This is a genomic window from Sodalis sp. dw_96, assembly GCF_018449575.1.
In the GTDB taxonomy this organism is placed as follows: domain Bacteria; phylum Pseudomonadota; class Gammaproteobacteria; order Enterobacterales; family Enterobacteriaceae; genus Acerihabitans.
In genome coordinates this window covers 344,416-459,758 of the sequence record NZ_JAAVUT010000003.1, presented here as the reverse complement: position 1 = coordinate 459,758, position 115,343 = coordinate 344,416, and the positions used below count along the sequence as shown (strand labels likewise).

The window sequence follows — 115,343 nt, the reverse complement described above, 5'->3', positions numbered from 1 at the left end:
AGAAAGTATATTACAGGGAATCACCGAGGGGCGAGAATTGGGGCAGGAAATGGCGAGATTAACCGGAATAAAGGATATAAAACGTCAAGGCGGCGCTATCGGCGTGTTTACCGCCGGAAAACTGACCCGCAGCAGCGTCTATTATCAGGCCTTGATACTCGCGCTGGTCCCGTTTCACAATGAGATTTACCAAGCCCGCGGTCACCATACGGAGTAACGGCCCCGGCACCCCAATCCGGTGGCTATGACGGTAATCAGGTCCGGCATGATTCCGGCACCTCACTCCGGCGGCTATGACGGTAATCAAGTCCGGCATGATTCCGCTACCACAGGTTCACGCTATTGCGGCACGTCGACCAAATGCCGTTTCAGCCAGCCTATCAATTCGGGCGACGCCGCTTTCAGGCTGTTGGAACCGCGGGTAATGGTGGCAATACCGGTACCCAACTCGCTTTTCAGCTCCCTCTGGCTCTTTTCCCCCGCCAGCAGCGCCCGGACGATGCGGATGCGCATGCCTATCGCCTCCCGCTCGTCCGCGGTTAACATGAGCTGCAATAACGGCACATGCACCCCATCGGCAAAAGCCTGTCCCAGCAATGCGGCGAAATGCTGCCAGTCGGTATCCCGCCGATCCGGACCGACGGAATCGGAATTAATTGTATCAATCATGTCGCACCGCCATACCCGTTAACGAGTACAGCAGTCTATCCTATTTTTGAGCGATTCAGTAGCGCCGTTCCCACTCGGCATCGGTCAGTACCTTTGCCGGCTGCCGCAGGAAATAGCGGTAAAAAACATCATAGGCCAGCACATTTTTCACATAACCCCGGGTTTCCGAAAAAGGAATACTCTCAATGAACGCCACCGCGTCGATACGCCCGGCGCTGCTGTCCAACCAGGTGGTTACCCGCCCCGGGCCGGCATTATAGGCGGCACTGGACAGGATACGGTTGCGGCCGAACATCTGATAGACATACTCCAGATAGGTGGTGCCCAGATTGATATTGGTCTGCGGATCCAGCAGCTGGCTTGGATTGGTATAACTGGCGATATTAAACATCTGGGCGGTATGCTTGGCGGTAACCGGCATCAGCTGCATCAGCCCCGCCGCACCCACCGGCGACTGCGCCTTGGGATTCCAGGCGCTCTCCTGGCGGGCGATGGCCATGGCATAGCTCTGGCTGATGCCTTTATCTTCGGTGGATTGCCGGAATTCATTGCTCCAGGCCAGGGGAAAACGCTCCTCCAGATGATCCCAGAGTTTCCCGACGATGGTGGCCTGCACGCTCATGTCCGGCCACTGCTGCAAAAACGCATAACGCGCCAGCCCTTCTTGCTGCATCGGACTCAGGCTTGCCACCAGCGTGCCCCATTCGTTCCTGGCCAGGTTGTCCATATTCCAATACATCAATTCACGCACCCGGGCAATTTCAGGCCGCCGCAGCAGCGCCGGATCCGGCATCACCGCCTGGGCTACATTAATAACATAATTCACCCCGAGCTTTTGCGCCGCCACCATGGGATAAAACCCCCGTTCCTGCATCAATGCCCGCAGAATGGGTTCGCCCTCGCCACGGCGACCCTCATCGAGTAATATCGAGGCCCGCCAGTAACGCCACTCGTCCTTCTGGCCGGCATCATCCGGCAAACGCCCCAGCCATGCCACAACACCCTGTTGATCGCCTTGCCCCAACGACATGCGAATACGGCGCTCCAGCAGTGCCGTTGAATGACCGCGTAAGATGACATTATCACGCCATCTGGCCTGCTCCGGGGTCGCATCGCCGCCCATCAGCCGCCAGGCGACGCTCTCCTCCATCTCCAGTTGCTGATCGGGATCCATCTTTTGCAGACGCACCAGGGTAGGCAACATGGAACGGGCGTTGTCCACATCGTCGCGGGCCAAGCGGGCAAAGGAGATCAGGGTGGCCTGACGGGTCAAATCGGTGGGTCCCACGCTGCGGGCAAATCCTTCCAGAGTGGCCGGATTATCCTGCAGCGACGCCAGCGCCGCACCCATGGTTTGGTACTCGATGGGCAGTTGCTTGGACAGGTAATTCACCAGTCCGGTATTGCCTTCCTGCATCGCCAGCCGCATGCGCTCTAGCGTCGCCAACGGCCCTCGCTGGCCGGCCTGATCCCAGACACCGAACAGCTTATTGCAGCTGTCAGGCAGCGAATGACCATTGAGCCACAAATCTTTGGCACCGTCCCATGCCGTCTGCGAATCGCCGGTGGCCCATTTGGCATAATAATAATTACACCGCGCGGCCATGGGTTTGGGCGGCTGCGGGCTGAACACCAGCAGGCTTTGCCAGTCCTGACGCCGGGCCAATTCATTAACGAAACGGGGGGCCAGGGAACGGGCCGGCGGTAAAGTGGGATTGGCATCGATAAAGGATTTGACCTCACCTAAATCCGCCTGGGACAAATCTTGCGTAAGCGCCCGGTATTCCAGATAAGGATAAAGGGGATAATCACGCAAGGTCGGCATCAGTTGCGATACCACATCCATTTGATTACCGTCCCATGCCTGCTTAACCTGTAGATAGCGCTGACGCTGCGCGTCAATTGAATCCGCCCGCGCGAAGCCGGATACCGCCACCAGGCATACAACCGCGCTAATGTATCGCCATCTGTCCACCTTGACCATTTCCTCTCTTTCCTCAAAAAAATCTTCATTCCCGCCCGACACCGGGCGCCGGCCAAACCGGCCGGACAATGACAAGATACCGATATAGCCACCATGCTAGCTAAGCGGCCCGGTCTACGCCAGCGGCAGTCGCGTTATTTTAACGGCCGGGCACGCTATCCCCTGGTTTCCATTGATTTTCCCCTCCGCGATGCGCCAAACCGATACCGCACCGGTATTATCATCAATGCACGGCCTGGATCTCAGTAAGATTGCCGATTAATGACTATATTCTCAAAACGCGTGAGCCATGGCTGGATTAGGGGGTGGACCCGGGGACTTATTTGCCGGCTGTTGTCTATTATTTTCTCTGGTTTGAATCCGCTTTAGCGGATTCTCGTATCCAAGCATTATCTACCAAGGTCAGTGAAGAGTGAGAATTTCTTTAGTGGTCCCCGTGTTCAACGAGGCGGAGACGGTCCGGATTTTTTATCAGACCGTTAGACAGTTTGAACCTTTGCAACAATATGAAGTGGAAATAGTCTTTATCAATGACGGCAGTAAGGATAAAACAGCGGAGATTATAGAAGACCTGGCCAGTAACGATAAAAATGTCGTGCTATTAAACTTCACCCGCAATTTTGGTAAAGAGCCCGCACTTTTTGCCGGGCTTGAATACGCCACCGGCGATGCGGTCATCCCCCTCGATGTCGATTTGCAAGACCCCATAGAAATCATCCCCGAAATGATTCAGAAGTGGCGGTCGGGGGCGGATATCGTGTTGGCGAAACGCAAAGACAGATCCAGCGACGGCCCTCTTAAACGGACCTCCGCCGAGTGGTTCTATAAATTGCACAACAAGATCAGCACGCCGAAAATTGAAGAAAACGTCGGCGACTTTCGCTTAATGTCTCGTGAAATAGTGAACGATATCAAACTACTGCCGGAGCGCAACCTGTTCATGAAAGGCATACTTTCCTGGGTGGGGGGCACCGTGGCGGTGGTGGAATATGTCCGCGCTCCCCGCGTGGCCGGCTCGTCCAAGTTCAACGGCTGGAAGTTATGGAACCTGGCCCTTGAAGGCATTACCAGCTTCTCCACCGTGCCGCTGCGCATCTGGACCTACCTCGGGCTGGGCGTGGCCTCGCTGGCGTTATGTTATGCAATATGGATGGTTATCGACAAATTAATCCGCGGCAACCCGGTGCCGGGTTATCCGTCCATCATGACGGCGATACTTTTTTTGGGCGGGGTACAGTTGATTGGTATCGGCGTGCTCGGCGAATATATCGGCAGAATCTATATCGAGAGCAAAAGAAGGCCGAGATATATCCTCAAAAGACTCCCTAATGGCAGCAGAAAACATTTAAGTAACCATGAGCAAAACTAAAAAAACTGTTTTGATGATGACCGGTTCCGCCAGAAGGTAACGTTACATGAAAAGTAAAAACGACCTTGCTCTTATTATACTCAATTTGCTCATATTTTTTATACTTTGTTATGCCCTGTTGCAAAATGGAATCTGGAGCGGCCATGACTGGCTGGCACATTTTCAAAGATTGATTTCATTAAACCAGGAACTGGATGCACAGCAATTCCCTCCCTTGTTTAATTACTGGATGCCGGGGCAATTCGGCTACTCTTGGCAGCTATTTTATCCTCCCTTAAGCTCTTTTCTGTTTCTGCTGGTTAGAATCATTACCTTTAATAGCGCCGACAGCATTGTACAGATGAAAATCGTGCTTTTTATTATTTATATAATCGCGTTTGTCTGCGCCTATTATGCGGGTAAGAGGCAACATGCCTCTTCCGCGGCCGGGTATCTATGTACCATCCTGTTTATCACGTCGGGATATTTTTTAACCAATATTTTTGTCAGATTTGCTCTGGGAGAAATGCTGGCCATGGCCTTCATGCCCTTGTTTCTCAGGGGATGCAGTTCACTCCTGGGGGACCGCAGGGATATCTGGCTGATCCCCTTCAGCGCGCTGGCCATTGGCTTGGCCAATATACCCAGCCTGATCGTTACCGCTATTTTCTTTTTGCTGTTTTTTGTTATTAATGCCAAAAAGCTCATTACGCAGATTAATATCAGATTCTTTTTGGAATCCCTGATTTGCTTCCTGGCGTTAAGCGCATTTTATTGGATACCGCTGTTATATCACATGCGACATTCGGATATTTTCGCCACCCACGCAAAATTACTCAGTTATGAAGATGTCTTCAGATTCAGCAGCGGTATTCTGGAAAACCTGTTTTCCTTGCCGTCGGAATACGGCGTATCCAATCACGGCATGTATTTATCCGTCGGCGTTATTCAACTCATTATATCACTCTTTTATCTACGTTACGGCCGTTCGGCCATGGCAAAAAAGATGATCGCGGTAGCCCTGTTTTTTATCCTGGCCGCAACCCACCTGCTGCCCTGGTATTTACTGCCGGATCGTTTCTCTTTCCTGAAAATCATGCAATTCCCCTGGCGTTTGCTTTCTTGCGCCACGGCGATCATCGCCCTGTTTAGCGCGGGAATGCTGGCCGGCATGTGGCAACGCAAGCCATGGATTATCCTGTCCGTGGCGGCATTATGCATCGCCAGCATGTTTTTCCCGATGAAGCATGCTCTTACCGAGCGTCATACCAGCCTGGACTATATGGGACTGTGGGATGATTATCTTAATAACAGCAATATCCGTAAGGATAACTATGCCCACCTCTACAACAATGACTTCGCCTATTTCGCCAATAACAATGCGGCCATAACCCCCAGCGGATTTACCGACGGCTACCCGGACATGGTCATAACGGTGCGGGGGGAGCAAATCGTGACGTTGCCTTACATCATGTACGCCGGCTACTCTCTGATGGTGGATGATAAAAAAACCGATATCACCCGTCTGGATAACGGTTTGGTGGGAGTGAAACTCACTGCCGGCGAGCACCGCGTCAGCCTGCTCTATCAACAAAACATTGTCGTGGCGCCGATGGTGATAAGTATTATTTCATTGTTTATTATTTCTATAATAATTATTTGCCGCCATAGGCGAGTTATACATAGCTTCATGTTATCCCTGCGTTTTTTCCCGTTTTGAGGCAGTTATAGCGGACTCCCTGTGCTAAAGGACGAGGATCGCTGGGATCGCGCCTTGAAACCGGCTAAACTGCCACAAACATGCCCCGCATAAGCAGCGGGCTTATACCCTGAATAATTCGAGTTGCGGGAAGGCGGCAACCTGAAGTAGGACGGGTATGGATAAACCCAGAGTGAAAGAGGCTTATAACAACGTGGCTCAATACGTCTATACCATGCACCGCGTCGGCAAAATCGTTCCGCCGAAGCGCCATATTCTTAAAGATATCTCGCTAAGCTTCTTCCCGGGGGCCAAAATCGGCGTGCTGGGTTTGAACGGCGCGGGTAAATCCACCTTGTTGCGCATTATGGCGGGTATCGATACTGACATTGAAGGTGAAGCCCGGCCCCAGGCGGGCATCAATATAGGTTATCTGTCGCAGGAACCGCAGCTCGATCTGGAAAAGACCGTGCGGGAAGAAATCGAGGCGGCGGTTAAAGAGGTGAAAAATGCCCTGAACCGTCTGGATGAGGTGTACACCGCTTATGCGGAGCCGGATGCGGATTTCGACAAACTGGCGAAAGAGCAGGGAGAACTGGAAGCCATTATCCAGGCCCATGACGGCCATAATCTGGATAACCAGCTTGAACGCGCCGCCGACGCCCTTCGCCTGCCGCCCTGGGATGCCAAAATCGGCACGCTCTCCGGCGGCGAGCGGCGTCGCGTCGCCATCTGCCGGCTGCTGCTGGAAAAACCGGACATGCTCTTGCTGGACGAACCCACCAACCATCTTGATGCCGAGTCGGTAGCCTGGCTTGAACGGTTCCTGCATGACTATGAAGGCACGGTGGTCGCGATTACCCATGACCGCTATTTCCTGGACAACGTCGCCGGCTGGATACTGGAGCTGGATCGCGGCGAAGGCATCCCCTGGGAAGGTAACTACTCTTCCTGGCTGGAACAGAAGGATCAGCGCCTGGCGCAGGAAGCCTCATCGGAAGCCGCGCGCCGCAAATCCATCGAGAAAGAGCTCGAATGGGTCCGCTCCAACGCAAAGGGCCGCCAGTCCAAAGGCAAAGCGCGCCTGGCGCGTTTCGAAGAGCTCAACAGCGTGGAGTACCAGAAACGCAACGAAACCAGCGAACTGTTTATTCCACCCGGCCCGCGCCTGGGGGATAAAGTGCTGGAAGTGCAAAATCTCAGGAAATCCTACGGCGATCGGCTGCTGATTGACGATTTATCGTTTTCGGTGCCCAAAGGGGCCATTGTCGGCATTATCGGGCCGAACGGCGCGGGTAAATCCACGCTGTTCCGCATCCTGTCCGGCAAGGAACAACCTGACAGCGGCTCCGTGACCCTCGGCGATACCGTGGTACTGGCCTCGGTGGACCAGTTCCGTGACAGCATGGACAACAGCAAAACGGTATGGGAAGAAGTCTCGGGGGGCCAGGACATCATGCGTATCGGCAATTTCGAGCTGCCGAGCCGCGCTTATGTCGGCCGGTTTAATTTCAAAGGGATTGATCAAGGCAAACGCATCGGCGAGCTGTCCGGCGGCGAACGCGGCCGGGTGCATTTAGCCAAGCTGCTGCAGGTGGGCGGCAATATGCTGCTGCTGGACGAACCCACCAACGACCTGGACGTGGAAACCCTGCGCGCGCTGGAAAATGCCCTGCTGGAGTTCCCCGGCTGCGCCCTGGTGATTTCCCATGACCGCTGGTTCCTCGATCGGGTCGCCACCCATATCATCGATTACCAGGATGAGGGCAAGATTGAATTCTTCGAAGGCAACTTTACCGAATACGAGGAATACAAAAAACGCACCCTGGGTGCCGAGGCATTACAACCTCACCGCATCAGATACAAAAAGATGGCCTGAGGCCATCTGAGCTTGTTGACAACGTGCCCGGGGGCGGTTCAACGCTGCCCGAGCATATCGCGCACCAGCTCAACGCATTGCAGGAAACGCTGGTCGTAATCGGCCACATCAATACGCACAAACGGGATCCGGTTGGCATCGAGCAGTTCTTCCAGCAGCCGCTGGAAGGCGTCCCGCTCCGCCGGATTCCCCAGGCTGCGCAAACCATCCGCCACCCAGGGGGTGTTGTTTTTCAATAAAATCACCAAATCAAAGCGATATTCGTCAATCATGGCCTGCACGAAGGGGTGCTCGCGGCCGTGATAACGTTTGCAAAACGCCTGGCTGGTGACGAAATCGGTGTCGATAAAGGTGACTTTATTGGCATATTTCACGGCAAAATCAATATACTGCGCCTGCCCGAGGGCAATTTTGTCATAGTCGGAATATTGCAATGCCATTTCATCTCCGCCCAAATGGGAGAAGACATATTCTCGCCCGTATTCCCAGGCGCTGCTGGTATTGAAAATATTGGCGAGTTTATTGACCATGGTGGATTTGCCGCTAGATTCGCCGCCGATAAGCGCCACGGTACGAACAAAAAAGGGTTTGACCTCGGTGGGAATATATTCCCAATAGCGGAAAGGATCTTGCCGTATTTGCTCGCCGCTGATGGACATAAAGGAACGTTTGGGATCAATCAAAATGGTTTCGACCCCCAAGTGTTCCAGATAACGCTCCACATCCAGGGCTTCGCTGGAATAGACGAAGCCCGGCTCAATGCCTTTATCGCGCATAAACGACCGGATACCGTTGCTCCAGACGTCCCAGCCATGGGGATAAGGCTCCATGCCCTGTTCATTGAAGGCATGGATATGAATATTTTTCTGATATTTGAACGTCTGCAAAAGCCAGCGCAGCCGATCGCTCAGGGTGGGCTGCTGCGACATGGAGCTGTGTTCAAACAGCTGCCTGTCCCGCGGCTCGTCGAAACCGAGAATGACATGCAGTTCATCCACCTGGCTGCAGGCCCGTTGAATGAGATAAATATGCCCGGTATGCAGCGGATAAAACTTGCCGAATACCACGCCGACCTTTTTCATCCGGCGCGGAAACTCCAGGCCGAGAAAACGATGGATGGCTTCGAGCTTTTGCGCGCTGGGGCTTTTGATTTTGGCGTTGAGTAATTGGCTAAGGTAGCCTTTGGTCATGTCGCAACCTTCTGCGACCTGCTGTAATGTGCGTCCCTGCTGTTTAATCGCACTCTTCAGGTAATCGAATGACGACATAAACGCTCCTCGTGATTATTCCATTTCATCCAGGATGGACAGCGCGTCCGTCAGCTTTTTAACGCCAAAAATCTGCATATTGTCCTGGGCTTTTTTCGGTACATTGGCAAAGGGCACAATGGCCCGGCGAAAGCCGTGTTTGGCCGCTTCCGCAATACGTTCCTGGCCGCTGGGCACCGGACGGATTTCCCCCGCCAGGCCGACTTCGCCAAACACCACCAGATCCCGCGGCAGCGGCCGATCGCGCAAACTGGAGACCATGGCCAGCATCAGCGCCAAATCGGCGCTGGTTTCGGAAACCTTCACCCCTCCCACCACATTCACAAAGACGTCCTGATCCGCCATTTGCAAACCGCCGTGGCGATGCAGCACCGCCAGCAGAATGGCCAGCCGGTTCTGATCCAGCCCCACCGCCACCCGGCGCGGATTGCCGAGCATGGAGTTGTCCACCAGCGCCTGGATTTCCACCAGCAGGGGACGCGTGCCTTCCCACACTACCATCACGCTGCTGCCGGAGGTCAGCTCCTCGCCGCGGCTGAGGAAGATGGCCGAGGGATTACTCACCTCCCGCAATCCTTGCTCGGTCATGGCAAACACCCCCAGCTCATTTACCGCGCCGAAGCGGTTTTTATGACTGCGCAGGGTGCGAAAGCGGGAATCGGCATCGCCATCCAGCATGATGGAGCAGTCGATACAGTGCTCCAATACCTTGGGACCGGCCAGGGAACCGTCTTTGGTCACATGCCCCACCATCAGGATAGCCACCCCCTGGGTTTTCGCGAACCGTGTCAGATAAGCGGCGGTTTCCCGCACCTGCGCCACGCTGCCGGGAGAGGACTGGATATCCGCCATATGCATCACCTGGATGGAGTCAATCACCATTAAGCGCGGCTTTTCCTGGGCGGCGATAAGGCAGATTTGCTCGATGCTGGTTTCCGACAGCATATTCAGTCCGCCGGTGGGAAGGCCAAGCCGGTGGGCACGCATGGCCACCTGCTGTAATGACTCTTCGCCGGTGACATACAAGGTATTCATGTGTTCCGAGAGCTTGCACAGGGTTTGCAACAGCAGGGTACTTTTACCGGCGCCAGGACTGCCGCCGATAAGGATAGCGCTGCCCGGCACCACCCCGCCCCCCAGCACCCGATCGAATTCCTTGAAACCGGTGGAAAACCGGGGCTGCTCTTCCGGGCTGATGTCCGCCAGCTTGCGCACCCGGCTGACGCCGGACTCGCCGGCGAAACCGCTGAACCGATCGTTGCGGATCGCCGAGGACGTCGCCGCCAGCCGCACTTCGGTGATGGTATTCCATGCCTGGCAGGCGGTGCATTGCCCCTGCCAGCGGGGGTAATCGGCACCGCATTCGTTACAGACAAATGCTCGTTTTACCGCTTTAGCCACAGATACCTCGGAATATGTTTAAATCGCCGCTTCGGCAGTCTGAGAGCGCCTAACGCTCTTCGCTTTTCAGATTGCCGCTCAGGATGCACAGCACCGCCAGCAGATCACCGTAACGAATGACGACTTTGCTCTGTTCGTTGACCTTGGGTTTGGCATGATAGGCAATGCCCAACCCTGCCGATTGTAGCATTAATAAATCATTGGCACCGTCGCCGATGGCCACCGTCTGGTAGAGAGGAATGTCCAGCTTTTCCGCCAGCCGAATCAACTCGCGGGCTTTATAGTCGGCATCCACGATGGGTCCTTTCACCTGGCCGGTAAGTTTACCGTCGACGATTTCCAGCTCATTGGCCGCCACCGAAACCAGGCGCAATTTATCCCGCAGGTGATCGGCGAAGTAGGTGAAACCGCCGGAAGCGATGGCAATGTGCCAACCCAGGCTTTGCAGTTTGCGCACCAATCCGGTAAGACCGGGCATCAGCGGCAAATCGTCGAGCACCCGGCGCAAAATATCCGCATCCGCGCCCTTGAGGGTAGCCACCCGGTGACGCAGGCTGGCGGCGAAGTCCAGCTCCCCCCGCATGGCGCGTTCGGTAACCGCGGTCACCTGTTCCCCCACCCCGGCCAATTTGGCGATTTCATCAATACACTCCACCTGGATTGCGGTGGAATCCATGTCCATTATCAGCAGCCCGGGCTTGTGGAGATGCGGCGTCTTGCCAAAGGGCGCGACGTCCAGCCGCTGTTCATGGGCCAGACGAACGGCGGCGTCGCTCAGCGTTCCCGCCAGCCTGACTACCTGGTAGTCTTCCACATGCCAGGCGGAAACGATCACCAGGGCCGAGCCCAGGGCGCGCTGAAAGCCGGCCAGGGCGGATTTATCAAGGGTCCTGCCGTACAGCAGCCAGCCGGTAAGACCCGCCTGGTAATCCAGCGGCATCACCTCATCCCCGCTCAGGGATAGCGGCAGCCCGGGCCACTGGGAGATCCTGGTGGGGAGATCGCAGTAAGTCAGACTATTCGGCATTCAGTACTCCTGTAGGCATAAAGGACCGGCATGATAAAACGACGCGCATCAAGCTATCCTATCGCCTGCGCATCTGGCAACATATAGCATCAAAAAAGTGAAGGAATTTTATGGCCCGTGCCGGACTCTCGTTTCGTTTACACCGAACCGCCATCGTACTGATTTGCGTGACGCTGCTGGTCATGCTGATGCAGGGGGCGTCGTGGTTCAGTCTCAGCCATCAAATGGCCCGTTCGGCGCAGGTGGACGAATTGGCTGATACCCTGATTCGTCAACTGGCCGGACAATTGGCGCCGTTGATGGACGACGGCGGCGATAACAACGCGCCAATCAAGGCGGTACTGGATCAACTTACCGCCGGGGGCCGCATCCTGGATGCCGGCGTCTACGCCATGGACGGCAGCCTGATTGTCCGCTCGGGGGAAAATGTTCCGGTGCGCGACCGGCTGGCTATCGAACATCCGCGGGCCGGCAGTTATTTTAACCACCAACTGGTACGCACCATTACCGATAAAGACGGCCCCAGCGGTTTTGTGCGGCTGACCCTCGATACCCATGTACTGCAAACCGAGGCCAAACAGGTGGATAACACCACCAATATCCTGCGCCTGATGCTGCTGCTGGCGCTGGCCATCGGCATCATCCTGGCCCACACCCTGCTGCAGGGCAGCCACAGCCGCTGGCGACAATCGCCGTTTCTGCTGACCGCAAACTCCCCATTGACCGACGCCCTGCCCGATGAGGAAGAGCAGTCAAATGAAAACGCGTCTGACAAACATCTTCGAAGCCAATAAGACGGGACAGGATGCTGGAAGCCGTCTTATGCCCCATCCCCCAGCAGAACCGATTCCAAGGCGATTTCAATCATCTCGTTAAAGCTGGTTTGACGTTCCGCGGCGTTTAGCGCTTCGCCGCTGCGGATATGATCGGACACGGTACAAATGGCCAGCGCCCGGGCGCCGAATTCGGCGGCGACGCCATATATGCCCGCGGCCTCCATTTCAACGCCGAGGATGCCGTATTTTTCCATGACATCAAACATCTGCGGATCGGGGGTATAAAACAGATCCGCCGAAAACAGATTGCCCACCCTCACCTTCAATCCGGCGGCCCTGGCGGCGTCAACCGCGTGACGCAGCAGGTCGTAGTCGGCGATGGCGGCAAAATCATGGCCCTTGAAACGCATACGGTTAACGTTTGAATCGGTACAGGCGCCCATGCCGATCACGATATCCCGCACCTGTACATCCGCCCGCAGCGCACCGCATGAGCCCACCCGGATGATCTGTTTTACATCGTATTCGGTAATCAGCTCTTTGGTATAAATGGAACACGAGGGAATACCCATGCCGTGCCCCATCACCGAAAACTCACGGCCCTTATAACTGCCGGTATAACCCAGCATGCCGCGGACGTTATTCACCTCCCGCGCGCCGGTGAGGAAGGTACTCGCGATATGCTGGGCACGCAGAGGATCGCCGGGCATTAAAACCACGTCGGCAAAATCCCCTCGTTCAGCATTGATATGCGGCGTCGCCATAACATTTTCCTTATTGAAAACAAACACTCTTTTTTCCGGCCGCCGGGGCCGGCTTCACTTTCCGCTTTACAGAATGGCCGTACCGTAGTCCATGGGGGACAAGTCAAAATAACGCGCCACGGTCTGGCCGATATCGGCAAAGGTGGCGCGATGGCCGTAAGATCCAGGTTTAATCCCCCGGCCGAAAATCAATACCGGCACATGTTCGCGGGTATGATCGGTGCCGATCCAGGTGGGATCGCAGCCATGATCGGCGGTGAGGATTAAAAGGTCCTCGCCGCTCACCCCGTCCAGCAGTTCGGGCAAACGCCTGTCGAACAGTTCCAGCGCCGCCGCGTAACCGGCCACATCGCGGCGATGCCCGTAGGAGGAATCAAAATCCACCAGGTTGGTAAAGACGATGGTATTGTCCCCCGCCACGGCCATCTCACCCAGGGCGGCGTCAATCAGCGCATCCAGCCCGGTGGCCTTGATTTTTTTACTTATACCCACCTGGGCGTAAATATCGGCGATTTTGCCGATGGATACCACATTGCCGCCCTTCTCTTCCACCAGCTTTTGCAATACCGTGGCGGAAGGCGGCGCCACCGCCAAATCGTGGCGGTTACCGGTACGGGCGAAATGGCCCGGTTTATCACCCACGAAAGGCCGGGCAATCACCCGGCCGATATTATATCCACCGTCGGTAAGCAGTCTACGGGCAATTTCGCACAGCGCGTAAAGGCGCTCGAGTCCGAAGGTTTCCTCATGGCAGGCAATCTGGAAGACCGAATCCGCCGAGGTGTAGAAGATCGGTTTGCCGGTACGCATATGCTCGGCCCCCAGCGCGTCGAGAATCACCGTGCCGGAGGAGTGACAGTTCCCAAGATAGCCCGGCAGATCCGCTTCCCGCACCAGTTTATCCAGCAATTCCGCCGGAAAGCTGTTTTCCGGGCTGGGGAAATACCCCCAGTCGAACATCACCGGCACGCCGGCGATTTCCCAGTGGCCGGACGGCGTATCCTTGCCGGAGGAAATCTCACTGGCATAGGCGTAGGCGCCGATAATCCCGGCCTGCTCATCCAGTCCCGGCGGGAAGCGCCCGGTGGCTTCCTCGGCGGCTTTACCCAGGCCCAGCCGCGAAAGATTAGGCAGCGTCAGAGGGCCGCTACGTCCCTGATTGGCTTCGTTTCGCTGGCACTGCCGGGCGATATGTCCCAAGGTGTCCGACCCTTGATCGCCGAATTTGTCCGCGTCGCCTGCGGCACCGATACCGAACGAGTCCAGTACCATAATATAAATACGCTTCATTTATCACTCCTGCTGGGCGCGGCGGCAAACAAAGCCGCGCCTGATATGTTCATTGCCGCGTCATGCCGGCCTGGCGGGCGACATGACGCCGGCTTAATCCTGCTGTTCTATACGGCGATAAACCACCGGCAGCGCCACCGGGGGTTCCGGGTCGATGGTGATGGCCTCCCGCACCGCCTCGGCGGCCTGGATCCAGCCGGCTTCGCTGGCGGCATGTATGACCGCCAGCGGCTGCCCGGCTTCCACGGCGTCTCCCAGCCGTACCATATCGGCCAGGCCGACGCTGTAATCGATGACATCGCCGGCCCGGCGGCGACCACCACCCAGGGCCACCACCGCCATCCCCAGCCGCCGGGTATCCATGGCGCCGATATAGCCGGTACGGGGCGCCGGTACCGGTTTGCTTAAGGTGGCCGCCGGCAGATAGCTGTCATAGCGGCTGATAAAATCCGCCGGACCTCCCTGGGCCGCCACCATGCGACCAAAGCGCTCCGCCGCTTCGCCATTGTCCAATACCCGCTGGAGCAGCGCCCGCGCCACGTCGTCGCCGGCAGCCAGGCCGGCGGATACCAGCATTTCGCTGCACAAGGACATGGTCACCTCAAACAGACGGGGGTTGCGCCCATCACCGGTAAGAAAGCGCACCGCTTCACGCACTTCCAGCGCGTTGCCGGCGCTGGAGGCCAGCACCTGGTTCATGTCGGTGAGCAACGCCGTGGTCTTGCATCCCGCGCCGTTGGCAACCCCGACAATGGCCTGGGCCAATGCCACCGACTGCGCATAGTCCGGCATCAGGGCGCCGGAACCGACCTTGACGTCCATTACCAGCACATCCAGTCCCTCCGCCAGTTTTTTCGCCAGTATAGAGGCGGTAATCAGCGGGATGGAATCCACCGTGGCAGTGATGTCGCGGGTGGCATAAAATCGCTTGTCCGCCGGGGCGAGCGAGTTGGTCTGGCCGATAATCGCCACCCCCACTGCTTTAATCTGCGCGCGAAACACCTGATCGTCGGGGAAAATATTGAGGCCCGGAATGGCTTCCAATTTGTCCAGCGTCCCGCCGGTATGGCCCAATCCGCGTCCCGAGACCATCGGCACATAGCCGCCGCAGGCCGCAATCATCGGCCCCAGCATCAGGGAAGTGACGTCACCTACGCCGCCGGTGGAGTGTTTATCCATCACCGGACCGTCCAGCGAGCAACTTCTCCAATCGAGGACATGGCCGGAGTCACGCATCGCCAACGTCAGCGCCACCCGCTCAGTCAAATTCATATCATGGAAAAAAATCGTCATCGCCAGTGCGGCAATCTGTCCTTCCGAAACGGAATTATCACGTATTCCATTAATAAAAAAGCGAATTTCTTCTTCATCCAGTGATTCGCCATCACGTTTTTTTCGTATTATCTCTTGAGCCAGGTACAAGGTAACCCCCTGCAAAAACTAATGCGGGCAACACGCCCAAAAAAGAGCACCCGGCGGAGTATCCGCCTTATCCGTTACAAACTGACTCTGCGGCTTAATAGCCGCTATCGGGACGGGGCGAAGAGTGGCCCGGGATCTGGAGCAGAGAGGCCGGCAAACTTGAGGCGCCGAAGCGGAAATGGCGTGCGTCCGCCCACTCCGGTCCCGTGAAACGGTCGGCCAATATCAGATAAGATGCCGCTGGGGCGATGGAACGCACGCCTCCGGCCGGTGTGATGCCGGGGCGACCTTGCCGCTGTGATGCGCGGCAAGCCGCAATCAACTCATTCATAGTACTCTCCAACTTTCCGATTTTGCATGTTGGCGAGCGGACTTGGTTCCTTGAAGAAGGCCCTGGTTCCGGGCATCTGAGATCCCTCTCACCGCATAAGCCTGTCTCAAAGGCGCAGGGTAAAATTGCCCTGCCTTACGCGCGGTTCTATTTTTTCACACTTGGCGCAAATAAGCTGCCCGCAGATAAAGATTTATGCGTCAGATCGCGCTAATCCAAACAAAGAGAGGGTATTGCGGTAGATTATTTCAGCGATCCTTTCGGGCGGCTCGTCACGCAGCTCGCATAACACCCGGAAGGTTTCCCGCACGCGTTCGGGACGGTTGGGCTGCCCTTGATAACCCGACAGCGGCATATCCGGCGCATCGGTTTCAAACAGCAGCCATTCCAGCGGCAAACGCGCCATAACGCCGCGGGTTTTAGTGGCGCGGGGATAGGTGATGGTCCCGCCGACGCCGATGTAATAACCCAGTTTGATAAACGCCTCGGCCTGCTGGTAGCTACCGGCAAATCCGTGAACCACGCCGGTACGGGGCAGTTCGCTGCGCCGCAGCATCGCGGCCAGCCGGTCATGGGTGCGGCGCGAATGCAGAATAACCGGCAGATCATAACGTTTAGCCAGATGAAACTGATCTTCCAACAAGGCAACCTGGCGCGGCATCAGCGGCTCGTCAATATAATCATCCAGGCCGATTTCACCCACCGCCACCAGTTTTGTCCGGGACGAACGGAGATAGTGCTCCAACAGCGCCAGACCGGCGTCGTTATGGCGACGGATGGCGATAGGATGCATTCCCAAGGCGGCATACAGGGCCGGATAACGCTCCGAGAGCGCCAGCACCCCGGCGAAACGCCCCGCCTCCACCGCGGGTACGATAATCCGCTGCACGCCGGCGTCGCACGCCCGGGCAATACTGCCGGATTCATCACCAAAAAAGGGGGGAAAATCGAAGTGACAATGTGTATCGATGAAAACCGGCGTTGTCATGGGGGCACCTAGTCGTGGTAACAGCTTTTTATTTCAATTCATTAGCACCCCGAGGCGGAGTGCGGGAATTCATTGCCCTGGCCCGGATATTTTAGGGGTGACTTGAAGGATGCGCATATTATATCAGGTCCCCATCCGGCTTATGGATAATTTAATTCCTGTCGCTTCTTTGTATTTATCTCTCCCTGTTTATTGAGGCCGGTTGTACCTTGGCGCTTCAATAATGATTAGCAATAACGCCGAATTACAGCATTATAAAACATAATGATAATTGTTTTCTATAACGAGAGGGATTTAACGCAGAGGAGATGAATTGTGAGTTGAAACAAGGTGTTCCTAAAAAAACATGACCGCCGATGAATACGCGGTCCTGTTAGATTGGCATCCAAACGCTCACTGTCACGGGGAAATCAGTGAAGTTTTTCCGATTCCGGCGTTGCAACGGGCTGCATGGATTTGCCGTAATCTTCCTGTATTACCCCGGAGAGGTAATCGTTGCTTCCCGCAACCCAGGCACAGTCGCTATCAAACCACTCTGCCCATAATAACCACATCTGGCTTTTCCACTGTTTCAATCTGCCAACAACGATGTCGCTATTCATAACCTGCCCTCCCGGGAACTAACCGCTTCGGTTAATACGCTTCGGTTAATACAGTACAGGAATATTATTACAATTGCTCGCTACAAACGCCGACGACCGGTAAACAAGCTGATCAGGAACAGTATAATGCCGACCACGAAAACAACTTTCGCCGCCCATGCTGCCGTACCTGCCAAACCACCGAATCCTAGAGCTGCGGCAATTAAAGCGATAACCAGGAAAATAATGCCCCAACGAAACATAAGCCTCTCCTTACCCAAATAATTGAAATATTTTTCGTGTCTACCCGGATTAAGGGGAACGGCTGGTTCCCCGGGCAGGTTGCTACCTTACTATTACAGTGCCCGTGCCCGGAATTAATGTCCCGAAGGACATTAATCCCTAAACTATTATGATTTTTGGACAACTCTCAAATCGTTCTTAACGCTTTTCACGCCGTCAACGGCTTTGGCAACGCTTTCGGCACGATCGGCAACGCGGGCATTTTGCACGCGACCGCTAAGTTGGACAACGCCGTTATCCGTGGTGACTTTAATCTTGCGCGACGGTACGACGCTGTCAGCCAGGAATTTAGCTTTCACTTCGCTGGTAATGGCGGAGTCGCTGGCATAGGATTTGGCTGTGGTGCCGGCTTCTTTCACATGGAGCTTATCGCTGACGCTGGTTACGCCACTAACGGATCTGGCAGCGGTAACCGCACGTTCCGCTTGCATTTGGTCGTTAACGAAACCGCTCAGTGTCACCATGCCATGGTTGGTTTCAACGGAAATATCGGTGCTGTTTATGCCTTTATCACTCACCAACGCGCTCTTCACCTTCGCGGTAACCGCGCTATCGCCCATATAGTTGGAAGCACTCGACATCGAATTATCGATTTTAGCGGCGGTGCTGTTGGCGTCGGTCTTGATCGTGTCGTTAGCCATCGCGGTAGTGCCCGCAAGGATGGTGCCCAGGACCAAGGCGGTGATTGTTTGTGAAATATGTGAGTTTTTCATTAATGTTTCCTTTTTCTATCTACCCGAATCAGGGTTTTTCGCCACAAATGCGGCCTGACTAACAGCTACCCGGGCAATACTCCGGGAAAGCATCAAAATCTTGGGACATCGCCGTGAGGCAATGACTCATTCGATTAACAGGAATAAGGCTTATGCTATATATTTCTGCACAATATATACCCGTCATATACTCACCATCTTACGAGTTGCCGCCGTGTTGGCTACAGCTAGAAATCTATTGGGTATAGAGAGTTATTGCTTTCAAAATGCAGTCGGTAGCTTTTCACTCTAATTCAAACGGCTTAACCAGCTAAATACACCGTTTCGTCAGCGACAATTTAACTATAGACCAGAAATAACAATTTGCATGGTTCGGAAGGTAAAAATCATCAAAATCGATGGATAAGCAAGGATTTAGGAACAATCCGTACTTCGCGGCGGGCATCATGAGAGGCGGCCAAGCGCGCCGGCATTATCCCCTGCGGGATAATGCCGGCGATCACCGCCTCAGACGAGGTTGGCGTTATTAATGTTCGCGGGTCTTGTGGAAGTGCACATCCGGGTAACGTTCCTGGGTCAGGTTCAGGTTAACCATACTCGGCGCAATATAAGACAGGTTATCGCCGCCATCCAGCGCCAGATTCAGCTCATTCTTGCGTTTGAACTCTTCGAGTTTTTTCGCGTCATCGCATTCCACCCAGCGGGCGGTGGAGACATTCACCGATTCGTACAGGGCTTCGCAGTTATATTCGCTCTTTAACCGGGCCACCACCACTTCGAACTGCAGTACGCCGACGGCGCCGACGATCAAATCGTTATTGGCAATGGGACGGAACACCTGGACCGCGCCCTCTTCTGAAAGCTGAACCAGCCCTTTCAACAGCTGTTTCTGTTTCAACGGATCCCGCAGGCGAATACGACGGAACATTTCCGGCGCAAAGTTCGGAATACCGGTGAACTTCATTTTTTCACCCTGGGTAAAGGTATCGCCGATTTGAATGGTGCCGTGGTTATGCAGGCCGATAATATCGCCGGGATACGCTTCTTCAATATGCGAGCGGTCGCCGGCCATGAAGGTCAGGGCATCGGCAATCACCACATCTTTACCGGTTCTGACCTGATGGAGCTTCATGCCGGTTTCATAGCGCCCGGACACCACGCGCAGAAAGGCCACGCGGTCCCGGTGCTTGGGATCCATGTTGGCCTGGATTTTGAAAACGAAGCCGGTGAATTTTTCTTCGTCGGCGGTGACGACACGAGTGTCGGTTTTACGCGGCATTGGCGGGGGCGCCCAAGCCACCAAACCATCCAGCATATGATCAACGCCGAAATTGCCCAGGGCGGTGCCGAAGAAAACCGGGGAAAGTTCGCCGCGCAGGAAAGCCTGCTCCTCGAAAGGATGGGACGCGCCCTGCACCAGTTCCAACTCTTCCCGCAGTTGCGCCGCCAGATCTTCCCCGACGGCTATATCCAAATCGGGATTATGCAGTCCTTTGACAATTCTGACCGCCTGGATGGTATGGCCCTGACCGGTCTGATAGAGGTAAGTCTCATCCTTATAAAGATGGTAAACCCCTTTGAATAATTTACCGCAGCCGATGGGCCAGGTAATGGGCGCACAGGCGATACGCAGCTCATGCTCCACTTCATCCAGCAATTCCGTCGGATCGCGGATATCGCGATCGACCTTGTTCATAAAGGTCAGAATCGGCGTATCCCGCAGGCGGGTGACTTCCATCAGTTTTCGGGTGCGATCTTCCACGCCTTTGGCGGCGTCAATCACCATCAAACAGCAGTCAACCGCCGTCAAGGTCCGGTAGGTGTCTTCCGAGAAATCTTCATGCCCGGGGGTATCGAGCAAATTAACCAATGCGTGTTCATAAGGGAACTGCATGACCGAGGTGGTAATGGAAATACCGCGCTGCTTTTCCATTTCCATCCAGTCGGATTTGGCATGATGGCTTGAGCCGCGGCCCTTCACCGTCCCGGCGGTCAGAATGGCATGGCCGAACAGCAGGACTTTTTCAGTAATGGTGGTTTTACCGGCGTCAGGGTGCGATATAATCGCAAAAGTTCGCCGAGCCGCAACTTCCGCGGCGTAAGAAGCATTCTTCATCTTCTGTTTCTCGATGGGTACATCTTGATGTACACAGTTTCTAATAAAATGGTGCCGATGCCAGATTCTACATGGACACAGGGTCTATTGATATCCTCAATACTTCGAGGCCCGGGGAGGGACCGAGTATTGCCAATGCTCCCGCGGTTTGCAATATGACGGATATCCTTGTCATCCCATGGGCAGGGCCATGATGATGGCATCCTCACGCCCTTCGGCGGCGGGGTAATAATCACGTCGCACCGAGACCTCGTTGAACCCCAGGGATTGATAGAGCGCGATCGCGGCAACATTGGATTTGCGCACTTCCAGCCATAACGTCAATATGCCCCGGTTTTCCAGTTCGCCGATAAGATGCTCCAGCAGTTGGCGGCCTAAGCCGCGGCGCTGGAAATCGGGGTGGACGGCGATATTGAACAGCGTCGCTTCGTCGAGCACCGTCTGGGTAATGGCAAAGGCCGCAAGCCGTTCCCCTTCCGAGAGCTTAAAATTCAGATAACGCTCGCCCTGGTTATCGGCGAAGGTCTTCGCCGACCAGGGGAACGCATGGCTGGCTTGCTCAATATGCCAGGCATCGCGAAGATCGGCGGTACTAAGCGGAGAAATCTTGTTCATAACGACAAATCTGCTGCCATAAGTCGCGCTTGGCCGCTGCATTGCCTTGCAGACCGGCCAGCGGCGGCGTGGTAAGAGAAACGCCGGACAGGGAACGCGTCGCCTCAAGGCCTATCCACCAGCTGTGGCAACGGGTCTCTTCCGGCAACATCGCCACCTGTTCGGGCGTAAGCTGATAGAGCTGACGCAATGACAGGCCCAGGCTGCGCGCCACATCATCCACCAAGGGATGACCCGGCGGCGGCGGCGCCTCGGCCACAATCAACAGACGGACTTCCGGCGGCAATACCACCGCCACCTCCCCCGACAATGCCGCGGGACGTCGCAGCGTCCATTGGGTGATACCCAATTGATGTAATAGCCAATCGCGTCTTGATGTCATTACTTTCCCATCCGCGGGGTAAATTCACACCGCCATGCTACCAAACCCATCGAACCCGGGGCAATAAAGCACTATACTCCCCGCTCATATTAATGAGGAGCCTTTGTCGTATGCCAGTGTTAACACCAGCCAGTGAAGTGATACTTCGTCACGTAGATGATTTTTTAAACAAGCGGGTACTGTTTGCCGGCGACGTACAGGATTTGCTGCCCGCCGAACTCGACGCCGAAAGCGTGCGGGTCCATACCGCCTGGTATCATCACTGTCTGGCGTTACAAGGAAAAATGGCTGCCGAAAACGTGCGCTACGGTCTGCTGGCCGAGGCTGATTTTGTCGGTGAATGCGATACGCTTATCTACTTTTGGCCGAAAAACAAACCGGAAGCCCAATTCCAGCTGTTTAACGTGCTCTCCTTGCTGCCCCTCGGCGCCGATGTGTTTGTGGTGGGTGAAAACCGCAGCGGCGTACGCAGCGCCGAGCCGATGCTGGCGGACTATTGCCCGTTGGCAAAAATAGACAGCGCCCGTCGCTGCGGTTTGTACCACGGCAGCCTGGTGAAGGCCCCGCACTTTGACCTGGACTCGTTCTGGAGCAGCTATCAGCTTGACGGACTGACGGTAAAAACCCTGCCGGGGGTTTTCAGCCGGGACGGGCTGGATACGGGCAGCCAGCTATTGTTGTCCACCTTTGATCAGCCGGTGAGCGGCGCCATAGCGGATATCGGCTGCGGTACCGGGGTATTGGCGGCCGCGCTGGCCACTCGTTTCCCGGGGCTGACCCTGACCCTCAGCGATGTGCACGCGCCGGCGCTGGCCGCCGCCCAAGCCACCCTGGACAGCAATCATCTGGCGGGCGATGTGGTGGTGAGCGATGTCTATTCAGGCCTGTCGGGGCGGTTTGATATGATTTTGTCCAATCCGCCTTTCCATGACGGTATGCACACCAATTTGCAGGCAGCGGAAAATCTGATTCGCGGCGCGCAGGCCCACTTGCGCATCGGCGGCCAGCTGCGCATCGTCGCCAATGCTTTTTTACCGTATCCGGCGCTGCTGGATACGGTGTTCGGCAATCATACCGTATTGGCGCAAACCGGCCGGTTCAAGGTCTATCAGGCTATCCACACTATTTCCCGTGGAAAAGGCAAGTCCGGCAAAGGGGCTTAACGGTCGGAGGCTGCTGAACCGGACGGAGCATTGGATTTTTGGGCACGGCATAACGTTTTTTTGCGTTAAATGCCCGCTTCGGCTCAAATAATTATTGACCTTGACGCCAAAACCTCTAGAATTCGCCTCCGTGGTGGCAGGGCGCAAGCCTGGCCGGTGTCATGCGAAGGTGGCGGAATTGGTAGACGCGCTAGCTTCAGGTGTTAGTGTCTTAACGGACGTGAGGGTTCAAGTCCCTCTCTTCGTACCAGCACAACCACAGCCTATCGGCACGACCGACTTGCACGCGATGGTGGCGGAATTGGTAGACGCGCTAGCTTCAGGTGTTAGTGTTCTTACGGACGTGAGGGTTCAAGTCCCTCCCTTCGCACCAATCGGTGGCGATGCCGAGTATTGGGTTGATGTTGCAATATAATTTCCCCTATGATGAAGAACGTTGTGCGAAGGTGGCGGAATTGGTAGACGCGCTAGCTTCAGGTGTTAGTGTCCTTACGGACGTGAGGGTTCAAGTCCCTCTCTTCGCACCAAATTTCTTCCATCAGTTCTGATTCGGGCCAGTTCTTATCCCGGTATAGCCTCCGTTATTTTTGTTTAAATCATTCCATTTTGTAGCCAATACGTCATTTCTTTCATCTGATTTGCGGTTAAATTCCCCAATCTGTAGGGCAAATGCGCCGGTCAACCCCGTGGGATGTTTTATGGCTTTCCCGCGGACAAATGGTTCCTTCTCTCTTTTGCCCCGCTGACCCCGCGCCGCGCCGCGCATCGGCGGATGACAGGAACCGATAAAACTGTTAAATTATCCTAATAGGCATTAAAATTTAAAAACAAAATAAGCATACAAAATTATCTACGCGAAAATCTTTTTTGGATTCGTATAGTTTATTATATACCCTAAATAATTCGAGTTGCAGGAAGGCGGCAACGCAGCGAATCCCCGGGAGCTTACTCGAGTAAGTGACTGGGGTGAGCGAGGAGGGCCAACGCACCGGCAACTTGAATTATGACGGGTATAGCCATTTTTCATCGGTGGAGCTTACCCGTTAGGACATGATAAATATTTATAGTTATGATGAACTTCGTAAGAGTAAACATCGCCTCTCGCTGCTATTGTTTCTTCTTCTTAATATCGCACTTTCGATATTTTATGTGCTTAATACTTTAAATAAGTCCGCTTCCGCTACTTTACCTTCGGTCTTGGTGGCAATATTTTGCGGAATAGCCTTAATAGTTTGTAACTTCAAATTGAAAAGCTATGCGCATGAACTGAATTTTTTTGCAGTTTGTATTGGAATGTTATGGGCATGGCATATCAACATTCGCTTTCATAGTATCGTGGCCGTCAACAGCGACTTTTTGTTATATAGCCTGATGATGATATTTTTTATCAGCGCTATCTCACTGACAGATAACTTTATCGCTTTCTGCCTGCACAGTTTGCCCTCGGCCTTGACCGTGGTCGTGCTGGATGATTTTGCCCATATCCTGACGCTGCTTTTTACCATTGCGTTGCCTCTTTTAAGCTTTTCGCTGCATAACCTCATGCAAAAGCGCAGTGAGGCTTTCACCTCCGACCTGGTGAAACGACTCAGCGACGAACGGGAAAAATTCAGCGATCTGAGCATGATCGATCCGCTGACCGGCCTGTATAACCGCCGGGGATTGTATAATAGGCTGGATAACCTGCCCGGCGACCAGAAGTTTCGCCACTATATCCTGCTGCTGGATATAGACCATTTCAAAGCGTACAACGATAATTACGGGCACACCATGGGCGACAGCGCGCTGGTGGCTGTGGCCGTAGCCATTCGTGATGCGGTCCGCTCCAGGGATATCGTGGTGCGCTACGGCGGCGAGGAGTTTTTGGTGCTGTTAATCGATGTCGATGAAAGTTCCGCCATCGCCTCCGCCGAAGCTGTCAGGCAGGCGGTGCTGGATTTGAAAATTCCCCATAAGTTTAATGACAAGGTTTCAACTAACGTGACATTAAGCGCCGGTATTGCCGTCATGTCCGACAATGATATAGATGCCTCTTTGCGTGCCGCCGATACCGCGCTCTATTTAGCGAAAAACCACGGCAGAAACTCTATTGAAATTGCCCATTATAAAGCGGATCGGCAGATTATCCTGTCTGCGAAATCCTGATTGCCATTTTTGGTCAAATTTTTGTTACGTGTTTTGTTCAATGATGTCTATAGCGTTTTCTTTAATGTCACAATATCCGGCCGTTTTGTACAGTCCTTGGGTTTTCATCCGCGGCGGCGGAATATATAACCGGCACAACGCCCTATCATCCTTCAATTGAAAGCGCGTCATGCCAATAAATTCCTCAGTATTATCTTAATCAATAAATTATGCGCGTTATTAACCCAGGCAGACAAAATTTCGGGCTATATCAAGATGAAATCCGCAATACTCCCTCAAAAAATGCATAGTATTATTGGTGAAATAACGTCACAGTTATATCTCGGAGAATCCCACAGAAAATAAAATAGTTTTAAACCCTTAATTAAAATATTTATTTTGGAACATTAGACCAATTATTATTAATTAAACGAATATTATACCCATACAAGTCATTATGCCTGAGCGGGGTACTGCCCTAAGGTTCGTCGTTGTTCATCGGCGGAATCGTCGGATGGGTTGACCACCATCGGCCAAAAATTTACTAAACCCCAAAAATAATCCATCTTTTTTATTGGGTTAACCGCCCACTTGCTAGCTGTTTGATTCAGCACTAGGCTTACTCTAGGCCTAGCTAAGCTCAATGATTATTAAAAGGAGGTCATTATGAGCAAGAAAATTGCTGTCTTAATTACCGATGATTTTGAAGATGCTGAATTCACCTCCCCGGCCCAAGCCTATCAAAATGCCGGTCACCAGGTTATTACTATCGAGAAAAAAGCGGGTAATACCGTGACCGGCAAACGAGGAGAGGCCAAAGTCACCATCGATAAATCCATAGATGATGTGGAAGCGGCGGATTTTGACGCCTTGTTGCTGCCAGGCGGCCATTCGCCGGATTCGCTGCGGGGTGACGATCGGTTTGTTGATTTTACCCGTGCCTTCGCCGCCAGCGGCAAGCCTATCTTTGCCATCTGCCATGGCCCGCAGTTGCTGATCAGCGCCGACGCGGTCCGCGGCAAAAAAATGACCGCCGTTAAACCTATCGTGGTGGATCTGAAAAATGCCGGGGCCGATTTTTTTGACAAAGAAGTGGTGGTGGATAACGACACTCTGGTCACCAGCCGCACCCCGGATGATTTACCCGCATTCAATCGCGAATCGCTACGTATACTGAATAAGAAGTAACTATCCCACCACAGGCCTGATTATCATCAGGCCTGTACTGTTAAATGTTAAGATCCGATTTATTATCCGCATCCCGGGTCCAGCTCAGCTTGGTACCGAAACCCAGCTTGTTATTGGTGAGCTTGATCTCATCCAGTCTTAGCTGCCAGATGGGCGTGGTGGCGATTTTCGCCAGCGGAAAACGCGAGGTATAAAGCTTACGCGCTGTATCCGCCTGCGTGCCGCTGAGCACCGTCATCTCTCCACTGTACTGAGCGCCTTTGATAAGGCTGACGGTGATGGTCTGATCGCTGATGGTGCCCGCCACACGATGGTATTGCGCCAGTAACGTTCCATGGCGAGTGCCATGATCCGTCAACATATAAAGCGTCATCTCGGCTTCGTTAAGCGCATAAAAACAGTTGGCGCACCAGAGGGATTCGGCATCGCCGACGCATACTGATAACACATGCTGTTTTTTCAAATAGTTAACAATGGATTTAAGATCTGATTCTGTCTTCACGGAAATTACTTACTCTTTATAAGGTTTTTACCAGAATATAGCGATGCGTCACAGATTGTCCACCTCTTTTCTGCTGGAAATTTCATCGCTTTTCATCAGCTTCTCCCCCGGCCGGGAAATAGGCTACTATATCCGTCATACTTTACGTTGAGGTCGTTGGCCTTGCCGCAGCTCGAACTATTCAGGCGAATTATTTCAGGTAAAACCGCCCTGTGACCCTGATTCACCCGGAGACAACCGATACGCCATGAGCGCTTCCTGGTATCTTTATCTAATACGTACCGGCGACGGTATTCTTTATACCGGCATTACCACCGACCTGGCGCGGCGGCTTGGGCAGCATGAACGTGGCGTCGGGGCCAAGGCGCTGCGGGGCAAAGGGCCGCTGACGCTGGTATTCCATTGCCCCGCAGGGGACAGAAGCAATGCTTTGCAGTGGGAATACCGGATTAAGCAGTTGACTCACAGGCAAAAAGAGCAACTGGTGGCGGGACAGGCATCCACCCTGGAGGGCATGTGGTCCAAGGTGTTTTCCCGGCGTGCATAAATAAGCGGCAGGTTCAATCCATTAACAAATTAAAGGGTTCGGCATATTCCACCAGGCCGCATAGGTCAGTCAACGCATCTTCAGCCAGGGTGAAAATGAGCAATGCGGCATCGGTGCCGAACTGATGGCAGTGTAATTGCCCTTGGGCGGCGGGAACAAAACCCAACGCAGCGTAATAGGCAAGATCTCCCCGGACCACCACGCCGCGATAGCCGAACTCGTTCAGCATATCCAGCGCTTCATACACCAATTGCCGCGCGATGCCCTGGCGACGAAATTCATCGTCCACCGCCAACGGCGCCAGCCCCACCCATTGGCAATCTTCCCCTTCAATCCATACCGGACTGAAGGCGGCATAACCTACCACACCACCCTCGCTGTCGGTGGCGACAATGCCCAGGGTCAGCAGCCCGTCCTCACGCAGCCGTTGTACCAATATCGCCTCGGCATCACGCTGGAAGGCGCGGCGCAGCAGAGTATCAATACCCGGCGCGTCAACCGGTATTTCCGCCCTGATTAGCAAGAGGGGGATACGCGGATGCCGTCGACGTCCGCGCCCTCTTTTAACCCGGCTTCAATGAACTCGGCCATTTGTGCCAAAGCGATGCGCAGCAGGCGAGGCATAGTGGTCAGATCAACGGCATCCATCAAATTTTTGACGTACAAACCCAACTCGGTATCCCCTTCAATGCGCAGGCGCCGCTGGAAAAACAGGGTATCGGGATCTTCCTTGCGGGCGGCAATCAGAATGAGATCGTTGGCATTACCGCTAAAACTCACCTCCTCCTGCGCCTGCCGGCTTACTTTCAATTGACCGTTTTCCATGGTCATATACCACTGCAGCGCCATGTCGCTGACCTCGATTTTCAGCCAACGGCCGGATAAAAACGCCAACTCGCCTTCCGCCAGCGCCTCGCGAAACTGCCAGCGCAATACCTGCTCAAGCACTTGGCGTTGCAATGCAAAGGGGGTGAATTTGATTGGCAAGCGCAATAGCGACGGCCCCCGGCGCACTATTTGCGCTCGTAGTTTATCCAACACTGTCTCTACTCCTCTAAGAACTTGCGGCTATTTTGCCACAGTGAATAAAACCAATCGGGGTCTATATCAATTATCTTCCAACAAAGATCGCCTATTTCCCTTTGGCAATTGTGGCTTTCATGCCGCCATTACGCCATAAGCTGCCTCAAATCAAAATACCGGCGCCTATCCTTATTTAGAATTAGCCCAACGACAAATGATCATTTGCCGATAAAACAAGCTGTTGGCCAATGAACTTTTAATGCCTTCCCCTTTGTGGGCGAGGTTTATCCAGCAATCGGGAGCCATATGGAGTTGCTCTGTCCCGCCGGCAACCTGCCGGCACTCAAAGCGGCGGTGGATAACGGCGCCGATGCGGTTTATATCGGCCTGAAAGACGATACCAACGCCCGCCATTTCGCCGGCCTGAACTTCACCGAAAAACGGCTAGAGGAAGCGCAGGAGTATGTACATCGCCACCAGCGAAAACTGCATGTGGCCATTAATACCTTCGCCCACCCTGACGGCTATGCTCGCTGGCAGCGCGCGGTGGATACGGCGGCCCAAGGCGGCGCGGATGTCCTGATCCTGTCCGATCCCGCCATGCTGGAGTACGCGGCGGAACGTTACCCGCAGGTGGAGCGCCATGTTTCGGTACAGGCGTCGGCGACCAACGAAGCCGCCATCCGTTTTTATCAGCAGCATTTCGCCGTATCAAGGGTAGTACTACCCCGCGTACTGTCCATGCATCAGGTGAAACAATTAGCGCTCACCAGCACCGTACCGCTGGAAGTCTTCGCCTTCGGCAGCCTTTGCATCATGGCAGAGGGTCGTTGTTACCTCTCCTCATACCTGACCGGCGAATCGCCGAATACGGTGGGCGCCTGCTCACCGGCGCGTTTTGTCCGCTGGCAGCAAACCGAGGCGGGTATGGAATCGAGGCTCAACGATGTCTTGATCGACCGCTATCTGCCGGAGGAAAACGCCGGCTACCCCACTTTGTGCAAAGGCCGCTATTTTGTCGACGGCCAGCGATACCATACCCTGGAAGAACCCACCAGCCTGAATACGCTGGCATTGCTGCCGGAGCTTATGGCCGCCAACATCGCCTCGGTGAAAATAGAAGGACGGCAGCGTAGCCCGGCCTATGTCAGCCAGGTGACCAAGGTATGGCGCCAGGCCATCGACAGCTGCCGGGCGGATCCCGAGCATTTCGAACCGCAGGCCGCCTGGAACCAGGCGCTGGGCGCGGTATCCGAAGGCACCCAAACCACCCTGGGCGCCTATCATCGCCGTTGGCAGTAACAGGAGACCGACATGAAATATGCACTGGGGCCGGTACTCTACTACTGGACCAAAGCCGATATCGAGACGTTCTATTCCGCCGCCAGCACCGGCGACGCCGACGTGATTTATTTGGGAGAAACCGTTTGCAGCAAACGCCGGGCCCTAAAAACCGGCGATTGGCTGGAACTGGCCGCCGCCGTGGCGCGATCGGGCAAGCAGGTGGTTCTCTCCACCCTGGCGCTGATTCAGGCCCCGTCCGAACTGACGGAAATCAAACGCTATCTCGACAACGGGGATTTTTTGCTGGAAGCGAACGATATCGGCGTGGTCCAGATGGCGGCGGAAAACGGCTTGCCTTTTGTCGCGGGACCGGCCCTGAACTGCTACAACGCCTATACGTTACGCATCCTGCATCGGCAAGGCATGGTGCGCTGGTGTATGCCGGTGGAGCTGTCGCGGGACTGGCTGCAAAATATTCTCCTGCAGTGTGAAGAGCTGGGATTTCGCCGGCAGTTCGAGGTAGAACTGTTTAGCTACGGTCATTTACCTCTGGCCTATTCAGCCCGCTGTTTCACCGCCCGCTCGGAAAACCGGTCGAAAGATGAGTGCCAAACCTGCTGTATTCAATATCCCCAAGGCAGGCAGGTGCTGTCACAGGAACAGCAGCAGGTATTCGTGCTTAACGGCATACAAACCCAAAGCGGTTATTGTTATAACCTGATTAATGAACTGCCCTCCATGCAAGGTTTGGTGGACGTGGTGCGTCTTTCCCCCCAGAGCATGGAAACCCTGGTTATGCTGAAACATTTCCGTGCCAATGAGCAGGGACAACGACCATTGTCCCTGAGTCAAAATGCCGATTGCAACGGCTACTGGCGCCGGGTGGCCGGACTGACTCTGGTGGAGTGAGAGGCCTTCATTATCCGCAAGGAGCAGGGGAAGAGCCGCCGGCATAAATCCCCTCGCCCGCGCCGGAGGGAATAACCCTAGGGTTTAATGCAGTATCGAAAAATCCTGTTTTGGCTGATACTCATAGTTATCATTAGCCGGCAAAGTTATCGGCGTCATTGACTGCGAGTAACATTATGGCAAACCAACCCGTTCCGTTTTCTATTCTCGATCTCTCTCCGGTGCCGCAGGGCGCGGCGCCTCGTCAGGCATTTGAATCGTCACTGGACCTGGCCCGTCATGCCGAAACCTGGGGTTATAATCGCTATTGGCTGGCGGAGCACCACAATATGACCGGTATCGCCAGCGCCGCCACCTCGGTCCTGATAGGCTATATCGCCGGCGGTACCAAGACCCTGCGCCTGGGTTCCGGCGGGGTCATGCTGCCAAACCATTCCCCGCTGGTGATTGCCGAACAGTTCGGTACATTGGCGACGCTCTATCCGGGCCGGATTGACCTGGGCCTGGGCCGGGCCCCCGGCACCGATCAGCGCACCATGGTGGCGCTGCGCCGCCATCTTTCCGGCGACACCGACAATTTTCCCCGCGACGTACAGGAACTGTTGATGTATTTCGACGACGTGCGGCCCGGAGCGCCGGTTCAGGCGGTACCGGGACAGGGTTTGCATGTGCCGATATGGCTGCTGGGTTCCAGTCTGTACAGCGCACAATTGGCCGCCGCCCTGGGTTTGCCGTTCGCTTTTGCCTCCCACTTCGCACCGGATTTGCTGTGGCAGGCGTTGAAAATGTACCGTACGCAGTTCACGCCCTCCGCCACTCTGGATAAACCTTATGCAATGGTCTGTATCAATGTGATTGCCGCCGACAGCGAGCGTAATGCCCGTTATATGTTCACCTCGATGCAGCAACAGTTTATCAATCTGAGGCGCGGCCGCCCGGGTCCGTTGCCGGCGCCGGTGGAAGATATCGAAGCATTGTGGTCGGAGGGTGAACAGTATGGCGTCGAACAGGCGCTGCGCATGTCGGTGGTGGGCGACCGGGATAAAGTCCGCGCCGGACTGCAGGCGATACTGACCGAAACCGAGGCCGATGAGCTGATGATTAACGGCCAGATTTTTGATCACCAGGCCCGGCTGCACTCGTTTGACATCGCTATGAGCGTACGGGCGGAGCTGACGTTATAGCCATCGCCGGCCGGGGCCGATTTTAAGCAAAAAAAAACCGCCGTGAGGCGGTTTTTTCATGCGCTATAGGCCCACGATCATTGAACGTGCAACGAACCTGTTAGAGGGAGACCGTGCTGATGGGGTCGAAGCGGGCGTGGTTTTTCCGCCCGCCGGAGCGCCCCACAGCGCGGTAGGCCCGCGATCATCGAACGTGCAACGAACCTGTTAAAGGGAGTGCCCCATAGCACTCTAAAGCACGAGCGCAGGGTTGACAAAAAAGACTACCCAATCACAGGACCGATTGAAACCGCCGTGAGGCGGTTTGTCATCCTATCTTATGCATCACCGCCCACACGGCGGCGACTTGCCGGTGCGGCTGCGCTGTCGCCATCACGACGCGGGGCGCGTTGGCCGTCGCGGCTGAAACGACGCTCGGTGCCGGCTCCGCCTTCACGACGATCGCTGAAGTTACGACGGGCCGGAGCGCCGGCCGGGGCGCTGCCGCCTTCGCGACGTTCACCGCCGCCAAAGCTGCCGCGAGGTGCGCCGCCACGGCGTTCACCGCGCGGTTGAGCCTGCGCTTCCCCTACGAACTGCATATTCATCGGCTTGTTAAGGATGCGAGTACGGGTGAAGTGCGACAGCATATCCCCTGGCATCCCCTTCGGCAGCTCGATGGTGGAGTGAGAGGCAAACAGCTTGATGTTGCCGATATACCGGCTGCTGATATCACCTTCGTTGGCAATGGCGCCCACGATATGGCGAACTTCCACACCATCGTCACGGCCCACTTCAATGCGGTACAAATCCATTTCACCCACGTCGCGACGTTCACGGCGCGCCGGACGTTCACCACCGGCACCGGCGCTTTCAGGACGACGTTCATCCCGTTCGCGGAATTCACGGCGCGGACGACGGTCAATAACCGGATCCGGCGGCAGGATCAGCGGACGTTCGCCCTGAGCCATTTTCAGCAGCGCTGCGGCCAGGGTTTCCATATCCAGTTCTTCCAGCGGTTGGATCTTCGCCAACAGCCCGCGATACATATCCAAATCGCTGCTTTCCAGCTGTATCTGAACCTTGGCGGCAAATTTTTCCAGACGACGCTGGCTGAGCACTTCGCCGGTAGGAATATCCACTTCTGGAATAGCCAGCTTCATGATACGTTCGATATTCTTCAGCAAACGGCGTTCGCGGTTCTCAACGAACAGCAGCGCGCGTCCGGCGCGGCCCGCACGGCCGGTACGGCCGATACGGTGGACATAGGACTCGGAATCCATCGGGATGTCATAGTTCACCACCAGGCTGATACGATCCACATCCAGTCCGCGTGCCGCCACATCGGTGGCAATCAGAATATCCAGACGACCGTCCTTCAGACGATCCAGGGTTTGTTCCCGCAGCGCCTGGTTCATATCGCCGTTAAGGGCGGCGCTGTTGTAGCCGCTGTGCTCAAGCGCTTCTGCCACTTCCAGCGTGGCATTTTTAGTGCGCACGAAGATGATGGCGGCGTCGAAATCTTCCGCTTCCAGGAAGCGCACCAGCGCTTCATTCTTGCGCATGCCGTGCACCGTCCAGTAACTCTGGCTGATATCGGGACGGGTGGTCACGCTGGACTGAATTCTGACTTCCTGCGGATCGTTCATGAAACGACGGGTAATCCGGCGAATCGCCTCAGGCATCGTGGCGGAGAACAGCGCCGTCTGATGCTTGGCGGGGATTTGCGCCATAATGGTTTCCACGTCTTCGATAAAGCCCATACGCAGCATTTCGTCGGCTTCATCCAGCACCAAACCGCTGAGTTTGGATAAATCGAGGGTACCGCGTTTCAAATGGTCGAGCAGACGACCCGGCGTACCCACTACAACCTGCGGCCCTTGGCGCAGGGCGCGCAATTGAACGTCATAACGCTGGCCGCCGTAAAGCGCCACCACGTTAATGCCTTTCATATGCTTGGCAAAATCGGAAATCGCTTCCGCGACCTGTACGGCCAACTCACGGGTTGGCGCCAGAACCAGCACCTGCGGCGCGGCCAGTCCCGCATCAATATTATGTAATAAGGGCAAGGCAAACGCAGCGGTCTTCCCGCTCCCGGTTTGCGCCATACCCAGAACATCACGGCCCGCCAGCAACTGCGGGATACACTCTAACTGGATTGGCGATGGTTTTTCGTAGCCCAGATCGATAAGAGCGTTGAGGATGGGAGTGGAGAGTCCCAAATCAGCAAAAGTGGTTTCAACTTCAGACATGTACACGTGCCTCATTTCATCATGGCGGCCAGTCTACATACCTCGTCGTGAAAACTTTCAGTCATTTTCATCAAAAGTGTGAACCGGCTCAAATTGGATTAAAAACGGACAAACAAGCCCTCACCCTCGCAGGTGATAAAAAAAAGGTAATGGGCTGAGTTGTTTAGTTCGTCAGCTATTGCTGGTCCGATTCTGATAGGTCGTCTTGCCCTTGGCCTAAGAGCGCCAATTCCAACAATGCATAGCGGTGCTCAACAAAGTTATGTACGTTGTTAGCGACCGTCAGTTTGAACAGCGCCGAAGCGGAGTTCTTGTCCCCCAGACTCAGGTAGTGTTTACCTAAATAGAAGTCAGTTTCACTGAGATGCTCGGCGAGCGAAGTGTTATCCGTTGCGTCCGCCTTAAGGCGCTCCATCAGCGTTGTTTCACTGATGTCCCCCAGGTAGAACTCGACAATATTCCATCCCCACTGCCCCCTGTTCGCTTTCTGATAGCGCTGTGCCAGCGCGTCTTTGGCTTTGTTGGTGTCGATTTGTTTCTCCACCAGGTAAAGCCACAGCGAACGGAATGGATCATTTGGGTCGTCGCGATAAAACGCCTGCAGATCATCCTGCGCTAAACGATAGCGGCCTCCATAATACAAGGCGATGCCACGGTTTAAATACGCGTAATTGTAAGTTGGATCAAGCTCTAGTACAGAATCAAACGCTTCATAGGCAGCGTCAAAATTGCCTGCCTGCGTTAAATATATGCCGAGATAATTAAAAACTTCCGGCATATCGGGTCGTATTGCCAGCGCTTGTGAAAAATCATTCCGCGCTAACGCACGCAACCCTAGACTATCATACAGCACTCCGCGCTCATATAATAGCTGTGCTCGTTCATCATCGGTTAGTGCCCGGCTAGCGAGAATCTGTTCCATGCGCGCCAGGATGACTTCCTGTTGTAACGTCGGCTGTAAGGGAACAGCTAAAACGTCATCTTTACTACGCCAATCAATGTTGCTGCATCCTGCCAGCATAAACGCCATCGCAACGAACCACCAGCGCAAGTAAGGCCTCATTTCCCACTCCCGAAGAAAAACATTGGATGAACGTCCTGTCCCCCATCGGCTTAACACAAGGCGTCCCGCCCTTGTGATACGATCAGCTCCCTACAACGTAAGGAGCTGAAAATTGCGCTAACACTTATTATACTCTTTTATCGTGCCGATTTATTCTACTTCAGGTACTGCCGCATCCTGACCAGGCGTGGTGGCTTCTTTAATGCTCAAACGCACGCGCCCCTGACGATCGACTTCCAATACCTTGACCGGCACTTCTTGTCCCATTTGCAAATAGTCGGCCACTTTTTCCACACGCTTGTCGGCAATTTGGGAAATATGCACCAAGCCTTCTTTGCCGCCGCCGATTGCCACAAAGGCGCCGAAATCGACAATACGAGTGACTTTACCATTATAGACCCGGCCCACTTCAATTTCAGCGGTAATCTCTTCGATGCGGCGGATGGCATGGCGCGCTTTCTCACCGTCGGTGGCGGCGACTTTAACCGTGCCGTCATCCTCGATTTCGATGGTAGTCCCGGTTTCTTCCGTCAGGGCGCGAATCACTGAACCGCCCTTGCCAATCACATCCTTAATCTTATCCGGACTGATTTTGATGGTATGGATACGGGGTGCGAACTGAGAAATATCACCACGCGGCGAACTGATAGCCTGTTCCATCACACCCAGAATATGCAACCGGGCGCCTTTGGCCTGATTGAGCGCCACCTGCATGATTTCGCGGGTGATGCCTTCAATCTTGATATCCATCTGCAACGCGGTGACGCCTTCACGGCTGCCGGCTACTTTAAAATCCATGTCGCCAAGATGATCTTCATCACCCAGGATATCCGACAACACAACAAAGTTATCCCCTTCCTTTACCAGTCCCATGGCGATCCCGGCCACTGCCGCTTTGATCGGCACGCCGGCATCCATCAGCGCCAGCGAAGCGCCGCACACGGAAGCCATGGAGGAAGAACCGTTGGATTCGGTGATTTCCGACACCACACGCACGGTGTAGGGAAATTCATTGGCTTTCGGCATCACGGCCAACACGCCGCGTTTCGCCAGTCGGCCGTGACCGATTTCCCGGCGTTTCGGCGAACCGACCATGCCGGTTTCACCCACGCAGTACGGAGGGAAGTTATAGTGTAGCAGAAAACGGTCGGTACGCTCGCCGGTCAATTCGTCAATATTCTGCGCGTCACGCTCGGTACCCAAGGTGGCGGTAACCAGCGCCTGGGTTTCGCCACGGGTAAACAGTGCCGAACCATGGGTGCGCGGCAATACGCCGGTACGGATATCCAGACCGCGGATCATGTCTTTTTCACGGCCGTCGATACGCGGTTCGCCACGCAACACCCGACTGCGGACAACGGTTCTTTCCAGGCTGGCCAGCAGTTCCTGAATTTCGCCGCCGTCAAGGGCAGCGTCCTGGGACAGCAGCGCCGCGACAACGTCGGACTTGATGGTGTCCACCTGGGCGTAGCGCGCCTGTTTTTCGGTAATGCGGTAAGCATCGCCCATACGGCCTTCGGCCAGTTCGGCAACCCGTGCCTGCAAAGCGGCATTCACTTCCGGCGCGTGCCAATCCCATCTCGGTTTGCCGGCTTCCGCCGCCAGGGCCTTGATATTTTCAATCACCACCTGCTGCTGCTCATGGCCGAATACCACCGCACCCAGCATTTCGTCTTCGCTCAACAGCTGCGCTTCAGATTCCACCATCAGCACCGCGTTAGCCGTGCCGGCGACCACCAGGTCCAACTGACTGTCAACCAATTCGGCGGTTGTGGGATTCAAAACATATTGCTTGTTGATATAACCGACCCGCGCGACGCCGATAGGACCGTTAAACGGGATGCCGGACAGGCTCAGAGCGGCGGAAGCGCCGATCATGGCCACGATATCCGGGCTGACCTGCGGATTAACGGAGACAACGGTGGCGATAACCTGAACTTCATTCAGGAAACCATCGGGAAACAGCGGGCGAATAGGACGGTCGATCAAACGTGAAATCAGGGTTTCGCCTTCACTGGGACGGCCTTCACGACGGAAGAAACCGCCCGGAAAACGTCCCGCGGCGTAGGTGCGTTCCTGGTAGTTAACGGTGAGCGGAAAGAAGTCCTGTCCCGGTTTGGCATGTTTAGCGGCTACCACGGTAACGAATACAGCGGTGTCGTCCATGCTGACCATCACGGCGGCAGTGGCCTGGCGGGCCATCATTCCGGTTTCCAGCGTTACAGTATGTTGTCCATATTGAAACTTGCGTACAATCGGATTTAGCAAAATGATATCCTTTTTCTGGGCGGGCTTTCTCTGTCTCGCTCGCCGATAACTATACCCGTCATACTTCAGGTTGCAGGTGCGTTGGCTTTGCTGCAACTCGCATTATTCAGGGTATTACCCATCTTCCTATTGCATCCTCGCGACTAATGACAATCCTTATCCCCTTGGATAAAGCCTCTCATTAGCCGCGCGAATCTCAGCAATTGAAGAATATTCTTCAGCAACAACATATTACATTGCGTGGCTATCGCTGCCTAACTTCCTTGCTGCTTGCCTGCCGCTTAGAAGAAAGGGGCCGCATAAGGCCCCTTTCTACCAATTCTGTCTGGCTTAACGACGCAGACCCAGGCGCTCGATCAGGCTGGTATATCGCGCGACGTCTTTACCTTTCAGGTAGTCAAGCAGCTTACGACGCTGTGAAACCATGCGCAGCAGACCACGACGGCTATGGTGATCTTTCTTATGTTCCGCAAAATGGCCTTGCAAATGGCTGATTTGAGCGGTTAAAAGAGCAACCTGTACCTCGGTGGAACCGCTATCTTTGGCATCACGGCCGAAATCAGTAACGATTTTTGCTTTTGCTTCTACACTTAGAGACATTATAACACTCCAAAATTATTGTGAAATACATAGGCGCCGATCTCTAATTCAGCAACCCCGTTCATAAGCCGCGCTATTCTACTCTTAGCATCGGTCGGAAGCAAGGCGCAGACTCATTCAGACACCAGCCGACGGGGGGCGACCATGCCCGGTTCGGTGATTTCCCCCACCCCGAAAAAAGCGCGCTCCGGCCCTTCGGTCAATCGGACCATGGCGTTTTGCGGCATATCCCCAAACGAAACCGACACCGCTTGTCCCAGCCTGACATAACCGGCCAGTACGGCGGTGAGATTGACTTCCGGCATGGCGGACAGCGCGCTGTCCATAGGCAGCAGCAGCTTATCCAGCGAGGCCAGGGTATCGGCGGCGGTGGGATCCTCGCCGGACAGCGCGCGCAGTTGTTCCAGCGTCACCATCCGATCGCCGGGATAATCCGCCACCGCCAGACGGCGCAGTTGGATAACATGGGCGCCGCAACCGAGCATTTCGCCGAGATCGTCGATAATGGTCCGGATATAGGTGCCCTTCGAACAGTGGATTTCCAATTCAACGCTCTGCAGATCCCAATGTATCAGCTTCAGCTCATACAGGGTGATCGGCCGGGGAGCTCGCTCCACCTCGATTCCCTGGCGCGCATACTCATACAGGGGCCGGCCCTGATGTTTAAGCGCCGAATACATGGAGGGAACCTGCATGGATTGACCGCGAAAGCGTTGCAGGGCCTGCTCCAGCTGTTCCTGGTGCAGGTCCACGGGGCGCTCGCTGATAATTGCTCCTTCCGCATCCGACGTATCGGTGCGCTGTCCCAGCCGGGCCACCACCCGATAACGTTTGTCCGCATCCAGCAGATGCTGGGAAAACTTGGTGGCTTCACCCAGGCAGATGGGCAGCATCCCCGTGGCCAGAGGATCCAGGGCGCCGGTATGCCCGGCTTTGTTGGCCACGAACAGGCGCTTCACTTTTTGCAGCAGGTCATTGGAGGAAAGCCCCATGGGCTTGTCCACCAGGACGATGCCGTTTATGTCTCGGCCGCGACGGCTGGGACGTCCCATCAGTCCTCCTTGCCCTCGTCCGGTTCCGATTCGCTGTGCCGGGCGCGATCCTGCTGTACCACCTGGCTGACCAGGTTGGACATTCTCATCCCTTCCACCAGCGAATTGTCATAGGCAAAGGTCAGTTCCGGCACCACCCGCAGACGCATGGCTTTACCCAGCAAGCTGCGGATAAACCCGGACGCGTCCTGTAATGCGTTGATGCCCGTTTTGATTTGCTGCGGCTCGTTATCGTTGAGGAAAGTCACAAACACCTTGGCATAGGCCAGATCGCGCGAGACTTCCACAGCGGAAACCGTCGCCATGCCCACCCTGGGATCTTTGATTTCGCGCTGCAGGATGATGGCGATTTCTTTTTGCATCTCCTGCGAGACGCGCTGGGTGCGACTGTATTCTTTTGCCATTTTACATTCTCCAGACAAAACAGAGGGCATAATGCCCCCTGTTACCGCTGACAAATATGCTCGGAGTTAATAAGGTGGGACAGGATGATAGAAGAGTAAACCGTCCGCGCCATGGACCAATGCGTATGGAACGCATTGGAATAACGCCACAAGGCGCCGGCCCGCAGGGTGGCTCTCACGGATGAGAACCATAATCGCGCGAATCGAGCCTCCATGGAAGGATTCACGGCAGGTTTACCGTATCGTTACGATCTGGCGTCCAGTCCCGACCGGGCACCTTGTCAACAAGCTAGGGGGCGTAATGCCCCCTGTTACTATCAATCGATGGTACGCTGAATCTCGATGGTTTCGAAGACTTCGATCACATCGCCCGGCTGGACGTCGTTATAGTTCTTGACGCCGATACCGCATTCCATGCCGTTGCGCACTTCGGCAACGTCATCTTTAAAGCGGCGCAGGGATTCCAGCTCGCCTTCATAGATAACGACGTTATCACGCAGCACGCGGATTTTATTGTTACGCTTGACCAGGCCTTCCGTGACCATACAGCCGGCGATGGCGCCGAATTTCGGTGAACGGAACACATCGCGCACTTCAGCCAGACCGATGATTTCCTGACGATATTCCGGTGCCAGCATCCCGCTCATGGCCTGTTTGACTTCGTCAATCAGCTCATAAATAATCGAGTAGTAACGCAGGTCCAGGCTTTCCGATTCGATGACCTTACGGGCGGACGCATCGGCGCGGACGTTAAAGCCCAGGATAATGGCATTGGACGCCGCGGCCAGGGTGGCATCGGTTTCCGTGATACCCCCGACGCCGGAACCCACGATCTTGACCTTGACTTCCGCGGTGGACAACGCTTCAAGCGCATCGCCGATGGCTTCGGCAGAACCCTGGACATCGGCTTTCAGCACGATATTCAATTCGGAGACTTCGCCTTCGGTCATGTTGGCGAACATATTCTCCAGCTTGGATTTCTGCTGACGCGCCAGTTTCACTTCGCGGTATTTACCCTGGCGATACAAAGCCACTTCACGGGCTTTCTTTTCATCACGCACCACGGTTGCTTCGTCACCGGCAGCCGGCACACCGGACAAGCCGAGGATTTCCACCGGAATCGACGGGCCGGCGGAAGAGACTTCACGTCCCAGTTCGTCACGCATGGCGCGAACCCGGCCGTATTCAAAGCCGCACAGGACGATATCGCCCTTGTTAAGGGTACCTTCACGCACCAGCACGGTGGCAACCGGACCACGGCCTTTATCCAGGAAGGATTCAATCACCGCGCCGCTGGCCATACCGACACGAATGGCTTTAAGCTCGAGGACTTCCGCCTGCAGCAGGATGGCGTCCAGCAGTTCATCGATACCGGCCCCGGATTTCGCCGAGACGTTGACGAACTGGCTTTCACCGCCCCACTCTTCCGGAATCACGCCGTATTGCGTCAACTCGTTCTTAACGCGATCCGGATCGGCTTCCGGTTTATCGATCTTGTTCACCGCCACCACCACCGGTACCTTGGCGGCCTTGGCATGCTGGATGGCTTCGATGGTCTGCGGCATCACGCCGTCATCGGCGGCCACAACCAGCACCACGATATCCGTCGCCTGGGCGCCGCGGGCACGCATGGCGGTAAACGCCGCATGTCCCGGGGTATCCAGGAAGGTGATCATGCCGTTTTCGGTTTCAACGTGGTAAGCACCGATATGCTGGGTAATGCCCCCGGCTTCACCGGCCGCCACCTTGGTGGAGCGGATATAGTCCAGCAGCGAGGTTTTACCATGGTCGACGTGCCCCATGATGGTCACCACTGGCGCACGGGGTTCAGCCACCGCGTCGATATCACGGTCGCTCAGCACCCTCTCTTCCAGTTCGTTTTCACGACGCAGAATCACCTTATGGCCCATCTCTTCGGCCACCAGCTGCGCGGTTTCCTGGTCGATCACCTGGTTAATGGTTGCCATGGCGCCGAGTTTCATCATCGCCTTGATAACCTGTGAGCCCTTCACCGCCATTTTATTGGCCAGCTCCGCCACGGTGACGGTTTCGCCGATCACCACATCACGGTTGACTATCTGGGCAGGCTTGGTGAAGCTTTGCTGCAAGGTGCTCGGCTTGCGCTTGCCTTTGCCGCCGCGGGTAACGGCGCGAGCCTCTTCGCGATCGGCTTTGGATTCAGATAAACGGCTGGTTTTTTTCTGTTTGGTGGCCTTGCCGCCCCGGGTACGGGCACGACGTTCGCCTTCCACCTTGCGATCGTTTTCATCTTCCGCTTCACGGGCGTGATGGGAAGTGGTGACGTGATAATCGCTGGCATCTTCTTCCACCGGTTCCGGCGTGGCAACCCAGGTACCGCCGTTCTCTTCCGCCATCCGCTTGGCTTCTTCCATAGCGAGGCGGGCACTTTCTTCAACCTTGCGACGCGTTTCCTCTTCCGCTTTACGTCTAAGCTCAGCGGCCTCGGCTTCACGGCGGGCTTTTTCAGCCGCCTGTGGTGACTTGGTCATATGATTGGTCTGCTGGTTGGTCAATTTTTCACTTTCCGCTGCCGCGCGTTTCGCTGACTCAGCGGCCTCACGTTTGGCTTTATCGTCGGCCGCACGTTTTGCTTTTTCTTCGGCTTCACGCTTGGCTTTCTCAGCGGCTTCACTGGCAGCACGCTCTTGGGCTTCACGAAGGGCCAGTTCTTCCGCTTCACGTTTTGCCAGCTCTTCCGCTTCCGCCTGTTCAGCGGATTGTGAATCGCGTTGCACATAGGTACGTTTTTTGCGGACTTCAATTTGTACAGACTTACTTTTACCGCCGGTACTGGGAATATTCAAGGTACTGCGTGTTTTACGCTGCAAAGTTAATTTGTTCGGCACGCTGCCCCGTTCACGGTTCAGGTACGCCAATAATGTTTGTTTCTCATGCTGGGTCACAGAATCCGCCGCGGTCTTATCGATACCAGCATCAGCAAACTGCTGTACCAGGCGATCGACCGGAGTCTGAATTTCTGCGGCGAGCGATTTTACGGTTACATCTGTCATGCTGTTCCTTTCCTGCTACAGTTTATTACGCGTTGTCGCCAAACCAACAGATATTACGGGCGGCCATAATAAGCTCACCGGCCTTTTCGGTACTCAGCCCTTCAATATCCGACAGGTCATCGACACCCTGTTCGGCAAGATCTTCCAGCGTACAAACACCGCGCGCCGCCAGCTTGAACGCCATCTCACGCTCAAGCTCCGGCAAATTTAGCAGGTCTTCAGCCGGCTTGCCCCCGCCGCGAGTCTCTTCCTGCGCCAAGGCGAGCGTGGTCAGGGCATTTTTAGCCCGTTCACGCAGCGCTTCTACCATGTCTTCATCAAGCCCTTCGATTTCCATTAATTCCTTGATCGGGACATAGGCGAGCTCTTCCAATGAGGAGAAACCTTCCTCCACCAGCACAGTGGCGAACTCTTCATCTATGTCCAGATGCTTGGTGAAAATATCAATGGCGGCGTGGGCTTCAGCCTGATGTTTTTCTTGCAGATCCTCGACCGTCATGACGTTCAGTTCCCAGCCGCTAAGCTGTGACGCCAGACGAACGTTCTGCCCGTTGCGACCGATAGCCTGCGCCAGGTTACCGGACTCAACCGCGATGTCCATGGTGTGCTTGTCTTCATCCACGACGATGGAGGCAACATCAGCGGGGGCCATGGCGTTAATCACAAATTGAGCCGGATTATCATCCCACAGAACGATATCGATACGCTCTCCGCCCAATTCGCTGGAAACCGCCTGCACGCGCGCACCGCGCATACCGACACAGGCGCCTACGGGATCAATACGCTTATCATTGGTTTTCACAGCGATTTTAGCCCGGGAACCCGGGTCGCGGGCGGCGGCTTTTATTTCTATCACTTCTTCGCCGATTTCCGGCACTTCGATACGGAACAACTCGATCAGCATCTCGGGGCGCGAACGACTGACAAACAGCTGCGCGCCGCGCGCTTCAGGACGTACGGAATAAAGCACGCCTCGAATCCGATCGCCGGGACGGAAATTCTCCCGCGGCAGCATATCCTCACGGCCGATGACCGCTTCGGCATTGCTGCCCAGATCGAGGCTGATATTGTCGCGATTGACCTTTTTCACCACGCCGGTGACTATCTCGCCTTCATGCTGGCGGAACTGATCCACCACCATAGCGCGTTCAGCCTCGCGCACTTTCTGGACGATAACCTGCTTTGCGGTCTGGGTAGTGATGCGGTCAAAGACCACGGACTCAATCTCATCTTCTACATACCCGCCGAGAACAGCGCTGGGATCTTCAAACTGGGCGGCGTCAAAGGTGATTTCACGGGTCGGTTGCGTGACTTCGTCGACAATGACCCAACGACGGAAGGTTTCGAAATCGCCGGTTTTCCGATCGATATTGACACGAACCTCGATTTCTTGCTCGTATTTTTTCTTTGTTGCCGTCGCCAGCGCGGTTTCCAATGCTTCAAAAATTTTTTCACGAGGAACCGCTTTCTCGTTGGAAACTGCTTCAACAACAGCCAGAATTTCTTTATTCATCCTAGTTGCCTCATTAAAACGTTAAAAGTGGGGTACCAGGTTCGCTTTCTGGATGTTGCTTAAAGCGAACACTTCATCTTTTCCTTCCACCGTCACCGTGATCATTTCGCCGTCAACCGTTTTAATGATTCCCTGCCACTTGCGACGATTCTGCATCGCGATACGCAATACCACGCTGACTTCTTCACCAATGAATTGCGCATAATGCTCGGCGGCAAATAACGGGCGATCGAGCCCCGGCGAAGAAACCTCGAGGCTGTAAGCCACTGTAATCGGGTCCTCGAGATCCAGCACCGCGCTGATCTGGCGGCTGACATCAGCACAATCATCAACGGTGATACCCTTGTCGCTATCAATATAGATACGTAACGTCGACTGGCGGCCCCGGATAAACTCTATACCCACAAGCTCGTAGCCCAAGGCTTTCACCGGTGCGCTGACTATCTCCGTCAATTTTTGTTCTAATGTGGACAAGCCCACCCCCAAGACATAAAAAAAGGGCTAAAAAGCCCAGTAGTTCTATCGTTTAATAACAAAAAACCCCGAAAATTCGGGGCTTTTTGCGACTGGGACCCTGTAAGCCGCGGGCGGCTTTACAACATTCCATAGAATCTTTTTTCAAACGCCGCTGCGATAAGACCAGTATAACGCTTAAGACAGTATATTTGAAAAAGAACTCTAAAGGAAAATGGTTGCGGGGGCCGGATTTGAACCGACGACCTTCGGGTTATGAGCCCGACGAGCTACCAGGCTGCTCCACCCCGCGTCTGAAATCGTTGCGAATATTACGCTGATAGCCGCCAAAAAGCAAGTTATCATTATGTTAGATAGGTTTTAATCACATCCCCCCTTTATATAACTTACTGTTATAGAGGGAATTTAAAACAATAGCCAATATCCTACTTCTTGCGCTGTAACCGCATCCTCCAACCGGTGCTACCGGCGCCACACGGCAAAGACCGCTGTTGGCACGGAGAAGAGCACCGCAAGCGCGGCTGAGTATTTCATAACGCCAAGAGCGGAGCAAGCCTCTTTTGCAGCGGCCGAGCGGTTTCCCTACCGCCCGCGCCAAAGGAAGTGCTAGAGCCCGGGTTGTCATAAGCGCTTATTTAGCCGTTTTGTTCGGCGAAGCATTGGCATTGTCGATAGGCGCTACGTTGCTGGCGACCTTGATGGGTCCGGTCTTTTCAAAGTGCTTACGCAAATCCCGCACCGAGTTTTTCGCCCCGGTTGTAAAAGGTGCCTGTTGATTGGTGGCGGTGGCAACGGTGCGCGTTGAACGATCTGTTATAGCGGCTTCGTTGGAGCCAGCCTGGTCCGCGTCCGTCTTCTCAAATACGCTACGCATATCAGGTCTCTTGTCGGATACAGGTTGATCTTTTACATTCAGCTCGGTCGGGCGGGCCGAATTTTTAACACTAAATTTGGATTCGTACTTTCCGGTAGTCTCATTCAAAAACACAAAAGAGCGCAAAGAATCAGGCGCCTCCTTTTCCACGGTCGCTCTGGTGGTTGGGTCAGCCATCGCCAGGACTATAGTGTCCGCCAGTCTCATTTGCATGAAATTACGCAGAGGGTCGTTTGTCAGCTTGTCACATAATTCCTGTAGATTGGCATAATCCAATTTGGCATCCAAAAAAGCGTCAATAGCCCTTTGCCCCCGGAACTCACCGTTATTACAGTCTCTTGCATCAATCTTCAAGGTTTTGATTTCGGTACCGTCCGGCAATCTAATTGCCGTCTTGAACACAATCGTTTCGGCGGGAATTTCAATGTTGCCTTTAGCGAATCCAGGATGGGTCGGATTGTCCATCAAAAGTTTTATCAATGCCTTGCCGTTTTTTTCAAGCACATTACCATCGTTGGTTAACGATTTAAGGACATTCTTGGCCGATACCAAACGTTCCGCCGGATCGGTTATCATTTTTATAACCATGGCGGTAACATCCGGCTTGTTTGGGGTTGTTTGCGTCTGAGGCCTGAAGAATAAGTGCTGGATCAACCTCCCCATTCCGTCTTTAAGGGAGCAGATGCCGGACTTGATCAAGGCAAAAGGCTTAAGCATGGTATTGCCCACGCTTTTAAAACCCTGTTGCAAGCCGTTTGTCGCCGTGTTGTGATTGGTATCGGACTTAGCGTCATCTATGCCCGGCGTGACAGTTGAGTCAGTAGAAGGGGGGACCCTGTTGCTTGATGTAATATTGTTTGCCACGATTATTTTGCTCCGCTTTCTATCCAATGATTTATTGCATGTATCGGGTTACCCTTGAGCAAATAAAACTGATTATTAAAAAATGATTAATTTGCTTAGGAAAACTATGCCATCAAACCAGCGGGAAGACTTTTAGATATCGCTTATTCAGCTTTTAGCCTTTATCGGCCCGAGGAGACGTCAGGAGAGGGACAAACAAACAGAGGAAAGGGAAAACCCTTTCGGCGCAAGAAGAGGTCAGGTCTACGTGGTTGGAATAAGAGGATATTAGGATATCGAGGTTTTAAAATCAAAAAAGACGTCCATTGACGTCCTTTATTCAAGCTTGGTACCGAGGACGGGACTTGAACCCGTAAGCCCAATCGGGCACTACCACCTCAAGGTAGCGTGTCTACCAATTTCACCACCTCGGCACTCTTTATTCCACTGACTTATTTCACTGACTTATTTTACTGCCTTCATTCACCGGCCCAACTTCCAACGAGCCTATTTCATCTACTCATCGCCGGTGACGTTACGTATCGCCGAACGCTTGCCATTCACTGGCTAAAGGTCGGGATTATTGCGGGATATCGTTATTCGATTTTGCCGGCGCTTGGGAAGGTGCTTTTTCCGATTGCACGGGCTGACTCAAATTATCCCACTCACTGCCTTTTTTGGTATGACTGCCGTTCAGATTGCCCAACACCAGGCTAAGGATAAAAAACAATGTCGCCAGCACCGCCGTCACACGAGTCATGAAGTTACCGGAACCGCTGGATCCGAACAGGGTCGCGGAAGCGCCTGCGCCGAACGAGGCCCCCATATCAGCACCCTTGCCTTGCTGTAGCATGATCAGCGCAACCAGCCCGACAGAGACCAACAGGAATATGACTAACAGAGCTTCATACATAATCTTTGGTGTCCTTGCGGGTTTACCCGCGCGTTAAACGACTGCCCCGGTTCGGCGATGATAAACTCCGACTGAAGCGGGTGTGAATACTAACGAAAGCAGGGTGCGCACGCAAGGGTAAATTGCGGCTAACGAACTGATTGAAGAAAAAAACGTCACAGGTTAACCGGCGGCCTTCACCGCATCGGCTATCAGGTGAGCCAATCGTTTAACCAGTTCGTCTTCCTCGCCTTCCACCATGACCCGTATCAGCGGCTCGGTGCCGGATTTACGCAGCAATACCCGGCCCCTTCCGGCCAGCGCGCTTTCCACCTCCGCCAAGGCCTGTTTCACCAGCGTCGATTCCAGCGGGTCGTTACTGCCGGTGAAACGCACGTTCACCAGAATTTGCGGCAGGAGGCGCATGCCGCTGCATAAGTCATGCAGGGTCATATGATTCCCCACCATGGCGGACAATACCTGCAGACCGGCGATAATACCGTCGCCGGTGGTGGTTTTATCCAGCAGGATCACGTGGCCTGAATTTTCCGCCCCGATGCGCCAGCCTTTTTCCTGCAGCTTTTCCAGCACATAGCGGTCTCCCACTTTTGCCCGCACAAAGGGGATCCCCAATTGCTTGAGCGCCAGTTCCAGGCCCATATTGCTCATTTGGGTACCCACCACACCGCCGCTAAGCTGGCCCTGGCGCAATTTTTCCCGGGCGATGATATAGAGGATCTGATCCCCGTCCACCTTATTGCCGAGATGGTCTACCATGATAACCCGATCGCCATCGCCGTCATACGCGATGCCCAGCGCGGCTTTCTCTTCCAGCACCCGCCGTTGCAATAGGCGCACATCGGTGGCGCCGCACTCCTGGTTGATATTCATGCCGTCCGGCTGGCAACCGATGGCCGTGACATCGGCGCCGAGCTCCCGCAGCACGCTTGGCGCGATATGGTAGGTGGCGCCGTTGGCGCAATCCACCACGATCTTGAGGCCCTTCAGACTGCTGTTGCTGGGAAAGGTGCCTTTGCAGAATTCAATATAGCGGCCGGCGGCATCAACGATACGGCTGGCTTTCCCCAGTTCGGCGGATTCCACGCAGGTCAGGTTTTTTTCCAGCTCCGCTTCGATGGCTTCTTCCACCTCATCGGGTAATTTTGTTCCATCGATGGAGAAAAACTTGATGCCGTTGTCATAATAGGGATTGTGGGAAGCGGAAATCACGATCCCCGCTTCGGCCCGGAAGGTGCGCGTCAGATAGGCAATAGCCGGGGTCGGCATGGGTCCGGTAAACGCGGCGGATAAACCCGCCGCCGCCAGCCCGGCCTCCAGGGCCGATTCCAGCATATAACCGGAGATCCGCGTATCCTTGCCGATGATAATCTTGCGCGACCCGTGGCGAGCCAATACCTTGCCTGCGGCCCAACCCAGCTTCAAGACAAAATCCGGTGTGATGGGGCTATCCCCTACCTTGCCGCGGATACCGTCCGTTCCGAAGTATTTATGGTTACTCATACAAATAGTGATTCCTTCGCTGAAAGAGTCGCTTTGACCACAAGCATCGCCTCGATGGTTTCTTTGACATCGTGGACGCGGATAATCCGCGCCCCCTGCATGGCGGCAATGACCGCGCAGGCCACGCTGCCGATAACGCGTTGATCGGGAGGCACGTGAGTCAGTTCGCCAACCATGGATTTCCTCGACATGCCCACCAGAATCGGCAAACCAAACGAGTGAAAATCCTCCAGCCGGGCCAGAAGGCGGTAATTATGCGCTAAATTCTTGCCGAAACCGAAGCCCGGATCCAGCAGTAGGCGTTTTTTTTCGATGCCCGCCATCTGGCACTCGGCGATACGTCGGACAAAAAAGCTCTTCACCTCCGCCAGCACATCCTGATACGAGGGATCCTGTTGCATGGTGTGCGGTTCGCCCTGCATATGCATCAGGCAGACGGGCAGGCCGCTGTCGCGGGCCGCTTCCATGGCGCCGGGTTCGTTCAGGGCGCGGATATCATTTATCATATGCGCTCCCGCCGCCGCGCTCTCCCGCATCACCAGCGCCCGGGAGGTATCCACCGAAATAAACACCTCAAAGCGCTGCGCAAGAGCCTCCACCACCGGCAATACGCGTTCGGCTTCCTGTTCGGCGCTGACCGCCGCCGCGCCGGGCCGGGTGGACTCGCCGCCGATATCGATCAGCGTGGCGCCGGCATCAATCATTTCCCGCGCGTGAGTTAACGCCGCATCAAGGCGGTTGAAGCGTCCGCCGTCGGAAAAAGAGTCCGGCGTCACGTTAAGTATGCCCATGACCTGGGGCGTGTCGAGATCGAGCGTGCGTTGATTGACCATGAGTTGCATGATGGGATCCTTCCGTCTGGTTACCTGTACTAGCGGCATATCTTACCACCGTCCGGGGGAAAAACCCGCCGGACCCTTCTGATTGTCACACCAATAAAAAACCCCGGCGGTTAGGCCGGGGCTTTTCTATACTGCTGTTACGCAGGACCGATTGTTTACGCCCGGTTATTGCCGAACTGTTCGGACATGGTATTGCCCGTCGGCGTATTGGGCTGATCCACCGGCGTCGGCGCTTTAGGCGTGCCGCCGTTATCAGAGGAGTGGTTGCTCGGCGAATCGTCCCAGCCGGCAGGCGGGCGCACGGTTTTGCGGCCCATCAAATCATCAATTTGCGGCGCGTCGATGGTTTCATATTTCATCAATGCATCTTTCATTGAATGCAGGATATCCATATTTTCCATCAGCAAAGTACGGGCACGAGTGTAGTTGCGTTCAATCAGGGATTTCACTTCCTGGTCGATAATACGCGCCGTCTCGTCGGACATATGCTTCGCTTTCGCCACTGAACGGCCCAGGAAGACTTCCCCTTCCTCTTCGGCATACAGCAACGGCCCCAGCTTCTCGGAGAAGCCCCATTGCGTCACCATGTTACGGGCAATGGAAGTGGCCACTTTGATATCATTGGACGCGCCGGTGGACACTTTCTGCGGTCCGTAAATGATCTCTTCCGCCAAACGACCGCCGTAGAGAGTGGAAATCTGGCTTTCCAGCTTCTGGCGGCTGGCGCTGATGGCATCGCCTTCCGGCAGGAAGAATGTAACGCCCAACGCACGACCGCGGGGAATAATGGTTACTTTGTGAACCGGATCATGTTCCGGCACCAAACGACCGATAATGGCGTGGCCCGCTTCGTGGTACGCGGTGGATTCCTTTTGCGCTTCGGTCATCACCATGGATCGACGTTCAGCGCCCATCATGATTTTGTCCTTGGCTTTTTCAAATTCCACCATGGAGACCACGCGCTTGCTGCCGCGAGCGGCGAACAATGCGGCTTCATTCACCAGGTTGGCCAAATCGGCGCCTGAGAAACCAGGGGTACCGCGCGCTATCACGGAAGGGTCCATATCCGTGGATAACGGCACGCGACGCATATGCACTTTCAGAATCTGTTCACGACCGCGTACATCCGGCAATCCCACCACCACCTGGCGGTCAAAACGACCCGGACGCAGCAAAGCCGGATCCAGCACGTCGGGACGGTTAGTGGCGGCAATAACGATGATGCCTTCGTTGCCTTCAAAGCCGTCCATTTCCACCAGCATCTGATTCAGCGTTTGTTCACGTTCATCATGACCGCCGCCGAGGCCCGCGCCGCGCTGGCGACCCACGGCATCGATTTCATCGATAAAGATGATGCAGGGAGCGGCCTTTTTGGCCTGCTCGAACATATCGCGCACACGGGATGCGCCGACGCCGACAAACATTTCCACAAAATCAGAACCGGAAATGGTGAAAAACGGTACTTTAGCTTCACCGGCAATGGCTTTAGCCAGCAAGGTTTTACCTGTCCCCGGCGGCCCCACCATCAACACGCCTTTCGGAATTTTCCCACCCAGCTTCTGAAAGCGGCTCGGCTCGCGGAGATAATCCACCAGTTCGCTGACTTCTTCTTTTGCTTCGTCGCAGCCCGCCACATCGGCAAAGGTTGTTTTGATCTGATCCTCAGTGAGCATCCGGGCCTTGCTTTTGCCAAAGGACATCGCCCCCTTGCCGCCGCCGCCCTGCATTTGCCGCATAAAGAAGATCCAGACACCAATCAGCAACAGCATCGGGAACCAGGAAATAAATATAGAGGCCAGCAGGCTCGGTTCTTCCGGCGGCTCACCGACAACTTTAACGTTCTTGGTCAGCAGGGAATCCAATAACCTGGGGTCGTTGACCGGGATATAGGTTGTGTAACGGTTACTGTCTTTCCTGGTAACGGTAATCTCACGTCCGTTAATACGTGCTTCCCTAATCTGATCCTGATTCAATTCAGACATAAAGGTGGTGTAATCCACCTTACGGCCATTGGACTCGCTGGGCCCGAAGCTCTGAAATACAGACATCAGCACTACCGCGATGACCAACCAGAGAATCAGGTTTTTCGCCATGTCACTCAAGGGATTAACCTCATATTACAACGGTGTTAACAATTAGCGTAGGGTACTATATTTTGCGCCCTGTCGCCACAATGTACACTTCTCGCGAACGCGCGCGGGAAGCGTCTGGCTTACGAATCTTTACCTTCGTAAATAGGGAGCGAATTTCCCGCAGGTATTCATCAAAACCTTCTCCCTGAAAGACTTTAACCAGAAAACTGCCGCCTGGTGCCAGCACATCCCGGCACATCTCCAAAGCCAACTCCGCTAGATACATGGCTTTGGGAATATCGACAGCCGGGGTACCACTCATATTCGGTGCCATGTCGGACATGACCACCTGAATTTTTCCTTCGCCTACTCTCTCCAATAACGCCTTTAATACCTGAGGATCGCGAAAGTCGCCCTGCAGAAAATCGACGCCCACCATCGGATCCATGGGGAGAATATCACAGGCGATGATACGCCCTTTTTTGCCAATTTGCGTGGCGACATATTGCGACCAGCCGCCGGGGGCGGCGCCTAAATCCACTACGGCCATATCCTGTTTGAAAAGCTTGTCGCCCTGCTGTATTTCTTCAAGTTTAAACCAGGCGCGGGAACGCAGCCCTTTTTTTTGTGCCTCAAGTACATATTTATCGCTAAAGTGTTCCTGTAGCCACCGACTTGAGCTGCCGGAACGCTTTTTGGTGGTCATTTTATTATCCAACTATCCTGAAAGTGGGGCATTGGTGAAGGAATGAGGCACTCATGCGCCGGATACAATCACGACCGATTTGGTGATAATCATGAGATGGCGGTAGAATGTCCCGTTTTCAATCCCAACGTAAGTAAAAAAGACAAATGAATCTGAACAACAAGCAAAAACAGCACCTGAAAGGTCTGGCGCATCTGCTAAAACCCGTGGTCATGCTGGGCAATAACGGCCTGACGGAAGGCGTGCTGGCAGAAATCGAGCAAGCCATTGAGCATCATGAGCTGATCAAAATCAAAATCGCCGCCGAAGAACGCGACACCAAAAAGCTCATCGCCGATGCCATCGTGCGCGAGACCGGTGCCGTCTGCGTTCAGATAATCGGCAGCATCCTGGTGCTCTACCGCCCGGCTACGGAGCGGAAAATCACTTTACCGCGCTGACGACTTTGCTACCCCTGCATTTCTTACCTCTGCAAAGGTGCCATGCTCGTTAAAGCAGGAAAAGGCCACTTACGGCCTTTTTCCTTTCTTTACAATTCATCCTAAAGGCCGCGACTATCCCCTTACAGGTATTCCACCTTCTGGATTTCGTACTCCACATCGCCGCCCGGCGTACGAATCAGCGCGACATCCCCTTCTTCCTTTCCCACCAGGCCGCGGGCCATGGGTGAATTGATGGAGATGAGATTTTGTTTAAAATCCGCCTCATCGTCGCCGACAATACGGTAAGTCAGCTCTTCGTCGTTTTCCAGGTTCAGAACGCTCACCGTGCTACCGAAAATCACCCGGCCCTGAGCCGACATTTTAGTAACGTCGATAATCTGGGCATTGGACAATTTTGCTTCGATTTCCTGGATACGTCCTTCGCAAAACCCTTGTTGTTCACGCGCGGCGTGGTATTCCGCATTTTCTTTCAGATCGCCGTGCGCACGGGCATCGGCGATGGCTCTGATAATTTCCGGGCGACGAACGCTTTTCAAAAATTCGAGCTCTTCCCGCAATTTATCGGCACCACGCAAAGTCATTGGAACTGGAGTCATGGCATTACCTCTAAAATTCATCCTGCTAAGCTTTTCCCCTTCAAGACATGCCACCTTCAAGACATGCCACCTTCAAGACATATCGCCGTCCTGACATGACTTGAAGAAGTAGTCACGACGCAACTCTTTCCGCTACTACCTGAGCGAAAAGCAAAAAAAACCTGACCTGACGAGTTATCCCAGGTCGGGGCAATTTGCATTTTGATACGTATTTTAACCCAGAGTTCCGCATGGGTCATCGTTTACTTTAACCCTGTTTGCACCGTAGTATGGCAGCACGTTACATTGCCGTTGCCGAAAATTATGCGTTTTTCACGTTTACTCATAGGACTCACCAGCGTTTTCATGCTATCCGCACAGGCCACGCCGGTTGAAAATTACATGGAATCATTACCCGATGGCGCAAACCTGGCGTTGATTGTACAAAAAATCGGCGCCACCACGCCCGCCATCGACTTTCACAGCCAGCAAATGGCACTACCCGCCAGCACACAGAAGGTGATTACCGCCCTGGCGGCGTTATTGCAGCTAGGCCCGGATTATCGCTTTACCACTACGCTGGAAAGCTACGGGCCGGTCACCAACGGGGTTCTGCAGGGTAATCTGGTGGCCCGCTTCGGCGGCGACCCCACCCTGACCCGTCAACAGCTGCGCAATATGGTTGCCGCACTGCGCAAGCAGGGGATTCGTCAGATAGCCGGCGATCTGATTATCGATACCTCGGTATTCGCCAGCCACGACAAAGCACCCGGCTGGCCGTGGAATGATTTGACCGAATGTTTCAGCGCCCCGCCTGGTGCGGCAATCGTCGATCGCAACTGTTTTTCCGTTTCGCTTTACAGCGCCCCGAAAGCCGGGGATACCGCCTTTATCCGCGTGGCGTCCTATTACCCTGTGCAGATGTTCAGCCAGGTGCGGACCCTGGCGAAGGGCTCCCCCGACGCGCAGTATTGCGAACTGGACGTGGTCCCGGGCGAGTTGAACCGGTTTACCCTTACCGGCTGCATGCCGCAGCGGGCGGATCCCCTGCCGCTGGCCTTCGCTATCCAAGACGGCGCCAGTTATGCCGGCGCCATCCTGAAAGATGAACTGCAACAGGCGGATATCAACATCAACGGCACCCTCCGCCGCCAAACCAACCCCACCGCCGCCGGTACGGTACTGGCGCAGGCCTATTCCGCCCCGTTGCATGATTTGCTGCGGATCATGCTGAAAAAATCCGACAACATGATAGCCGACACGGTGTTTCGCACCATAGGCCACGAACGCTTCAAAGTGCCCGGCACCTGGCGCGCCGGTTCCGACGCGGTAAGGCAAATCCTGCGTCAGCAGGCCGGCATTGATTTGGGCAATACCATCCAGGTGGACGGTTCAGGTTTATCCCGCCACGATTTGCTCTCGCCGGCGACCATGATGCAGGTGCTGCAATATATCGGCCAGCACGATCAAACGCTGAACTTCATTTCCATGCTGCCGCTGGCGGGCTATGACGGCACCTTGATGTACCGCGCCGGGCTGCATGAGGCGGGAGTGGACGGCAAGGTATCGGCCAAAACCGGATCGCTGCAAGGCGTCTATAACCTGGCGGGTTTTATCACCACCGCCAGCGGTCAGCGGATGGCTTTTGTGCAATATCTTTCGGGATACGCGGTGCCGCCGCAGGATCAAAAAGATCGTCGCATTCCGCTGGTACGATTTGAAAGCCGATTGTATAAAGACGTCTACCAAAATAACTGATGACGACAACGCGCCGGCGGCAGGCTTGACCTGCCAACACCGAAGCTTAAATCGAGCGTGTTAAAGGGAGACCGTGTTTGCTGAGGCCGGGTCGAAGCGGGCGTGGTTTTTCCGCCCGCCGGAGTAGCCGTCTTCCAAGTCAACAACTTTGACAGGGTCTCGCCTGCTCTTTTTATTCTATGGCGGCCGTTTATGCATCACTTTAAGCACAAGCGGGGCCCGGTCAGGACAGGATGCTGGATCGTAAACACGCCGTGAATACGTCCATGTAGGCTCGATCCGCGCCATCCCTGGTGCGGACGGTTTACTCTTCCAGCATCCTGCCCCTCCCCATTAACTTCATGCACATTGGCCAAATCGAACCCGTGGCCGGCATAGCTGAACAGCGGGAGAGCGCGCCAATGGGGTCGAAGCAGGCGTGGTTTTTCCGCCTGCCCGAGCGCCCCATGGTGCGGTAGGCCCGCTTACACCGAATCCCGAATCGAGCCGGATTCATGTTAAAGCGTGATCGCGCAAAGGATTAGCGATGATAAATAGTCTCGACGCCTTCTTCGTCGTCGTCATCCCAGTCATCTTCAAGATCGTCGTCTTCCACTTCGATAGCCGATTCTTCAAGCTGTTCGCGATGGTAATCATCCCACTTGAACTCGACTTTCTCCGGCACCACCTCTTCCGCGGGCTGCTCTTTCGGATGCGCGTTGATAAAAGACATCACGTCCCAGCACAGCGCCTTCACCCCATGGCGATTGGCCGCGGAAATGATATAGAACTGATCTTTCCAATCCAGTGCCGCGGCAATAGTCTTGGCGCGCCGGTCCGCTTCATCCGCGTCCAGCAGATCGAGCTTGTTGAATACCAGCCAGCGAGGTTTCTCAGACAATTTTTCGCTGTACCGCTCCAGTTCTTTCACGATGATCTTGGCATTTTCCACCGGATCCGATTCATCCACCGGCGCCAAATCGATCAGATGCAACAGCACCCGGCAACGCTCAAGATGTTTCAGGAAACGAATACCCAGCCCGGCGCCGTCCGCGGCACCTTCGATTAACCCGGGGATATCGGCCACCACAAAGCTTTGTTCGTTATCCATCCGCACCACGCCCAGACTCGGCACCAGCGTGGTAAAAGGATAATCGGCCACTTTGGGTTTGGCGGCGGAAACCGCGCGGATAAAGGTGGATTTACCGGCGTTGGGCAGTCCCAGCATACCGACATCCGCCAAGAGCAGCAGCTCAAGCTGCAGCTGGCGGTTCTCTCCGGCGGTACCGTCGCTTTTCTGCCGGGGCGCCCGATTGACCGAGGATTTGAAGCGGGCATTGCCCAGACCGTGGAAGCCCCCCTTCGCCACCATCAAAAGCTGTCCATGGCGGGTCATATCCCCCATGATTTCGCCGGTATCCTGATCGAGGATCCGCGTGCCCACCGGGAGTTTAATCGTGATATCTTTTCCGCGCTTACCGGTACAGTCCCGGCTTTGGCCGTTTTGGCCGCGCTCGGCGCGAAAGGATCTCTCGAAGCGATAATCGATAAGCGTATTAAGATTTTCGTCCGCCAGAGCGTAGACGTCGCCGCCGTCGCCGCCGTCACCGCCGTCCGGTCCACCGTTGGGAATATATTTTTCCCGGCGGAAACTAACGCAGCCGTTGCCGCCGTCACCCGCGACCACCAGTATGGCGGCCTCATCTACAAACTTCATGGGAACTCTCCGTCATTCATTTGCCGCGCGGCTCAACAGGCAGCGCAGGTCTCGATTTGGCCCGCCCAGGCCACCAGCGATGGCCGGCCGCGGAAAACATCGCGCCGGCAACCACCACAAATGCGCCGATATAGCCGACGACATTTAATGTCGGAGCGGCAAAATAATCCGGCCAGAGCAGGGACAGTAAATCTGAAAAAAACAGGGTAAACAATGGCGTCAACGTCACGATGGCGCTAACCTGCGCCGCCTGCCAGCGGGCCATGGCTTCTGCCAGCGCGCCATAACCGATAAGGGTATTGGCGCCACAGAATAATAAACAGGCAACCTGCCAGCCGCTTAAGTGCAGCACCGCCAAAGGCTTTGTCAACGTGGTTAACGCTATTGTACACAAAACATACAGCAAAAACAGGATCTGTTGCGATGCCAGGCGCCGCAGCATAACTTTCTGCGCCACACCGTAACAGACCCAGACCACCGAGGCGCATACCCCCAGAATCACACCGAGGGTGTAATCCGTCAGCCGGGTGAAAATTTCAATCAGGCTGGTATTAAAAAACATCACCAGCCCGCTAATCAGCATGATCGCGCCAATCACCTGGGTAATACGCATCCGCTCTTTCAAAATGAATACGCTTGCCAGCATCATGCCCACCGGCGAAAGCTGGCCTATTACCTGGGAAGCCGTGGGGCTAAGATACTGGAGCGATGAACTGAAAAGAATAAAGTTTCCCAGCAAGCCGCCGGTGGCAACCAGCAGCAGCAGCAGCCAGCGCCAGCGAAAGAACACTCTCAGGGGCGGCAATTGCCGCCGGGGCCCCAGGATGAACAGCAGCCCGATTCCCGCTATCAAAAACCGATACCAAACCACGGTATAGGGTTCCATATCGGTAAGAACCTGCTTCATGGCGATAGGCAGCGCGCCCCAGCACATGGCGGTGGTGAGCGCCAACGCAATGCCCACTCCCGCTTGCTGCCCCGCTTTCTGAGTTGTCATCATGAGTGTCTAACGTACAGCTTGACCGGAAAGGAAAGTAAAAAGCCCCGCAACAATTGCGGGGCTTAGCGCTTATGTCAGTACAGACGGATTACGGTACTGACGGATATTGTTGCTATAGGAAAACGAAGAACTTATGCAGCAACGGCAACAATGCTGACAAACTTACGATTCTTCGGTCCCTTGATTTCGAACTGGATTTTACCCGTTGTCAAAGCGAACAGGGTATGGTCTTTACCGCAACCAACGTTGGTGCCGGGATGGAACTTGGTTCCACGCTGGCGAACAATGATGCTGCCCGCCAATACTTGTTCACCGCCGAAACGCTTAACGCCCAGGCGTTTGCTTTCTGAGTCGCGACCGTTACGAGTCGAGCCGCCAGCCTTTTTGTGTGCCATGAGTGTAGTCCTCTCTGTTAGGCGCCGATACCGGTAATTTTCACGTCAGTAAACCACTGACGATGGCCTTGTTGCTTACGATAGTGTTTACGGCGACGAAATTTAACAATCGTCACCTTGTCACCACGACCATGAGCAACCACTTCGGCTTTTACCTTTCCGCCACTGACGAAAGGAACGCCAATCTGGATATCTTCACCATTGGCAATCATCATAACCTGGTCAAACTCAATAGTTTCACCTGTTGCGATGTCCAGTTTTTCCAGGCGAACGGTCTGCCCTTCACTGACCCGGTGTTGTTTACCACCACTTTGGAAAACCGCGTACATAAAAAACTCCGCTTTCCGCGCACTCAACTTATATTCGTCCACAGTGCGCTATAAATATTCACAATAGGGCGCGAATTCTACGCAAAAAACCGGCCTATGACAAGTGCAGAATACATACAGACTACGAAAAAGTGACTGGTTACGTCTCCGTCATTTATCTCTTGCCATTTTCAAGTACAATCAGTAACACAGTTTCTACCATCTGGCTCTATGAGCGGCGTTACTATTCACTTAACGGTAAAATATAAAGCCGAAAGAAAATAATGAACCCTGATCAAATCACAATACTCACCGCGCAGGATATGGCGAAGGTAAATGCGATAATCCTGGAGCAACTGAATTCCGAAGTCGTGCTTATCAATCAGCTCGGCCATTACATCATCAGCGGTGGCGGTAAACGCATCCGTCCGATGATTGCCGTACTGGCGGCGCGAGCCCTGAATTATAAGGGTGATAAGCATATTACCGTGGCCGCTTTGATAGAATTTATTCATACCGCCACCCTGCTCCATGACGATGTGGTGGACGAATCCGATATGCGCCGGGGCAAAGCCACGGCGAACGCGGCTTTCGGCAATGCGGCCAGCGTCCTGGTGGGGGATTTCATTTACACCCGCGCATTCCAGATGATGACCGGACTCGAATCGCTGCGGGTCCTGGCATTGATGGCCGAGGCGGTGAATGTGATTGCCGAGGGCGAGGTCCTGCAACTGATGAACTGCAACGATCCGGATATCACCGTCGAGAGCTATATGCGGGTTATTTACAGCAAAACCGCCCGGCTGTTCGAGGCGGCGTCGCACGCCTCCGCCATATTGGCCGGCGCCACGCCGGAGCAGGAAATCGCTCTGCGGGATTACGGCCGCTACCTGGGTACTTCTTTTCAGCTTATCGACGATCTGCTGGATTACGGCTCGGACGGCAAGACTCTGGGGAAAAACACCGGCGACGACCTTAACGAGGGAAAGCCCACCCTGCCGCTGCTGCACGCCATGCAACACGGCAACGCGGAACAGGCGGCCATGATACGGCAAGCCATTGAGCAGGGTAACGGTCGGCATTTATTGGCGTCGGTATTGGAAACCATGCGTATATGCGGTTCGCTGGATTACACGCGCCAATGCGCGGAAGCGGAAGCGGACAAAGCCATATCCTGTCTCAGCTGCCTTGAACCCTCTCCGTTCCGGCAGGCGTTGGAAAGTTTGGCGCACTCGGCGGTACAACGGCAGTTTTAGTAACTTTTGACACTTCACGGAAATCAGCGACACCGCTGTTTCCAGTTCGCTTACCGCCTGGGCACGATACCCAGGCGCGTCATGAATTTCTCAATCCCTTCCCGCATCACCAGGCTGATGACGTTGCCTCGTTCCTCCGGCAGCAATTGATCATAGATGACCATCCAGGCCGACGCCAGGGGGTCCGCGTTCGGCGAGGAGAGCACCGCGCCGACGCGGTATTCCGGGGCCGGCTGCTCTTTCATCTCGCGCTGCGTCAGCGCCTGCCGCACTTCAGCCGGCAAACTTTCCAATGCATATTCCAGCCCACCGCCCCGCCCGCCGGCGCGAGGCCGCCGATCCCAGTTTTCAAGGCGGGAACGGCCCGTCACCCCCTGCCGGGATTTCGGAAGCCCCCCCACGCCCAAAAGCTCTTTGGTACTAAACCAGGCTTTTTTCATACTGTTGCATTCCAAAATGGGGATGCCCATAGCAAAAATTAATTTTTATTGGAAAATAATTGAAAATCTTTGGGAAATTTGTTGCTATGTATTTTCCATATAACCCCTTTGTTTCCACTTCGTTTGGTTAAATTATGTTATTTATTACATCTATCCACCCTTCGGCTCACAGCAAGGCAATGAACACACATGACTGAATGGAATAACGACTGGCACCCTGCGGATATCATTGCGGCACTGCGTAAACGCGGTACCACCCTGGCGGCGGTTTCACGCGCCGCCGGATTGAGTTCGTCTACCCTGGCCAACGCCTTGACAAGGCCATGGCCCAAAGGCGAATGGCTGATAGCCGATAGATTGGAGATTCATCCGGCGGAGATCTGGCCCAGCCGCTATATCGATCCCAAAACGAATCAGCTGCTGGACAGAAAGAGCCTGATACGCTCACGCTAAACGGCATGGCACATTGTAGGACGAACTCGGTACCGCCCTATCCACCCTAATCCCGATGCAGTTCCGTAGGGGGCTCATCGGGATAATCCAAACGTTTAAGGAGATTAAGCACCCCTTCGCGCAAGATGAACGCCACGACAAAATCACGCTCGGCATCGGAAAGTTGCCGATGAATTTCAATCCAGGTAGGAGAAGGTTCTTGTGTCGATAAAGTATAATCAGGTGAGCTGGCGCGCAGCGTCAGCGTCTTTTTCACCGTTTCCGGCAAACTATACCAGGAATACTCGACAGCTTTTCCTCGCGCGCCTTCGCGTCGCCTCTTTTCCCAACCTTCTTCCCTGGCGCGCCGGTTCAGTCCTTGCCGGGTTTTCGGTAACCCGCCGACGCCGATTAGCTCGTGGGTGGCTACCCATTCCTTTTTTGTTGCCATCATCTACCCTCCTTGTCATGGCGATAAATCGACGCTATCGCCATTTCGCGTCCTTGACCTTAGCCAATAAAAGGGACTGGCCTTCAGCACGTTTCCGTTATGCAAGCCGCTATCCGGTTTAGCAATTACTCCTAACTGTTACGATCATTACAACACAAAAAAAGCGGCAAGTGCTACCGGCTGATTGAAAATTGAGATCAGTGCGGTTTTTTTGTGCGAATAAAACTGAATAGTCATTATTTATCAATCTAATAATGTGCTAACACCTAAGTTTTACGGAGGAGTACGTGACCCATCCTATCATGAAGAAATTGACTGCGGAAGGATCAGGAAATGAGGGAAACCAACGGAAAATAATATCTGAAAACGGTGCGGGGATAGAACATATTACGGGTAATACAAGTTATAGATGCCTTCAATAGCCGACCATAACAAGACCCGCTTACCAGCGTCCGCCCGACAGGCAGGCGGACGTTAAAATGCTATTGATTGACGAATTTTACGCCTAATTCAATATCTTTTTTCAATACGTCCTGCATTTGCTCCAGGGCCTGTTGTTCAAACGCACTCAACGGGCCAATGGGCAGAAGTTCCGACAAGCCCTGTTTTCCCAGTAACAGCGGTTGGGCGAAGAAACGCGTGTATTCGCCGTCGCCTTCAACATAAGCGCATTCCACCACATTTTTTTCACCTTGCAACGCCCGCACCAACGATAAGCCGAAACGCGCCGCGGCCTGTCCCATTGAGAGGGTAGCCGATCCGCCGCCGGCTTTGGCTTCCACCACTTCGGTACCGGCATTCTGGATACGCTTGGTTAAATCGGCCACTTCCTGATCGCTAAACGAGATGCCGTTAAGCTGGGAAAGCAAAGGCAGGATAGTCACGCCGGAGTGGCCGCCGATAACCCGCACTTCAACATCTTCCGGCGACAGTCCTTTCAACTCGGCGACAAAAGTATTGGAACGAATAATATCGAGGGTCGAAATGCCAAATAGCTTGCGTTTGTCATAGACACCGGCTTTTTTCAGCGTCTCGGCGGCAATGGCCACCGTGGTATTAACCGGATTGGTAATGATGCCTATCAAAGCGGCCGGACAAGCTTTGGCCACTTGGCTGATCAGATTGCGTACGATACCTGCGTTGACGTTGAAAAGATCCGAACGATCCATGCCGGGCTTACGAGCAACCCCCGCGGAAATCAACACAATATCGGCGCCTTCCAGCGCCGGCGTCGCATCTTCGCCACCGTAACCCTTGATTTTCACCGGGGTCGGTATATGGCTCAGATCAACTGCCACACCGGGAGTTACCGGGGCAATATCATACAGAGAGAGTTCGGAACCTGAGGGAAGCTGAGTTTTAAGCAATAGGGCAAGCGCTTGGCCAATGCCGCCCGCTGCACCGAGAACTGCGACTTTCATTCGGATCTCCTTATTATAATAGGGAAAATTTAATGCCGACGAATCATCTGCTTAAGATCATAGAGAGATAAACGGGTAAAAACAAATCACCGATCCCAAATTTGAGAGTTGACACATTAATTTACCTAAACCTGACCGGTTAACGACCAGAAGTGGAAATCAACGTGCCGGCTAAGGGGTCCCGGCGCCTTATTGCCCGTGCTTCCCATTCACATTACACCGATTGGAGTGGTCAAAACAACAGCAATTTGATAACAATTTCTTTACTTTTTTAAACAGAAAAAGGCGAACCTGGTAAAAGTTAAATTGCATACATATTGTTCCCGTTGCGACGTAAGCGGCTATTTAAGACCCTTCTCACTTCCTCATAGCAACCCTATTGCATAAAAATGCATTTTTATGCATAATCATGTGCGATTTTCCCCAACGATTTTGGTAAAATATGCGCAATCACTCAAAACAAGAAGAATTGGTTAAAGCGTTTAAGGCTTTACTTAAAGAAGAGAAATTCAGTTCTCAAGGAGAGATCGTTCTGGCGCTCCAGGACGATGGGTATGAGAATATCAACCAATCCAAAGTATCGCGGATGTTGACTAAATTCGGCGCCGTCCGTACCCGCAACGCGAAAATGGAAATGGTCTATTGCCTGCCCGCGGAGATGGGAGTCCCCACCACAACCAGTCCGTTGAAAAATTTGGTTTTGGATGTCGATCACAACGACGCGGTAGTGGTTATCCATACCAGCCCCGGTGCCGCCCAGCTCATTGCCCGCTTGCTGGACTCGTTGGGGAAATCCGAGGGCATTCTGGGTACCATTGCCGGCGACGACACCATTTTCACCACTCCGGCCCGTGGATTTAGCGTCAAGCAGCTTTATGAAGCCATCTTAGTGCTATTCGAGCAGGAGTTGTAGGGTCCTGCTTTTCCCGGCTTAAGCCGCTGCTCAGCTGAAACATAACCCTGATTTCGGACGCATGGCTTGTAAGACCCGGCATTGATTGATTTGCAATCCGCCGCCGATGTCCTCCAATTCTCCTCAGGGGGCACGCTAAATACTGCCCCTTTCCGCCCGTGTTATCCACATGCCCTCAACGTTAGCACTTTTGGCTAAAGTGATTTATCGTTTTGAATTTACAAATAATTAACATTATCTGCTCGATATTTAACCTGTTTTAATCACTTTTACTTATATCTTCTTGCAAAGAAAGCTTAATGTTTCATATATAACTATGAGCATACTATTAATAACGACAGTTATTAGTGTATACTTAGTTCCGTGATGAATATCACGCTTTGCATTGGGTAATATGAAATGTAAAGAATTAAGAGAGGTGAAATTGATGAAAATGAAAACTGCTGTTTCTCTGATGACCGTGATGTCAGCCCTGTCCTTCGGCGCATTCGCCGCGGAATCTATTTCGATGGAACAGGCCAAAGGATTACAACCCATGGGTACCGTAAGCGCCGGCGGGATTGATGCCTCACCTTCGGATATCCATCAGGCGCTGAATGACGCCGCCGATGCCAAGGGCGCAAAAGCCTACCGGATTATTGAAGCGCGCCAAGGCGATAACTGGCATACCACCGCCGAGCTTTACAAGTAAGCCGGGCGAAGCTTTGATGACGCGTTCCGCTACAGTTTAAGAATACCGGCTGAGCCACGGCCGTAAGTACGATTTAACATTTAGAATAGAAGTCAACGCCATCAGTGTTGCAGTCGCCCTCAGTTATTCTGTGTCCAGTAATAACCAGACTGCCATTGATGTTTCCCTCGTCGTCCTGTCCGACGAACTTCGCCCCCGCTCGCGGGGGCTTTTTTTTGGCCGGCGGGTGGTTTGCACTTCTCGCACCCCCGCCCCGCCTTATTGGCTATGAATGAATGCGGCAGCAACGTGAAGCGGCAATAACCGATTCAGACCGCCAGACCGGCTTTGATATTCAATTGCGCCAGCAGTTTTTCATGAATCCCGCCGAAGCCGCCGTTGCTCATTACCAAAATATAGTCGCCGGGCTGTGAGATTTTCACAATCATATCCACAAGGGTATCCACATCGGCACTCCAATGCGCCGGCTGGACGCAGGCTTCCGCGACTTCACTCACCTGCCAGGGAATATGCTGCGGCTGGAATAAAAAAACTTCGTCGGCCCTGCCCAGGGAAGGCGCCAATTCATTCTTGTTCAGCCCCATTTTCATGGTGTTGGAACGGGGTTCAAGCACCGCCAAGATGCGTGCCGTGCCGCCTACCTTGCTGCGCAGCGCCGCCAGGGTCGCCAATATCGCGGTGGGATGATGGGCGAAATCGTCATAAAGCTTCACCCCATTGGCGGTGCCCTTCAGCTCCAGCCGCCGCCGGGCGTTAATAAAGGTGGCCAGGGCCCGGCACGCGTCAGCCGGTTGCACACCCACATGCCTGGCGGCGGCGATCGCCATCAGCGCATTGTGCATATTGTGTTCACCCACCAAATCCCAATGGACTTCCCCTACCATGTCGCCCTGCAACAGGACCTGGAATACGCTGGCGTCCGGTGCGATTTTTTTGGCTCGCCAGCTGTTGTCTTCGCCGATAAATTCCTGTTCGCTCCAGCACCCCATGGCCATGACCTGCTTCAGGTGGGGATCGTTATCCGGCAGAATGATTTTGCCTTTTCCCGGCACCAGCCTCACCAGATGATGGAACTGCTTCTGAATGGCTTTCAGATCGTCGAAAATATCCGCATGATCGAACTCGAGGTTATTGAGCAGCAGCGTCCGCGGACAGTAGTGCAGGAATTTGGAGCGCTTGTCGAAAAACGCACAGTCATATTCATCCGCCTCCACCACAAAAAACGGGCTGCTGCCCAAACGGGCGGAAACGGTGAAGTTGCCCGGCACGCCGCCGATGACGAACCCAGGCTGATAACCGCACACCTCGAGAATCCAGGTAATCATCCCGGCGGTGGTGGTTTTGCCGTGCGTACCGGCGACGGCAATCACCCAGCGTTGCTGGAGAACCTGATCGTGCAGCCACTGGGGACCGGATACATAACGGATACCCCGTTCCAGCACCGCTTCCACGCAGGGGTTGCCGCGGCTCATGGCATTACCGATGATGACCAGCTCCGGTTCCGGCTCCAGTTGAACCGGATCATAACCCTTGATGAGTTGAATGCCTTGTTCCTGCAGCAGCGTGCTCATGGGAGGATAGACATTATCATCGGACCCGGTCACCTCATGTCCCAGGGCACGGGCCAGCATGGCCACACCGCCCATAAACGTGCCGCAGATACCGAGAATATGTATGCGCATAATTTTTCCATTTTTTAACAACGAACTGCGGCACATTCTACCGCTGCGGCCGATTGATATAAACGAATTTGATGATGTACTTGCATTCGTTTAAGCTAAACTGCTACTAGTGATACCGTGGCAAATCGATAATACCGCTTTTCATCCGCGGCAACAGTGTCTTCTTTTGTTCAGGGAATGTGTTATGAAAACGTTAGGCGAATTTATTGTTGAGAAGCAGCATGAGTTTCCCCATGCCACCGGCGAACTTACCGCGCTGCTTTCCGCTATAAAATTGGGTGCCAAAATCATTCATCGCGATATCAACACCGCGGGATTGGTTGATATTTTGGGCACCAGCGGCGTGTCCAATATCCAGGGCGAAGTTCAGATGAAACTCGACCTGTTCGCCAATGAAAAGCTGAAAGCGGCGTTGAAAGCCAGGGGACAAGTGGCGGGCATCGCTTCCGAAGAGGAAGACGAGATCGTTATTTTTGACGGCGGTCGTTCATCCAGCGGCAAATATGTGGTGCTGATGGATCCCTTGGATGGTTCCTCCAACATCGACGTCAACGTGTCGGTAGGCACTATTTTTTCCATTTATCGCCGGATTTCTCCCATCGGCACGCCGATTACCGAAGCGGATTTCCTGCAGCCCGGCAATAAGCAGGTGGCGGCGGGTTATGTGGTGTACGGCTCTTCCACCATGCTGGTTTACACGACCGGCTGCGGCGTGCACGCCTTCACCTACGATCCTTCCATCGGTGTGTTTTGCCTTTCCCACGAAAGCGTGCGCTTCCCGGCGACCGGCAATATGTATTCCATTAACGAAGGAAATTACATCAAATTTCCCACCGGCGTTAAAAAATACATTAAATATTGTCAGGAGATGGATGCCGCGACCCACCGCCCCTATACCTCCCGGTATATCGGCTCCCTGGTATCCGACTTCCATCGTAACCTGCTGAAGGGGGGTATTTATCTGTATCCCAGCACCGCAAGCTACCCGGAGGGCAAACTGCGTTTGCTGTACGAATGCAACCCCATGGCCTTCCTGGCCGAGCAGGCGGGCGGCAAAGCCAGTGACGGTAAATACCGCATTTTGGATATCACGCCGGAAAAACTGCACCAGCGTTCGCCCTTTTTTGTCGGCACAGAGTCCATGGTTAATGACGCAGAGCGGTTTATGCGCGATTTTCCCGACCAATAAGCGGATATAGGCTCTTGAGATAGGCATGCGGCTCCCGCCGCCAGGAGTGCCTAATCGCTTGCATGCCCCCGGGAGGGGGCTTTCAGATAGTTGACTCACTACCCGCAGCCAATAATTTCCCACTGAAAAAACCTGTCATGCAGACCGCCGGCGGCATAAGTTCATCAGACGCTGGAGTCTCTATTTCTCGGGGCGATGAACACAGTGCCCAGCGCGACCACAACCACTTCGTTCCATCCGGAATCCTGTTACCCTTTGGTCTTTGAACCTCTCTGAGCTTGGCATTCGAGGGCTGCCTTCGCGACGTTTTCCAGACGTCTTTCCGGGTGTGGCCTGGCCTCGCGGCAGCCGCGTCAACCTGTCTTCTTTGCCGCTTGTGCCTCCGCCGCGCGGGCGAGGCGTTCGACCCATTCCTGGTGATAGCGGAAGAGCGCCCCGGGATGCTTGAGGCCCAGTTCCTCCAGAAAGAAGGGACCCTGCTGCGTTTCTTCGGTCAGCACATGGCAGCCATCGCCGGTGGGCGTGATGACCCAGCCGTGATATGCGCTCGAACCGGTCTGATCGCCATCCACCACCGTCGCCCACGCGAGCCTTTGGTAGGGCACACACTCCGTCACGACGAGGCTCATGGGGAACCCGACCGTCACCCGGCTGTATTGAATTCCGAGCGCCAGTTCCGGCCCTCCGGACAGGATCTTGACCTGATCTTCGGGCGGGAAGTAGCTCGACCAATTCCCGGCGTCCACCAGCAGTTTCCACACCACTTCAGGGGGCGCCTTCACGTCAATGTCGTTGAGGGCGTAAATGGCCGACGTTTTCGGGTCATAGCGCTCGGGCCAAATGACATGGTCGTACATAATCACGCCTCCCTCTTGAACAGGTCCTGGAAGATGAGGGGCGCCCAGCTCTTGTCCCGCGCCTGCACCAGCTGACCGCCTTGTGCCAACGTGCCGAGACTGACCGGCGCATAGCCGAGTCGACGGACCAGGGCGGTCACCGTCGCGACGGCGCTTTCGTCATCGCCCGACACAAAGATCACCCGGTGGCCCCCGGCGATCGCGGGATCCTGCGCGAGCACACCTGCGGGCAAATGATTGAATGCCTTCACGAGGTGAGCGCCAGGCAGCGCCTTCGCCACAATCGCCGAGGATAGCTGATTGTCGAGGTCGGACAGCGGCACGCCATAGGCATTGGTGACGTCGATGACGACCTTGCCCTGCCAGGTCGGGAGGGCCTTGGCGACGTCGCGGTGCGACCAGAAAGGGATCGCCAGGATGATCACGTCGGCCTTGAGCGCGTCTTGCAGCGACAGGGGAACCACCTTGTCGCCAAGTTTTTTGGCTATCGACGTGATGGAGTCCGGCCCGCGCCGGTTAGCGATACCGACCGTAATGCCGCTGCGGACGAATTGACCGGCGAGGGCAACGCCGACGCCGCCGCTGCCGATGATGGAATAGCTCATAAAGACTCCTTGGTGGTACGGTCCGGGATCTGCACGCTGCTGAAATAACTGGCAGCCATGCTGCATAGGAAGGAATGGTAGCGATTGGCAATGTATCTGAGAAGACGGTATATTAAGATATAAACCATCTCTATTAGAGATAGAGGATATCCAATGCTTGACGGCGTCTCCCTGGATCAGCTCAGAACCTTCATTGCCGCGGTGGATGAGGGCAGCTTTTCGGCCGCGGCACGCAAGCTCAACCGGGTTCAGTCAGCGGTGAGCGGCTGGGTCGGCGGATTGGAAGACCAAATAGGGGTCATACTCTTTGACCGCTCGGGCCGGTTACCGAAGCTCACGCCGGAGGGAGTGCTGCTGCTCGCAGACGCCCGCAATATCGTCTCCGGGGTGGATAGGCTGAAGGCGCGCGCCAGGCTCATGACATCGGGCGTCGAGGCGGAACTCTCGGTGGTTATTGACGTGTTCTTCCCCACCGGCGTGGTCAGCGCCGTCGCGAAAGACTTCGCGAGCCGGTTTCCATTGACGCCGCTGCGCCTGTTCGTCGAAGCCCTGGGAGCGGCCTATCAGCCTGTCCTGGACGGCAGATGCAGCCTGGGCATCCTTCCGCCGCTGCCGCAGGAATTTCCATCATTGGTGAGCGAGCGACTGGGGGAATTGCCGTTGGTCGCCGTGGCTTCGCCATGTCATCCGCTCGCGAGCTTTGGCCATCGGATACCACGGCGCGAGCTGGCGAAACATGTACAGCTTGTGCTCACGGATCGATCCGATCTCACGGCCGGCCGGAACTTCGGCGTCGCATCGCCGTCGACCTGGCGTCTGGCTGATTTGTCCACCAAATATGCGTTTCTCAAGGACTGCGTGGGATGGGGGGGAATGCCCCTGCATATGGTGGAGAGAGACATCGCCGCAGGCACGCTGGTGGTGCTGGATGTGGATGACATGCCGCGCACCGGTTTTATCTTGACGATGTCCGCTTTTCACCGGCCTTCGCAACCCCCGGGGCCCGCGGGTAAATGGTTCGTTGACCGCCTGAAGGCCTTGTGGCGGCAGCCCGATGCCGTCCAGGCGCCGTGATGCCGAAGCCCTGAAGCAATATGCTGAAAACCACGGCCCGCGAGCCGATGTTACGCGGGCTGTTGTTTCGCGGGCTGTTGTTTCGCGACCTGTTATTACGCGACCTGTTGTTGCGCGGCCAGTTGTTTCGCGGCCTGATGTTATCAGGCTTCAACTGCCACCAGTTCCTCAGGCTCCTCGGCGGCTTCCTCTTCCAGATGGAATAGGGACATACTCGCGGTTAAGTGCTGCGATTGCGACTGTAACGAACGGGTTGCTTCGCTGGACTGCTCCACCAGCGACGCATTTTGCTGCGCCACCGCGTCCATTTGCGATACCGCCAGGCTGATTTGCTCGATGCCGCGGCTCTGCTCATCCGTGGCGTTGGAAATTTCCTTCATCAGGCGGGTCACCCGCATCACCTCTTCGGAAATCTCATCCATGGTTTCGCCTGCGGTATGCGCCATATCGGCCCCTTCGTTTACCCGCCCCTGGGATTCCTGAATCAACCCCTTGATCTCTTTGGCCGCCTCGGCGCTGCGATGGGCCAGATTTCTCACCTCACCGGCCACCACGGCGAATCCCCGCCCTTGCTCACCGGCACGCGCCGCTTCCACCGCCGCGTTCAGGGCCAGGATATTGGTTTGAAAGGCGATGCCGTCTATCACGCCCAAGATATCGGCAATACGGTGGGAACTGGACGAAATGGCCTGCATTTTCTCAATCATATAACACACCACTTCGCTGCCCTTATCGGCGATATCTGAAACTTCTTTCGCTAATTCATGGGCTTGTTTGGCATGTTCGGCATTGAGTTTTACCGTTTGGGTCAGTTGCTCCATGCTGGCCGCGGTTTGCTCCAGTGCGGCGGCGGACGCCTCGGTACGCTGGGACAGGTCGGTATTGCCCGCCGAGAGTTCACGGGTGCCGACATCTATTTGCGACCCGGCCAGCCGCACGTCGCTCACCGCCCCCGCCAGCGCGCCTTGCATCAATTGCAGCGCCCGGTTCAGCCGCCCCAGCTCATTGTCACTCGCCGCGGGGATGGGATGATATAAATCCCCGGCGGCGATATTTTCCATGTGGACGATGGCCACATTCAGCGGGCGTAGTATATATCGCCGGACCGCCAGCCAGGCCAGGAATGACAGCGCCAGGGCCAGCACACAGGCCGCAATCACCAGCACCAATTGCAAACGGGCGCTATTGGCCGCCTTCTGCTGAATATTCTGGCCGGTTTCCAATGCAAAGTGCTGGAAGCTGTCGAGCTGATTATCCATTTCGGTGCTCAGCGGCGTCAGGGTATTTTCCAATAATTGATAATAAGCGTCAGTGTTCACATTATGCAGCGCGGAGAGAATCGGCTTTATGCCTTGTTCATTGTAACGCTGATAAATCACATTCATTCGCTGCGCGCGGTCGGCCCCTTCGATGGTGACCGTGCCGGCGGCCAGGAACTGCGCCATGGCGCTGTCGGCTTCTTTGGCCAACTCAGCGGCCTTGGCGGTGGAGGCCTGGCCTTCGTTAATCAGGCCGGTTTCATATTGTCTGACCGCCAGGGAGGCTTCGGTACGGGACCGCAGCGATGCGTTATAGGCGTGGCTAAGGTAGCCGAGCTCCTCGCCTTGTATCTGGTTGATGGCTTGCAGGGAGATGGAGCCTTGCCGAATGGTATGGATGCTGATACCGCTGACGATAAATAAAATAATGGTCATTAAACTCAGCCAGGCGAGTAGGCCCGCCTTGACGGTTATATTCTTGAACATTCTGCTGCCCCTGCATTTTACGATGTTGATTCGTTCAAATCACCCGACCGAAGTTGTAGATTAAAGTTGTAACCTCGCCCTGCATCGGTTATCGGTGCACCGCGTTAACTCTTTACAGATTCGTCTGTTTTTAATAGGTTATGTGAGTTTAATCACATTGGGCGGCTACGAGGCAGGACGTGGAGAGAGGCTAAAACAACCTGATCTATACCCTAAATAATTCGAGTTGCAGGAAGGCGGCGACGCAGCGAATCCCCAGGAGCTTACTCAAGTAAGTGACTGGGGTGAGCGAGGAAAGCCAACGCTCCTGCAGCTTGAAGTATGACGGGTATACCGCAAATTTCAGTTATAATAGCCGCTACGCCATCATTAAAATTTTAAGGAAATTGACATGAGCTTGAATCTGGTACCGGCAGGAAAAGATCTTCCCGAGGATATTTATGTTGTGATTGAAATCCCGGCTAATGCTTCTCCGATCAAATATGAAGTTGATAAGGAGACCGGCGCATTGTTTGTTGATCGTTTCATGTCCACCGCCATGTTCTATCCCTGTAACTACGGTTATATCAACCATACGCTCTCCCTCGACGGGGATCCGGTTGACGTGCTGGTGCCTACGCCCTACCCGCTGCAGCCGGGCTCGGTGATCCGCTGCCGTCCGGTGGGCGTGCTGAAGATGACCGATGAATCCGGTGAAGACGCCAAAGTGGTGGCGGTGCCCCACACCAAGATGACAAAGGAATATGACCATATTAAAGACGTAGAGGACCTGTCCCAATTATTACGGGCACAGATCACTCATTTCTTTGAACATTATAAAGATTTGGAAAAAGGCAAATGGGTTAAAGTGGCCGGCTGGGAAAATGCCGAGGCCGCCAAAGCAGAAATCATCGCCTCTTTCGAACGCGCCAAGAAATAAAACCCCGGCGAGTTCAGCGCCCGACGGGTTTAAGGCTCGTCGGCGCGTTTCAGCCAGTCACCGCCCTTCAACTGACGCAACCCCGCAACCGGCCGCTGATAGACATACATCCAGGCGCCGCCATAGGGGGTATTGATCAACGCCCGCTTGTATTCACCGCTTTTTGTACGCAGGGCATCAAGCTCGGCCAATGTTGAAGAATCAATGCGATAGACTTCACAATATACTGTCCCAACGCCGGGGATAACCGCCGGATAATGCCCGAGATCATATAACTCATAACCTGATATCACATGATCCCCCAACCATTGGCCGTTTGTCATCCAATGGCTATTGCCCTGATTGCGCCGCAGACTACCGTAAACAATTATTCGCATCGTTAAAACTCAAACTGATAGAGCAAGTCTAATGCCTGGTTAAGACCAGACACCGCTTCCAGATAAAGTCTAGGCATTAAACGATAACGTAGCGTTAGCGTTGCCAATGAATCATAAATACCGACACCATATTTAACTTGCAACCCCGGCGTGACATAACCGCTCACCACCACCTGGGATTCATCCCCTACCCCCTGTGTATCCAGGGTCAAATTACTGACGCCGAACGCCGCGCCGATTTTACCCACCAGCTGCCCGGTTTGTGCCACGCCCATACCGATCAGCATGGATGTCATCATACTACTGTCGGCGCCGGGCGTATTCAGCCCCTGGCCACGCAGCAGGTAAGAAAGGGCCTCCTGCTGTGATTTGACCGGGTCGGTGAACACGTCTATCCGCGGCTGATCCGCCATACCTGTGACCCGGACCCCCGCGGTCACACCGTCCGCGGTGGAATCCGGATTACGGATGGCTTCGATATTCAGCATGGGCTGCGTCGGAGGACCGGCAAAGATTAATAGCCCACGACGAATGATCAAGTCCTGACTATAAGCATTAAATCGTCCGTAGGGAATAGCGATTTGTCCGTGCAGGCCCAGTCCCTGCTTATCCTGGATCACATTCAGATCCCCCTGCAGCCGCGCTTTGAGGCCGAAAGCGTCCAACCGCACGTCATTGCCCACATGAATCTTCATATTACTGTTGATGACCATTCCCGCCTCCCGCTCGGCCACCGGCTGCAATTGCGCATCGAGGATCACTTCATCGGGAGAAACCGCCACCGCGCTTTCAGGCAGTTTCTGAACCACAATCCGCGCCCAGGGGATGGTGACGCTGCCGTTGAGGGTCAGCGCCTGTGGCGCGGCCTCCACGGTGATATCCGGCGATACGTCCAACCGCACCATCGGCGGCAGGGTGATCCTTACCCGGTTCCCCCGGGCGGCGATACGGGCGTTCCAGGCATTGATGCGGCTCCAGTTGGCATTGCCGCTTAAATTGAGCTGCCCGCTGGTCGTCCTGATCACGCCCTGCAAGGCCGAGCTGGTGCCGGCAAACGTCATGGCCAGTTGGCTTTCGGTCATGGCGAACGGCAGTTGATTGCTGCGGATGATAACCCTGTCCAGGCTCAGCCGACCGTAAAGCTGCGGCTGCACGGCGTTGCCACCGAGACGGAGATTGGCGTTAAGCATACCCGCGGCATGTTCTGAGCCGGATAACAGCGGATTGATCAGCGCCAGGGAGAGATTATTCATAGCGACATTGCCGGAAAGCGTTCGCCGGTTGCGGGGATCAGCCACCTGCACCTGTCCGTTGAACTGTCCGTTGCCGGTTATGCCAATCTGCCAGTCAAGCGTGGCGCGGTCGTTTTCCAGGCCGGCGTTGAAAGTAACCCGATCGAAATCCACCGGCAGCACTCCGCCCTGGATGTTTTGCCGCACCTTGACACCGTTGCCGGTCAGCACAATCCTGGCGGTCGGCAAGCTGCCGCCCGGCTGCCAGCTCACCTGGGCACGGCCGCTGAATACCCCGCCCACCGTGGTGGACGGCGGCAGGAACGGTTTGAGCATCGCCAGGTCAAAACGGTTAAGGAGCACGGTGGCCTGTCCGCCGGCCCCCAGTTGGATATTGGCGGGTACGCAGAGCTGCGCATTGATATTTTGCCAGCAATGGGGGCCGATAACGACATTTTGCGCCTGCTGCTGATAATCAAAAGTCATCGGGCGGCTTAACCGCCACTCCCCCACCGGGCTGCCGAATTGCGTCTGGCTCAAGGTACCGCGCCAGCGCTGCTGCAGGCGATCGTAACCGCCGTTTAGCGTCAGCCCGCCCGATACCGGCTCGCCCTGCAGATTCAGCCGTAATTGATGGGCCCGTTCATCGCCGGTGAGCGCCAGCGTCAGCCGCCGCACGTTAACCGTCGCCTGCTGCAGCTGGTCAATCTCCACGTTAAGGTTGCCGCGGATAATATCGCTGGATTGCAGGCGGCCGTTCAAGGCGATGCGCCGAATCCGCAGTTCCTGCCAGCGCAGGCCGGCGGCGGTCAAATTGGCGCTGACCTGCGGCGATTGGCGGTCCCCGCGCACGTTCAGGGAGCCGGTGATGGTTCCCCCCAAGCCGGGCAAGGCCCCGTTCAGATTCGGCGCATCGATCACGGCGTCCAGCGCCAGCTGATTGTTCAAATCGCCGTTTACCGTCAGGCTGTTGCGTCCCAACGCCAGCCGCAGCGCTGAAACATGCCATTGTCCGGCGGCATTGCCGCTCAGGGAGCCTCTGGCGGTCAGCCGGTTCTGCTTAACCTCGCCATCGAGGGTGAGTTCCGGCACCCGCAGTTGCCAACTGCCGCCGTGCAGGCTGCCCAGCACCGATAACTTGCCGTCGAGGCGGGCGGGCCAGTCCGGCCACTGCCCGGCGGTGTTGATTCCGGAAAGGGTCAGTTCGCTGCGCCAGCTTACGGCGTTGCTCCAGTCCACCAGCGCGGTGATATCCCCCTGGCCTTGCAGGGTGGCGATATGCAGCCGGGACAGGGTAAACTGTGCGGTGTTGCCTTTACCCGCCAACGACACCTCCGCCGGCGGCAGGCCTTGACCGCTTAATGACGCCCCCATGGTCAGTGTGTAATCCACCGCCTTGCCGTCCAGGTTCAGCGACAGATTTCGCGCCTGATACTGCGGTTGGCCGCTGAGGGGCCATTGCATGCCGGGACTGTTGAAGGTCAGCGTCAGCGGCAGGCCGGCTTCGGCCGGGCGCGTTTGCAGTGTTATCTGCGCTTTTACCGGCCCGGAAAAATTCAGCGCCGCCATGAGTTGATCCCGCAGCCCGCCGCTTAAGGTCAGCCTGATTTTTTCCCCCTTGAAGGGCGCGGCATTAATTGCCGTATTCAGGGTCAGGTTCAGCGGCCAACTGCCGCTTAGCCGCGCCGTGCCGCTGGCATTGAGCAGGCCCTGGGGCGAATCGATGTTTAATCGTTCCAGGGTGGCTTGCCCGTCTTGCACGGCGCCGCGCAGATCCAACGCCGAGATCAGGATATCGGTGTCGTCGGTCAAACGTAAGTCTTCTGCCCGCAGTCCCTCCAGCCGGACGTTCAGCGGCAGACGCACATCGGGCAAATCGGGCAGCAGCGGCTGGGCGAAAAAGGCCTTGAATGCCGCTTCCGGCGACGGCTGCCGCCGGGCCTTTTCCAGCGCCGCCTCGGCATCCTGCCGCTTTTGTTGCCCGGTCTGTACGATCTGTTTGCCGACCTGTTTGCCGGCCTGTTCCGCCAGCACCTCGGCGGCCTTTGGCAACGCCACCAGCAAACCGGCAATATGGGTTGGCGCCACCGTCAGACTGTTGGCGCGAAAATCCATACCGCTTTCCAGACTGCCGAGGGTGACCAGGGTATCATCTATGCGTATCCGGACATTGTTCAGGGCCAGATGCCGCAGAATAAGCGGATAAGGGGTACTGACGGTCTGGCTGTTATTTTGCGGCTCGGCGGCGCCCGTCGGCGACGGGGCCAGCGCCGCGGTTTTCACATCAATATCCACATCCCGCAGTGACAAGGTGTCTAGGCATAATTGACTATGGCGCAGGCAGGCGGGATCAAGGGACAGATGGAATTGTTCGGCGCGTACCGTCACTCCGGGCATTCGATATTGCAGGCCGGTGACGGTCAATCCGCGCCAGCCTCCGCTGACATGGGCGATCTCCAGGCCCGGCACCCACCGGGCGGCGCCGTTTATCAACAGGTGCAGTCCGCCTTCGGTACCGATTAAAAACCCCACCATGCCCAAAAGCAGCAGAATAAATGCCAGCACGCCCAGGCCGATTTTCCTGGCCCGGCTCATAGTTCCGTCCCCAAACCGATATAAAACTGCACACTGTGATTATCCGGATCGCCCACCGGCGTGGCGATATCCAATTTAATCGGCCCCACCGGCGATTGCCAACGGACGCCGATCCCGGCGCCGGTCTTCAGGTTGGTATGCCGGATATCGTTAACCGCCTGGCCGCTATCGATGAAAGCCGCCCCCCACCAGCGGCCGGTAAAATTATATTGGTACTCCAGCGATCCGGTGGCCATTTGCGAGGCGCCAACCAGCTTGCCGTCCGCGTCCCGCGGGGAAATGGAGCGGAAGCGATAACCGCGGATACTGCCGTCGCCGCCGGCGAAGAAGCGCAGCGACGGGGGCACACGGTCAAAATTATTGGTTTCAATCCAGCCGAGATTGTAGCGCGCCACAAAGCGGTGCTTTTCCGCCAGCGACCTTACCCAAACGTTTTGCGCCTGGAGGATATAAAAATCGATATCCGACCCCCATGCGGTGTCGGAAACCTGCAGGGAGTAGCGCTGGGAATCGCCCCAGGTGGGCATCGTCCCGCCCCGTTGCCGGGTCCGGTTAACGGTGAAGCCCGGATAAATCAACATCGTGGTGTCGGTGACATTGGCCTGGGTAAAATGATCGAGGCTCCAGCGTAAATTCACCGATCGCTGCCAGCCGCTGGAAAAATCCCAGAAACGCGCCACGTTCAGCGTGGTGGAATCGGATTTGGTATCATTGAGATCTTCCCGTCTGAAACCGCTTTGCAGTAAATAATATTGCTCCAGGGGGCTGCGCTGCACCGGAATTTTATAACTGAAATCCAGCGCCTGCTCCGGCGCCGACAGGCTGAGGCTGGTCTGGAAACTGTGGCCCATTGAATTGAGCCAGGGTCGGTTCCAGGTGGTTCTGACCCTCGGTCCGACATCCGAGGCGAAGCCGCCGCCGGTTTCAATAATGTTGCGGCTCCTCGGGGTGACCACCGCATCAAGGGGAAGAACCTTGCTTTTTTTCCCGGCCACCAAATCCGGCGAAACCACCACCGAGTTGAACCAGTTGGTGGCGGACAATTGCCGGCTGAACTCCGCCAGCGCAGTGGCGCTGTACTCATCCCCCGGATGTAGGGTGGGGATATTGCGTAAATAGTCCGTGCGGATTTGCGAACCATGGAAACGTATCTCACCGAAGCGGTAGCGTTGGCCGCTGTCGAAATCCACATTCCAGAATGCTTCTCGCCGCTCCGGCGACACCGCCAGCTGTCGTTTGAGAAACTCGGCGTCGAAATAGCCATTACGCACGGCAAGACCCGTCAAGCCGTCAATAAAAGCGGTATAATCCCCATGGTTGAGCACGGTGCCGACGGCCGGCCGGCTTCGTTGAATCAGCCGTTGATAAGCGGCATCCCGGCGGGCATCGCCGCGCACAATGAGGGTGGTGGCGGCGATTTTAACCGGCGGTCCCGGTTTGACGGCGGCCACCAGGACGGGGCGGCCGCCTTTGACCGCCGGGCGAAAGGTAAAATCAATCTGGGGTTCATAATACCCCAGCGCACGCAGTCCCTCGCGGATGGCACTGTCAACCCGAGCCTGAAAGCGCGCGTCGGCGGTGATTTCATCCGCACCGATGGTGGACAGGCGCACCCGGACATTACGCTGCAATTCGCCTTTGAGCCCGTCTACCTGCAAACGCACGTTAGCAGCGTCGGACCAGGGCGTTGCCGCGAGAATGCAAACCAGGCAAATAAGGCGATTTTTTAGCAAGCTGGCTCCTGAGTTTGCTTTTCCGATAATGACTTCCCTGTGCGCAAAATCGCTTTCATTCCGATTAACAGCTGGTCTTAGGGTTGTTTTTGATTTTTTTGCCCTAAAATAACAGCTTTACACCTATATATTAACGTAAAATTGAAGTTTATTGTCTGTAAAGAAGATGTGTTAAACAACAGGCTATACCCCATTTTTACGATAAATTGCCTAAACAGGAGTCAACTCTGATGCACATTTTCAACAAATCTGAGCTTGTATCACAAAGTGACGCTTTATCGGGTCGCACCACGCCGATGCCGGTTGCCACCACCCATGTGGTCAACGGTCACTCCATGGCCCAAATCCCGGACGGCATGGAAGTGGCTTTATTTGCCATGGGATGCTATTGGGGCGTTGAAAGACTGTTCTGGCAATTGCCCGGTGTCTACAGCACGGCGGCCGGTTTTGCCGGCGGCTTTACGCCAAACCCCACCTACCGGGAAGTCTGTACCGGCAAAACCGGCCATGCGGAAACGGTGCGGGTGGTATACGATCCCAGGGTTATTTCTTACAAAGCGTTGCTGCAACACTTTTGGGAAAATCACGACCCGGCGCAAGGCATGCGCCAGGGCGGGGATATAGGCACCCAGTATCGTTCGGCGATTTTCGTCTTGACCCCGGAACAGGAAAGCGACGCGCGGGAAAGCAAAGCGCAGTTCCAGCGGGCGATGGCCGAGGCAGGGGATAAACGCCAGGTGACCACCGCGATTGAGCCGGCGACGCCGTTTTATTATGCTGAAGACGACCATCAGCAATATTTGTACAAGAATCCCGAGGGTTACTGCAATCTGGGCGGGATCGGCGTGTGCATGCCGCCGCAAGCGTAATCATTAGCAGCCCTGCCGGGGCTGCTGCTATACTATGCGGGCTGCCAATGCAGCCCGGTAACATTCTGTTACCTTCTCACGACACATTGCCCTTCAAAGGCGCGCTGATGTATACCCGATAGCTTTCGAGTTGCGGCAAGGCGGCAAGCCCGTGAACCTCAGGAGCTTAGATGACTAAGTGACTGGGGTGAGCGGGCGCAGCCAACGCCGCCGCAGCTTGAAAGATGAAAGGTATGAACGTCAGCCCGAGGCGGTCACTATGCTAAACAGTATCCTGCTTATTTTGCTATTAATCGCGGTGAGCGCATTTTTTTCCGTATCGGAAATCTCCCTGGCCGCCTCGCGCAAAATCAAGCTTAAACTCATGGCCGACGAGGGCAATATCAATGCCCAACGCGTGCTGAAACTCCAGGAAACGCCGGGTATATTTTTTACCGTGATTCAGATTGGCCTTAATGCGGTGGCCATCCTCGGCGGTATCGTGGGCGATGCGGCTTTTTCACCCTCTTTCGCCGCCCTGCTGGTGCGGTTCATGTCCCCGGAGCTGGCGGATCGTATCAGTTTTATCTGCTCGTTCACCCTGGTGACCAGCATGTTTATACTGTTCTCCGACCTGACCCCGAAACGCATCGGTATGATTTCACCGGAGGCTTGCGCCGTCCGGATCATCAACCCCATGCGCTTCTGTCTGTTGGTATTCCGTCCGCTGGTATGGGTATTCAACGGCCTGGCCAACCTTATCTTCCGCCTGTTGAAACTGCCGATGGTGCGCAAAGAGGATATCACTTCCGACGATATCTACGCGGTGGTGGAAGCCGGCGCGCTGGCCGGGGTGCTGCGCAAGCAGGAACACGAGCTGATTGAAAATGTGTTCGAGCTTGAGTCGCGGACGGTGCCGTCTTCCATGACCTCCAGGGAGAGCATTATATTCTTTGATTTGCGTGAGACCGAAGACAATATAAAAGAAAAGATTTCAACCCATCCCCACTCCAAGTTTTTAGTGTGCGACGCCAATATCGATCATATCGTCGGTTACGTGGATTCCAAGGATTTGCTGAATCGCGTACTGGGCAATCAAAGCCTGGCATTGAACAGCGGCGTGCAGATCCGTTCGGCGCTGATTGTGCCGGATACGCTGACGCTGTCGGAAGCATTGGAGAGCTTCAAGACCGCCGGTGAGGATTTCGCCGTGATCCTGAACGAATATGCCCTGGTGGTGGGTATCATTACCTTGAACGATGTAATGACCACACTGATGGGGGATCTGGTGGGCCAGGGCTTGGAAGAACAGATTGTCACCCGGGACGAGAACTCCTGGCTTATCGAGGGCGGTACGCCTATTGACGACGTCATGCGGGTGCTGCATATCGATGAATTTCCCCAGGCGGGCAATTACGAAACCATCGGCGGCTTTATGATGTTCATGCTGCGCAAGATCCCGAAACGCACCGATTTTGTCCGTTATGCCGGATTTAAATTTGAAGTGGTGGATATCGACAGCTATAAAATCGATCAATTGCTGGTCACCCGACTGGAAGAGAAGTCCACTCTGGTGCTGGCGCCGACCTCCGGCAAGTCCAACGTGGCGTGACAGGGAAATGCGCCTGCTTATGACTTCTCCAAAGCAGCCTAACAGGGAACTGCGCCCGCTTCATTGAGAACTTGCGGCTGATGTGAGCAGTAGTGGGGAGTAGAGCAAACCTGAGAAAGAAGGGCCGCCCCTGCTGATGCAAGGCATCCCGCAGGGGCAAGGCCGTCAGGCCATCTCGGACTGCAATCGCATAACCTGCCGGTTTACTTCGGACATAACATGGAAATGCTGCTTATCGCGGACCTTGGGCACCAGTATCTTACCTTTATCAAACTCAAAGGCGCCGAACCCCTTGATATAGATTCTGCCGCGAAATAAGGTCTTAACATAGGTTGCTACCTTAATAGCGTTATAGCGATGGAAGATTCTCATTTTTTTACGTTGCTCCCGTTATTAACGTCGTCCTGCCCTGCGAAACGCCGGTTGGCAAGAGTACTAACACTACCATTTATTAAGAGTGGCCATATGTGCATTAGTTCACGCAGTTTCAGGACGCTAAGCTGGATTTACATAATTTGACAGAACGCTATAAAAGCCCTATCACTTGAAGCAGTACTTTTATTCTGAATATGCCCCCCACAGCGGGCGCGGCAACGGGGCGACCCCGGGCAAGGTCCCTGAACAACGCCGGCGGCCTTGCCCGCTCAATTGAAGGAGCCGTCTCATGCACTGCCGTCACTGGTTGCTGATATTTGCCCTGTTTTTACCGTTCGGTCTGCAAGCCCATAATCTGCATCTCGGCGCCCTTCTGCCCAAAGTGGGCGTCGCCGAACAGGGAGAGCTGCTCTACCAGAATAACGAGTTTAGCTATAAATTCTGGAATAGCGCGCAGTTGAAAGGAAAAGTTCATCTGGTCCAGCATATGGCCGCCCGCACATCCGCCAGCGAGATGAACGCCGCCATGATTGAATCCGTCAAGGGAGCTAATTTACCGGAGAAATATTACCAAACGACGACTATCGTCAATGGGGACGACGCCTTGTTCGGTAGTGTGGCTTATTCACGCAACTGGCTGGAAAACAATAAAAAAATGTCCCCCGCATCCCAGTTTATCCTTGATAGCCACGGCGACGTGCGCCGGGCATGGGGCTTACAGGCCAAAAGTTCGGCGATTGTGGTGCTGGATACCCGTGGGAGGATTCGCTATATCAAGGAGGGGGCGTTGACGCTGCAGGATATACAGCAGGTTATCGATTTATTGCACCGCCTGTTACCCCGCGGTGCAATGTAAAGGGTGTTAGAACAACGACACCCGAAAGCCCGGATTCAAAAAGGATTCGCGGGGATGGTAATCCAGCGCATGACCGGTCCAGTCGTTGACCAGCGCACCGGCGGCGGCGGCTACCGCATGTCCGGCGGCGGTATCCCAAACGCTGGTGGGTCCGAAGCGCGGGTACAACTGCGCGCTGCCTTCCGCCACCAGGCAAAATTTCAAGGATGAACCGATGGACACCGTCTGATGCTCGCCCAACTGCGCCAGATAATCCTGCAACTCCCGATCGTCGCTATGAGAGCGGCTTACCACCACCAGCGGCGGCCGGGCTTCTTTACAATGAATATCCAGCCGCTGGCCGTCCGCGGTGATTTTCCAGGCATGGTCTCTATCGGCCGCATATAAAATATCGGTGGCCGGAGCATAGACCACGCCCATCACCGGCAGACCTTCCTCAATCAACGCAATGTTCACCGTGAATTCGCCGTTGCGCCGCAAAAATTCTTTGGTGCCGTCCAGAGGGTCAACCAGCCAGTAGCGAGTCCAGCCGCGTCGGATCTCCCAGGCGGGAGGATCTTCTTCTGACAATACCGGGATCTCCGGCGCCAGAGCGCCGAGCCCGTTGGCAATAACCTCATGCGCGGCCAAATCCGCCGCGGTTAACGGCGACGCGTCTTGCTTATGGGTCAGTTCAAGGGGCATATCCCCGTCATAGACTTGCATAATAGCCGCTCCCGCTTCACGCGCCAGCCGGCTAATCTGTTCGATCATTGCACACCTCACATTTTCCACCCTACCCGTCATCCTTCAAGCTGCAGCTTGAAAGCTATTGGGTATACATAATGTATCAGACTAGTGTTATTTCCTGCGAAAAGCCATTCCATCGGCGGGCGGCAAGGCCGGGGCAGAGTGAAAATTACCCCGGCGAGGTTATCAGAGGATTTCAAGCAATTCGACTTCGAAAATCAGGGCGCTGAACGGCGGAATGGACGCCCCCGCACCCCTTTCGCCATAGGCCAGGTTCTGGGGGATATAGAGTTCCCACCGGGAACCGAGAGGCATCAAGGTAAGAGCTTCAATCCATCCCGGGATGACGCCGTTAACCGGAAACTCCGCCGGCTGGCCGCGCTGTACCGAACTGTCGAATACCGTGCCGTCCAGCAAGCGTCCGGTGTAGTGAACGCGCACCCGATCCTGGCGCGACGGTATCGCCCCTTCGCCTTGCTGCAGCACTTTGAACTGTAAACCGGATTCGGTCTGGCTGACCCCCTCCTCTTTGGCATTTGCTTCAAGAAACTGCTTCCCCGCCACCGCCAAATGCTGCTGACGTTCCAGACGCACCGCATCGGCGCGCTCGTGGATCAGACGCAGCGCCCGGTGAATGGCGTCCACCGGCACCGCCGGCGCATGGCCCTCCAACGCGTCGGTTAGCCCTGCCAGCAACGCTTCCGGCAATAGCCCTTCCAGCCCCGACTCCTGCAGCTGCTGGCCCACTTGTAAGCCAATACCGTAACTGGCCTGGGCTTCGACGCTGTCTAAAGAAGGTGTAGTCATCATTTATCCTTGAATTGATAAAAAGCGTAAGGCGCAGCATAACAGCGCGGGCGTTTCGGGTAAAATCCTCTATGATGATAATGTGTCCCGCCTCAGGCGGATTGCTTCGCAGTCAGGGTCAATTAAGCATGGAGGTTCAGTGTGCTCCGCTTTATACTTCCCCGGGTTAGAAAAAAACCATTGCAAGAGAGGTTATCATGGGCAGAATTGCGCCCGGGAAAAACAAGAACCCGGCGTTTTCCGTGCCAGGATTTAGCGGGATCAAATGGAAGTGGCCACGACGCCCGCGACCCGATGATAATTCCGAAACAGCAGGCCGTCCAATGCTGACTCCACTAAAAAAATTATGGTATCTGCCTGAACAGTTCAAATGGATGAGACCTTTACCCTTGTTTCACCGGCGCGGGATCCTGATTTGCGCCGCCGTTATCCTGCTGGCCATACTTTGGCCCTATTCCCCCAGCGACACTACCCCGCCGCCGCCGCAGGTGGCCGACCAGACCGGGCCTGGGGGGGTGATGCAGGCGGAAATCGTCAATAACGCGCCGGCTCCCCCCGCCGCGCCGACAGCGCCAGCCAACGGCCAGCTTCAGCGCTATCGGATAGCTGATGGGCAAACTCTGGCGCAATTGTTCCGCGAACACAATCTGCCGGTTGCGGACGTTTTTGCCATGGCGCAGGCGGAAGGAGACGATAAGCCGCTCAGCAGTTTACATGCCGGCCAGCAGGTGGATATTCATGTGAATCCCCAGGGAGTGGTCACATCACTTGAAATTGAAACCAGCCCCACCACCCGCGTGAGGTTCGTCCGCCAAACCGACGGCAGCTATATACGCAATTAATGCAAAACGCCGGCATTTCGCCGGCGTTTGTAGTTTTACTATCGCTTAATCGTTCGATTAGGCTTCAGCTACCACAACCACATCAAGGGTAGCGAAAATTTCGCCATGAACCTGGATGGAGATATCGTGATCGCCGATAGTACGCAAAACGCCATTCGGCAGGCGCACTTCGCTTTTGGCGACGGCAACGCCGGCGGCGGTGATGGCTTCGGCGATATCGCGGGTGCCCACAGAACCGAACAGTTTACCTTCATCGCCTGCTTTAGACGCGATGGTGACGCTGCCCAGCGCAGTGATTTTATCGGCGCGAGCCTGTGCTTCGGCCTGAACCTTGGCCACTTCGGCTTCCAGCTCGGCGCGACGCCCTTCGAATTCAGCAACGTTTTTCTTGGTGGCCGGAACGGCTTTGCCTTGCGGTACCAAGTAGTTACGGGCATAGCCCGCTTTAACGTCAACCGTATCGCCTAATTTGCCCTTGTTGGCAATCTTATCAAGCAGAATAACTTGCATTACCTTATCCTCTCAAAGTCTTATTGGACAGTGACCGATTACTGATGACGATCAGTGTACGGCAACAGAGACAGGTAGCGCGCGCGTTTGATAGCACGAGCCAACTGGCGTTGGTATTTGGCACGAGTACCGGTAATCCGGCTCGGGACAATTTTACCGCTTTCGGTGATGTAGTTTTTCAGCGTAGCGATGTCTTTATAGTCGATCTCAATTACGCCTTCCGCGGTGAAACGGCAGAATTTACGACGACGGAAATAACGTGCCATATGGCTAGTCTCCAGAATCTATCAATTCAATCTGCTCGGCATGCAGCACCATTTTGGTCAGTCCGTTGCGGCCTTGATGGCAACAAATGAAACCCTGAATGGTAAGCTGCGTACCGACCGTTATACTTTGAGTAATCTCTTGTGATTGTTTTCCACTGACCACCACGGGCATACGGCACCATGCTTGTCGTGAAAAACCGGCTTCCTGTTGCTGCGAGCGGTGCTCAAGCACAAACTGACAGTGAGGAATACCTGACGGGCTGACCTTCCGAATCGGTGACTTGCACACGGTGCCGGACAACATCAGTCGGTTTTCCGCCATCATCAATTACTCTTCAGAATCCCCAGCATCATTATCATCGTTGACTTCGGTGGCGAAATCTTCACGACGATCGCGACGTTCGTCTTTCGCTTTCACCATGGGTGAAGCTTCGGTGACGGCATGCTTAACGCGCATGATCATGCTGCGGATAACGGCGTCGTTAAAGCGGAAGTTTGTTTCCAGCTCATCAATCACTTCCTGCGTGGCTTCTACGTTCAGCAGAACATAGTGAGCTTTGTGCAGTTTGTTGATTGGGTAAGCCAGCTGACGACGGCCCCAGTCTTCCAGACGATGAATGATACCCTCCGCATTGGTGATAACAGCGGTATAGCGCTCAATCATGCCGGCAACCTGTTCGCTTTGATCAGGATGTACCATAAAAACGATTTCGTAATGACGCATACAGAATTGCTCCTTACGGATTATTCAGCCTCCTGTCCGGGTCAACCGCGGCCCATGGAAGCAAGGAACGTGATAATTGTGCGGTCGAAAAATGACGCGCAATCTTACATTTATGGGGGCGGGAATACAAGGACTGATTGTGTCCACAGCCTGGCGGCGGCGGCCTAATAATATAGGCAGTCATTAATTAGCAAATAAACTATTTAAAAAAGTCTTTTTATGTCAAAAAAACTGATTAACTCAATCAATAAAGTATTATTTCTCCCTATGGCAGTCTGTCATATACTAAATAACTTGAATTTGACCTGAGATGCGCCGCCACCGGTCGGAACAGCATAAGGTTATCCCGATATCCCAACACCAGGGGATATACAAAAATAAAAACATGTCTTCATATTCAGCCCCCTAGAGGGGCTTTTTTCTGCCTTGGATCCGTGGCCGGGCGGCGAAATCACAAATTACGCTGGAAAAAAAACACCGCCGCCGCCAGGGCGGACACCGTGATTTTATGCCCGATGCCGGGTTCGGTAATATAGGTCACCCGGCTATCGCTCCCCTGCGCCACCAGCGCCTGATACAGCCGGCGGCTTTCCTCCGCCGGCACCAGCGGGTCGGCGTCGCCGTGCCAGAGCAGCAGGGGCCTATCGCCGAGCTTATCCAACTGGTGGAATACCTCGTACTCAGCCAGGGGGGCCATACGCTGTTCAAATTCCTTTTGACGGGAGGACGAGGTTAATGGTACCGGCGGAAACAAGGTTTTGGCAAGCCGCAGATAATCGCCGGATCCCATGAATTCCGCCGCCGCCTTTAGCCAGGGGTAACGGGCCATGGCCCCCAGCGCGGTCATGCCGCCCAAGGATGCGCCGCAAACACCGATACGTTCCGGGTCAATCAGCCCCTGTTGTTGGAAATGGGCTTTCAAGACCGGTAATTCATCGATATTCGTCCGCAGGATGTCCCAGAAATGCCCCAGGCGCTGCTGTTCATCGCCGCTAAAACGGGCGCCGTGCATGGGGGCGTCCGGCAAAATAACGCGAAACCCGGCTTTTGCCAGGGCATAACCAAAATAGCTGTACACTTCTTTGGAGGAGGTATACCCATGATAAAAGAAAATCGTCGGCAGCGGCTGCGAGTAAAGACCTGCCGGTACCGCATGTATCACTTCGACGCCGTCGATGGATTCCTGATGCATCTCAACCATAATACCTCCTTTGAACAGCCACAGGGGAACCGGCAAAACTCAAGCCTTGTTATGGGTCGGCGGCCTTTTGATTTTTAATGCGCATCAAGGCCGAAGCGCCGGATACTGGGATATACTACTCATGTTGAACTTAATGGCACATATCCCATGAAACCGCTATCCGTTATGGTTACCGCCCTCGGTTTGCTGGCCCTTACAGGGTGCAGTATATTGGAAGGCAAACCGGTCCCGCCGCCGCCGCCCACCCATCAGGCGCAGGAAATCCAGCGCGATCAGGCCGGGTCACTGCAGGTTCTCGACCGAATCACCGTGGTAAGACGCGGCAGCCCGATGGACGTCGAGCATGCGGTTCGCGTCAAGGCCAATGCCGCTCATGCCACCTATTACCAGATTGTCGCGTTATCGGAACTGGTGACCTCGGGCAAATGGCGCGCTGATGTCATATTGTATCGTTAAGCGTCACCATGCCGTCATAGCGGTCGTCCATTGACCGCTATGACAGGGTGCTGATTATTGACGCCGGCGTACCACGACCTCTTGCCGATTCAACGCCGGCGTAGCGCCGGTGATGCTTGACGCCCGAGTATCGCTGCCCCTAGCTGACTTGACGCTGGCGTACCGCCTCGAACAGGCAGACGCCGGTCGCTACCGACACGTTCAGCGAAGAGACCGAACCCGCCATGGGGATGCTTATCAGCTCATCGCAATGCTCGCGGGTCAAGCGGCGCATGCCTTCCCCTTCGGCGCCCATTACCAGGGCCAACGGACCGGTAAGCTTGCTCTGGTACAGGTCATGATCCGCCTCACCGGCGGTGCCGACAACCCAGACATTGTTTTCTTGCAACAAACGCAGCGTTCGCGCCAGGTTAGTGACACGAATCAAGGGCACGGTCTCCGCCGCGCCGCTGGCGACCTTTTTGGCGATGGCGCTAAGGGGAGCGGAACGATCCCGCGGGACTATCACCCCATGCACGCCGGCGGCGTCGGCACTGCGCAGGCAGGCTCCCAGATTATGGGGATCCGTGACGCCGTCCAGCACCAGCAGAAAAGGAGCGGCGTGCTGTTGCAGCAAGCCGGGCAAATCGTTTTCCTGTAACTGCCGTCCTTCCTGGACCCGCGCCACGATACCCTGATGCACCTCCCCTTCGACTTTTTCATCAAGCCACTGCCGGTTCGCTACCTGAATGACAATTCCCGCCGCTTCCAGCTCGACAATCAGGGCATGCAGGCGACGATCGTCGCGTCCTTTCAGGATATAAACATCGAGAAAACGTTGCGGATCGCGGTCCAATAAAGCTTTAACGGCGTGAATGCCGTAAATGATTTCGCTCATGTTGATCTTTTATTCAAGTAGGGATGTTCACACCCGGGGTCTATTCCAGCATCCACCCCGCCTGTTGACGGCAGGGGTGGATTGCAGCGCGCGGGAGGCGCCGTTATTACGTTATTTCCCGGCGGCGCCGGTTTTTCTCCTGCTGCGTCTGGGTTTAGCCGACTCCGCGCCCTCGGCGGGCGCCGTTTTCGCTTTGGATTTTACCGGCTTGCTTTTCACTTTTCCGTCCTGGGGTTCGACGGGACGAAATGCGCTATCCGGTTCGAAATTAGCCGGCTTTTTGCTTGAGCGCCGACGGCGGGGGGGTTTACCCTCGCCGTTGGCCCCGCGTGCCGCGTGCTGCGCCCGAACGCGCTCGGTTTTACCCGCGCCCCGGGGTTGGCGATGGCTGGATATCAGGGAAAAATCGATTTTGCGTTCATCCATATGGACCGCTTCAACCTTGATTTCCACTACATCACCCAGCCGGTAGACTCGTCCGCCAGACTCGCCAATCAGACGCTGGCCGATATTGTCATAACGGTAATAATCGTTATCCAGAGTGGAAACGTGCACCAGGCCGTCGATGAATAAATCGTTCAGGCGTACAAAAAAGCCAAAACCGGTCACGCTGGCGATAATACCGCTGAACACCTCTCCCACGTGATCCTGCATAAAATCACACTTTAGCCAGTCCGCCACGTCGCGGGTGGCTTCATCAGCGCGGCGTTCGCTCATTGAACTCTGCTGACCGAGCTGCAACATTTCCGCCATTTCAGCATGCCAGCCGCCACTGGTGGTGGTACGACCGACGGCCTCTCCATCCCGTTTCGCCAATAAATATTTTATGGCGCGGTGCAAAGAGAGATCCGGATAGCGCCGTATAGGGGAGGTAAAATGTGCATAAGCCTGCAAAGCCAATCCAAAATGGCCGCGGTTTTCCGGATCATAAATCGCCTGTTTCATCGAACGCAGCAACATGGTTTGCAGCATCTCGTGATCCGGGCGACCGGCCACCAGATTCATCATTTCGGCGTAATCCTTCGGCTCGGGCTTCGCTCCGCCCCCCAGGGTCAGTCCCAGCTCGCCCAGCACGCTGCGCAGCGCGGTAATATGATCGTCGCTGGGACGATCGTGCACCCGGTAAAGGGCCGGCTCTTCATTTTTTTCCACAAATCGCGCCGCGGCGATATTGGCCAGGATCATGCACTCTTCAATAAGCTTATGCGCGTCATTGCGCGTGACCGGCTCGATACGATCGATACGCCGCTCGGCGTTGAAGATAAACTTGGCCTCATCGGTTTCAAACGAGATGCCGCCGCGCTGCATCCGCGCCTGATCCAGCGTCTTATACATTTCATGCAGGGTCTGCATCGGCTTGACCAGCGGCCGGTACTGCTCGCGCAGCTCTTCGTTGCCCTGCAGTATTTGCCAGACCTTGGTATAGGTCAGCCGCGCATGGGAATTCATCACGGCTTCATAAAACTTGTAGGATGAGAGCCGGCCCTGCGCCGAGACGGTCATCTCGCACACCATGCATAACCGGTCAACCTGCGGATTCAGCGAGCACAATCCGTTGGAGAGCACTTCCGGCAGCATGGGAATGACCTGCGAGGGGAAGTAGACCGATGTTCCCCGGCTGCGGGCTTCGTTGTCCAGCGGGGTATTCGGCCGGACATAATAACTCACATCCGCGATGGCTACCCAAAGACGCCATCCGCCGCCGCGTTTCGTTTCGCAGAACACCGCATCATCAAAATCCCGCGCATCTTCGCCGTCGATGGTCATCAGCGGCAGCGGACGTAAATCCACCCGGCCGCGCTTCGCCTCCTCCGGCACCTCTTCTTTCAGCGTCGCCACCTGGCTTTCCACTTCCGGCGGCCAGGTATAGGGAATATCGTGGGAACGTACGGCAATATCCACCGCCATGCCGGTCCCCATATTGTCCCCGAGGACCTCCGTCACCTTGCCGATGGCCTTGGTGCGACGGGTGGGACGCTGGGTCAGCTCAACCACCACGACAAACCCCATGCGGGCCCCGCCGGTACTTTCCGGCGGCACAAGGATATCGAAACTCAACCGGCTATCGTCGGGCACCACAAACGCACTGCCGGCGTCGGTAAAATACCGGCCGACAATCTGACTGGTTTTGGGTACCAAGACCCGCACGATGCGCGCTTCGCGGCGGCCTTTACGGTCAGCTCCCAGCGGTTGCGCCAGCACCACGTCGCCGTGGATCGCCATTTTCATTTGTTCGGCGGAGAGGTATAAATCGTCCTTGCGGCCCTCGACCCGTAAAAAGCCGAACCCGTCGCGGTGGCCGATAACAGTACCGCGCAGCAGATCCAGGCGTTCAGGCAGTGCGTAACATTGCCGACGGGTAAAAATAAGCTGTCCGTCGCGCTCCATGGCACGCAGACGGCGGCGCAGACCTTCGATTTGATCTTCGCCGGTGATATCTAAATCCTGGGCCAGCTCTTCGCGGCTGACCGGCGTCTCACGTTTGGCCAAATGGTCCAGGATGAATTCCCGGCTCGGGACGGGGAATTCGTATTTTTCCGCCTCTCGTTCGAGAAAGGGATCTTGAGACATTGCGCTACCTCCATTGTCTAAAACAGGTTGCTGTGCCGATGTCATTCAACAAGCAATAATATATAAAGCGGCGGATTTTTCACCACCAAATCAGACCGGCGCCATGATTTAACGACCTGTGAAAATATCGAAAGGCCCGCAGCAATACCAGTGTCCACCGGCAGGCAGTGATGGGGACAATATTCCGCGTTATAACCCTTCCTCTTACAAGTTGCAGCTGTGTTAGCCTTGCTGAAACTCGAAATCCATTGGGTATATGATTGGTCAGCATTGGCGACTTATCCGCACGCCCTTTGATCAGATGTAATAAGAGTAACCTTTAGGAACCGAACAGGCTATAAGACTTGTCATCAGGTGGCGTAGGCAAAAAAGTCACTGAAAAGGGTAACCAATTAATAAATAAAGACAAACCGGGACTTGCCCGGTTTGTTGCAATTATCAGAATTTTACTGATTCACCGCCATTATGCGTCAAAAGGGTCACGCAATATCATGGTCTCGGTCCGGTCCGGCCCCGTTGAGATAATATCCACCGGCACTTCAGTCACTTCCTCAACCCGGCGAATGTAGCGGCGCGCGGCCTCCGGCAGCTTGTCGAACTCTTTCACGCCGAAGGTGGATTCACTCCAGCCCGGCAGCGTTTCATAAATGGGTACGATGCCGTCCCAACCCTCGGCGGCCAGCGGGGTGATTTTCACTTCACGTCCATCAGGCATGCGATAAGCGACGCAGATTTTAACCTCTTTCAAGCCGTCCAATACGTCCAGCTTGGTCATGCAAAAACCGGAAAGCGAATTGATCTGAACCGCGCGCCGAACGGCAACCGCATCCAGCCAGCCGGTACGACGGCGACGGCCGGTGGTGGCGCCGAACTCGTTGCCCTTGGTGCTCAAGTATTCGCCGACATCATCAAAGAGCTCGGTGGGGAAAGGGCCGGCTCCCACGCGGGTAGAATAGGCCTTGACGATACCCAAGACGTAATCCACATAACGCGGTCCAAGTCCCGAACCGGTAGCAACGCCGCCGGCGGTGGTATTGGAAGAAGTGACATAGGGATAGGTACCGTGATCGATATCCAGCAGCGTGCCCTGGGCGCCTTCGAACATGATGAGATCGCCACGTTTGCGGGCGTTATCCAGCAGGTCGGAAACATCGACGACCATGCCGGTAATAATATCGGCAATCGCCAGAATATCATCAAGGATGGTCTGATAATCAACCGGTTCGACTTTATAATAATTCACTAACTGGAAATTATGATAATCGACGATTTCTTTCAGTTTGAGGGCAAAGGTTTTTTTGTCGAAGAGATCGCCCACGCGTAATCCCCGGCGCGCGACTTTATCTTCATAAGCCGGGCCGATACCCCGGCCGGTGGTACCGATGGCCTTGTCGCCACGGGCTTTTTCGCGGGCCATATCCAGGGCAACATGATAAGAGAGTATGAGGGGACAAGCTTCTGAAATAAGTAATCGTTCGCGTACCGGTATACCACGAGCCTCAAGTTCACCCATTTCTTTCATTAACGCTTCGGGGGATAACACCACGCCGTTGGCAATAATGCTGGTTACGTTTGCACGTAAAATACCTGAAGGGATCAAATGAAGTACGGTTTTTTCACCGTCGATAACTAAAGTGTGACCGGCATTATGTCCGCCCTGATAGCGAACAACATAGTTAGCCCGCTCAGTCAGCAAGTCTACGACTTTGCCTTTACCTTCGTCACCCCATTGGGTGCCCAGTACGACAACGTTCTTACCCATCTCTCAATTTTCACCAGATTGCTTAAAAAAGGATTCTAACATCTCGGTGGGTGGCTTTCAGTACTTTTTAACATCAATATTGACTGTTTTTTGTGAGTGGGATCACCCTCCCATTCTGCTACGCAACATGTAGTAGATTACACCGCCGGCCACAACTAACCCACCGCCGAAGCGACGCAATAATTTATCGGGCAGCAACGTCATGGAACCGATCATCTTGCGCCATACCGCCGGAAACAGCATCGGTCCCAACCCTTCGAGAACCAACACCAGTCCCAACGCCATCCAAACTGTAGGATTCATGAGAACCTCGAAAAAAAAGGCCCGCGTCAACGGGCCTTGGTGAAAACATTATGTATTTGTTAGGGCCGGGTGGCCGGAGTAGCCGGGGTGGCCGGTATGGCAACATCGGGCGACTTCATGTAACGGAAGAAATCGCTGTCCGAGCTAAAGACCATAATATCGTTGTTGCCGCTAAAACTGTTTTCATAGGCGCGCAGGCTGCGGATAAAGGTGAAGAAAGCCGGATCCGCGCCAAACGCGTTGGCATACAACTGCGCGGTCTCGGCATCGGCTTCGCCGCGGGTGATTAACGCCGTACGCTGCGCTTCCGCCAGGGTGCGGGTGACTTCATAATCCGCCGCCGCCCGCAGTTTTTCCGCTTCTTCCTGTCCCTGGGAACGATGACGACGCGCCACCGCTTCACGTTCTGCCCGCATACGCTGGAATATGGCATCTGAGACTTCAGCCGGCAGGCTTATCTGCTTGATGCGCACATCCACCACTTCAATACCCAGCGCCGCCATGCTGTTGGGATTCACCGCCGGTTGGGCGCCGTTGGTTTCACGGGCAACCCGTGCCGCCGCCGAGGCGATGGCATTGTCCGCTTCCGTGGTTTCCACTTCACTGTCACCGGCTGAACCGGTGTTCAACGCCTGCCGCACGTCGGTCATCAGCCGATTACGCGAATCGGTAACAATACCCTTGACGTCCAGCCGACCGAGTTCGGAACGCAACCGGTCGCTGAATTTTCGTTTCAGCAAGACTTCGGCCTGGGAAACGTCACCGCCGCCCGTCGCCAGGTAATAACGGCTGAAATCACTGATGCGCCATTTGATGTAGGAATCCACGATCAGATCCTTTTTCTCCATGGTGACAAAGCGATCCGCCTGGTTTTCCATGGTTTGGATACGCGCGTCCAGCGTTTTCACCGTCTCGATAAAAGGTATTTTGAAATGCAGGCCGGGATTGAATATTTCAGGTTTGTTTTCCCTGTCGCGCAAGACTTTGCCAAAACGCAGTACGATGCCGCGCTGGCCTTCCTGGACGACAAACATCGAGGTGTACAGCGCCACCAATACCACGACAATAATAACTATAACTGACTTGCGCATCGGTTAGTCCCTCCCTACGCGAGTGGTATCGTCACGCTGGGCGTTCGCTTTGCGCTGATCCATGATGGAACCGGAAGTGCCGATATCCGCAGGCGCGGGTTCCACCGTTCCGCCGGTGGAAAGGGCCGGTAGCCGCAACAGGCTATCCGTGGAGGTATCCTTGGGAACGTTCGACGGCGCCGGGGCATTGCGCAGCATCTGATCCAACGGCAGTACCATCACGTTGTTGCCGCCCTTGTTGTCGTTTACCAGGATTTTACGCGTATGGCTTAATAACCGCTCCATCGAGTCGATATACAAACGCTGGCGGGTAATCTCCGGCGCGGCTTTGTATTCAGGCAGCAATTTGGCGAAGCGCTGTACTTCACCCTGCGCTTCCAGCACGGTACGGGTGCGGTAGGCGCGACCTTCTTCAAGGATACGCTGCGCCTGGCCGTTAGCCCGCGGCTGAACCTCGTTGGCATACGCCTCGGCCTCACGAATATACTGCTGTTCGTTTTCCCGGGCGGCGATGGCATCATCAAACGCGGCCTTCACTTCATCAGGGGGACGCGCCGCCTGGAAGTTCACATCCAGCAGCGTGATGCCCATATCGTAAGGATGGATGGTTTCTTCCAATACCCGCTGCGTATCGCTGCGCACCACGGTACGTCCTTCGGTCAGGATGCGATCCATGGTGTACTTGCCGATAACGCCCCGCAAGGCGCTGTCGGTGGCCTGGCGCAGGCTGTCATCCGCATCGGTCACGCTGAACAGATAGCGTTCCGGGTCGGTGACGCGGTACTGCACGTTCATTTCCACGCGCACCACATTTTCATCGGCGGTGAGCATGATACCCGAGGCCGCCAGCTCGCGGACCGACTCAACGTTGACCGCAATGACATGATCGACAAAAGTGGGTTTCCAGTTCAGGCCCGGCTGCACCAGCCGGTCGAATTTTCCGAAGCGCGTGACCACACCGCGTTCCGCTTCTTTAATGGTATAGAAGCCGCTGCCGGCCCAAATCGCCACCACCACCACCGCGGCCAGTCCGATGTAACGCCCGCCATGGCCGGGACTCTTGGTCCCGCCGGTACCCTCCGGGTTTTTATTGCCTCCGCCAAACCCGCTTATTTTTTTACTGAGCTTACGGAAGATATCGTCCAAATCTGGAGGTCCTTGTTCACGCCCGCCTTTATTATTATTTCCGCCAGAGTTGCCGCTATTATTGCTGCTCCCCCACGGGTCGCGGTCATGTCCGTTATTACCGGGCTGATTCCACGCCATGTTTTAGCTCCATATTCTTAATGTGTTTTCTTCAGGCTTTGAGTCCCAAAGGACGATCAGACAAGATAGTCCACCAACTCATTCTCTTGCTTGCACAGGCGACGCCAATCGATGAGCGGCAATCTGACCAGCAGTCCGACGCTGCCGTCGTCCTCAATCCATTCTTTTTCAATTGCCTGAAGCTGGTAAAAACGGCTGCGTAAACGTCCGGCCTGCGGGGGCAAACGCAGCTCATGCTGCGCAATCTCACCCGACAAGCGTTCGGTCAGCGCCTGGAAAAGCAACGGGATCCCTTCTCCGGTTTCGGCGGACAGCCATACTCGTACCGGTAAGTTATCCTCGTCTCGATCGATACGCGCAACAAAATCATCCAGCATATCAATTTTATTCATGATCAGCAGGACCGGCACATCGTCCGCTTCGATTTCTTCCAACACCATATCCACCGCGGCGATATTTTCCTGGCCGCGGCTATCCTGAGCATCGACGATATGCAGCAACAGCGTGGCTTCACGCGTCTCTTGCAAGGTGGCTTTAAACGCCGCCACCAGGTCATGGGGCAAATGCCGGATAAAACCTACGGTATCCGCCAGAACCGTGTCGCCCACATCGCCGACTTCGATGCGCCGGAGGGTCGGGTCCAGCGTGGCGAACAGCTGATCGGCGACATACACTTCCGCTTGGGTAAGCCGGTTGAACAGTGTGGATTTACCGGCATTGGTATAGCCTACCAGCGATACCGTGGGAACGTCGGCGCGATTCCTGGCCCGGCGTCCTTGCTCCCGCTGTTTTTCCACCCGTTCGAGACGGGAAAGTATCAGGGTAATCCGGTTGCGTAACAGACGGCGGTCGGTTTCAAGCTGGGTTTCACCCGGCCCGCGCATACCTATACCGCCTTTCTGCCGCTCAAGATGGGTCCATCCCCGCACCAGACGCGTGGCAAGATGGCGCAACTGAGCCAGCTCCACCTGCAATTTACCCTCATGGGTACGAGCACGCTGTGCGAAGATATCCAAAATCAGCCCGGTACGATCAATGACCCGGCATTGGCATAAGCTCTCGAGATTGCGCTCTTGAGCCGGAGATAATGCATGATCGAAAAGTACGACAGACGCACCACTGGTTTTAACCGCTTCCGCGATTTCTTCAGCTTTTCCTTCTCCGACAAAATACTTGGGGTGTGGGGCCTTGCGGCTCCCGGTTATAACATGCAACGCTTCCACCCCGGCGGAAGACACCAGCGATTCAAACTCCTGAAGATCTTCCATGTCTTTGTCTTGCGAGAAAAAAATGTGAACCAGTATGGCCTGCTCACCGGTATCATAACGGTCAAACAAGCGTACAACCTCTCAAACGGATAAACCGCAGTTATAACGGAGCCTTAGCGCCGAAATACACGCTAAAGCACCGCGAAATGGTCAAGCCGGATGCGCCTTATTCGACGTCATCAGTTTCCAACGGCTGCGCAGGCGCCGAAGGATTGCTGCCATGATGGTAATTGCTGGCACTACTGCTACTACTTGTTGCCGGATTGTTATTGTGATGCGACACCGCACGCGATGGTACTACAGTAGAAATGGCATGCTTATAAACCATCTGACTAACCGTGTTTTTTAACAAAATGACGAACTGGTCAAATGACTCAATCTGGCCCTGCAATTTGATACCATTCACCAAATAAATAGAAACCGGAACCCTTTCCCGACGCAATGCGTTCAAGAACGGATCTTGCAAAGATTGCCCCTTAGCCATTCTATCTTTTCCTTATGTGCTTGTTGTTTGTAACAAGAACCATGTGGCTCTAAAATAAACGATGTAAAAAAAAGCGCGTTCAGTACTTACCAATTGTACACAATCACCCAACCTATGCACTAACAACCTGTAATACCTTGTCTAAAGCAGCGAGGGGCTTGTCACTATCGAGCCAGTGAACTGAAGGCCAGCCGCGTAACCACGTCATTTGACGCTTGGCCAACTGCCGGGTTGCACATATCCCGCGATATATCATTTCATCGTAATCGATTTCACCCGATAAATATGACCACATCTGGCGATAACCAACGCTCCGGATGGACGGCAGATCCTTATGCAAACCACCCCGCAGGAAAAGTACCCTGGCTTCCTGCTCAAAACCGGCCGCCAACATCTGATGAAAACGTTGCTCGATACGCTGGTGCAACAGCTGGCGATTTTCTGGCGCAATCGCAAACTGGTGAACACGGTACGGCAAGGCTTCACCTGAAGTTTTAGTCAGTTCCGTAAGAGTTTTACCTGAAACGAAAAAAACTTCCAGTGCTCTGGAGAGTCTCTGGGGATCATTCGGATGAATACGAACCGCCGACACGGGATCAATCTCCTGCAATAGACGGTGCAATACCTCCCATCCTTTGTTCTGTGCATCCCGCAGAATACGCTCCCGCACTTCAGGGTCCGCTGGGGGCAAGGGGGATAAACCCTCCAGAAGCGCCTTGAAGTAGAGCATCGTTCCACCTACCAATAACGGCACACGTCCCGCCGCGGTGATGTCTGCCATGGCGGCCAGCGCATCACGGCTGAAATCCGCAGCCGAATAGGCCTGCTCCGGATCCCGGATATCAATCAAGCGGTGCGGCGCCATCGCCAGTTCGTCTTTACCGGGCTTTGCCGTGCCGATATCCATACCGCGATAGATCAACGCCGAATCGACGCTGATAATCTCCACCGGTAATCGCCGGCGAAGTGCTATCCCCAGACCGGTTTTACCCGAAGCGGTGGGCCCCATAAGGAAAATAGCCTGCGGCAGAGGCGTATCGGTAACGTCAGTCATGGTTCAGGGCCTCAATGGCGGCCTCAAGATCAAGTAACACCAAAAGCTCTCCGGGCGGGGCTTTTACCCACTGAGGGCAAAGCCGCTCGACCTCGGCGAGTAACTGTATGGCCTGGGAAAGGCTCCAGGCACGCTCTTCACTGTTCAACTGGCGGGCAATCCAGGCAGCGATTTCATTACAGGTGATGATTTCTCTATCTGACAGATAGCCTAACAGTTCGGGAATCAAGTTTTGTAAATTTTGTTGGCGTAATGGTAAAGGTACGCCATTTACCGTTGCCTGCCGCTGATTAACCTGTAACTGAATCCCCAGTTCTTCCAATAACGGCTGGTGCCGGCGGAACGCCTCCGCCTCCGGTTCCTTAAGCGTTAAGCGCAGGGGAATAAGCAGCGGCTGCGCCCGTAACGCCTCGCCGTCCGGGGTAAGCTGTTTTTGTTTCAGACAGCGCTCCGCCACCGGTAACGAAATCAGCGCCAGGCGTTGGCGGAATTCAACCAGGGCGAAGCAAGGCGGGTAAACGGTAAGCACCCGGCCGAAACTCTGGACATCGTCGCCGGCGGCCGCCCCGGCTGTTGATGCGGACGGAGCGGGTTGAATCAGGCGCCGGTAAAGTTCGCCCTCTTTCTTTTGATACCCGGCGCCGGCATGGTAATCGGCAGCCCGTTCACGCATCTGGCCGGACCGGGACCCCGGCTCGCCGCCGTTAACCCGGTCAATTCCGGATGACGGCTTATATTGCGCCGCCTGCAACAGCTCGCCGTCGTTCCCGCCTTCAATACCGGACGCCAGCTTATATCGCGCGGGCATCTTGCCGACGCTTCCGCGACCGCTATCGGACAACGGGTTGTATTGCCGGGCCTGCATCGGCTTATCCGCGCCGGATGGCGGAACCGGATGCGGCGACGAGGGATGGTCAAAAAGGTTTTTCCCCGCCGCGACGCGATTTTCCGGCACCCGGTGCGGGGCGGCGACATCGGCGGTTAAAGGCAATTCCGGCTTGTCCGACCGTTGAATGACGGCAATCACCGCCTGGTAGATAAAATCATGCACCAGACGCGACTGGTGAAACCGGACTTCCTGCTTGGTGGGATGGACATTCACATCCACCTGATGAGGATCCACCTCGAGATAAAGCACAAACGCCGGCTGCGCCACGTCGGACAATTGTTCCTGATACGCTTGGCGAATGGCGTGATTAATCAGCTTGTCGCGCATCATCCGTTGATTGACATAACAATATTGCATTTCAGGCAGTTCGCCCGTTGCGGCGGGATCCGCCACCCAGCCGCGAATACGGAGATCGCCGTGTTGCCAGGAGACCTCCAGGGCCTTCTGCACGAAGGCCGGTCCGCACAGGCTGCTTAAGCGCCGCAAATTCTGGCTTTCCTGCGTCACCCCGCGATATTGGCGAACCGGTTTACCGTTATGCTGCAAGGTGAAGGTCACATCAAAGCGCGCCAGCGCGATGCGTTTTACCACTTCGTCAATATGCGCAAACTCTGTTTTCTCGGTGCGCATGAACTTACGGCGAGCCGGCGTATTGTAAAACAGATCCAGCACTTCCACCGTTGAGCCCACCGGATGTGCCGCCGGTTTGAGGGTCACAGCCATATCGCGGCCTTCGGCGTAGGACTGCCATGCTTCGGTTTGCGCTTCGGTACGCGAGGTCAGGGTCAGCCGCGAGACCGAACTGATACTGGCGAGCGCTTCTCCGCGAAATCCCAGGCTGATAATAGCCTCGAGATCGTCCAACGTGGCGATTTTACTGGTGGCGTGGCGTGCCAGCGCCAGCGCCAGGTCATCCTTGCCGATGCCGCAACCGTTATCCCTGATGCGGATAAGACGGCTGCCGGCCCGTTCTATCTCGATATCGATACGCGTCGCGCCCGCGTCCAGACTGTTCTCCACCAATTCCTTCACCACCGACGCGGGCCGTTCGACCACCTCACCGGCGGCGATCTGATTGGCGAGCTGTGGCGGCAGTACCCGGATAGGCATGGCGGCGAATATCCTCAGTGTTAAACGGGTGAAAAATCAGGGTCTGTCCCGACAGGACGTTTTTTGTGTTTTTCCCACGCCCCCGATCCTATCATTTTTGACACCCTATTTGGCGGAATCACGCACCGTGGCGGAAGATTTACGCATCCGCGCCGCCTGGGTCCGTTGCTCCGCCGCCCCGGCGGGGATTTTAAGCCGCTGACCGACCCATACAACGTCCCTTTTCAGATGATTGAGCTCACGCAGCGCCGCCATGCTCACGCCGTAGCGGCTGGCTATGCCCGACAGCGTCTCGCCGCGCTGGACTACATGACGGCTGGCGGCCGCCGGCGGCATATGACGGCCCGGAGGGTCGGCGGGCACCACGCCGGCGGTGGATTGCGACACTGCCTGGGCGCCGCTGGCGCCAGCATCCGCCGCCGAGGCGATACCCTGCGGACGATTTTCCATTTTGGGGCCGTTTTGCAGCGGGTGCGCCGAGAAATAGGCGCGCAAGCCCAGATAAATGGCCTGGGCTATTTTGTCCTGGTACGCCCCGCTGCCCAACAGCCGTTCTTCGTTGGCATTACTGATAAAGCCGGTTTCCACCAATAAAGAAGGAATATCCGGAGAACGCAACACGCCGAGACTGGCGTATTCCGGCCGGGTTTTATGCAGCGAACCCACGTTGCGCAGCTGTCTTAACACACGGGTGGCAACATCGTAGCCGACCCGCTGTGAATGGCCGAATTGCAAATCCAGCACCGCCTGGCTGAGGTACGGATCCGATGAACTATTGGCCAACAGGTCTCCCGCCCCGCCCAACAGCTCCGATTGTTTCTCATGTTGCTCCAGCCAGTTGGCCATTTCGCTGTTGGCCCGGCGGTTGGACAATACCCATACCGACGCGCCGGTGGCGCTGCGATTGGGCGCCGCATCCGCATGGATGGACACCAGGACGCTGGCGCCCTGCTTGCGGGCCACATCCGAGCGCCCCATAACCGAAATGAAATAATCGCCGTCACGGGTTAACGCCGGCCTGAACATCGGGTCCTGGTCCAACAGTCCTTTCAATCGACGGGCAATGGCAATGGTGACATTTTTCTCCATCAAACCGTTTTGCCCGATTGCACCGGGATCCTGCCCGCCGTGCCCGGCATCGATAGCCACCACCACCTGATCGCTTTGGGCCACGGCCCGGCGCGGCGGACGGGCATTATGGGTCAACAGCGGATTGTCTTCCACCGGCAAGGCATTGATTTGATTTCTCGATGATGAGGCCGCCCTCGGCGCGGGTTCGGGCACCGCACGGCTGATACGGGCGGTGTTGGCGGGACGGGGGGAAGTCACCGTGACCACCACGTTATAATGCCCGTTGCTCTGCTCAATGGCGGCCCGTGCCCGGGATTTCCGGGTCAGATCAAACACCAGGCGGATACTCTGGGCATCGGGAGCCTGGCTGGTACGAATGCGCCGGATGATATTCTGGCCGTTGAAGTCCAGAGGCAATCCTTGCGGCGGCATGCTCTGACGGACATCCACCACCACCCGCTCAGGATCGTGCAGCGAGAAAAAGGCGTAAACCGGCTGTTCGCCGAAACCCAGGGTGACCGTAGATTGCTCTGCGCCGTTGGTCACATTGATATCGGTAAGATTTGCCGCGACAACCCGACCTGTCAGACACAATAAAACGATAACCAAAACCATCCTGATTTTAAGTATCATTTATGGGATTCCCGCCATGACGCCAACTGCGCCACTATCCCGGTGGCCTTTGCGGACCGGGGTTCCACCTGAGCCTGCCTGCCCGTTGCCGTATAGGCGAGCGTCAGCGCGATATCGGCATCCGGCAGGATGCCTTCGCCCTTCTGCGGCCACTCCACCAGACACAGGGTGTCTTGCCGGAAATAATCGCGCACGCCCATGAATTCAAGCTCTTCCGCATCAAGGAGCCGGTAAAGATCAAAATGATAAACGGTTCCGGACGGCAGATCATAAGGCTCTACCAGAGTATAAGTGGGACTTTTCACATTGCCCTGGTATCCCAACGCACGCAGAAAACCACGACAGAGCGTGGTTTTACCGGCACCCAAATCCCCATAAAGATAAATCACGCATGATTGTGGGCAGGCAGTGGCTAGAGCAGCCCCTAATGCGATGGTTGCCGTTTCGTCCGGCAAAGGTAGTACACATTTTTCCATGTCTGATTTCTATTTCTGCTTTTTAGGCGCTACGTTCAGGATTAACAAATCGGTATAACGCGGGCAATAAATCCGTGGCCAGCATGCCCCGCGTGCCTTTTACAGCCGCCAGCCAATCGGCGGTCGCACCGTGGATAACACAGCCGGCGCACGCAGCATCATATAACGAGAGCTTTTGCGCCAGCAAACCGCCGATGATACCCGAGAGCAGATCGCCCATGCCCCCTGAGGCCATGCCGGCATTGCCCACATCGGCAATGGCCGTTTGCCCCCCGGCATCGGTAATCAGCGTGCCGGCGCCTTTGAGCACCACCACGCCGCCATAACGTTTTGCGATATTTGCAGCAGCAAGGAAGCGGTCACTTTCCACCACGCCGACTTTGCTGTTCAGCAAGCGTGCGGCCTCACCTGGATGGGGTGTGACGATACGATTGTGACGTTTCTGCGGATTTATTGCCAGCAAGTTCAGCGCATCGGCGTCCCATAACATGGGTTTATCGTAATTTTCCGCGATGCGCAGCGCATTTTTTCCCCACTCCGACTGCCCCAGCCCCGGTCCTATCACAATGACATCCGCCCATTCCAGGCCCTGGCGCAGCGACTGGTCATTCAAAGGCTCTACCATGAGCTCCGGCCGTGCGGTGAGCAGAGAGCCCACATTTTCCTCGCGAGTGAGCACTCGCACCAAGCCCGCGCCGGCGCGCAACGCCGCCTCACCGGTCATGCGGATGGCGCCGGATAACCCGCGATCGCCGCCGATAATCACTAAACGGCCATTGTCTCCTTTATGGGCGCAGGGATCGCGCGGCTGCAGCCAGCGGGTCAGCTGGGCGGCGGTCAGCCGTTCCAGCACGGGGGTTTGTTGTTGCAACCAGTGCCCCAGTCCCAGATCGTCATAGTGTAGCCTACCGGTGACGCTGCGAGCCTTGCCGGTGAGCAAGCCGGGTTTTAACGCGATAAACGTGACGGTGTGCGCCGCCTTGATGACCACCGACGGCGTCGCGCCGGTATCGGCGTTCAACCCCGAGGGAAGGTCGAGTGAAACCACCGGCGCGGCATGGGCGTTGGCCTTGTGGATAAGACCGATATAGGGTTCTCGCGGCGCGTCCCGCAGGCCGGTACCCAGCAGGCCGTCAACAATCACATCCACCTGTGGCGGCCAGGCTTCGTCGACGCCGCTCAGGCTACCGCCGGCGTCCAGCCACGCCTGCCGGGCCTGCCGTGCTTCATCGGGCAACGGTCGCTGACCCGGACACTCTATTACCGTCACCGCTTTGCCCTGCGCCGCGGCCAGACGGGCCACCACATACCCGTCACCGCCGTTATTGCCGTGCCCGGCCAAGATCAGGTAGCTGCGGGCAAAGGGATAACACCAGTCCAGGGTGCGCAAGGCGGCGGCACCGGCCTGTTCCATCAATTGATACAGCGACAGGCCGGCCAGTTTGGCCGCCTCCCCTTCCCATCCCCTCAGCCATTCCGCGGAATAGGCTGTATGTGGTAAACTTGCATTGCTTGTCTTATTCATACGGTCCGCCATGTCATACCCTTTCGATCTGATAGAATTAGCCCGGCTCATCAAGCAGTGGGGACTGGCACTCGGTTTTCAACAGGTCGGTATCTGCGATACCGATCTTGCCGCCCATGAACCCGAGCTGCAAGCCTGGCTGGACAATCATTATCACGGTGATATGGAGTGGATGGCCCGCCACGGTATGCTGCGCGCCCGCCCGCAGGAACTCCTGCCCGGCACCCTGCGCGTCATCAGCGTCAGAATGAATTACCTGCCCGCCAATGCCGCCTTTGCCCGCACATTGAAAAATCCCCGCTTAGGTTATGTTAGTCGTTATGCGCTGGGACGCGACTATCACAAGGTATTGCGTCATCGACTTCAACAGTTGGGCAATAAAATTCGCGAATGGTGCCAAGAGGTTCAATTTCGCCCCTTTGTAGACTCGGCGCCGATAATGGAACGTCCGCTGGCGGCCAAGGCCGGGATCGGCTGGGTAGGTAAACACTCACTTATACTAAACCGGGAAGCCGGGTCCTGGTTCTTTCTCGGCGAATTGCTCATTGATTTACCCCTGCCCGTGGACCAGCCGCAGCAGGATCAGTGCGGACGCTGTGTCGCCTGCATGACCGCTTGCCCCACCGGGGCCATTGTCGCGCCCTATACCGTCGACGCACGCCGCTGTATCTCCTACCTCACCATTGAACTGCCGGGGGAAATCCCCGAGGCACTGCGCCCGCTTATCGGCAATCGAATCTATGGTTGCGATGACTGCCAGCTGATTTGCCCGTGGAATCGTTTTTCTTCATTAACCGACGAAAAGGACTTCAGTCCGCGCGCGGCGCTGCATTCTCCGGAACTGCTGGTTCTGTTCAAATGGGATGAAGCCACGTTTTTGCGCGCCACGGAGGGCTCACCCATACGCCGGATCGGCCACTGGCGATGGTTGCGCAACATCTCCGTTGCCTTGGGCAACGCGCCTTATGAGGAAAGCATCGTCCTTGGTCTGCAAGAACGTCTGGGTGAAGATGCCCTATTGGATAAACATATTACCTGGGCGATAAAGCAACAATGGCAACAGAGGGAAGCCGCAACGGTTAACGTGCAGTCGGCTGGACAACGGCGATTGATTAATGCAATTGAAAAAGGATTGGTGCGCGATGCCTGAAAATGTGCGTTTGAAAACTGCTGGCACGCAAGAGAATATCTGTCTGTGGATAAAATAAAAAAACCTTTGACAATCAACTGACACAAAAAAGACAAGCAATACACAAAAAGTTTTTTTCAAAAAAAACCGTCTACATTACAACGCGCTAAAATCTTATGTAGCCGCCATCACGATTTTGGAAAAAATATTATTGCCTAGTAGAACTGTGGATAAGTCTGTTTAAAACCTATTTTTGATCAGTGCGGACAATCGTTAAGGCATAAAATAGCATTAAGATTGTCAATAGGATATTTCTTAGTACCATCCCATGAAGGCATACTTTTATTGTCGGCCTACTCCCTTGAAAGCGTGGGGGTTTTCCAAGGCCAATAAAACCGGGGAGGGCATTATCCTTCAGTTTCATACCGCAGGCAAGCCGGATTTGCATAAAAACATGGCAAAAATTTGCAACAAGGGTAATGCGCCGCTAAAACATAAGCAGCCCTGCTGTTTAGTCAACAAGCGTAGCGTAAAAATCAACATTGCGCCAAGGCCGAAAACATAATCTCCCTCATAAGAATTTATGAGTCGCAAGTCACCGACATGAGGGGTGTCGGCAACGTTAAGATTAACGAGCCCTAATGTTTTTTTTTCAACAGGAGGCGCCATGGCTTGTCAACACTCCGGCGTTACCCTACTGCCGGAAGAACCCGACAATCTCCCTTGCCCGGACTCGAGGGCATACTTATCCATACCCTGAGGAATGTTATCGCCGGCCCGCCAGACCACCGGGAATGCCGGGCAGTCCAACCCACCGCCGTTTCCCGGACCGTCTCGGGCCGGCTCGGGGGGAGACATCTTCCCGCTACGGCGTCGAAACACCGCGTCGTCACCGGTCCAGCGCGTGGACAGCACCCGTCGCGGCAGCGGGGTAAAATTGCCGGCGGCGCCATGCAGCGTCAAGCCGTGAAACACCAGACAGTCGCCGGGCTCCAGCGACCAGCGAAGGATGCGGTAGTCGTCGCGACGCCCTTCAATATCCGGCAGGATTTCCCATTGTTCATTATCGCCGGAACGCAGCTCGCCGGTGGCGAACACCTGCGGACGGAACCATTTTCCCCAGCGGTGGGAACCGGCAACGAATTCCAGCGCGGTTTCATTGGCCACCGCGTCAATGGGCAGCCAAAGAGTGCAAAAATCCTTGCCGTCCACCGGGCTGTAGGGTTGATCCTGGTGCCAGAGCGTACGTTGCGACGCGCCGGGTGATTTGGACAGTACATGGTCGTGCAGGAAATTGATTTTGGACGATCCCATCAGGGCGGCGGCAATCTCTTTCGCCGGCGAATGAAAGACAAAATCCTGGAAGGGCGCGATGCGCCGCCAGTTGTCGCTGTCCTGAAAAAATGTCTTGGTGTCGGGGTCGGTATAACGGCCGTGATCGCTGGGAGACGCGATATTATCACTTATGCCCTGTTCAACGATATCCAGCCAGCGGCGGGAGAACGCGCCATGGATAATAACCGCGCCGTCCCGTGCGAATGCCTCTTTGTCATCGGGGGAAATATCAATCATCGTATCTCCATGGGAAATATACCCTGGATAATTCAAATTGCGGGAAAGCCACCGCGCCTGCAACCAGAAGTATGTCGGGTATATTCCGCGCTATCAGACTGCTGACAAACGTACTCGGAGTTAATAAGGAGGGACAGGCTGCCAGAAGAGTAAACCGTCCGCGCCAGGGACGGCGCGGATCGAGCCCCCAGGGAGGGGTTCACGGCGTGTTTACGATCTGGCAGCCTGTCTCGACCGGGCACTTTGTCAACAAGCTCGTATATCGGAATAATTTTCCGCTAATATTTTATATTCAGACCTTTTCCGGATTCCAACGACCCGGGAATTCCTGGCCGCCCAACTGGCGATTATAAAACATGCCGAGATACCAGGGGAAATATTGATAAGACCAGGCGCACAGCCGATTGCCGTACTTCAGGAATGCCCGCAGCAATTCCTGGACTTCTTCTTTACTTTTCGCCGCGGCGATGGCGGGGCGCAACAAACCGGCGAACTCTTCCAGCTTATATAATCCGCTGACGCCAAGGTAGCTGGAGTAAGGCACATCAAATTCATTTAATGTTGTGGAAAAGTCCTCAAGGGACAGGCTTTTGCTCAAGGTCAGCAACGGATACATGGTATACATAATATAATCACGCAGCATGCCGTTGGCGAAATCCCAGGCGGTAAAGTATTGTCCGTAGGTACCGGTTGATTCCACGCGACCCAGGCGAATGTCCCGCAGATCCTCAGGTTCGGTTAACGCGATGCGTTCGGCTTCGGCTAAAAAGGTTTTCGCCACCTCGGAGGTCACATTAACGGCTTTCGGCACGCCGGGGTGGGCCTGTTTATCATGGGCCGAGACTTCAACGAACAATAAATCCTTTTGCCAGAAAAGATTATTCCACACCGCCTTACCCACATCGGGCAACAAATGGCAATATTCTTGCAGTACCTGTCCCAGCACCGGTTGTGCCAGCGGTTCCAATCCCACGCCGTACTGGATGGACATTTTATTGCCGGTTGACTGGGAATAACGCAGCCGCCCCACCGGGCAATCGGTTATCAATTCACGGTGATGCACCGGCGCGCTGCTGACAATCGGCGTCCAGGCATACATGGACGCGCCCGATACCACCGGATGCGCCTGCAAAATTTTAAACGGCAAATGTTGCCAGAACTCTTCACACAGCTCCGGGTTTTTTTCATCATTTAATTCAGCCACCACGGTCACACCCAGGGATGGCCAGCTAATATCGATCAAACGTCCCATTATCTTTCCTCATCAGTCATTACTTCATGGTCTTTTTACCTGCCGTCCGACGCCGTCATATTTTATGCAAAACTTTATTCAAAAATATTTTCGTACGGGGATTATCCGGCGCGGTGAATATTTTTTGCGGTGGTCCTTTTTCAATAATCTCGCCGCCGTCCATAATCACCACCTGGTCGGCGACATTGCGGGCGAACTCCATTTCGTGGGTTACGACTATCATGGTCATCCCTTGGGATGCCAGGCCCTGCATAACGCTCAATACTTCACCCACCATTTCCGGATCCAAGGCGCTGGTGGGTTCATCAAATAACATCACTTCCGGATTCATTGCCAATGCACGGGCAATGGCGACGCGTTGCTGCTGGCCGCCGGATAATTGCGAGGGATAGTGCATGAGCTTATCTTCCAGCCCGACCCGGGCCAATAATTCGGTCGCCCGGCGTTCCGCCAGCTGCTTATCCTGATGCAAAACGCTTACCGGCGCCTGCATCACATTCTCCAGGGCGGTCATATGGGGGAACAGATTAAAGCGTTGAAACACCATGCCGATCCTGCGGCGCAGCATGGCGATATTTTTCTCGCTGTCCTCAATCAGCCGGTCGTTCTTCAACCGGTAACCAATCAGGCTGCCTCCTACATGAATCGTGCCTTGCTGGATTTTTTCCAGGTGATTGATACAGCGAATCAGCGTGGTTTTACCGGAGCCCGACGGGCCGATAATCACTAATGTTTCACCGGTTTTCACCGTTAACGACACATGGCGCAAAACCGGCGTATCGCCATAGAATTTCATTACATCCCGACAAACCACCGCATCGGACGGCGTAGACAATTCGCTATGACTCATCGGCCAACTCCACCAGCTGATTTGTTGATGTGGTTTTGCGACGTTTGACATTTTTTGCTGATAAATGCCGGCTCATATTTCTTTCCAGCAACATCTGAATAAGTGTCCAGGCGGCGGTCAACAATAAATAGTATACCGACACGCCCAAATAGACTTCGAAGGTCATAAATGTCGCCGCCTGCAGCTGCTCAGCGACGCGGAACATTTCCGACACGCCGATAATACTTAACAACGCGGTGGTTTTAAGCATGTTATTAAATTGGTTGCCCAAGGCGGGAAATATGACCGGGATAGTTTGCGGCAAAATGATTTTTCGCATCAATAATCCAGGGGTCATACCCAGCGCTTTGGCCGCTTCCGATTGGCCCTGGTCGATGGAAATAATTCCCGAGCGGGTAATCTCGCTCATATAGGCGGCCTCATGCAGGCCAAATGAGAATATACCTGCAACCAGCGCGCCGGAAACTGCCAGCGGCCCCAGGGTTAATTCTGCCGGAAAGAGATCAAAGCCCAATAAATACGGCAGACCGAAATAGATCAATACCAGCTGAACCAATACCGGGGTGCCGCGAAAAAACCAGATATAAAGCTGGTTCAATGACCGGAACATTAAAAAGCGGCTCATTCCGGCTACCGCCAGCAATATGCCCAGCGCCATGCCGATGACTTGAGCGACGATGGCGGCAATAACGGTCAATACCAGCCCTTCCAATAAAACGGGTTGTGGATGAAACACAAAATTAAGGAAAAAACCCGTATTGAATTGCAGCTGAATATGTGTAAACACGTTGTTTTCCTCACCGAACGAATGTCATGACCGCTTAATCAGCACAGGGGTGGCTGCTGGTACAGAGGTCGACGCCATTCTCGATACCCCATTTTTTAACGATTTTCGTCATTGCCCCGGATGCGTTCAATTCATCTATACCGGCCTGAACGGCCTGTCGCAGGGGGGTATTGTTTTTGAGCGTGGCGATGACCCAGGTCTTGGCGGGCACCGGCATGTCCACGGTCTGAAATTTATTCGGCGCTTTGGACATGTAGAAATTGATCACCACATTATCACCCACCATGGCGTCCGCCCGTCCCAGCATCAAATCACGGAAGGCGGCGACATTGGTGCCCAGGGAGACCAGGGTAATGCCGGGTCTGCCTTCTTTAACCAACTGGTCGCTGAACTGTTTAACCACCGTTTCGTTGCGGCTGCCCAGCAATGCGGCCACCCGCCGCCCGGAGAGATCTTCAAAGGTGTGGAACTTAAGCGGATTACCCTTGGTCACCAGCAGTCCGGATTTCACCCGCCAGTAATCAATCAGCCCGTAGCGTTGGGCGCGTTCCGGGGTTTTACCCAGGCTTGCCATCACCAGATCGCATTTGCCTGTGTCCAATGCGGCAAAGATGCCGGAAAATTGATAGTTATCAATATGCGTTTTGACTCCCATCAAGGGACCCAGCGCGTTCATGATATCCACCGCGACGCCGCTGGGGGTCTTACCGTCCTCCGCCATGCCTTCGGCGGGCGGGTTTTCCAGGTCGGAACAAAAAGTCAGCTGCCCCTTGGCTTTAATATCCGCCGGGGCGGTTACCGCTGAAAATGCGAATTGTGATGCCATGGACAGCGACATGCACAGCGCCGCGCCGATTATCAATTGTTTTTTAGCCACCCTATTCTCCCGCAGATCTTGTTCGCATTTATAACGATTGTTTTATGAGAATGGCATCCTGGCGATTAACACTTCCGTAACTCATTATCAGCAACATACAGCCCGCTTGGCCGGTCGTCAATATATGTATATACAAATAAGATTATTGTATGGTTAAAAATCAAAAAAACTGCCATAAATTTATTTAAATTATTGATATATATCTAAATAAATGAATATTTCATATCTGTACCTATCTATGTATGACGAATATTCAATGCGAGATCCCGGCGGAATCAGCGGAAAAGAGCCGGACAATAGGCAATATGGCGGAGGATGTGGGATGGCGGGAGGCTACGGGGAAGCGGTGGAACGGGGAAAATGAGCGGCTATCGGGAATAAGGCGTCAGTTATCCCGCTAATCGAGCCTCTGCAAAGCAATGATGCATGCTCGCCATCGACCCGCTGGCAACTCGCCGGGCCCCGGCCGAGGTTCTTAAACCGTTGCTCCCGGGATAACCTTGACCACCGTCTATTGGGCCGGGTTCGGGCCGGGCCCGAAGCGCACCAGAAAGCGGTGCCGCTCGCCGGGATAGATAAGACGCACAAACGTGATCAATTCACCCGACAGCCAGGTTCGGCGCGCAATGGAGATACAGGCGGTGCCTGGGGAGACGGATAATTGCCTGGCCAGCACATCGTCGGCGGAAATGGCGCGCAAGGAGTGTTCGCCTTCGGACCAGGGGATATTGCTCAGTAACCAGCTTCCCGGCGGAATATCGGTAAATTCCTCTTCCGCCGCTTCGGGCACCACCGCCAGATTTATCTGGCGTGCTTCCAGGGCGAACGGCAGATTATCGGCGTAATGCATCACATCAATGCATAACATGCGCGCATTGACGGGGATACCGATATGGGTGGCTTCCACCGCATCGGTGATGGTACGAATGCCGCGATACAGCAGCGTAAAGCTATACATACCGTCGGTTGCCAGCACCTCGGCGCGGATATCCTGAATAGCCAACAGCGGTTCTTCCACCCTCGGCATCGCCACAAAGGAGCCTTTCCTGCGCTTGCGTACAATCATCCCCGCCGCCACCAGCGTTGAAAGCGCCTTGTTTACCGTCATGCGGGAGCAGTTATAGATCTCCATCAACGCCTGTTCCGTAGGGACACGATCGCCGGGATGCCACTCATTGCTCAGAATTTTATTTTTGATATCGCTTTGAATACTCTGATGAATCGGCAAAGGTTTGACCCGGACGCGCCTGATGGTTTCGCTCTTGAACTCGGGTTCCGACAGTGACGCTTTGGTCGTATTGGGTCTATTTTGGTCCATAATGTCCCTTTTTCAATGGCTTGTAATATATGTATATACAAATGATAAGCGAATAGAGTCAACCAAACCAGTGCCCTTTTGCTAAAGCTCAACGTCCGCGCCAGACCGGCACGTCATGCGTTACTTCAGCTGATGGTGAAACATCCTACCACTTTTATCCGTTGTCAGGCGGTTCACAGCGCAGGCTTTTAGTCGGGTCAGGCATCTCTTTTTCTTATTCAACAACGTCCGCTAACACCCGCTATTTTTATGTATATACAAAATAAGATATCCCCTTGCGCCGGCCGTAAAGCCCTTCGCCCAAAAATAATTGCCTGTTTTAGCGCGTATTTACCATAGGATTATCCTATGCAGGTCGCCATTATTTTCGTCCGTTCGGGCTTTACTTCCCCTATCTTTATTATAAGGTATATACCAATCAATAAAAACCAGCTTTTCCTGATGGCCTTCCTGCAGGCTTAGCGGAACCGCGAAGAACGGGTGAACAGGATGATAAGAATAGGGGTTGATATCGGCGGAACATTCACCGATTTCGTCGTCTGGCGCAGCGGCGGACGACAGGAGCAATGGCAATCCTTCAAGGTCCCTTCCACGCCGCCGCATTTCGCCAAGGGTTTTCAGGATGGGTTTGAAAAACTGCTGACGGAACTGGCCATTACCCCGGAAGAGCCGGTAGTGGTCATGCACGGAACCACCGTCAGCACCAATGCGGTGATTGAGCGCTCACAGCCGCCGGTAGCCCTGCTGGTCACCCAAGGATTTCGCGATATCCTGGAATTACAGCGGCTGCGCCTGATCGATCCCACCAATCTGCTGGGCACCCGCAGACTGCCGCTGATTGAACGGCATCAGGTCTTTGAAATCGGGGAGCGTCTGGCGGCGGACGGCGGTATCGTTGAACCGCTGTCGGCGGATTCGGTGGCCCGTGCCGTGGAACAGGTGCGCGCCGCCGGCATCACCGGTATCGCCGTCGCCTTTATGAACAGTTACCAGAATCCGGCCCATGAACAGCAAACCCGCGACATGATCAAGCGGCTGGCGCCGGAGCTGGATGTTTGCCTGTCAAGCGAAGTCTGGCCGCGTCCGGGAGAGTATGAACGGGCCATTAATGCGTTGCTGAATGTCTATGTCAAACCCTGCATGTCTTCCTATTTACAGCAGATTGAATCCTATCTCACCAGCCGCCTGCGGCATGTGCAGCTGTTTATTACCCGTTCCAACGGCGGCGCCATGTCGGCGCGGGAAGCGCGTAGCTTTCCGGTGCATACCCTGCTTTCCGGCCCGGCTTCCGGGGTCACGGCGGCGCAGCTGATGACCCGGTCCGCGCCGGAACGGCACTATCTGACCATGGATATGGGCGGCACCAGTACCGATATCTCACTGATTCGCGATGGCATGGCGGCGGTGGTGGATCAAACCGAGGTCGGCGAATTTCCGCTCACCATGCCGGTGACCGGTATTGAAGCTATCGGGGCGGGGGGCGGTTCCATAGGCCGCTTTGACGGACCGGTATTTCGCATCGGCCCGATGAGCGCCGGCGCCTGGCCCGGCCCCGCCTGTTTCGGTCGGGGCGGAGCCAGGCCCACCGTCACCGATGCCTATCTGCTGTGCGGCTATCTGTCCGCCGACACCTTTCTCGGCGGTGCCATGGCCTTGGACCGGGAGGCGGCCCATCGGGCGTTTATGCCGCTGGCCCAACGCATGGGAGAGACCGTTACCGGCGCGGCCAGCGCCGCGATTTCCATCGCCACCTCCAACATGGTGGCCAGCGTTTTGCCCTATCTGGCCCGCCACGGCGTCGATCCGCAGGATGTGACCCTGGTGACGTTCGGCGGTAACGGCGCCATCCACGGACCGCTGCTGGCGGCGGAAATCGGCATCCCCTACATTATTGTGCCCAACACCCCATCGGTCTTTTGCGCCGTGGGAGGCGTGGTGGCGGAGCTGACACACGACCAGGTGGCCATTGTGCAACAGGGAGCCATGGACACCGCCCGGTTACGGCGGGTGTTCACCGCCTTGCAGAATGAGGCCGGCGCGTGGCTGGCGCGACAGACCGACGCGGCCAATATCAACACCGTCGTGCTGGAGTACTGGGCGGATCTGCGCTATCGCGGCCAGTCTTTTCAGATCCCGGTGAAAATCGCCGCCGGCGCCCCCGGACAGATGACCACCGAGATGGCCGTGTCCGCCTTTCACAGCGAACATCTGCGTTTGCATGCCCATGCCGATCCCCAGGGGTTGGTGGAATTTATCGAGCTGCGGGTGCGTATCCGCGGCGCGCTGGCGACGCCGGAAATCCATACGCCGGCGGAGTTGAAACCCGTTGCCGCCCCGAGCCCCTGCGACTATCGGCAGTTGCAAATCGGCGCCGCGCATTTTGACCATTGCCCGGTCTATGCGCGGGCCGAACTCGGCGTCGGGGCGGAGGTATCCGGCCCCGGCATCATCAGCCAGAGCGATGCGACATTACTGGTTCCACCGCATTTCACCGCCCGGGTGCGGCCCGACGGCGCCATTCTTCTGACGCAGGAGCATTGAAGTGGATCCCATACAAACCGTTATCATGAATAATCGCTTTAATGCCATCGTTGAAGAAGCGTCGGTTACCTTGTATCGCACCGCCCATACCACCTTTGTCAAGCTGGTGCAGGATTTCCAGTGCGCGCTGGCCACGCCTCAAGGGGAAGTCTTCGCCTATCCCAGCCATTCCGGCGTGAACGCCTTCATCGGCCTGTCGGTATCCGGCGGACTCGCGGGCATCGGTTTGGCGAATCTGGAACCGGGGGACTGCATCATTACCAACGATCCGTTCAGCACCGACGGCATGGTGACGCATATCATGGATGTCTCCATGGTGCGGCCGATTTTTTTCGGCGATGAGCTCATCGCCCTGGCCTGGTCGTTTGTCCACGCCTCCGATATCGGCGGCGCGGTGCCGGGCAGTATTTCACCGGCCTTTACCGAGGTATTCCAGGAAGGACTGCGGGTCAGGCCCACCAAGCTCTACAAGCGCGGCCAGCTGGATACCGCCATTCGCAACATTTTTATCGATAACAGCCGCATTGCCGACGAGCTGTGGGGGGATTTCCAGGCCATGATCTCCGCCCTGACCAGTATGGATAACCGGCTGAATCAATTATGCCTGCGCTATGGCATCCACCAGGTGCGGGCGGGAATGGAAGCGTCCCTGGCCCTGTCCGAGGTGAAAACCCGCGGGGTTATCCGCCGCATCCCCAACGGGGACTACCCCTTTGCGGATTATATCGAAGGCATGACGGATGGGGATTTTATTCACATCAACGCCGTGATGCGCGTCGGCGACGAGCATATTGTCTTCGACTTCAGCGGCACCGACCCGCAGGTGGCGGCGGCCTTTAATTATGTCAACGGCGCCCGCGCCCATCCTTATACGCTACAGGCGTTTATCTACTACATTTTGACCCTGGAGCCGGAAGCACCGCGTAATTCCGGTTTGCTGCGGGCGCTGGAGGTCATCGCCCCGCGGGGGACCATCATCAATGCCGAATTCCCGGCGGCCGGCGGTTCCCGCGTCACCACCAGTACGCGGGTCTATGACGTGATTCTGGGCTGCCTGAACGCCGCGCTGCCGGATGGACTCACCGCCGCCGGCCCCGGCATGTCGGGGGTGATTGTCGTCTCCGCCAAAGATCCCCGCGGCGACGGCAACCGCGTCAGCGTGATCAATCCTCTGTGCGGCGGCGGCGGCGGACGCTTCGGCATCGACGGGACAGACGGGGTGGATTCCCGCTCCGGCTATCTGCGCACCGTGCCCGCCGAAGTTATCGAAGCCGAAACGGTGATAAGGGTCAAGCGCTACGCCCTGGTTACCGACAGCCAGGCTCCCGGCCGCTGGCAGAGCGGCGCCGCCATTGCCCTGGAGTTGGAGAATACCGGGCCGGAGGCGGTGATGACGGTGCGGGGCATGAATCGCTTTTATTTCCGCCCCTGGGGCGCCCGCGGCGGGCAGTGCGGCCATTTGGGATCGGTGGTGCTCAATCCCGGCACCGACGATGAACGCAACCTGGGCAAAATCGATGTATTGAAGATGAAACGCCATGATGTGGTCCGCCTGACCTCCCCCTCGGGGGGCGGCTTCGGCGATCCCTATCTGCGCGACCCGGCGCTTATTGAGCGGGATGTGCGCCGCGGGCTGGTTACGCCCTTTAACGCCAGGAGCAGCTACGGCGTAGTAGTGGATGATCAAGGACACCTTGATCACGTTGCCACTGACAGGCTGCGGGCCGGACATGTCCCCGACCAAAGCCGGGTGACGA

The 115,343-nt window shown here is 55.2% G+C and carries 106 protein-coding genes, 5 tRNA genes and 1 pseudogene (2 of these 112 only partly in view); 33 read left to right on the top strand and 79 right to left on the bottom strand.

Annotated features, from left to right (window positions below):
* Positions 1–217, top strand: partial view of an inosine/xanthosine triphosphatase gene (yjjX, locus tag HB631_RS07595; protein ID WP_213990526.1) — the end only. 320 nt of this gene lie to the left of the window's left edge; the window shows 217 of its 537 coding nt (coding positions 321–537); the start codon falls outside the window, past its left edge; its stop codon occupies positions 215–217.
* Between the two features lie 122 nt (positions 218–339).
* On the opposite strand, the gene trpR is transcribed toward yjjX, so the two are convergent.
* Complete coding sequence (trpR, locus tag HB631_RS07590; protein WP_213990525.1) at positions 340–669, bottom strand: trp operon repressor; 330 nt, start codon at positions 667–669, stop codon at positions 340–342.
* 55 nt (positions 670–724) lie between these two features.
* A complete protein-coding gene (gene sltY / locus HB631_RS07585; protein ID WP_213990524.1) occupies positions 725–2,644 on the bottom strand; it encodes a murein transglycosylase in 1,920 nt (639 codons plus the stop codon).
* 421 nt (positions 2,645–3,065) lie between these two features.
* Between sltY and HB631_RS07580 the strand changes: the two genes are divergently transcribed.
* From HB631_RS07580 to ettA, 3 genes are all read left to right on the top strand, one after another.
* A complete protein-coding gene (locus HB631_RS07580; protein ID WP_213990523.1) occupies positions 3,066–4,022 on the top strand; it encodes a glycosyltransferase in 957 nt (318 codons plus the stop codon).
* A 46-nt stretch (positions 4,023–4,068) separates the two neighbouring features.
* Positions 4,069–5,721, top strand: a complete 1,653-nt coding sequence (locus tag HB631_RS07575; RefSeq protein WP_213990522.1) for a hypothetical protein — start codon at positions 4,069–4,071, stop codon at positions 5,719–5,721.
* A gap of 193 nt (positions 5,722–5,914) precedes the next feature.
* Positions 5,915–7,579 carry an energy-dependent translational throttle protein EttA gene (gene ettA / locus HB631_RS07570; protein ID WP_213990563.1) on the top strand — a complete coding sequence of 555 codons (1,665 nt, stop codon included), beginning with the start codon at positions 5,915–5,917 and terminating at the stop codon, positions 7,577–7,579.
* Between the two features lie 38 nt (positions 7,580–7,617).
* On the opposite strand, the gene nadR is transcribed toward ettA, so the two are convergent.
* Genes nadR through serB form a run of 3 tightly spaced genes read right to left on the bottom strand, consistent with a single transcriptional unit; the run spans position 7,618 to position 11,275 of the window.
* Positions 7,618–8,847, bottom strand: a complete 1,230-nt coding sequence (nadR, locus tag HB631_RS07565) for a multifunctional transcriptional regulator/nicotinamide-nucleotide adenylyltransferase/ribosylnicotinamide kinase NadR (RefSeq protein ID WP_213990521.1) — start codon at positions 8,845–8,847, stop codon at positions 7,618–7,620.
* Between the two features lie 15 nt (positions 8,848–8,862).
* The gene (radA, locus tag HB631_RS07560; RefSeq protein ID WP_213990520.1) at positions 8,863–10,248 is read right to left on the bottom strand and encodes a DNA repair protein RadA; all 1,386 of its coding nucleotides are present in this window, start codon (positions 10,246–10,248) and stop codon (positions 8,863–8,865) included.
* 49 nt (positions 10,249–10,297) lie between these two features.
* Positions 10,298–11,275, bottom strand: a complete 978-nt coding sequence (gene serB, locus HB631_RS07555) for a phosphoserine phosphatase (RefSeq protein ID WP_213990519.1) — start codon at positions 11,273–11,275, stop codon at positions 10,298–10,300.
* A gap of 110 nt (positions 11,276–11,385) precedes the next feature.
* Between serB and HB631_RS07550 the strand changes: the two genes are divergently transcribed.
* On the top strand, positions 11,386–12,069 hold the full coding sequence (locus tag HB631_RS07550) for a YtjB family periplasmic protein (protein ID WP_213990518.1): 684 nt from the start codon (positions 11,386–11,388) through the stop codon (positions 12,067–12,069).
* Positions 12,070–12,095: 26 nt separating this feature from the next.
* On the opposite strand, the gene deoD is transcribed toward HB631_RS07550, so the two are convergent.
* The 11 genes and pseudogenes from deoD to HB631_RS07495 form a co-directional block, all read right to left on the bottom strand.
* Positions 12,096–12,815: a purine-nucleoside phosphorylase gene (gene deoD / locus HB631_RS07545; RefSeq protein WP_213990517.1), complete on the bottom strand. Its 720-nt coding sequence runs from the start codon at positions 12,813–12,815 to the stop codon at positions 12,096–12,098.
* A 66-nt stretch (positions 12,816–12,881) separates the two neighbouring features.
* The gene (locus HB631_RS07540) at positions 12,882–14,105 is read right to left on the bottom strand and encodes a phosphopentomutase (protein ID WP_213990516.1); all 1,224 of its coding nucleotides are present in this window, start codon (positions 14,103–14,105) and stop codon (positions 12,882–12,884) included.
* A gap of 93 nt (positions 14,106–14,198) precedes the next feature.
* On the bottom strand, positions 14,199–15,527 hold the full coding sequence (gene deoA / locus HB631_RS07535; protein WP_213990515.1) for a thymidine phosphorylase: 1,329 nt from the start codon (positions 15,525–15,527) through the stop codon (positions 14,199–14,201).
* Positions 15,528–15,621: 94 nt separating this feature from the next.
* Positions 15,622–15,798, bottom strand: a pseudogene (locus HB631_RS07530) (deoxyribose-phosphate aldolase); the annotation flags it as partial.
* 253 nt (positions 15,799–16,051) lie between these two features.
* Positions 16,052–16,846 carry a TatD family hydrolase gene (locus tag HB631_RS07525; protein ID WP_213990514.1) on the bottom strand — a complete coding sequence of 265 codons (795 nt, stop codon included), beginning with the start codon at positions 16,844–16,846 and terminating at the stop codon, positions 16,052–16,054.
* 410 nt (positions 16,847–17,256) lie between these two features.
* Complete coding sequence (locus HB631_RS07520; RefSeq protein ID WP_213990513.1) at positions 17,257–17,448, bottom strand: stress-response protein; 192 nt, start codon at positions 17,446–17,448, stop codon at positions 17,257–17,259.
* A gap of 80 nt (positions 17,449–17,528) precedes the next feature.
* A complete protein-coding gene (locus HB631_RS07515) occupies positions 17,529–17,690 on the bottom strand; it encodes a DUF1328 domain-containing protein (protein WP_213990512.1) in 162 nt (53 codons plus the stop codon).
* Positions 17,691–17,837: 147 nt separating this feature from the next.
* Entirely contained in the window at positions 17,838–18,443 is a 606-nt protein-coding gene (gene osmY, locus HB631_RS07510; protein WP_213990511.1) for a molecular chaperone OsmY, read from the bottom strand.
* A gap of 526 nt (positions 18,444–18,969) precedes the next feature.
* Positions 18,970–20,559: a peptide chain release factor 3 gene (prfC, locus tag HB631_RS07505; protein ID WP_213990510.1), complete on the bottom strand. Its 1,590-nt coding sequence runs from the start codon at positions 20,557–20,559 to the stop codon at positions 18,970–18,972.
* Between the two features lie 171 nt (positions 20,560–20,730).
* Positions 20,731–21,174 (bottom strand): ribosomal protein S18-alanine N-acetyltransferase, encoded by a 444-nt coding sequence (gene rimI, locus HB631_RS07500; RefSeq protein ID WP_213990509.1) that lies wholly within the window; start codon positions 21,172–21,174, stop codon positions 20,731–20,733.
* A complete protein-coding gene (locus tag HB631_RS07495) occupies positions 21,152–21,556 on the bottom strand; it encodes a DNA polymerase III subunit psi (RefSeq protein WP_213990508.1) in 405 nt (134 codons plus the stop codon). The genes rimI and HB631_RS07495 overlap by 23 nt, the downstream gene beginning before the upstream one ends.
* Positions 21,557–21,666: 110 nt before the next feature.
* On the opposite strand from HB631_RS07495, the gene rsmC reads away from it, so the two are divergent.
* The 6 genes from rsmC (at position 21,667) to HB631_RS07465 (ending at position 26,031) form a co-directional block, all read left to right on the top strand.
* Positions 21,667–22,719 (top strand): 16S rRNA (guanine(1207)-N(2))-methyltransferase RsmC, encoded by a 1,053-nt coding sequence (rsmC, locus tag HB631_RS07490; protein ID WP_213990507.1) that lies wholly within the window; start codon positions 21,667–21,669, stop codon positions 22,717–22,719.
* A 163-nt stretch (positions 22,720–22,882) separates the two neighbouring features.
* A tRNA-Leu gene (locus HB631_RS07485) sits at positions 22,883–22,969 on the top strand.
* 36 nt (positions 22,970–23,005) lie between these two features.
* A tRNA-Leu gene (locus HB631_RS07480) sits at positions 23,006–23,092 on the top strand.
* A gap of 67 nt (positions 23,093–23,159) precedes the next feature.
* Positions 23,160–23,246, top strand: a tRNA-Leu gene (locus tag HB631_RS07475).
* Between the two features lie 523 nt (positions 23,247–23,769).
* Complete coding sequence (locus HB631_RS07470; RefSeq protein ID WP_213990506.1) at positions 23,770–24,864, top strand: diguanylate cyclase; 1,095 nt, start codon at positions 23,770–23,772, stop codon at positions 24,862–24,864.
* A gap of 645 nt (positions 24,865–25,509) precedes the next feature.
* Positions 25,510–26,031, top strand: a complete 522-nt coding sequence (locus tag HB631_RS07465) for a type 1 glutamine amidotransferase domain-containing protein (protein WP_213990505.1) — start codon at positions 25,510–25,512, stop codon at positions 26,029–26,031.
* A gap of 40 nt (positions 26,032–26,071) precedes the next feature.
* Here the strand turns inward: HB631_RS07465 and HB631_RS07460 are convergent, their stop codons facing one another.
* Entirely contained in the window at positions 26,072–26,533 is a 462-nt protein-coding gene (locus HB631_RS07460; RefSeq protein WP_213990504.1) for a YhbP family protein, read from the bottom strand.
* A 247-nt stretch (positions 26,534–26,780) separates the two neighbouring features.
* Here HB631_RS07460 and HB631_RS07455 point away from each other — a divergent pair, with 247 nt between their 5' ends.
* Positions 26,781–27,080, top strand: coding sequence for a GIY-YIG nuclease family protein (locus HB631_RS07455; RefSeq protein WP_213990503.1), 300 nt, complete (start codon positions 26,781–26,783; stop codon positions 27,078–27,080).
* A gap of 13 nt (positions 27,081–27,093) precedes the next feature.
* Here HB631_RS07455 and HB631_RS07450 read toward each other — a convergent pair whose 3' ends face one another.
* Both HB631_RS07450 and HB631_RS07445 read right to left on the bottom strand, forming a co-directional pair.
* Complete coding sequence (locus HB631_RS07450; RefSeq protein WP_213990502.1) at positions 27,094–27,603, bottom strand: N-acetyltransferase; 510 nt, start codon at positions 27,601–27,603, stop codon at positions 27,094–27,096.
* Positions 27,597–28,121 carry an SCP2 sterol-binding domain-containing protein gene (locus tag HB631_RS07445; RefSeq protein ID WP_213990501.1) on the bottom strand — a complete coding sequence of 175 codons (525 nt, stop codon included), beginning with the start codon at positions 28,119–28,121 and terminating at the stop codon, positions 27,597–27,599. The genes HB631_RS07450 and HB631_RS07445 overlap by 7 nt, the downstream gene beginning before the upstream one ends.
* Before the next feature lie 288 nt (positions 28,122–28,409).
* Here HB631_RS07445 and HB631_RS07440 point away from each other — a divergent pair, with 288 nt between their 5' ends.
* From HB631_RS07440 to HB631_RS07430, 3 genes are all read left to right on the top strand, one after another.
* Positions 28,410–29,405: a peptidase U32 family protein gene (locus tag HB631_RS07440; protein WP_213990500.1), complete on the top strand. Its 996-nt coding sequence runs from the start codon at positions 28,410–28,412 to the stop codon at positions 29,403–29,405.
* Positions 29,406–29,417: 12 nt separating this feature from the next.
* Positions 29,418–30,296 (top strand): U32 family peptidase, encoded by an 879-nt coding sequence (locus HB631_RS07435; protein WP_213990499.1) that lies wholly within the window; start codon positions 29,418–29,420, stop codon positions 30,294–30,296.
* 176 nt (positions 30,297–30,472) lie between these two features.
* Positions 30,473–31,480: a luciferase-like monooxygenase gene (locus HB631_RS07430; protein ID WP_213990498.1), complete on the top strand. Its 1,008-nt coding sequence runs from the start codon at positions 30,473–30,475 to the stop codon at positions 31,478–31,480.
* Between the two features lie 317 nt (positions 31,481–31,797).
* On the opposite strand, the gene HB631_RS07425 is transcribed toward HB631_RS07430, so the two are convergent.
* The 17 genes from HB631_RS07425 to rlmE all read right to left on the bottom strand — a co-directional run bounded on the left by HB631_RS07425 (position 31,798) and on the right by rlmE (position 51,867).
* Positions 31,798–33,711 (bottom strand): DEAD/DEAH family ATP-dependent RNA helicase, encoded by a 1,914-nt coding sequence (locus HB631_RS07425; RefSeq protein ID WP_213990497.1) that lies wholly within the window; start codon positions 33,709–33,711, stop codon positions 31,798–31,800.
* 175 nt (positions 33,712–33,886) lie between these two features.
* Positions 33,887–34,774: a lipoprotein NlpI gene (nlpI, locus tag HB631_RS07415; protein WP_132925805.1), complete on the bottom strand. Its 888-nt coding sequence runs from the start codon at positions 34,772–34,774 to the stop codon at positions 33,887–33,889.
* A gap of 150 nt (positions 34,775–34,924) precedes the next feature.
* Positions 34,925–37,042, bottom strand: a complete 2,118-nt coding sequence (pnp, locus tag HB631_RS07410; RefSeq protein WP_213990496.1) for a polyribonucleotide nucleotidyltransferase — start codon at positions 37,040–37,042, stop codon at positions 34,925–34,927.
* Between the two features lie 330 nt (positions 37,043–37,372).
* Positions 37,373–37,642, bottom strand: coding sequence for a 30S ribosomal protein S15 (gene rpsO / locus HB631_RS07405; RefSeq protein ID WP_074012496.1), 270 nt, complete (start codon positions 37,640–37,642; stop codon positions 37,373–37,375).
* A gap of 113 nt (positions 37,643–37,755) precedes the next feature.
* Positions 37,756–38,694 (bottom strand): tRNA pseudouridine(55) synthase TruB, encoded by a 939-nt coding sequence (truB, locus tag HB631_RS07400; RefSeq protein WP_213990495.1) that lies wholly within the window; start codon positions 38,692–38,694, stop codon positions 37,756–37,758.
* On the bottom strand, positions 38,694–39,098 hold the full coding sequence (gene rbfA, locus HB631_RS07395) for a 30S ribosome-binding factor RbfA (protein ID WP_213990494.1): 405 nt from the start codon (positions 39,096–39,098) through the stop codon (positions 38,694–38,696). Before rbfA ends, truB begins: the two co-directional genes overlap by 1 nt.
* A gap of 317 nt (positions 39,099–39,415) precedes the next feature.
* Entirely contained in the window at positions 39,416–42,130 is a 2,715-nt protein-coding gene (gene infB, locus HB631_RS07390) for a translation initiation factor IF-2 (RefSeq protein ID WP_213990493.1), read from the bottom strand.
* Between the two features lie 25 nt (positions 42,131–42,155).
* Complete coding sequence (gene nusA, locus HB631_RS07385; protein ID WP_213990492.1) at positions 42,156–43,643, bottom strand: transcription termination factor NusA; 1,488 nt, start codon at positions 43,641–43,643, stop codon at positions 42,156–42,158.
* Positions 43,644–43,664: 21 nt separating this feature from the next.
* Positions 43,665–44,117, bottom strand: coding sequence for a ribosome maturation factor RimP (gene rimP, locus HB631_RS07380; protein WP_213990491.1), 453 nt, complete (start codon positions 44,115–44,117; stop codon positions 43,665–43,667).
* Positions 44,118–44,332: 215 nt separating this feature from the next.
* A tRNA-Met gene (locus tag HB631_RS07375) sits at positions 44,333–44,409 on the bottom strand.
* Positions 44,410–44,748: 339 nt separating this feature from the next.
* On the bottom strand, positions 44,749–45,855 hold the full coding sequence (locus HB631_RS07370) for a hypothetical protein (RefSeq protein ID WP_213990490.1): 1,107 nt from the start codon (positions 45,853–45,855) through the stop codon (positions 44,749–44,751).
* A 326-nt stretch (positions 45,856–46,181) separates the two neighbouring features.
* Positions 46,182–46,268: transfer RNA gene (locus tag HB631_RS07365), tRNA-Leu, on the bottom strand.
* Between the two features lie 146 nt (positions 46,269–46,414).
* Positions 46,415–46,747, bottom strand: a complete 333-nt coding sequence (gene secG, locus HB631_RS07360) for a preprotein translocase subunit SecG (RefSeq protein WP_213990489.1) — start codon at positions 46,745–46,747, stop codon at positions 46,415–46,417.
* A 162-nt stretch (positions 46,748–46,909) separates the two neighbouring features.
* Complete coding sequence (glmM, locus tag HB631_RS07355; RefSeq protein ID WP_213990488.1) at positions 46,910–48,247, bottom strand: phosphoglucosamine mutase; 1,338 nt, start codon at positions 48,245–48,247, stop codon at positions 46,910–46,912.
* Positions 48,244–49,089 (bottom strand): dihydropteroate synthase, encoded by an 846-nt coding sequence (gene folP / locus HB631_RS07350; protein ID WP_213990487.1) that lies wholly within the window; start codon positions 49,087–49,089, stop codon positions 48,244–48,246. Before folP ends, glmM begins: the two co-directional genes overlap by 4 nt.
* 155 nt (positions 49,090–49,244) lie before the next feature.
* Positions 49,245–51,182: an ATP-dependent zinc metalloprotease FtsH gene (ftsH, locus tag HB631_RS07345; RefSeq protein WP_213990562.1), complete on the bottom strand. Its 1,938-nt coding sequence runs from the start codon at positions 51,180–51,182 to the stop codon at positions 49,245–49,247.
* 55 nt (positions 51,183–51,237) lie between these two features.
* A complete protein-coding gene (gene rlmE, locus HB631_RS07340; RefSeq protein ID WP_213990486.1) occupies positions 51,238–51,867 on the bottom strand; it encodes a 23S rRNA (uridine(2552)-2'-O)-methyltransferase RlmE in 630 nt (209 codons plus the stop codon).
* Positions 51,868–52,013: 146 nt separating this feature from the next.
* Between rlmE and yhbY the strand changes: the two genes are divergently transcribed.
* Positions 52,014–52,307 (top strand): ribosome assembly RNA-binding protein YhbY, encoded by a 294-nt coding sequence (gene yhbY, locus HB631_RS07335; RefSeq protein WP_213990485.1) that lies wholly within the window; start codon positions 52,014–52,016, stop codon positions 52,305–52,307.
* Between the two features lie 122 nt (positions 52,308–52,429).
* Here yhbY and greA read toward each other — a convergent pair whose 3' ends face one another.
* Complete coding sequence (greA, locus tag HB631_RS07330) at positions 52,430–52,906, bottom strand: transcription elongation factor GreA (RefSeq protein ID WP_213990484.1); 477 nt, start codon at positions 52,904–52,906, stop codon at positions 52,430–52,432.
* Between the two features lie 303 nt (positions 52,907–53,209).
* On the opposite strand from greA, the gene dacB reads away from it, so the two are divergent.
* The gene (dacB, locus tag HB631_RS07325; protein WP_213990483.1) at positions 53,210–54,643 is read left to right on the top strand and encodes a serine-type D-Ala-D-Ala carboxypeptidase; all 1,434 of its coding nucleotides are present in this window, start codon (positions 53,210–53,212) and stop codon (positions 54,641–54,643) included.
* Between the two features lie 520 nt (positions 54,644–55,163).
* On the opposite strand, the gene cgtA is transcribed toward dacB, so the two are convergent.
* From cgtA to rplU, 4 genes are all read right to left on the bottom strand, one after another.
* Positions 55,164–56,339 (bottom strand): Obg family GTPase CgtA, encoded by a 1,176-nt coding sequence (gene cgtA, locus HB631_RS07320; RefSeq protein WP_213990482.1) that lies wholly within the window; start codon positions 56,337–56,339, stop codon positions 55,164–55,166.
* A 16-nt stretch (positions 56,340–56,355) separates the two neighbouring features.
* Complete coding sequence (locus HB631_RS07315) at positions 56,356–57,336, bottom strand: DMT family transporter (RefSeq protein WP_213990561.1); 981 nt, start codon at positions 57,334–57,336, stop codon at positions 56,356–56,358.
* Between the two features lie 134 nt (positions 57,337–57,470).
* The gene (rpmA, locus tag HB631_RS07310; RefSeq protein ID WP_213990481.1) at positions 57,471–57,734 is read right to left on the bottom strand and encodes a 50S ribosomal protein L27; all 264 of its coding nucleotides are present in this window, start codon (positions 57,732–57,734) and stop codon (positions 57,471–57,473) included.
* 17 nt (positions 57,735–57,751) lie between these two features.
* Positions 57,752–58,063 carry a 50S ribosomal protein L21 gene (gene rplU, locus HB631_RS07305; RefSeq protein ID WP_213990480.1) on the bottom strand — a complete coding sequence of 104 codons (312 nt, stop codon included), beginning with the start codon at positions 58,061–58,063 and terminating at the stop codon, positions 57,752–57,754.
* A gap of 263 nt (positions 58,064–58,326) precedes the next feature.
* Between rplU and ispB the strand changes: the two genes are divergently transcribed.
* Positions 58,327–59,298: an octaprenyl diphosphate synthase gene (gene ispB / locus HB631_RS07300; protein WP_213990479.1), complete on the top strand. Its 972-nt coding sequence runs from the start codon at positions 58,327–58,329 to the stop codon at positions 59,296–59,298.
* A gap of 50 nt (positions 59,299–59,348) precedes the next feature.
* Here ispB and HB631_RS07295 read toward each other — a convergent pair whose 3' ends face one another.
* Positions 59,349–59,738, bottom strand: a complete 390-nt coding sequence (locus HB631_RS07295) for a DNA-binding protein (protein ID WP_213990478.1) — start codon at positions 59,736–59,738, stop codon at positions 59,349–59,351.
* 189 nt (positions 59,739–59,927) lie between these two features.
* Between HB631_RS07295 and HB631_RS07290 the strand changes: the two genes are divergently transcribed.
* Complete coding sequence (locus HB631_RS07290) at positions 59,928–60,191, top strand: helix-turn-helix transcriptional regulator (protein WP_213990477.1); 264 nt, start codon at positions 59,928–59,930, stop codon at positions 60,189–60,191.
* Between the two features lie 46 nt (positions 60,192–60,237).
* Here HB631_RS07290 and HB631_RS07285 read toward each other — a convergent pair whose 3' ends face one another.
* Together HB631_RS07285 and mdh are read right to left on the bottom strand one after the other, a co-directional pair.
* A complete protein-coding gene (locus HB631_RS07285; protein WP_213990560.1) occupies positions 60,238–60,621 on the bottom strand; it encodes a DNA-binding protein in 384 nt (127 codons plus the stop codon).
* 482 nt (positions 60,622–61,103) lie between these two features.
* Positions 61,104–62,042: a malate dehydrogenase gene (mdh, locus tag HB631_RS07280; protein ID WP_213990476.1), complete on the bottom strand. Its 939-nt coding sequence runs from the start codon at positions 62,040–62,042 to the stop codon at positions 61,104–61,106.
* Positions 62,043–62,484: 442 nt separating this feature from the next.
* Here mdh and argR point away from each other — a divergent pair, with 442 nt between their 5' ends.
* A complete protein-coding gene (gene argR / locus HB631_RS07275) occupies positions 62,485–62,955 on the top strand; it encodes a transcriptional regulator ArgR (protein ID WP_213990475.1) in 471 nt (156 codons plus the stop codon).
* Between the two features lie 427 nt (positions 62,956–63,382).
* Entirely contained in the window at positions 63,383–63,646 is a 264-nt protein-coding gene (yhcN, locus tag HB631_RS07270; protein ID WP_213990474.1) for a peroxide/acid stress response protein YhcN, read from the top strand.
* 308 nt (positions 63,647–63,954) lie between these two features.
* Here the strand turns inward: yhcN and mpl are convergent, their stop codons facing one another.
* The gene (gene mpl / locus HB631_RS07265) at positions 63,955–65,328 is read right to left on the bottom strand and encodes a UDP-N-acetylmuramate:L-alanyl-gamma-D-glutamyl-meso-diaminopimelate ligase (RefSeq protein ID WP_213990473.1); all 1,374 of its coding nucleotides are present in this window, start codon (positions 65,326–65,328) and stop codon (positions 63,955–63,957) included.
* A 184-nt stretch (positions 65,329–65,512) separates the two neighbouring features.
* Here mpl and fbp point away from each other — a divergent pair, with 184 nt between their 5' ends.
* On the top strand, positions 65,513–66,517 hold the full coding sequence (gene fbp, locus HB631_RS07260) for a class 1 fructose-bisphosphatase (RefSeq protein WP_213990472.1): 1,005 nt from the start codon (positions 65,513–65,515) through the stop codon (positions 66,515–66,517).
* Between the two features lie 353 nt (positions 66,518–66,870).
* Here the strand turns inward: fbp and HB631_RS07255 are convergent, their stop codons facing one another.
* A complete protein-coding gene (locus HB631_RS07255) occupies positions 66,871–67,374 on the bottom strand; it encodes an SRPBCC domain-containing protein (protein ID WP_213990471.1) in 504 nt (167 codons plus the stop codon).
* A gap of 2 nt (positions 67,375–67,376) precedes the next feature.
* Entirely contained in the window at positions 67,377–67,979 is a 603-nt protein-coding gene (locus HB631_RS07250) for an NADPH-dependent F420 reductase (protein ID WP_213990470.1), read from the bottom strand.
* 153 nt (positions 67,980–68,132) lie between these two features.
* Between HB631_RS07250 and HB631_RS07245 the strand changes: the two genes are divergently transcribed.
* Together HB631_RS07245 and HB631_RS07240 are read left to right on the top strand one after the other, a co-directional pair.
* Positions 68,133–69,053: a LysR family transcriptional regulator gene (locus HB631_RS07245; RefSeq protein ID WP_213990469.1), complete on the top strand. Its 921-nt coding sequence runs from the start codon at positions 68,133–68,135 to the stop codon at positions 69,051–69,053.
* Positions 69,054–69,073: 20 nt separating this feature from the next.
* Positions 69,074–69,259 (top strand): hypothetical protein, encoded by a 186-nt coding sequence (locus tag HB631_RS07240; RefSeq protein ID WP_213990468.1) that lies wholly within the window; start codon positions 69,074–69,076, stop codon positions 69,257–69,259.
* Here the strand turns inward: HB631_RS07240 and HB631_RS07235 are convergent.
* The gene (locus HB631_RS07235) at positions 69,197–70,798 is read right to left on the bottom strand and encodes a methyl-accepting chemotaxis protein (protein ID WP_213990467.1); all 1,602 of its coding nucleotides are present in this window, start codon (positions 70,796–70,798) and stop codon (positions 69,197–69,199) included. The two genes, HB631_RS07240 and HB631_RS07235, sit on opposite strands and share 63 nt — an antisense overlap.
* 391 nt (positions 70,799–71,189) lie before the next feature.
* On the opposite strand from HB631_RS07235, the gene ppa reads away from it, so the two are divergent.
* Positions 71,190–71,717: an inorganic diphosphatase gene (gene ppa, locus HB631_RS07230; protein ID WP_213990466.1), complete on the top strand. Its 528-nt coding sequence runs from the start codon at positions 71,190–71,192 to the stop codon at positions 71,715–71,717.
* A 29-nt stretch (positions 71,718–71,746) separates the two neighbouring features.
* Here the strand turns inward: ppa and HB631_RS07225 are convergent, their stop codons facing one another.
* The 3 genes from HB631_RS07225 to HB631_RS07215 are packed head-to-tail and all read right to left on the bottom strand — an operon-like array spanning position 71,747 to position 77,654.
* Positions 71,747–72,094, bottom strand: coding sequence for a gamma-glutamylcyclotransferase (locus HB631_RS07225; protein ID WP_132925741.1), 348 nt, complete (start codon positions 72,092–72,094; stop codon positions 71,747–71,749).
* A gap of 2 nt (positions 72,095–72,096) precedes the next feature.
* On the bottom strand, positions 72,097–75,921 hold the full coding sequence (locus tag HB631_RS07220; RefSeq protein WP_213990465.1) for a translocation/assembly module TamB domain-containing protein: 3,825 nt from the start codon (positions 75,919–75,921) through the stop codon (positions 72,097–72,099).
* The gene (locus HB631_RS07215) at positions 75,918–77,654 is read right to left on the bottom strand and encodes an autotransporter assembly complex family protein (protein ID WP_213990464.1); all 1,737 of its coding nucleotides are present in this window, start codon (positions 77,652–77,654) and stop codon (positions 75,918–75,920) included. The genes HB631_RS07220 and HB631_RS07215 overlap by 4 nt, the downstream gene beginning before the upstream one ends.
* Positions 77,655–77,884: 230 nt before the next feature.
* On the opposite strand from HB631_RS07215, the gene msrA reads away from it, so the two are divergent.
* Together msrA and HB631_RS07205 are read left to right on the top strand one after the other, a co-directional pair.
* Positions 77,885–78,523: a peptide-methionine (S)-S-oxide reductase MsrA gene (gene msrA, locus HB631_RS07210; protein WP_213990463.1), complete on the top strand. Its 639-nt coding sequence runs from the start codon at positions 77,885–77,887 to the stop codon at positions 78,521–78,523.
* 259 nt (positions 78,524–78,782) lie between these two features.
* Positions 78,783–80,114 carry a hemolysin family protein gene (locus HB631_RS07205; protein WP_213990462.1) on the top strand — a complete coding sequence of 444 codons (1,332 nt, stop codon included), beginning with the start codon at positions 78,783–78,785 and terminating at the stop codon, positions 80,112–80,114.
* 165 nt (positions 80,115–80,279) lie between these two features.
* Here the strand turns inward: HB631_RS07205 and HB631_RS07200 are convergent, their stop codons facing one another.
* Complete coding sequence (locus tag HB631_RS07200; protein WP_213990461.1) at positions 80,280–80,486, bottom strand: DUF1107 domain-containing protein; 207 nt, start codon at positions 80,484–80,486, stop codon at positions 80,280–80,282.
* Positions 80,487–80,778: 292 nt separating this feature from the next.
* Here HB631_RS07200 and HB631_RS07195 point away from each other — a divergent pair, with 292 nt between their 5' ends.
* On the top strand, positions 80,779–81,345 hold the full coding sequence (locus HB631_RS07195) for a YtfJ family protein (RefSeq protein ID WP_213990460.1): 567 nt from the start codon (positions 80,779–80,781) through the stop codon (positions 81,343–81,345).
* Between the two features lie 6 nt (positions 81,346–81,351).
* On the opposite strand, the gene cysQ is transcribed toward HB631_RS07195, so the two are convergent.
* Together cysQ and HB631_RS07185 are read right to left on the bottom strand one after the other, a co-directional pair.
* Positions 81,352–82,098, bottom strand: coding sequence for a 3'(2'),5'-bisphosphate nucleotidase CysQ (gene cysQ, locus HB631_RS07190; RefSeq protein ID WP_213990459.1), 747 nt, complete (start codon positions 82,096–82,098; stop codon positions 81,352–81,354).
* A gap of 162 nt (positions 82,099–82,260) precedes the next feature.
* Positions 82,261–82,881: a peptidylprolyl isomerase gene (locus HB631_RS07185; RefSeq protein ID WP_213990559.1), complete on the bottom strand. Its 621-nt coding sequence runs from the start codon at positions 82,879–82,881 to the stop codon at positions 82,261–82,263.
* 323 nt (positions 82,882–83,204) lie between these two features.
* Here HB631_RS07185 and HB631_RS07180 point away from each other — a divergent pair, with 323 nt between their 5' ends.
* Entirely contained in the window at positions 83,205–83,723 is a 519-nt protein-coding gene (locus HB631_RS07180; RefSeq protein ID WP_213990458.1) for a LysM-like peptidoglycan-binding domain-containing protein, read from the top strand.
* 57 nt (positions 83,724–83,780) lie between these two features.
* Here HB631_RS07180 and rplI read toward each other — a convergent pair whose 3' ends face one another.
* From rplI to yjfP, 5 genes are all read right to left on the bottom strand, one after another.
* A complete protein-coding gene (gene rplI / locus HB631_RS07175; RefSeq protein WP_213990457.1) occupies positions 83,781–84,233 on the bottom strand; it encodes a 50S ribosomal protein L9 in 453 nt (150 codons plus the stop codon).
* 38 nt (positions 84,234–84,271) lie between these two features.
* Positions 84,272–84,499, bottom strand: coding sequence for a 30S ribosomal protein S18 (rpsR, locus tag HB631_RS07170; protein ID WP_048637617.1), 228 nt, complete (start codon positions 84,497–84,499; stop codon positions 84,272–84,274).
* Between the two features lie 4 nt (positions 84,500–84,503).
* Positions 84,504–84,821, bottom strand: a complete 318-nt coding sequence (priB, locus tag HB631_RS07165) for a primosomal replication protein N (protein ID WP_213990558.1) — start codon at positions 84,819–84,821, stop codon at positions 84,504–84,506.
* A gap of 6 nt (positions 84,822–84,827) precedes the next feature.
* Positions 84,828–85,223: a 30S ribosomal protein S6 gene (gene rpsF, locus HB631_RS07160; RefSeq protein ID WP_213990456.1), complete on the bottom strand. Its 396-nt coding sequence runs from the start codon at positions 85,221–85,223 to the stop codon at positions 84,828–84,830.
* Between the two features lie 451 nt (positions 85,224–85,674).
* Complete coding sequence (yjfP, locus tag HB631_RS07155) at positions 85,675–86,424, bottom strand: esterase (RefSeq protein WP_213990455.1); 750 nt, start codon at positions 86,422–86,424, stop codon at positions 85,675–85,677.
* A 147-nt stretch (positions 86,425–86,571) separates the two neighbouring features.
* On the opposite strand from yjfP, the gene bsmA reads away from it, so the two are divergent.
* Positions 86,572–86,880, top strand: coding sequence for a biofilm peroxide resistance protein BsmA (gene bsmA / locus HB631_RS07150; RefSeq protein ID WP_213990454.1), 309 nt, complete (start codon positions 86,572–86,574; stop codon positions 86,878–86,880).
* Positions 86,881–87,019: 139 nt separating this feature from the next.
* Here the strand turns inward: bsmA and rlmB are convergent, their stop codons facing one another.
* The 13 genes from rlmB to nnr form a co-directional block, all read right to left on the bottom strand.
* Positions 87,020–87,757 carry a 23S rRNA (guanosine(2251)-2'-O)-methyltransferase RlmB gene (gene rlmB / locus HB631_RS07145; protein ID WP_213990453.1) on the bottom strand — a complete coding sequence of 246 codons (738 nt, stop codon included), beginning with the start codon at positions 87,755–87,757 and terminating at the stop codon, positions 87,020–87,022.
* Between the two features lie 111 nt (positions 87,758–87,868).
* Complete coding sequence (rnr, locus tag HB631_RS07140) at positions 87,869–90,328, bottom strand: ribonuclease R (RefSeq protein WP_213990452.1); 2,460 nt, start codon at positions 90,326–90,328, stop codon at positions 87,869–87,871.
* Positions 90,329–90,791: 463 nt separating this feature from the next.
* Positions 90,792–92,090, bottom strand: coding sequence for an adenylosuccinate synthase (locus tag HB631_RS07135; protein ID WP_213990451.1), 1,299 nt, complete (start codon positions 92,088–92,090; stop codon positions 90,792–90,794).
* Positions 92,091–92,192: 102 nt separating this feature from the next.
* Positions 92,193–92,393, bottom strand: a complete 201-nt coding sequence (locus HB631_RS07130; RefSeq protein ID WP_213990450.1) for a DUF2065 family protein — start codon at positions 92,391–92,393, stop codon at positions 92,193–92,195.
* A 59-nt stretch (positions 92,394–92,452) separates the two neighbouring features.
* On the bottom strand, positions 92,453–93,484 hold the full coding sequence (gene hflC / locus HB631_RS07125; RefSeq protein WP_213990449.1) for a protease modulator HflC: 1,032 nt from the start codon (positions 93,482–93,484) through the stop codon (positions 92,453–92,455).
* Between the two features lie 3 nt (positions 93,485–93,487).
* The gene (hflK, locus tag HB631_RS07120) at positions 93,488–94,750 is read right to left on the bottom strand and encodes an FtsH protease activity modulator HflK (RefSeq protein WP_213990448.1); all 1,263 of its coding nucleotides are present in this window, start codon (positions 94,748–94,750) and stop codon (positions 93,488–93,490) included.
* 56 nt (positions 94,751–94,806) lie between these two features.
* Positions 94,807–96,087: a ribosome rescue GTPase HflX gene (gene hflX / locus HB631_RS07115; RefSeq protein ID WP_213990447.1), complete on the bottom strand. Its 1,281-nt coding sequence runs from the start codon at positions 96,085–96,087 to the stop codon at positions 94,807–94,809.
* Between the two features lie 97 nt (positions 96,088–96,184).
* Positions 96,185–96,502, bottom strand: coding sequence for an RNA chaperone Hfq (gene hfq, locus HB631_RS07110; RefSeq protein ID WP_213990446.1), 318 nt, complete (start codon positions 96,500–96,502; stop codon positions 96,185–96,187).
* 112 nt (positions 96,503–96,614) lie between these two features.
* Positions 96,615–97,556, bottom strand: coding sequence for a tRNA (adenosine(37)-N6)-dimethylallyltransferase MiaA (gene miaA / locus HB631_RS07105; protein WP_213990445.1), 942 nt, complete (start codon positions 97,554–97,556; stop codon positions 96,615–96,617).
* The gene (gene mutL / locus HB631_RS07100; RefSeq protein WP_213990444.1) at positions 97,549–99,555 is read right to left on the bottom strand and encodes a DNA mismatch repair endonuclease MutL; all 2,007 of its coding nucleotides are present in this window, start codon (positions 99,553–99,555) and stop codon (positions 97,549–97,551) included. The genes miaA and mutL overlap by 8 nt, the downstream gene beginning before the upstream one ends.
* Positions 99,556–99,660: 105 nt before the next feature.
* The gene (amiB, locus tag HB631_RS07095; protein WP_213990443.1) at positions 99,661–101,259 is read right to left on the bottom strand and encodes an N-acetylmuramoyl-L-alanine amidase AmiB; all 1,599 of its coding nucleotides are present in this window, start codon (positions 101,257–101,259) and stop codon (positions 99,661–99,663) included.
* On the bottom strand, positions 101,256–101,735 hold the full coding sequence (tsaE, locus tag HB631_RS07090; RefSeq protein ID WP_213990442.1) for a tRNA (adenosine(37)-N6)-threonylcarbamoyltransferase complex ATPase subunit type 1 TsaE: 480 nt from the start codon (positions 101,733–101,735) through the stop codon (positions 101,256–101,258). The genes amiB and tsaE overlap by 4 nt, the downstream gene beginning before the upstream one ends.
* Before the next feature lie 22 nt (positions 101,736–101,757).
* Positions 101,758–103,272 carry a bifunctional ADP-dependent NAD(P)H-hydrate dehydratase/NAD(P)H-hydrate epimerase gene (gene nnr / locus HB631_RS07085; protein ID WP_213990441.1) on the bottom strand — a complete coding sequence of 505 codons (1,515 nt, stop codon included), beginning with the start codon at positions 103,270–103,272 and terminating at the stop codon, positions 101,758–101,760.
* Between nnr and queG the strand changes: the two genes are divergently transcribed.
* Positions 103,271–104,410 carry a tRNA epoxyqueuosine(34) reductase QueG gene (gene queG / locus HB631_RS07080; RefSeq protein ID WP_213990440.1) on the top strand — a complete coding sequence of 380 codons (1,140 nt, stop codon included), beginning with the start codon at positions 103,271–103,273 and terminating at the stop codon, positions 104,408–104,410. The genes nnr and queG overlap by 2 nt on opposite strands.
* A 399-nt stretch (positions 104,411–104,809) precedes the next feature.
* Here queG and HB631_RS07075 read toward each other — a convergent pair whose 3' ends face one another.
* The 7 genes from HB631_RS07075 to hutC form a co-directional block, all read right to left on the bottom strand.
* Positions 104,810–105,058: a hypothetical protein gene (locus tag HB631_RS07075; protein ID WP_213990439.1), complete on the bottom strand. Its 249-nt coding sequence runs from the start codon at positions 105,056–105,058 to the stop codon at positions 104,810–104,812.
* Between the two features lie 6 nt (positions 105,059–105,064).
* Positions 105,065–105,961, bottom strand: coding sequence for a phytanoyl-CoA dioxygenase family protein (locus tag HB631_RS07070; protein ID WP_213990438.1), 897 nt, complete (start codon positions 105,959–105,961; stop codon positions 105,065–105,067).
* Between the two features lie 292 nt (positions 105,962–106,253).
* Complete coding sequence (locus tag HB631_RS07065; RefSeq protein WP_213990437.1) at positions 106,254–107,213, bottom strand: hypothetical protein; 960 nt, start codon at positions 107,211–107,213, stop codon at positions 106,254–106,256.
* A gap of 55 nt (positions 107,214–107,268) precedes the next feature.
* The gene (locus HB631_RS07060; protein ID WP_255556866.1) at positions 107,269–108,009 is read right to left on the bottom strand and encodes an amino acid ABC transporter ATP-binding protein; all 741 of its coding nucleotides are present in this window, start codon (positions 108,007–108,009) and stop codon (positions 107,269–107,271) included.
* A 43-nt stretch (positions 108,010–108,052) separates the two neighbouring features.
* Positions 108,053–108,850, bottom strand: coding sequence for an amino acid ABC transporter permease (locus tag HB631_RS07055; RefSeq protein ID WP_213990435.1), 798 nt, complete (start codon positions 108,848–108,850; stop codon positions 108,053–108,055).
* A 34-nt stretch (positions 108,851–108,884) separates the two neighbouring features.
* A complete protein-coding gene (locus HB631_RS07050; protein WP_213990434.1) occupies positions 108,885–109,727 on the bottom strand; it encodes an ABC transporter substrate-binding protein in 843 nt (280 codons plus the stop codon).
* A gap of 511 nt (positions 109,728–110,238) precedes the next feature.
* On the bottom strand, positions 110,239–111,045 hold the full coding sequence (hutC, locus tag HB631_RS07045; RefSeq protein ID WP_213990433.1) for a histidine utilization repressor: 807 nt from the start codon (positions 111,043–111,045) through the stop codon (positions 110,239–110,241).
* Positions 111,046–111,534: 489 nt separating this feature from the next.
* On the opposite strand from hutC, the gene HB631_RS07040 reads away from it, so the two are divergent.
* Together HB631_RS07040 and HB631_RS07035 are read left to right on the top strand one after the other, a co-directional pair.
* Positions 111,535–113,586 (top strand): hydantoinase/oxoprolinase family protein, encoded by a 2,052-nt coding sequence (locus tag HB631_RS07040; protein WP_213990432.1) that lies wholly within the window; start codon positions 111,535–111,537, stop codon positions 113,584–113,586.
* Between the two features lies 1 nt (position 113,587).
* Positions 113,588–115,343 carry the 5' portion of a hydantoinase B/oxoprolinase family protein gene (locus HB631_RS07035; protein ID WP_213990431.1) on the top strand. It continues 209 nt past the right edge of the window, so only the first 1,756 of its 1,965 coding nucleotides appear in the window; the start codon lies at positions 113,588–113,590; its stop codon lies off the right edge, out of view.

Bases quoted from the DNA above. Each gene is read 5' to 3' on its own strand.
- trpR (WP_213990525.1), bottom strand. From the start codon at position 669: ATGATTGATACAATTAATTCCGATTCCGTCGGTCCGGATCGGCGGGAT.
- HB631_RS07575 (WP_213990522.1), top strand. From the start codon at position 4,069: ATGAAAAGTAAAAACGACCTTGCTCTTATTATACTCAATTTGCTCATA.
- nadR (WP_213990521.1), bottom strand. From the start codon at position 8,847: ATGTCGTCATTCGATTACCTGAAGAGTGCGATTAAACAGCAGGGACGC.
- serB (WP_213990519.1), bottom strand. From the start codon at position 11,275: ATGCCGAATAGTCTGACTTACTGCGATCTCCCCACCAGGATCTCCCAG.
- HB631_RS07550 (WP_213990518.1), top strand. From the start codon at position 11,386: ATGGCCCGTGCCGGACTCTCGTTTCGTTTACACCGAACCGCCATCGTA.
- deoD (WP_213990517.1), bottom strand. From the start codon at position 12,815: ATGGCGACGCCGCATATCAATGCTGAACGAGGGGATTTTGCCGACGTG.
- HB631_RS07540 (WP_213990516.1), bottom strand. From the start codon at position 14,105: ATGAAGCGTATTTATATTATGGTACTGGACTCGTTCGGTATCGGTGCC.
- HB631_RS07525 (WP_213990514.1), bottom strand. From the start codon at position 16,846: ATGACAACGCCGGTTTTCATCGATACACATTGTCACTTCGATTTTCCC.
- HB631_RS07520 (WP_213990513.1), bottom strand. From the start codon at position 17,448: ATGAATAGCGACATCGTTGTTGGCAGATTGAAACAGTGGAAAAGCCAG.
- HB631_RS07515 (WP_213990512.1), bottom strand. From the start codon at position 17,690: ATGTTTCGTTGGGGCATTATTTTCCTGGTTATCGCTTTAATTGCCGCA.
- osmY (WP_213990511.1), bottom strand. From the start codon at position 18,443: ATGAAAAACTCACATATTTCACAAACAATCACCGCCTTGGTCCTGGGC.
- prfC (WP_213990510.1), bottom strand. From the start codon at position 20,559: ATGAAGAATGCTTCTTACGCCGCGGAAGTTGCGGCTCGGCGAACTTTT.
- rimI (WP_213990509.1), bottom strand. From the start codon at position 21,174: ATGAACAAGATTTCTCCGCTTAGTACCGCCGATCTTCGCGATGCCTGG.
- HB631_RS07495 (WP_213990508.1), bottom strand. From the start codon at position 21,556: ATGACATCAAGACGCGATTGGCTATTACATCAATTGGGTATCACCCAA.
- rsmC (WP_213990507.1), top strand. From the start codon at position 21,667: ATGCCAGTGTTAACACCAGCCAGTGAAGTGATACTTCGTCACGTAGAT.
- HB631_RS07470 (WP_213990506.1), top strand. From the start codon at position 23,770: ATGATAAATATTTATAGTTATGATGAACTTCGTAAGAGTAAACATCGC.
- HB631_RS07465 (WP_213990505.1), top strand. From the start codon at position 25,510: ATGAGCAAGAAAATTGCTGTCTTAATTACCGATGATTTTGAAGATGCT.
- HB631_RS07455 (WP_213990503.1), top strand. From the start codon at position 26,781: ATGAGCGCTTCCTGGTATCTTTATCTAATACGTACCGGCGACGGTATT.
- HB631_RS07440 (WP_213990500.1), top strand. From the start codon at position 28,410: ATGGAGTTGCTCTGTCCCGCCGGCAACCTGCCGGCACTCAAAGCGGCG.
- HB631_RS07435 (WP_213990499.1), top strand. From the start codon at position 29,418: ATGAAATATGCACTGGGGCCGGTACTCTACTACTGGACCAAAGCCGAT.
- HB631_RS07430 (WP_213990498.1), top strand. From the start codon at position 30,473: ATGGCAAACCAACCCGTTCCGTTTTCTATTCTCGATCTCTCTCCGGTG.
- HB631_RS07425 (WP_213990497.1), bottom strand. From the start codon at position 33,711: ATGTCTGAAGTTGAAACCACTTTTGCTGATTTGGGACTCTCCACTCCC.
- nlpI (WP_132925805.1), bottom strand. From the start codon at position 34,774: ATGAGGCCTTACTTGCGCTGGTGGTTCGTTGCGATGGCGTTTATGCTG.
- rpsO (WP_074012496.1), bottom strand. From the start codon at position 37,642: ATGTCTCTAAGTGTAGAAGCAAAAGCAAAAATCGTTACTGATTTCGGC.
- truB (WP_213990495.1), bottom strand. From the start codon at position 38,694: ATGGGACGTCCCAGCCGTCGCGGCCGAGACATAAACGGCATCGTCCTG.
- rbfA (WP_213990494.1), bottom strand. From the start codon at position 39,098: ATGGCAAAAGAATACAGTCGCACCCAGCGCGTCTCGCAGGAGATGCAA.
- infB (WP_213990493.1), bottom strand. From the start codon at position 42,130: ATGACAGATGTAACCGTAAAATCGCTCGCCGCAGAAATTCAGACTCCG.
- nusA (WP_213990492.1), bottom strand. From the start codon at position 43,643: ATGAATAAAGAAATTCTGGCTGTTGTTGAAGCAGTTTCCAACGAGAAA.
- secG (WP_213990489.1), bottom strand. From the start codon at position 46,747: ATGTATGAAGCTCTGTTAGTCATATTCCTGTTGGTCTCTGTCGGGCTG.
- glmM (WP_213990488.1), bottom strand. From the start codon at position 48,247: ATGAGTAACCATAAATACTTCGGAACGGACGGTATCCGCGGCAAGGTA.
- folP (WP_213990487.1), bottom strand. From the start codon at position 49,089: ATGCAACTCATGGTCAATCAACGCACGCTCGATCTCGACACGCCCCAG.
- ftsH (WP_213990562.1), bottom strand. From the start codon at position 51,182: ATGGCGAAAAACCTGATTCTCTGGTTGGTCATCGCGGTAGTGCTGATG.
- rlmE (WP_213990486.1), bottom strand. From the start codon at position 51,867: ATGACCACCAAAAAGCGTTCCGGCAGCTCAAGTCGGTGGCTACAGGAA.
- yhbY (WP_213990485.1), top strand. From the start codon at position 52,014: ATGAATCTGAACAACAAGCAAAAACAGCACCTGAAAGGTCTGGCGCAT.
- greA (WP_213990484.1), bottom strand. From the start codon at position 52,906: ATGACTCCAGTTCCAATGACTTTGCGTGGTGCCGATAAATTGCGGGAA.
- dacB (WP_213990483.1), top strand. From the start codon at position 53,210: ATGCGTTTTTCACGTTTACTCATAGGACTCACCAGCGTTTTCATGCTA.
- cgtA (WP_213990482.1), bottom strand. From the start codon at position 56,339: ATGAAGTTTGTAGATGAGGCCGCCATACTGGTGGTCGCGGGTGACGGC.
- HB631_RS07315 (WP_213990561.1), bottom strand. From the start codon at position 57,336: ATGACAACTCAGAAAGCGGGGCAGCAAGCGGGAGTGGGCATTGCGTTG.
- rpmA (WP_213990481.1), bottom strand. From the start codon at position 57,734: ATGGCACACAAAAAGGCTGGCGGCTCGACTCGTAACGGTCGCGACTCA.
- rplU (WP_213990480.1), bottom strand. From the start codon at position 58,063: ATGTACGCGGTTTTCCAAAGTGGTGGTAAACAACACCGGGTCAGTGAA.
- ispB (WP_213990479.1), top strand. From the start codon at position 58,327: ATGAACCCTGATCAAATCACAATACTCACCGCGCAGGATATGGCGAAG.
- HB631_RS07295 (WP_213990478.1), bottom strand. From the start codon at position 59,738: ATGAAAAAAGCCTGGTTTAGTACCAAAGAGCTTTTGGGCGTGGGGGGG.
- HB631_RS07290 (WP_213990477.1), top strand. From the start codon at position 59,928: ATGACTGAATGGAATAACGACTGGCACCCTGCGGATATCATTGCGGCA.
- HB631_RS07285 (WP_213990560.1), bottom strand. From the start codon at position 60,621: ATGGCAACAAAAAAGGAATGGGTAGCCACCCACGAGCTAATCGGCGTC.
- mdh (WP_213990476.1), bottom strand. From the start codon at position 62,042: ATGAAAGTCGCAGTTCTCGGTGCAGCGGGCGGCATTGGCCAAGCGCTT.
- argR (WP_213990475.1), top strand. From the start codon at position 62,485: ATGCGCAATCACTCAAAACAAGAAGAATTGGTTAAAGCGTTTAAGGCT.
- yhcN (WP_213990474.1), top strand. From the start codon at position 63,383: ATGAAAATGAAAACTGCTGTTTCTCTGATGACCGTGATGTCAGCCCTG.
- mpl (WP_213990473.1), bottom strand. From the start codon at position 65,328: ATGCGCATACATATTCTCGGTATCTGCGGCACGTTTATGGGCGGTGTG.
- fbp (WP_213990472.1), top strand. From the start codon at position 65,513: ATGAAAACGTTAGGCGAATTTATTGTTGAGAAGCAGCATGAGTTTCCC.
- HB631_RS07255 (WP_213990471.1), bottom strand. From the start codon at position 67,374: ATGTACGACCATGTCATTTGGCCCGAGCGCTATGACCCGAAAACGTCG.
- HB631_RS07250 (WP_213990470.1), bottom strand. From the start codon at position 67,979: ATGAGCTATTCCATCATCGGCAGCGGCGGCGTCGGCGTTGCCCTCGCC.
- HB631_RS07245 (WP_213990469.1), top strand. From the start codon at position 68,133: ATGCTTGACGGCGTCTCCCTGGATCAGCTCAGAACCTTCATTGCCGCG.
- HB631_RS07240 (WP_213990468.1), top strand. From the start codon at position 69,074: ATGCTGAAAACCACGGCCCGCGAGCCGATGTTACGCGGGCTGTTGTTT.
- HB631_RS07235 (WP_213990467.1), bottom strand. From the start codon at position 70,798: ATGTTCAAGAATATAACCGTCAAGGCGGGCCTACTCGCCTGGCTGAGT.
- ppa (WP_213990466.1), top strand. From the start codon at position 71,190: ATGAGCTTGAATCTGGTACCGGCAGGAAAAGATCTTCCCGAGGATATT.
- HB631_RS07225 (WP_132925741.1), bottom strand. From the start codon at position 72,094: ATGCGAATAATTGTTTACGGTAGTCTGCGGCGCAATCAGGGCAATAGC.
- HB631_RS07220 (WP_213990465.1), bottom strand. From the start codon at position 75,921: ATGAGCCGGGCCAGGAAAATCGGCCTGGGCGTGCTGGCATTTATTCTG.
- msrA (WP_213990463.1), top strand. From the start codon at position 77,885: ATGCACATTTTCAACAAATCTGAGCTTGTATCACAAAGTGACGCTTTA.
- HB631_RS07205 (WP_213990462.1), top strand. From the start codon at position 78,783: ATGCTAAACAGTATCCTGCTTATTTTGCTATTAATCGCGGTGAGCGCA.
- HB631_RS07200 (WP_213990461.1), bottom strand. From the start codon at position 80,486: ATGAGAATCTTCCATCGCTATAACGCTATTAAGGTAGCAACCTATGTT.
- HB631_RS07195 (WP_213990460.1), top strand. From the start codon at position 80,779: ATGCACTGCCGTCACTGGTTGCTGATATTTGCCCTGTTTTTACCGTTC.
- cysQ (WP_213990459.1), bottom strand. From the start codon at position 82,098: ATGATCGAACAGATTAGCCGGCTGGCGCGTGAAGCGGGAGCGGCTATT.
- HB631_RS07185 (WP_213990559.1), bottom strand. From the start codon at position 82,881: ATGACTACACCTTCTTTAGACAGCGTCGAAGCCCAGGCCAGTTACGGT.
- HB631_RS07180 (WP_213990458.1), top strand. From the start codon at position 83,205: ATGCTGACTCCACTAAAAAAATTATGGTATCTGCCTGAACAGTTCAAA.
- rplI (WP_213990457.1), bottom strand. From the start codon at position 84,233: ATGCAAGTTATTCTGCTTGATAAGATTGCCAACAAGGGCAAATTAGGC.
- rpsR (WP_048637617.1), bottom strand. From the start codon at position 84,499: ATGGCACGTTATTTCCGTCGTCGTAAATTCTGCCGTTTCACCGCGGAA.
- priB (WP_213990558.1), bottom strand. From the start codon at position 84,821: ATGGCGGAAAACCGACTGATGTTGTCCGGCACCGTGTGCAAGTCACCG.
- rpsF (WP_213990456.1), bottom strand. From the start codon at position 85,223: ATGCGTCATTACGAAATCGTTTTTATGGTACATCCTGATCAAAGCGAA.
- yjfP (WP_213990455.1), bottom strand. From the start codon at position 86,424: ATGGTTGAGATGCATCAGGAATCCATCGACGGCGTCGAAGTGATACAT.
- bsmA (WP_213990454.1), top strand. From the start codon at position 86,572: ATGAAACCGCTATCCGTTATGGTTACCGCCCTCGGTTTGCTGGCCCTT.
- rlmB (WP_213990453.1), bottom strand. From the start codon at position 87,757: ATGAGCGAAATCATTTACGGCATTCACGCCGTTAAAGCTTTATTGGAC.
- rnr (WP_213990452.1), bottom strand. From the start codon at position 90,328: ATGTCTCAAGATCCCTTTCTCGAACGAGAGGCGGAAAAATACGAATTC.
- HB631_RS07135 (WP_213990451.1), bottom strand. From the start codon at position 92,090: ATGGGTAAGAACGTTGTCGTACTGGGCACCCAATGGGGTGACGAAGGT.
- HB631_RS07130 (WP_213990450.1), bottom strand. From the start codon at position 92,393: ATGAATCCTACAGTTTGGATGGCGTTGGGACTGGTGTTGGTTCTCGAA.
- hflC (WP_213990449.1), bottom strand. From the start codon at position 93,484: ATGCGCAAGTCAGTTATAGTTATTATTGTCGTGGTATTGGTGGCGCTG.
- hflK (WP_213990448.1), bottom strand. From the start codon at position 94,750: ATGGCGTGGAATCAGCCCGGTAATAACGGACATGACCGCGACCCGTGG.
- hfq (WP_213990446.1), bottom strand. From the start codon at position 96,502: ATGGCTAAGGGGCAATCTTTGCAAGATCCGTTCTTGAACGCATTGCGT.
- miaA (WP_213990445.1), bottom strand. From the start codon at position 97,556: ATGACTGACGTTACCGATACGCCTCTGCCGCAGGCTATTTTCCTTATG.
- mutL (WP_213990444.1), bottom strand. From the start codon at position 99,555: ATGCCTATCCGGGTACTGCCGCCACAGCTCGCCAATCAGATCGCCGCC.
- amiB (WP_213990443.1), bottom strand. From the start codon at position 101,259: ATGATACTTAAAATCAGGATGGTTTTGGTTATCGTTTTATTGTGTCTG.
- tsaE (WP_213990442.1), bottom strand. From the start codon at position 101,735: ATGGAAAAATGTGTACTACCTTTGCCGGACGAAACGGCAACCATCGCA.
- queG (WP_213990440.1), top strand. From the start codon at position 103,271: ATGTCATACCCTTTCGATCTGATAGAATTAGCCCGGCTCATCAAGCAG.
- nnr (WP_213990441.1), bottom strand. From the start codon at position 103,272: ATGGCGGACCGTATGAATAAGACAAGCAATGCAAGTTTACCACATACA.
- HB631_RS07075 (WP_213990439.1), bottom strand. From the start codon at position 105,058: ATGGCGCCTCCTGTTGAAAAAAAAACATTAGGGCTCGTTAATCTTAAC.
- HB631_RS07070 (WP_213990438.1), bottom strand. From the start codon at position 105,961: ATGATTGATATTTCCCCCGATGACAAAGAGGCATTCGCACGGGACGGC.
- HB631_RS07065 (WP_213990437.1), bottom strand. From the start codon at position 107,213: ATGGGACGTTTGATCGATATTAGCTGGCCATCCCTGGGTGTGACCGTG.
- HB631_RS07060 (WP_255556866.1), bottom strand. From the start codon at position 108,009: ATGAAATTCTATGGCGATACGCCGGTTTTGCGCCATGTGTCGTTAACG.
- hutC (WP_213990433.1), bottom strand. From the start codon at position 111,045: ATGGACCAAAATAGACCCAATACGACCAAAGCGTCACTGTCGGAACCC.
- HB631_RS07040 (WP_213990432.1), top strand. From the start codon at position 111,535: ATGATAAGAATAGGGGTTGATATCGGCGGAACATTCACCGATTTCGTC.